Origin of the sequence: Pseudarthrobacter raffinosi (assembly GCF_023913835.1) — a bacterium.
GTDB lineage: Bacteria > Actinomycetota > Actinomycetes > Actinomycetales > Micrococcaceae > Arthrobacter > Arthrobacter raffinosi.
Genome location: NZ_JAMXBG010000003.1, coordinates 114,438 through 229,222, shown reverse-complemented (window position 1 = coordinate 229,222; position 114,785 = coordinate 114,438). Strand labels below are relative to the sequence as shown.

Genomic DNA, 114,785 nt, shown 5'->3' with positions numbered 1-114,785 from the left:
CACAGGATGGCGTCGTCCGGGAGCTCGGTGTCCGGGGCTTCACCGCCGCCCGCTGCCGTGAGGTACGCGCCGGGCTCGGCGCTGAGTTCGCGGCCCAGGAGCGGGCGGAGGCTGGTGTAGGGGCTGGCGTCGCCCACGAAGATGCCGCCCAGGAGGGTCTTGGCATCGTCGGTGGTGACGATCTTCTGGTAGACGCCGCGGGCGGGGTCGGCGTAAACGATTTCGAGCGAGTGCTCGGTCTTGGCGAATCCGTCACCGAAGCTGGCTACGTCCACGCCGGAGAGCTTGAGCTTGGTGGCGGTGTCGAAGCCGGGGAAGGTGGCCTCGCCTCCGTGCAGGCGGTCGGCCACGATCTCTGCCATGGTGTTGGCGGGGGCCACCAGGCCCAGGCACATGCCTCCGAAGTTGGCCACTTCACCGATGGCCCAGATGCCGGGTACCTCGGTGGCGCAGGAGTCGTCGATGACCACACCGCCACGCTGGCCCAGGCTGAACACCTGTTCGTCGCCCTCGGCGGCGCGGAAGAGTTCGTCGCGGGGCCGGACGCCGATGGCGACGATCACCATGTCTGCGTCGATGATGCGGCCGTCCGCCATGAGGACACCGGTGACCTGGCCCTCGTCGTCGGAGAGGACTTCGGAGGGGAAGACGCCGCCGTGGACTTCGAATCCCTTGGCCTTGATGAGCCGGCCCATTGCCTGGCCCGCTCCTTCATCCAGCTGCGTGGCCATCAGCCACTGCGAACCGTCGATGACGATCGGCGTGGCGCCGAGCTGCTCCGTGCCGGCGGCCGATTCGAGTCCGAGGAGCCCGCCACCGATGGTGACGGCATTGACCTTGCGGCCGAGCTTTTCCGTGAGCTCGGTGATGGACTTGTTAATGGCCCAGACGTCTTCGAGCGTGCGGTAGACGTGGGTGAGCTCGTTGCCGGGGATGGGCAGGCGGGCGGCATTCGAGCCGGTTGCGACCACCAGGTCGTCGTATTCGAAGGTGTTGCCGGCGGCGGTCTCCACCGTCTTGGCTTCGGCGTTGATCTTCACCACGCGCTCGCCGGTCTTCAGCTCCAGGGAAGCGTGGTCCCACATCGACGCGGATCCCAGCGTCAGGTCGACACCGGTGTCCGTGAGGGCCTTGGAGAGCGCTACCCGGTCATAGGGCAGGTGGGCTTCCTCCGTGAGGACCGTGACGTGCCAGCCTTCGAGGCCACGGGAATGCATGGCATCGGCGAAGCGGTGGGCGGCGGGGCCGCCACCGGCGACGACGATGCGGCGCGTGTTCTCTGTGCTTGAAGTCTGTTCGGTCACTGTGGGCCTTTCGCATGGGCCGCAGACGGAATTCCGCGACCTTCTCTGACGAGGTATGCATTCAGACTAGGTAGTCGCAGTTTCGCTTCAGTTTCCCTTTTGTTTCGTAGGCTTAACTTCTGCATCACGAACGCGTTTCCGATCGGGTGAGGTCTCTTTTACGCGCCGGACACATTCACTGCACGCCTTTGAAACACCCGTTGCCTAAATTGTTTGGTACGGCCATAAAGGTGGCCAATCAAGCACGGGGAGAGGAGCCGGACATGACGGCAACACTGGAACTTGGGGCGCTCGCCGCCGACACCGCGACGTGGCACCGGGTCTGCGCCGTAGACGAGCTTGAGCTTGCCTGGGGCGAAGCAGCCCTCATTGAAGGCCGCCAGGTGGCACTCTTCCGGACCGGCCCCAGTGAGGTTTTTGCCGTGGCCCACGAAGATCCAGCCACCGGCGCCCACGTGATGGCCCGCGGCATTCTGGGTTCACGCGGCACACGCCCCACCATCGCTTCGCCGCTGCACAAAGAGGTCTACGACCTGGAAACCGGCGAATGCTTCGGAACCGCCACCGTGCGCCTGGAAACGTTCAGCACCCGCATTTCCGACGGCTTCATCGAAGTCGCGGTCTAACGACCCGTCAGAGCCCGATGGCCTCGCGGACATCGTCGACCACATTGTCCAGGGCAGTCCGGGCTGCCTGCCGGGCCTCCGGCAGCTCGGCCGCTGACTCAACTGGAAGGATGACTTCCAGGTAGCACTTGAGTTTGGGCTCGGTGCCGCTGGGCCGGATGATGACCCGGGTCTCGTCCCGGGTCAGATACAGCAGGCCATCGGTGGGCGGCAAGTGCTCGCTCCCTTCGGCCAGGTCCACAAAAGTTTCAACAGCGGACGAACCGAACGAATCGGGCGGGCTCACCCGGAGCCGGTTCATCATGGCGTCCAGCAGGCCCAGATCCGCCACCCGGATGCTCAGCTGGTCGCTGGCGTGCAGCCCGTGCTGAAGGTAAAGCTCGTCCAGGGTGTCGAAGATGGTTTTCCCGACCGCCTTGGCGGCGGCAGCCATCTCCGCGATGAGGACAGCGGCGGAGATCCCGTCCTTGTCCCGGACCAGTCCAGGTGCCACGCAATAGCCCAGGGCTTCCTCGTAGCCGTAGACCAGCCCGGGCACCCGGGAAATCCACTTGAACCCGGTCAGCGTTTCCTCATGCGCGTAGCCTGCCGCGGCAGCGATGCGGGAGAGCAGGCGCGAGGACACAATCGAATTGGCGAAGACGCCGGCCCCGTCACCACCGCCTGCTTCAACCGTACTGCCGGACGCTTCGTCAGCGCCAGCCGCCAGCCGGGCCACAATGTGTGCCCCCAGCAGCGCGCCCACTTCGTCGCCGCGCAGCATGCGCCACGCGCCGGTGTCCGGATCTTTCGCCGCCACTGCAGCGCGGTCCGCATCCGGATCGTTGGCCAGGACAATATCGGCGTCGACGCGGGCGGCGGTCTCCAGGGCCAGGTCCAGGGCGCCTGGTTCCTCCGGATTGGGAAAGTTCACCGTGGGAAAGTCGGGATCCGGCTCCGCCTGTTCGGCCACCAGGGTCACATCGGCAAAGCCGGCAGCATTCAGCACCGCCACGGCAGTCTCGCCGCCGACACCGTGCATGGGCGTCAGGACAATCCGCAGATCACGGGACGGGAAGCGGGCCGCATCGGCGAGTGCCGCCGTCGCGCGTTCATAATCCGCAGCCACCGACGAGTCCAGGACAGTCCAGCCGTCCGCCGCAAGGGTGATGGATTCCAGTGCGCCCACGGCATCGATCCGCGCGGCGATCCTGGCGTCGTAGGGCGCCACGATCTGCGCACCGCGGCCGCTGTCCTCCACGGCATGGCGGCCCAGGTACACCTTGTAGCCGTTGTCCTGCGGGGGATTGTGGCTGGCCGTCACCATCGCACCGCCGTCGCAATCGAGGGCCCGCACAGCGAAAGCGAGCAGCGGGGTGGGCAGCGCAGACGGCATCAGAAACGTTTCGATCCCGGCGGCCGTAAAGATGGCCGCTGTTTCCTCGGCGAAGATGTCGGAGTTATAGCGGGCGTCATAGCCGACGACGGCGCGTGGCCGGGTCCCGGGGGCGGCTTCACCCACCGCCTCAACCAGGAAGTCGGCGAGGCCGGTGGCGGCACGGCGCACCACCACGCGGTTCATCCGGTTCGGCCCGGCGCCGAGGGCGGCGCGGAGGCCTGCGGTGCCGAACTGCAGGGTGCCGCTGAAGCTGTCGGCCAGCTCCTGTGACGCTGCGGGGGAGCCCTCCTCCGCGAGTTGCAGCAGCTCGGTGAGCTCTGCGGCTGTGGCGGGATCCGGATCTTTGGCCGCCCATTCGCGGGCTTGGCTGAACAAGGAAGCGGCATCGGAGGACGTCATGCGGTCAACGCTATCGTCATTGGTTCAGGAACTGTGCCTGAACACTCGCCTGTGACAGCGGAAAGCAGCGAAATCCTTGCAGGAAATTTTCTGGACAAGTAATGTCGCGAATATGAAACTGGGGCAGGGCGTTGAATGGGGGCTGCATAGCTGCGTCAACATGTCCTGGACCGCGCCGGGGGAGGCTGTCAGCAGTGCACGGCTGGCAGAGTTCTACAAGCTTCCCGCCGCGTACCTGAACAAACAGCTCCAAGCGCTGGTGCGGGCCGGGATCCTGACCTCGGTATCCGGCCCGCGGGGCGGATTCTCGCTGGCCAGGCGTCCGGAGCGGATTTCCGTCCTTGACGTGGTCCTGGCCATCGAAGGAAATGACCATGCCTTCCGGTGCGAAGGCATCGCCAAGGACGCCCCGGGCGGGAGCATGGACGCCGACTACGCGCGCACCTGCCTTATTTCGCAGACCATGCGCCACGCCGAAGTCACCTGGCGGACTGAGCTGTCCCGGCAGAGCATTGCCGGGATCGCCCAGTCCATCGAGCGCCGGTTTCCCGAGGCCCGGGAGTCCACCGTCCTGCAGCTCGTCGGTCCGCGAACCTGACCAGCCCTACAGCAACGGGGGGTCACTAGACGCCCATGGGAAAGCCTCCATTGGGCGCTTAGTGACCCCGCGTTGTCCTAAAGCTTGGCTATGATCCCAGCCAGCAGTTTGGAAATCCGCGGTCCGGCGGCCTGGCCGGACCCGATGACTTCCTGGTGGCTGAGAGGCATGGCACTGATGCCGGCTGCGAGGTTGGTGACCAGCGAAATTCCGAACACTTCCATGCCTGCGTGCCGGCCGGCGATCGCTTCCAATGCGGTGGACATGCCCACCAGGTCCGCGCCGATCCGCTTGGCGTACTGGACTTCGGCCGGCGTTTCGTAATGCGGTCCGCTGAACTGGGCATAGACGCCTTCCTCCAGCGAGGAGTCCACTTCACGGGCGAGGGCACGGATGCGCGAGCTGTACAGATCCGTCAGATCAACGAACGTTGCGCCTTCAAGCGGGGACGTGGCGGTGAGGTTGATGTGATCTTTGATGAGCACCGGGGTGCCGGGCGTCCAGCTTTCGTTCAGCCCTCCGCAGCCGTTGGTGAGGACCAGTGTCTTGCAGCCGGCAGCGGCCGCGGTGCGGATGCCGTGGACCACGGCGCGGACGCCTTTGCCCTCGTAGTAGTGCGTCCGTGCACCCAGGACCAGCGCGCGTTTGCCCTCTTTGGTAAGGACCGAGCGGATGGTGCCCACATGTCCTTCCACGGCCGGGGCGTGGAAGCCCGGGACAGTGTCGGCGGTCAGGGTGGCCGTGGTCTCGCCGATGAGGTCGGCGGCTTCAGCCCAGCCTGAGCCCAGGACGAGCGCGACGTCGTGATTGTCCACCCCGGTCTCCTGCGCGATGTACTCAGCGGCGGAGCGCGCGGCGGCGAAAGGGTCCGTGTTCTGGAAGTCTGTATTACTCACTGGTACAAGTTATCGTGCCGGTGCCGCTGTGCACAGTGGCAACAGCGTCGCGCCGGGCCGCAGACGGCACCGTGACGGGCCACTCTTTTATTGGTGGTCCCTGCGCAGATGCGCGAGAATGGTTGATTGTGACTACGCACCCTGATTTCAGCTCCCCCCGGATCGCAATCCTCGGAGGTGGCCCCGGCGGCTACGAAGCCGCTATGGTCGCTGCCTCGCTGGGAGCGCAGGTCACCATCATCGAACGCGCGGGCATGGGCGGCTCGGCCGTGCTGACCGACGTCGTGCCTTCCAAGACCCTGATCGCGACGGCGGATCTGATGACCCGCGTCGGTGAGGCGGGCGAGCTGGGAGTGAAGTTCGACGTCGACGGTGGCGACTTTGTGCCGGCGATGCGCGCCGACCTCAAACACATTAACGACCGCCTGCTGGGCCTTGCCCGCCAACAGTCCACCGACATCTCCACTGGGCTGGAGCACCAGAACGTACGCATCCTGCTGGGTTCGGGCAAGCTCCTGGACAACCACACCATCGAGGTCCTGACCGCTGACGGCACCGAAATCGTGGAAGCGGACACCATTCTGCTGGCCGTCGGCGCGCACCCCCGCGAGCTGCCCACCGCGCGGCCGGACGGGGAACGCATCCTGAACTGGGCGCAGATCTACAACCTTGACGAGCTTCCCGAGGAACTGATTGTGGTGGGTTCCGGTGTGACCGGTGCCGAGTTCGCCTCCGCCTACAACGGCCTGGGCTCCAAAGTCACCCTGATCTCCAGCCGCGACCGGGTGCTCCCCGGTTCGGACACCGACGCCGCGGAGGTGCTGGAGGAAGTCTTCGAGCGCCGCGGTGTGCGCGTCCTGTCCCGCGCCCGTGCCGAAACCGTCGAGCGGACCGACGACGGCGTGGTGGTCACCCTCGGTGACGGATCGAAAGTCACCGGCAGCCACTGCCTGGTCTGCGTGGGTTCCATCCCGAACACCGCCGGCATAGGCCTTGAAGAGGCCGGCGTGGCCCTCACCGAGAGCGGCCATATAAAGGTCGACGGCGTCTCCCGCACCACGGCGCCGAACATCTACGCCGCGGGCGACTGCACCGGCGTGCTGGCTTTGGCCTCGGTGGCCGCAATGCAGGGCCGGATCGCGATCGCCCATTTCCTGGGCGACAGCGTTATGCCGCTCAAGCTTCACCAGGTGGCGTCCAACATCTTCACCTCACCCGAGATCGCGAATGTGGGGGTCTCCGAGGCCGAGATCCAGTCCGGCAAATACCAGGGCGACATCGTCAAACTCTCGCTCAAGAGCAATGCCCGCGCCAAAATGCGCAACCACAAGGACGGCTTCGTCAAGATCTTCGCGCGTAAGGGCTCCGGCACCGTGATTGGCGGTGTTGTGGTGGGGCCGAACGCTTCCGAGCTGATCTTCGCCATTTCCCTTGCAGTCACCCAGAAGCTCCACGTCGACGACGTCGCCAACACCTTTACCGTCTACCCGTCGCTGAGCGGGTCCATCTCCGAAGCGGCCCGGCGCCTGCACGTCCACATGTAGCAGGTCCCGCTGGTGGTCGAGCCCCGGTGGTTGAGCTTGTCGAAACCCGAGGGACTCGGCAGTCTCTATCGCTGGCATTCTCCGGTAGCGTGGCCGCATGACTACAGCACTGGAGCGGCCACGCCGCGGAAAAATCATCGGCGGCGTATGCGCCGCCCTTTCAGCCCGATTCGGGATCCCTAAGTTCCTGGTCAGGCTCGGCTTTGTGATCTTTGGCTTGGTGGGGATAGGCGAGCTGGTCTACATCGCGCTGTGGATCATGATTCCGAAGGCTCCGGCCTAAAGACCGCCCGGATTCCCGGCCTCGACGCCTAGGCCAGGGCGTAGGGCGGCACGGTGCTGCCGGAAGTAAAGGGGGTGAACCAGCCCTCGATACGCTGCTTCCCGGCGTCTATTTCCGGGATGTCGGGGCTGTCCGAGTAGAGGGCTGGACTCTCCGCCTCCTCCAACAGGACTTCCTCGACCTGAGCACGCCAGTCTTTCGGGAGGTCGAGTTCATAGATGTCCTCGGTGATTTCCGCCTGATCGAGCAGGCAGTGGACGGCGAGCTCTGCTGCGAGGCATCCGGGGGCTGTCCAGCCGCGGACCAGCGATGCCGTCACATCGGAAGCGACCACGAGGAACTTCCGGGTAAACGTCGCGTCGTAGCTGGTGGCGAACTGAGGCGGCAGCGAGGACAGCACAGCGGAACCGGCGACGTCGGACGAAGTGACGGCATCCAGTGCGGTCATGGTCCCGAGATCGCGGAAGAGCTGGTCCACAAGCAGGCCCGACGAGTTCCACAGAAGGCCTGCCAGCAGGAGTGTCTGGCTCACAGCGGTTTTCCGGTCTTCCGGCGAGACAGCCGCCATTTCGTCCAGGTCTTCCGGCTCGAACTGCAGCCTCTGTTCCGGCGTCAAGTCATCCGGGTGCGGATCAAGGCCCAAGAGTTCCAGGCTCAGTCCGGTCAGCTTCCCGGCGTCGGCCAGCAGTTCTTCGGTGATGTCGTCTTCTTCGTCGGCATTCATGGCCCCGATGCTACCTGCCATCCGTTCCGGGTCCGATTCCGTGACGCGCACACGTCCGGGCTTCCTGGCTTCAGGACAAGTCAGGCGGCGGGAGCCGCCTGGAAGTGTTTTTCGATGAGCCCCTTGATGTCCTCGTGGCAGCCGCCGCAGCCGGTGCCGGCGCGGGTCGCCTTGGACACCTCGGCCACGGTGGAGCAGCCATCCGCCACGGCACCCTGGATCTTGGTGCCGCTGACTCCGGCGCAGCGGCACACGGTTCCTTCCGGATCGGCGGGACCGGACGCGGCCAGCTGGTCCGGGCCATCGAGCCGGAGCAGCAGTGACCTGTCGGCCGGCAGTTCGGCACCGCGTTCGAACAGTCCCACGAGCTCGGCGGCGGTCCGCGGCATACCCACGGCCACCAGGCCTTCCAGCACTCCACCGCGGGTGGTCATCTTCACGTAGCGGCCGTGTTCGGGATCGGCCCACTGGGCGATCTGAAGGCGCTGCCGGCCGTTCACGGCGCCGGCGGTGAGAACGTCTTCATCCCACGGTTCGGCACCGTTGTCGCCGGCCACAGCCATGTTCATTCCACGTGCCTTCAGCACAATCACGCCGGCCTGTTCCTGGGGCAGCTCCTGCAGCGCGTCGGCCTCTTCCTGCGTGCCGTTAGCCAGCAGCGTCAGGTATTCGGCCAGCCATTCGGCCTGCCGCCATCCGGGTCCCACCAGACCGGACGGGCCTTTGGCGGTGCGGCACTCGTTGCAGGCCGGATCCGGGCAACGGACCTCGGCGCAGTCGCCGATCGCGAAGATGTGCGGCTCGTGGTGGGCACGGAGCCGGTGGTCCACCAGGATGCCAGCACCAACGGACAGGCCGCAGCCTTCGGCCAGCTCGGTCCGGGGACGGACGCCGCAGGAGAGGACCAGGAGGTCGCCGTCGATCGCCGAACCGTCATTGAGCAGCAGTGCCGAGAATCCGCCGTCGGGCGCGTTGTGCTCCACCCCGGTGGACCGGGCGTTGCCGGCCATCCGCACGCCGCACCGGCGCAGGCTGGCCGCGAGGACCGCGCCGCCGCCCCGGTCGATGTTGCGTCCCAGCGGGTGCGGCCCGTTGTGCACCACCGTAACCGTGGCGCCTTCCTCGGCAGCCGCGAGGGCTGTCTCGAGGCCCAGGACGCCGCCGCCCAGCACCACAACTCGCTTGCCGCCGTCGACCGCTGCGCGCAAAACCGAAGCGTCGCGGAGATCCCGGAGCGCGGTGACGCCCGCAGGGAGGACGGGGGAAGCCGGATCCGGGTTGATGCCGGTCAGGTTGGGGATGACGGGCCGGGAACCCGTGGCGAAGACCAACCGCTCATAGTGGGCGGAGGTCCCGTCTGTAAGGATCACCTGCTGTCGGGCCCGGTCCACGCGGCGGACCCGCACGCCGAGCCGGACGTCCACACCGTCGGCGGCCAGGGCTGCGGCGTCGGAGAGGGCCAGGGCATCGGCGGTGGTGCGTCCGACGCCGAGGTCGGCCACCAGTACACGGTTGTACGCGGCCTCGGCTTCTTCGCCCACGACTGTGAGGCTGACGTGCCCGTCGCGGACCGCGGGCAGCAGTTCATCGATCAGGCGGGCAGCCACGGGGCCGAAACCAACAATGACAATCTGCTCACTCATGAGGCCTCCGATGTCTGAAGAACACTGTTCTGAAGTCCGGTTGCGACCGCCCGGACCCACACCTTGTTGAACTTGAATTCGGGCATCCCGGAGATGGGATCCGTTGCCGCCTCGGTGAGGCGGTTGGCGCTTTCGAGTTCCGGGAAATGGAACGGCAGGAAGATTGTCTCGGGCCGGATCGCGGTGCTGAGTTCCGCCCTGCAGAACACCTCGCCGCGTTCATTGGCCACCGAGACAAAGGCGCCTTCGGTGATGCCCATGGCGGCCGCCGCGGCGGGGTGGATCTGCATTTTCGCTTCGGGCTGGGTGGCCAGCAGCTCGGACACCCGCCGGGTCTGCGTCCCGGACTGGTAGTGCTCCAGGAGGCGGCCGGTGATGAGGGTCATGGTTTTCGCGCCCGGGTCCGGGTTGGGGGCCGGCGTACGACGACGCCGGGGCGTCACCGGGGTCATGACCGCCTTGCCGCCGGAGTGGGCAAACGTGTCCAGGAACAGCCGGGGCGTGCCGGTGCTCCCCACGGGGTACGGCCAGTAGGCGGCTTCGCCGCGGTCCAGCATCGCGTAGTCGATGCCGGAGTAGTCGGCGTGCCCGCCGGCGGAGGCCAGCCGCAGTTCCTCAAAGACTGTTTCCGGATCTTCGCTGTACGTGGACGGGGCCTCGAGCGCTTCTGCCAGCCGGGCCATGATCCACAGTTCGCTGCGTGCGCCGGCCGGCGGCTGCAGGGCCTGGCGGCGGCGGAGGACGCGCCCCTCGAGGTTGGTGAGCGTGCCCTCCTCCTCGGCCCACTGCAGGACCGGGAGGATGAGGTCGGCTTCGGCGGCGGTCTCGGACATAAAGAAGTCGCAGACCACCAGGAAGTCCAGGCTGCGGAGCCCGGCGATGACGGCGTTTGCATCGGGGGAGGCCACCGCGATGTTGGAGGCGTGCACAAAAAGGCACCGGACGCCGTCGGGCTGTCCCAGCGACTTCAGCAACTGGACGGCGGGCAATCCCGGCCCAGGAATGGTTTCCTCCGGGACGCCCCAGACGCCGGCCATGTGGGCGCGGGCGGCGGGGTCGGTGATCTTCCGGTAGCCGGGGAGCTGGTCGGCCTTCTGGCCGTGCTCGCGGCCGCCCTGGCCGTTGCCCTGGCCGGTGAGGGTGCCGTAGCCGCTGCGCCGTGAGCCGGGCAGGCCCAGGAGGAGGCTGAGGTTGATCGCGGCGGTGGCGGTGTCCGTGCCGTCCACGTGCTGCTCCACGCCGCGTCCGGTAAGGATGTAGCTGCCGCCCTTGCCCGCACCGTCGGCGAGCCTGCGGGCGGTTTCCCGGATGAGCTCCGCCGGGACGCCGGTGAGGGACTGGACGCGTTCGGGCCAGAACGAGTTGACGCTGCGGACCACGGCCTCGTAGCCGGTGGTGCGTGCCGCGATGAAGTCGTCATCTGCCAGGCCTTCGTGGATGATCACGTGCGAGAGGCCCAGCAGGAGGGTGAGGTCGGTGCCCGGCAGGGGCTGGAGGTGAAGGCCGCCGCCGTCGGATGTGAACTTTGCCGTGGCTGAACGGCGCGGATCCACCACGATCAGCCCGCCGGCGTCGCGGGCTCCCTGGAGGTGCTGCACAAACGGCGGCATGGTTTCTGCCACGTTGGAGCCGAGCATCATGATGGTGCTGGCCGAGTCCAGGTCTGCCAGCGGAAACGGGAGGCCGCGGTCCAGGCCGAAGGCGCGCATCCCGGCGGCCGCGGCGGAGGACATACAGAAGCGGCCGTTGTAGTCGATGCGTGAGGTGCCCAGGGCCAGGCGGGCGAACTTGCCCAGCATGTAGGCCTTCTCGTTGGTGAGGCCACCGCCGCCGAAAACCCCGACGGCGTCCTTCCCGTAGCGTGCCTGTGTGTCCTTCACGGCGGTGGTGACCAGCGCCAGGGCCTGGTCCCAGCCGATGGGGCGATGGACGCCGTCGGCGCCCTTGAGCAGGGGTTCGGTGACCCGTCCGGGGTGGTTGAGGAGCGTGGCTGAGGTCCAGCCCTTGCGGCAGAGGCCGCCCCGGTTGGTGGGGAAGTCCCGGCCGCTCACTTCGAGGAGGGGGGCCTTCAGGGTGGCGTCCGCAGCGGCCAGCGCTGCGGATTCAGCCGGCACGGGTACTGACCCCGGCTTGGAAGCCGGGGTCAGTACCGCTGGTGACGTGAGCGTCATGGCGCACTGCAGGGCGCAGTAAGGGCAGTGCGTGTCGGCGCTTTTGGTCATGTTAGACGTGTCCCATCGCATTTCGGTTGGCGTTGCGGATGTAGCAGAACCAGCAGACCGCCAGCATTACTGCATAGGCTCCGACGAATCCGTAGAAGGCCGGGGTGTAGGAACCGCTGGCCGTGTTGGAGGCGTTCAGGACCTGCGGGATGACGAAGCCGCCGTAGGCGCCGATGGCCGAGATCAGTCCGAGGGCCGATGACGCCAGCCGCTGGGTTTCAACAGTGCTGGCACCGGACTTCGCAGCCCGGCTGGACGTTGCGAAGATGATGGGGATCATCCGGTAGGTTGCGCCGTTGCCGAAGCCGCTGGCCGTGAAGAGCATCAGGAAGAGGACCAGGAACAGCCAGAAGTTCTTCAGCGGCAGGGTCCAGATCATGGTCAGGGTGATGACGGCCATGGCGGCGAATGCTGCCACGGTCATCCGGGCCCCGCCCATGCGGTCAGCCATGCGTCCGCCGTAGGGGCGGGCGAGTGAACCGACCAGCGGGCCGAGGAAGGCCAGCGAGAGTGCCACGGTGCCGACTCCGATGGAGGAGAACGCCGGGAAGTAGTCCTTGATGAGCTTGGGGAACACGCCGGCGAAGCCGATGAACGAACCGAAGGTGCCGATGTACAGCAGTGCCATGATCCACAGGTGCGGTTCCTTCAGTGCCGCGACCGAGCCGGCCACGTCACCCTTGGCACTGGTGAGGTTGTCCATGTACTTCCAGGCACCGAAGGCGGCGATCAGGATGAAGGGGATCCACATCCAGCCGGCCATCGGCAGGTTGACGCTGCCGACGGCGAGCAGGGTGATCGCAATCGGGACGGCGAGCTGCGCGACGGCAGCGCCCATGTTGCCGCCGGCGGCGTTCAGGCCAAGGGCCCAGCCCTTCTCCCGTGCCGGGTAGAAGAACGTGATGTTGGCCATGGAGCTGGCGAAGTTGCCGCCGCCGAAGCCAGCAAGTGCTGCCACGAGCAGCATGACACCGAACGGGGTTTCCGGATTGGAGACGCAAAGTCCCAGTCCGACGGCGGGAATCAGGAGCAGGAGCGCGGACACGATGGTCCAGTTCCGGCCGCCGAAGCGGGGAACCATAAAGGTGTAGGGGATCCGGAGGGTGGCGCCTACCAGGCTCGGCATGGAGATCAGCCAGAAGATTTCCGAGGTGGTGAACGTGAAGCCGGCTGCCGGCAGCTGGACCACCACGATGGACCAGAGCTGCCAGACCACAAAGCCGAGGAACTCGGCGAAGATGGACCAGTTCAGGTTGCGGCGGGCGATGGCCCGGCCGGCGGACTCCCACTGCTCTTTGTTCTCGGCGTTCCAGTTGGCGATCCAGCGGCCAGGGCGGAATTCAAGGGCGGGGGCGTCGGTTGTACGGGTGGAGGGCTGCGCGCTGGCGGATGAGGACACGCCTCCGTGCAGCGGGTCGGTGTCTATATCTACGGAATTGCCGGTGCCGGCATCTGCGTTGCGGTCAACAGTCACGGTGGACCTCCTCATGGGGGATGTTGTTCTTCCACGGTAGAGAACGCGCGTTTCGTGGACAGTCGCGGTATGTTAACGCGCTGTGACATTTGCCTATCGGCAGCCGGCCCGCAGCGTGAGGGAGTGTTAACGGACCGAAGGATGAGACATGTGCCACTAGTCCACATGATGGACCTTTTGTCCATTGACTGGACGGCTGGAACTAGTATCGAACTCTAACTACTGTGCGCCGGGTCTCACCAGGCCCGGCCGGTTCTCAGGAAAGTGTTCATATGTCATCTACGCAAACCACCGCGGAGCAAGGATCCCCCAAGGCGGTGAACTCACGCGGCCGCGTGATTGTGGCCAGCCTGATCGGCACCACCGTTGAGTTCTACGATTTCTACGTCTACGCCACCGCCGCCGTGCTGGTCTTCCCGGCGCTGTTCTTCCCCAACCAGAACGAGACCACCCAGCTGCTCAGCTCCTTCGCTGTCTTCGGGGTGGCCTTCGTGGCCCGCCCGCTGGGATCCATCGTCTTTGGCCACTTCGGCGACAAGTTCGGCCGCAAGGGCACCCTGGTGGCCTCGCTGCTGACCATGGGCATTGCCACCTTCCTGATCGGCTGCCTGCCCACTGCGCTGGTCCCGGGCTGGCAATTCTGGGCTCCGGCACTGCTCGTTGTTATGCGCTTCGCCCAGGGCCTCGCCCTCGGCGGCGAATGGAGCGGCGCGGCCCTGCTGGCCACCGAAAACGCCCCGGCCAACAAGCGCGCCATCTACGGCACGTTCCCGCAGCTCGGTGCACCCATCGGCTTCATCATCGCCAACGTGATCTTCCTGGTGGCCAGCTATACACTGACACCGGCCGACTTCCTGGCCTGGGGCTGGCGCGTGCCGTTCCTGCTCAGCGCCGTCATGGTGATCATCGGCCTGTACGTCCGCCTCAAGCTGATCGAAACGCCTGCCTTCACCAAGGTGCTCGAATCCAATGAGGTGGCCAAGCTGCCGCTGGCCCGGGTCTTCAAGACCAGCTGGCGTCCGCTCATCCTGGGCACGTTCATCATGCTCGCCACGTACGTGCTCTTCTACCTGATGACCACGTTCACGCTGACCTACGGCACCCGTGCCTCCAACGTGGATGCCGCCAGGGCTGCGGCCGAGAAGGCCGGCAAGCCGATGTCCGAGGCCGCCGCGGCAGCATTTGTTCCCGGCCTGGGCTTCACCCGCAACGACTTCCTCTGGATGCTGATTGCCGGCGTTGTCTTCTTCGGCATCTTCACCCTGGTTTCCGGACCGCTGGCGGAGAAATACGGCCGCCGCAAGATGCTGCTGTCCGTCACCGGCGGCATCTTCGTTTTCGGCCTCCTGTTCGTCCCGCTGTTCAGCGGCGGCTTCGTGGGCACCATGGCCCTGTTGGTCATCGGCTTCTCCCTGATGGGCCTCACGTTCGGCCCCATGGGTGCGCTGCTGCCGGAACTGTTCCCCACCAATGTGCGCTACACGGGATCCGCCGTCAGTTACAACGTGTCCAGCATCCTGGGTGCTGCCGTGGCTCCGTTCATCGCCGTCGCGCTCTGGGAGCTGGCCGACGGCAGCCCGGTCCTGGTGGGTGTCTACCTGACCGCGATGTCGGTGCTGACGCTGATTGCGCTGTTCGTGAGCAAGGAAACCCGCGACCTGGACTACGAGAACAACGTAGCCTGAGGCCCCGCCGTCGGGCGTTCCAGCCCGGTTGCTGACAGAAATGCCCGGCGTGTTCCCCGTTATTGCGGGGAGCGTGCCGGGCCTTGCTGTGTCCGGACGGGACCAACCGCGGAGGAACGCACGGCGGCGGCGCTCGCCACCCGTCCGCAGGCTCAGTTGGCGTAGCGGTCCACGAAGTTGCGGAGGATCTTCATGGGCTCGGTGGCGGTGTACGTCCGCGCGTCCGCCATGAGTTCCTCGGCGGACTCCGGCGGGAAGTAGCCGGCGTGGCGGTAGATGTCGATCCGGGTCACCAGGCCCTCCGCGTCCAGCTCAGGGTGGAACTGCGTGGCGTACAGGTTCTGCTTGATGCGGAACATGTGGACGGGGCAGGCCTGGGAGGATGCCAGCAGCACCGCGTGGGAGGGCAATCTGGTGCAAGCCTCCTTGTGCCCGGTGAAGGCGGTGAAACGCCGTGGCATCCCGTACAGGAGCGGATCCGTGAGCCCCGCCTCCGTCAGCTCGATTTCCACCCCGCCCAGCTGTTCGCCGAAGGTCCTGTCGATCAGGGCGCCCTGGTGCCTGCCCAGAGTCCCCACCCCGTAGCATGCGCCCAGGAATGGAAAGTCCTGGGCCACGATCCGGTCCAGCAGCCCGGCCAGTTCCCGCTCCACCCGGTGCTGGGTTTCGCTCTTGTGGTCTGCCGGATCGCTGGACGTGAAGGGACTGCCGCCCACAATCACCGCCGAGTAATCGTTCAGGTCCAGTTGCGGCAGGGGAGCGGCCTCAAGCCGGACACGCCTCAGCTGCGAAGGGGTCAGCCCGCCATACGTCAGGTACGCCTCATACTCTTCCTCGGCGGCGGCGTCTTCAGCCCGGGTGGCAAGGAGGAGGAAAGGCTTCACACGCTAAGTGTGCCTTTCGCCCCAGCTCAACGCCAGAGGACGCAGCGCCAGCCTGCGGTTGGCGCCGGAGCACAGCCCCGGCGCCGTAGGCACGACTGCTGTCAGTGGCTGGCAGGCTGCGCGAAGGATCGCCGGGACTGCGGCTGCGCGGCCGGGTCTGCGTGGCGGTGGACCAGCTTCCAGTAGCCTTCTTCGCGCCGGAAGATGCTGGTCACACGGAGCGCGAATTCCTCTGGCGCTGCGGCGCTCTCCAGCCGGGCACGGAAGTGTTCCGTTTCCACCAGGTAGGCCGTGTCGCGTGCGGTGTAGGACGTGATGGTGTCGAACCCGAGCATCTCGCCGTCCTGGAACTGCCGGGATGCCTGGTCCAGCCGGGCCTCCACCTGGGCCCAGCCACGTGCGATGCCGCCGAACGGGTTGGCCAGCGTGACGTCGTCGAGCCTGGAATACAGGTCCTTGACGGCACCGGGATTCCCGCGGGTGATTTCCGGAACCGCCAGGTGGTAGCGGTCTACTTCTTCTTCAAAACTGGGTGCGAGCATGGGGGCCTCCGGCAGGGTCTAGTCTTCGATCGTGGCGATGACGGCGCCGGCCGAAACCGTCTCACCGGCCACTGCGCTGAGTCCGGTGATGATGCCGGAACGGTGCGCGGTCAGGGGCTGTTCCATCTTCATCGCTTCGAGAACCACCACCAGGTCACCCTCGGACACAACGTCGCCGTTGGCCACGGCAACCTTGACGATGGTGCCCTGCATCGGGGAGGTCAGCGCGTCGCCGCCGGCGGCCGCAGCCGCTCCGCCTGAACGGAGGCGTTTCTTGGATTTGTTGGACTTCGCGCCGGCGGCGGGACCCACCCCGATCGAACCAAGGGAGGCCGGCAGGACAACCTCGAGGCGCTTGCCCCCCACTTCAACCACCACGCGCTGGCGTTCACCGGCGTCGCCACTGGCTTCAGCGGTTCCGTCCGGCGTCCAGGCGGGAATGTTGTTGACGAATTCGGTTTCAATCCAGCGGGTGTGGATGCTGAAAGGCCCTTCCGCGGGCGCAAAAGCCGGGTCCGAAACTACGGCGAGGTCGAACGGGATAACAGTGGGGATGCCCCCCACCACCATTTCCTCCAAGGCGCGCCGCGAACGCTGCAGGGCCTGGGCGCGGGTGGCGCCGGTGACGATCAGCTTGGAGAGCATCGAGTCGAAGTTGCCGCTGATGACATCGCCCTCCTCCACGCCGGAGTCGATCCGGATGCCGGGGCCTGTGGGGTTCTTCAGGGTGGTGATGGTGCCGGGGGCGGGCATGAAGTTGCGGCCCGGGTCCTCGCCGGTGATGCGGAATTCGAACGAGTGGCCGCGGACCTCGGGGTCGCCGTAGCCGAGCTCCTCGCCGCGCGCCAGCCGGAACTGTTCGCGGACCAGGTCGATCCCCGTGACCTCTTCGGAGACGCAGTGCTCCACCTGGAGGCGGGTGTTGACCTCGAGGAAGGATATGGTGCCGTCCTGGCCAACCAGGAACTCGCAGGTTCCGGCGCCGAGGTAACCGGCTTCCTTCAGGATCGCCTTGGAGGATTCGTAGAGGCGGCGGTTCTGCTCTTCGGTGAGGAACGGGGCAGGTGCTTCTTCAACGAGCTTCTGGTTGCGGCGCTGCAGCGAGCAGTCACGCGTGGAGATGACCACGACGTTGCCGTGGGCGTCCGCGAGGCACTGCGTTTCGACGTGGCGAGGGGCGTCCAGGAAGCGTTCGATGAAGCACTCGCCGCGGCCGAAGGCTGCAGTGGCCTCACGGACGGCAGACTCGAAGAGCTCCGGGATTTCTTCGCGGGTGCGGGCCACCTTGATGCCGCGGCCGCCGCCGCCGAAGGCTGCCTTAATGGCCACGGGCAGGCCGAACTTGTCCACGAACTCGAGGATTTCCTCGGCGGACTGCACAGGATCGGCGGTGCCGGGGACCTGGGGTGCGCCCACTTTCTCCGCGATGTGGCGGGCCTGCACCTTGTCGCCGAGGGCCGAGATGGCCTCGGGGGACGGGCCGATCCAGGTGATGCCGGCCGCGATGACCTTGGTGGCGAACTCGGCGTTTTCGGCGAGGAAGCCATAACCGGGATGGATGCCGTCGGCACCGGACTGGCGGGCAACGTCAATGATCTTGTCCATCACCAGGTAGGACTCCGCGGCGGTGTTGCCACCGAGGGAGTAGGCCTCGTCGGCCAGCCTGACATGGAGCGCGTCGCGGTCCGGATCAGCGTAGACAGCCACGGAGGCAATGCCCTCGTCGCGAGCCGCGCGGATGATGCGCACTGCGATTTCGCCTCGGTTTGCGATCAGCACCTTGGTGAGGTTCGATTGCACGGGACTAGCGGACTGCTCCAAATTTGCTGACAAGGCGTCTCCTTCTTTCCTTCAGGGAGCCTAGCGCGATTTTGTGGGTTCCGCCGATATTACTTGCGGTTTCCGCGTGTAAACGGGCGCAGCTTTGTAGGGAACCTACAATTGGTCGGAAAATCGCCGCAATTATTCGGCGGACCACAGGTCCGTGATGCGTACGTTTGCGTGCCCGAGGAGACCGCGCAGCGTGGAGACTGACAGCCCGACGACGGCGTGCGGGTCCCCGTCCACCTTCCGGATGAACGCCCCGCCCAGGCCGTCTATGGTGAAAGAGCCGGCGCAGTGCAGCGGTTCGCCCGTGGCGATGTACGCGTCGATCTCTTCCGGATCCATCTCCGTGAAGTGGACCTCGGCGGAGGCGACCGCCCCGAGCGTGGCGCCGGATCCCGGTGCCGGGCTGCCGCCGTCGGCCGCTGCGTCGGTGCCTATCTCGGCGGGCTCGTCATCGGCTGCCGTCGCGCGGCAGTCCACCAGCCAGTGCCCGGTGTGCAGGACACCGCTGTTGCCGCTCATCCGCAGCATCCGTTCGCGGGCGACGGCGGCCGTGTACGGTTTGCCGTGCGCCTCGCCGTCGAACTCGAAGACGGAGTCGCAGCCAATGACCAGCGCGCCCTCCGCTTCCGGCAACGCGGCTACCGCCTCGGCCTTGGCGCGGGCCAGCAGCAGCGCGGTATCGTGCGGATCCGTGACGCCGTAGCGCGCCTGGACCGCGTCCTCGTCCACGTCGGAGACCAGCACGGAGTGCCGGATACCGGCGTCGGCCAGGAGCTTGGTGCGGGCGGGGGACTGGGAGGCGAGGATGAGGCGGGTCACCGCTTTAGCCTAGTGGACGGGCTCGGTCAGCTTCTGCGGCTCGTTTTCGCGGCGTTCCAGCCGGGCGCCCTCCACGTCCACATCCGGGAGGATCCGGTCCAGCCATTTCGGCAGCCACCAGGTCTTCTCGCCGAGCAGGTACATCACAGCAGGGACGATGGTCATGCGGACCACAAACGCGTCCAGCAGCACACCGAACGCCATGGCGAAACCCAGCGGCCGGACCATGGTCAGGTGGCTGAAGATGAAGCCGGCGAACACACTGACCATGATGATCGCCGCGGCGGTCACCACGGCGCCGGCATGGCTGAAGCCGATGCGTACGGCCTTCTTGGCCGGCGCGCCATGCATATAGGACTCACGCATGCCGGACGCGATGAACACCTGGTAGTCCATCGCCAGGCCGAACAGCACACCGATCAGGATGATCGGCAGGAAGCTCAGCACCGCGCCGGGATTGGCGACGTCGAACACGCCGCCCAGCCAGCCCCACTGGTAGACGGCCACCACCAGGCCGAACGCGGCGGCCAGGGACAGCAGGAAACCGCCGGTTGCCAGGAGGGGAACCACGATGGAGCGGAATACCAGCAGCAGCAGGATGAGGGAAAGCCCGACGACGATCGCCAGGTACGGCGGCAGGGCGTCACCGAGTTTTGTGGAGACGTCGATGTTGCCGGCGGTCTGCCCGGTCAGGCCGATGGTGACCCCCGTTTCGGCCTGGATCTGGGTGCCGCGTTCGCGGAGTTCGCTCACCACCTGCACTGTGCCGGCCTTGGCGGGCCCCTCTGCCGGGATGACCTGGAACACGGCGGTGCGGCCGTCTTCACTCAGTGCCACGGGCACTGTTGCCACCACGTTGTCCACGCCCCGGATCAGGTCCGCGACGTCATACTGCAGTTCCTGGGCCTGGGCTTCGTCCAGGCCGGCTGGGAATTCACCCACCACCACAATGGGTCCGGTGACGCCTTCGCCGAAGCTGCGGGCGGTGACGTCATAGGCCTGGTAGGCCTCGGAGTCCACCGGTTCGGAGCCGCCGTCGGGCAGTGCCAACTGGAGCTGCGCGGCGGGCAGGGCCAGCGTTCCCAGCACGAGTACGCCGGCGACGAGCGCCACGACGGGGTGCCTGGTAACCAGGCCGCCCCAGCCCCGGGTGCTCTTTTCCTCATCTTTGGCCTCGTCGGCAACCTCGTGGCCGGCCTCGGCGTTGTGGGCCTCGGCCTTGGCCCAGGCCCGCCGGGAAATGATGCGCCGGCCGATCAGGGACAGCAGGGCCGGGGTCAGGGTGAGCGCCACCAGGACGGCCACCGCGACGGTGCCGGCAGCTGCCAGGCCCATCACGCTCAGGAACGGCAACCCGGGCACCACCAGGGCGGCCAGGGCGATGATGACCGTCAGGCCGGCAAAAAGCACGGCGTTGCCCGAGGTTCCGGTGGCGCGTGCCACGGATTCCTCGGGGTCCATGCCTGCCAGCAGCTGGGTCCGGTGCCGGTTGACGATGAACAGGGAGTAGTCAATGCCCACGGCGAGGCCAAGCATCAGCGCGAGCATGGGGGAGATGGAGCTCATCTCGAAGGCGCCGGACAGGGCGAACGTGATGCCCACGCCGACACCGACGCCGATGACGGCCATCAGCAGCGGCAGGCCCGCGGCAATGAGCGTCCCCAGCATCAGGATCAGGACCAGGGCCGCCACACCGATGCCGATGATTTCGGCCGTGCCGAAGAGTTCTGAAATGTCTTCGGTGATTTCCTTGCTGGCCAGCGCCGTCACGCCCACGGACGAAGTCTCATGCGCGATGTCCTGGACCTGCTGGCGCACCGCCGGGGTGAGGGCGTTGATGGAGGTGTTGAACTGCACCTGTGCCACGGCAGCCTGGCCGTCCGCCGAGACAAACCGGATCCCGCCGGATGCCTCCGCCTGCCGCTTGCCCAGATCGAGCTTGGCCTTGGCGTCCTCCCACTCCTGTGTGCCGGCGTCGAGCTGCGCCTGGGCCTGTGCCAGGGCGGCCATCTGCGCTCCGAGCTTGGCCTCGACCATGGCTGGGGTTGCGCCGCTGGCGGCGAGCTGCTGTTCCGCGTCGTTCAGCTGCGCGGAGCCGGCGGCGAGCTCGGCACGTGAGGCATCGAGGCGGGCCTTGCCCGCGGTGAGCTGCTGCTCGCCGTCGGCGATTTCATGCCCGGCCTGGTCCGGCTGGGCCTGCGTGTCGAACGGATCCACCGTGGCCTTGACGTCAGGCAGTTCCCCAAGCTTGGTGAGGGAGGCAGTGACGGCGGCGCGGCTTCCGTCAGTAAAGCCGCCTTCCGGGGCTTCAAAGACGATCGTGGCAGAGCCGCCCGACGCTGCCGGCAGTTCCTGCTTCAGCTTGTCCGCGATCCGCTGCGTCTCAGTGCCCGGAATCTGGAAGTTGTTGGACAGTGTGCCGTGGAAGGCGGCTGCTGAGCCGCCGACAGCCACGAGCGCCGCGAGCCAGAGCGAAATGACCAGCCAGCGGTGGCGGTAGGAGAACTTGCCGAGGCGGTAGAGCAGCAGGGCCATGTCAGAGCCGTTCTTTGTTGAGGTGGGTAGTGGCGGTTGTGGACGTCGCGGAGGGGCTGGCTGCCGGAACGGGGCTGCCGAAGCCGGAGCCGAGGTGGCCCATGGCGTCAATGAGCAGTTGCCGCAGGACAGCGAGTGATGCGGGGGAGAGATCGGCGCCGCATCGGGCGAACCACACGTCCATGGCCGCCTTCCCGCAGGAGATGACGGAGCCTGCGAGGGCGCGCAGGTACAGTTCGTCGACGACGGTGCCCGGGGTTCCGGCGAAGCGCTCCCGGGCCGCGGTGATGATCTCTTCGGTGCAGTGGTCCCACGCCTCAAGTTCGGACCGGGACAGGACCGCGTTGTCCTGGGTGAGGGTGAAGAGTTCAGCCAGGGGCGCCACCGTCATGGGGTCGGCCAGCTGCATCAGGGTAGCGCGCGCCGATTCGAGGATGGGCTCGTCGGCGGGCCGCTGCCGGAACTGCTGAAGGGCGTTGTCCAGGAACCCGTGCGTCATGGAGGCCAGCGCGGCCTCGGTGCTGCTGAAGTAGTTGAAGAAGGTGCGGCGCGAGATCCCGGCAGATTCGGCGATGTCTTCCACCGTGAAATTCCCGGGTCCCCGGGCGCGCAGCAGGGTCAAAGCGGCATCGGTGATGGCCTGGCGGGTGGCGGCTTTGTTCAGCTCACGGCGCGAGAGAAGTTCGGGCATGAAATTACACTACGTGCAAGTTTGCACGCCGCGCAAGTTGATTCACAGGAAGATGAAAGGTTCCGGACAGCTGAGCCTGAACCTGCCGCCGAAGACTGGAAGAGTCCCGTCTGGGACATCTTCACCAGCCGTCACCGGACGGCAGATCCAGGAGACAAGAATGGTACGCACAAAGAGAATTGCCCTTGGCCTCACGGCCACCGCGCTGGCCCTTGGCGCCGGGATCGGCGTCGCCGGCATGGCGTCCGCAACCACGACGCCGACGCCCACCCCCAGCGCCAGCTCAAGCGCCTCAGCCGACGGGAGCACCGGCACTGCCCCAGCTGAAGGGAAGGGCATGCGGGGCGGCCATGGCCACGGCGGATTCCGCGGCGTGGACGCAGCGGAACTTGCCACCAAGCTGGGCGTGGACGAGGCCAAGGTGACGGAGGCCCTGAAGGCCTACCGCGAGGCCAACAAGCCCACCACCCCGCCGGCCGAAGGAACCCGGCCTGACCCGGCCGCGAAGCAGGCCGAGCTCGCGAAGTCCCTCGCGGCGACGCTCGGCATCGACGAGGCCAAGGTCACGGCGGCGCTTGAAGAGCTGCGCACCGCCGAGCAGGCAGATCGCGCCGCGGCTCTGAAGACGCGCCTGGACCAGGCCGTCACCGACGGCAAGCTGACCCAGGCCGAGGCCGACGCCGTGACCAAGGCGGTCCAGAACGGAGTCATCGGAGGTGGCGGCCGCTAACAAGAGGCCGGGCTGAGCGAATCCCGGCACAGAATAAGGAGAAGTCCCCGGGAGCACTTCCCGGGGACTTCTCCTGTTTGCTGTTCGAGCTGTGGGTCAGGCCTTCGCGTCGGCCAGTTCGCGTCCGGCTTCCGGAGAGTCAGTACCTCCGGCGATGGCGGAAGGATCCGCGGCGGAGGAGTCGGCGTCGTCGTCCACAAACGGAGTGCCGTTGCGGGGTGCGTTGTAGAGCGCCTCGTCGAGCATGCCCTGCCGTTTGGCCACGATGGTGGGGACCAGTGCCTGGCCCGCGACGTTGACCGCGGTGCGGCCCATGTCCAGGATGGGATCGATCGCCAGCAGGAGTCCCACGCCGGCCAGGGGCAGCCCCAGCGTGGAGAGCGTCAGGGTGAGCATTACGACTGCGCCGGTGGTGCCGGCCGTTGCGGCGGAACCGAGGACCGAGACGAGGGCGATGAGCAGGTAGTGGCTGGCTTCCAGCTGGACGCCGAAGAACTGGGCCACAAAGATGGCGGAGATCGCGGGGTAGATCGCCGCGCAGCCGTCCATTTTCGTGGTGGCGCCCAGGGGTACGGCGAAGGAAGCGTAGGCGCGGGGAACACCCAGGCTGCGCTCGGTGACGCGCTGGGTCAGCGGCAGGGTTCCGATCGAGGAGCGGGACACAAACGCGAGCTGCACGGCGGGCCATACCCCGGAGAAGTACTGCTTCACGGACAGGCCGTGCGAGCGGATCAGCGTCGGGTAAACCACAAACAGCACCAGGGCCAGGCCCACGTAGATGGCGAAGGTGAACTTGCCGAGCGCGCCGATGGTGTCCCAGCCGTATACGGCCGCGGCGTTGCCGATCAGGCCCACAGTGCCGAGCGGGGCGATGCGGATGATCCACCAGAGGACCTTCTGGATGACGGCCAGCGCCGAAGCGTTGAGGTTCAGGAACGGCTCGGCAGCCTTGCCGACCTTGAGGGCGGCGACGCCGACGGCGATGGCAATCACCAGGATCTGGAGCACGTTGAAGCTGATGGAGGTGCTGACTGTGGTGGCCGCGGTGGCGCTTTCAGTCACGGTGGAGCTGGCACCGAGGCCGAGGAAATTCTTGGGGAACAGCCCGATCAGGAAGGACCACCAGTCACCGGACTTGCCGGCGTACTTGGCCTCCTGGGTGATGCCGGTGTTGGCGCCGGGCTGCAGGAGCACGCCGAGGCCGATGCCGATCACGACGGCGATCAGGGAGGTGATGGCGAACCACAGCAGGGTGTTCCAGGCCAGCTTGGCGGCGTTGGAGACTTGGCGCAGGTTCGAGATCGAGCTCACCACGGCGGTGAAGATCAGCGGAACCACCGCGGTCTGCAGCAGTGAAACGTAGCTGGAGCCGATGGTCTGCAGCGTGGCGCCGAGACCGTTGGGCTCTGCCTTGGTGCTGCCCGTGTACTTGGCCAGCAGGCCGAGGCCCAGGCCCACAATGAGGGCGGCGATGATCTGGAAACCGAACGAGCCGGCCCACTTGGGCAGCTGGAAGCCGGTCTTTCCTGCGGATTCGGGGGTGCGGGTTTGAGTGCTCACCAGAACACGCTAGGCCCGGGTTTCTTATCACGGCGAACAGATGTTGAGAAATGTTACGCTGCCCAATCGCGTTCAAAGCCCGGGAATCCCTCTAAATCCGCCGCCCTACAAGGCAATTGTGAAGTTATTCCCAGCCCGGATGTGGCAAGAGTCTCACCGAGGAGGGGATTTCGACAGGCTCAATCACCGGTGGGGGCCGCATCCGGCAGCGTGCGTCAGAGCGACGAAGGAGCAGCACGCCGAGGATGCGGGCCCCGCCGGGGCCACGAGAGACCTAAGAGAGCAGCGCCCGGCGGAGGGTATCGAGGCCTACGGAGCCGATGTTCAGCGCTCGCGTGTGGAAGGCCTTGAGGTCGAAGCCGGGCCGGGTTTCGAGGTCGGCCCGGATCTGTTCCCAGAGGCGCTGTCCCACTTTGTAGGACGGGGCCTGGCCGGGCCAGCCGAGGTAGCGGGTGAATTCGAATTTGAGCTGGCCTTCGCTGATGGGCAGGTTTTCCTTGAGGAAGTCGTAGCCCGCCTCCGGGGTCCATGTTCCGCTGCCCCAGCGTTCGGGGATCTCCAGTTCCAGGTGGACGCCGATGTCGAACACCACGCGGGCCGCCCGCATCCGCTGCATGTCCAGCATGCCCATGTGGTCGCCGGGATCGGCCAGGTAGCCGAGTTCCTGCATAAGCTTTTCGGCGTATAGGGCCCAGCCCTCGCCGTGGCCGGAGGTCCAGCAGATGTTGCGCCGCCACTTGTTCAGCAGTTCCCGCCGGTAGGTGGCGGTGGCCACCTGCATGTGGTGGCCGGGGACGCCTTCATGGAAGACCGTGGTGGTTTCGGCCCAGGTGGTAAAAGTGTCTTCGCCGGCGGGAACTGACCACCACATCCGGCCGGGACGGCTGAAGTCATCCGAGGGGCCCGTGTAGTAAATGCCACCCTCGTCGGTCGGGGCGATAAGGCATTCAAGCTTCTTCATCACGTCCGGGATCTCGAAGTGCACGCCGGCAAGCTCGGCAACTGCCTTGTCCGAGAGTTCCTGCATCCACGCCTTGAGGGTCTCCGTGCCCTTGAGCTGGCGGGCCGGGTCGTTGTTGAGGACGTCCTTGGCCTCCTCGATGCTGGCCCCTTGCTTGATGATGGACGCAACATTTTCCTGCTCGGCGATGAGCCGGTCGAGTTCCTGGACTCCCCATGCGTAGGTCTCTTCGAGGTCGACGGCGGCGCCCAGGAAGGAGCGCGAGGCCAGTGCGTAGCGTTCCCGGCCGACGGCGTCCTGCTGCGGCGCGGCAGGGAGCAGTTCCGTGCGGAGGAACTCCGCGAGCTCCCGGTAGGCACCCCGGGCAGCGGCAGCGCCGGCGTCGAGCGTTTCCTGCGTTTCGCCCGGCAGGGGACCGTCCGCAGTCCGGGCCTCGGCGGCGAGCTTGGCGAAGAAGCCGTCTTCGGCGGCGTATTTGGCGGTCTGCTCGATGACGATGGAGACCTGGCGTTCGGCCGCGACCTTGCCCGCGTCCCGGGCCTGGCGCAGTGATTCGATGTAGCCGCGGAGGGCGTCGGGGACATTCAGGGCGCGGCCGGCGATGTGCTCCCAGTGCTCAGCGGTGTCTGTGGGCATCAGGTCGAAAATGGCCCGGATGTCCTGTGCGGGGGAGGCGATGTTGTTCAGCTCCGCCACGTCCCAGCCGGACTCGTGGATTTCCAGCTGGAGGCCCAGCCGTTCCCGCATGGCGTCCAGGGTGACGGTATCGACGTCGTCCTGGGGCGCGAGGCCCTCCAGGGCAGCAAGGGCCTTGCGGGCTTCCGCTGCGAAACCAGCGATGCCGGCGGGGGAGTAATCCGGGTACTCGGTCTCATGCCCCGGCAGCCCCAACTCGGTGGCAAGCGACGGGTTCAGGCGGATAAGCGTGTCGGTATAGTCATCCGCCACGGCATCGATGGCGGAGTGCGGACGGGCGGCGGGGGCGGCTTCGGTAGTCACCCCACGAGCCTAACCCCGGCTCCGCCTCCAGGCGCCGGGACCCGGCGTCGGGGCGAGCCGCAGCTGCTGGCGGCGCACCCAGTCACGGGCGGTGGGCTTCCCGTCGGCCACGGCGTCCGCGCTGCCCAGGGAAAGCACGACGGCGGTCAGCGCCGCGAGTTCCTCGGCCGAGGGTTGCCCTTTGACCACAGAGAGCACGGGGGCATCGGCGGGCGCATTGGTTTCGACAGGCTCAACCAACGGGGCTCCGACCAGCGGATCTTTCGCGATCACAGCGGGATGTTCCCGTGCTTCTTGGTGGGCAGGCTCGCCCGCTTGTCGCGGAGGGCGCGGAGGCCCCTGATGATCTGGCCCCGGGTATCGGACGGTGCGATGACCGCGTCCACGTAGCCCAGCTGGGCGGCCTGGTAGGGGTTCAACAACTCTTCTTCGTACTGGCGGATGACCTCGGCGCGCCGGGCCTCAACGTCCCCGCCGGCCTCCGCAACGGCGGCCAGGTCGCGGCGGTACAGGATGTTGACGGCGCCCTGGGCACCCATCACGCCGATCTGCGCCGTGGGCCACGCCAGGTTCAGGTCCGCGCCGAGCTTCTTGGAGCCCATCACGATGTACGCGCCGCCGTAAGCCTTGCGGGTGATGACCGTCAGCTTGGGGACGGTGGCTTCGGCGTAGGCGTACAGCAGCTTGGCGCCGCGGCGGATGATGCCTTGGAACTCCTGGTCCTTGCCGGGCAGGAAGCCGGGCACATCCACCAGGGTGATGATGGGGACGTTGAAGGCGTCGCAGTTCCGGACGAAGCGGGCGGCCTTCTCCGAGGCTGCAATGTCCAGCGTGCCGGCGAACTGCAGCGGCTGGTTGGCCACGATCCCCACGGTGTGTCCCTCAACCCTGCCGTAGCCGATGATGACGTTGGGGGCATACAGGGACTGCATCTCCAGGAAGTGTGCGTCGTCAACGATCTGTTCGATGACTGTGCGCATGTCGTACGGCTGGTTGGCAGAGTCGGGGACGAGCGTGTCCAGGGCGAGGTCGTCGTCGTTGATCTCCAGCTCTTGCTGGTGCTCCAGCACCGGGGCCTCGGCGAGGTTGTTGGACGGCAGGAAGTCCAGCAGCTCGCGGACGAAATCGATGGCATCGGCTTCGTCGGAGGCGAGGTACGTGGAGGTGCCTGTGTTGGCATTGTGCTGGCGGGCGCCGCCGAGGGTTTCCATGTCCACGTCTTCGCCCGTGACGGTCTTGATGACGTCCGGCCCCGTGATGAACATGTGCGAGGTCTTGTCCACCATCACCACGTAGTCCGTGAGGGCGGGGGAGTAGGCCGCGCCGCCGGCTGACGGTCCCATGATGAGCGAGATCTGCGGGACGACGCCGGAAGCGTGGACGTTATTGCGGAAGATGTCGGCAAACATGGCAAGGGAGGCCACACCTTCCTGGATGCGGGCACCGCCGCCGTCGAGGATGCCCACTACGGGGCAGCCGTTGCGCAGGGCGAATTCCTGGACCTTGACGATCTTCTCGCCGTTGACCTGGCTCAACGATCCGCCGTAGACCGAGAAGTCCTGGCTGTAGACGGCAACGGGACGCCCGTCCACGGTGCCGTAGCCCGAGACCAGCCCGTCGCCGAGCGGCTTCTTCTTTTCCATGCCGAAGGCGGTGGAGCGGTGCACCGCCAGCGCGTCAAGCTCCACAAACGAGCCTTCGTCCAGCAGCAGGTCCACGCGCTCGCGGGCAGTGTTCTTGCCGCGTGCGTGCTGCTTCTCGATGGCTTCGGGGCCGGAGGGTTGTTCTGCACGGGCCTGGCGGTCGCGGAAATCGGCGATCTTTCCCGCTGTCGTTGTCAGATCGTGGCTCATCAAGTGTCTCCGGCTCTGTAGCAGATTGGTGCTGTAACAATGTGGTGCAGCGTGCGGTGGTAACTGGCAGGTCAGGTGCGGGATTTAAGTAGATTCCACACAAAAGACGAACCCTGCTGGCTAGTCTAATGACGCATCTGTGTGGGACGACTGTAGAAAACCTACAATTTTCCGCACTTTCCAGCGGTCAGCCCTATGTTACTCACCAGTAACATACCTCGGCTACAGTGGAGCCATGACTTCCAGCAACGACGCACGGTCCACTGCCGCAACGCCGTACCAGGCCGCCGGGTCCCTTCGGGGCCGCACCATTCTGATGTCCGGCGGCAGCCGCGGCATCGGGCTGGCCATTGCCACCCGGGCGGCACAGGACGGTGCCAATATTGTCCTGATGGCCAAGACCGGCCAGCCCCACGCCAAGCTGGCAGGCACCGTCTTCAGCGCCGCCGAGCAGGTGGAGGCCGCCGGGGGCCACGCCCTGGCAATCGTCGGTGATGTGCGCAGCGACGAAGACGTCGCAGGAGCCGTGGCGGCCGCCGTCGAACGCTTCGGCGGGATCGACATCGTGCTCAACAATGCATCCGCGATCGATCTCTCCACCACCGACGACGTGGACATGAAACGCTACGACCTGATGCAGGACATCAATGTCCGCGGCACGTTCCTGCTGTCCAAGCTGTCACTGCCCGCCCTGCGCAAATCGGCCCACGCACACATCCTGACGCTGTCGCCGCCCCTGAACCTTGACTCCCACTGGGCAGGCAGGCACCTGGCCTACACCATGGCCAAATACGGGATGAGCCTCACCACGCTGGGCCTTGCCGAAGAACTCAAGGCCGACGGAATCAACGTCAACTCGCTCTGGCCGTGCACCCTCATCGATACCGCGGCCATCCGGAACATGCCCGGCGGCCAGGAGATCGTCCAGGCCGCGCGCGGACCACAGATCATGGCCGACGCAGCCCACGCCGTCCTGACCGGCGGCAATCTGGCCGGCGCCGGTGCACCCAGCGGCAACTTCTACACGGACGAACAGGTGCTCCGCGCGGCGGGTGTCACCGACTTCCGTCCGTACAGCCTCGGGGCCGCGGAGGATCGCCTGGTTCCGGACATATTCCTCTGAGCTGCGGGTTCCAGTCATGTGGCTGTGGGAACAGCCAGCGGCGGCGCCTGAGTCGATAGGATTCAACCATGGATGACTCACACACCCCAGGAAATCCGTTGGATCGTGGAGCCTTGGCGGACCAGGATTTCCTGGCGGCCACCGGCATCGCCAAGGTGGTGGTGGTGGACTCCACCGGTTCCACCAACGCGGACCTCCTGCGCTCGGTGACGGTTGAGCCAAAGGAGTGGCCGGACCTGTCGGTGTTGACAGCCGAGTACCAGACCGCTGCCCGCGGACGCCTGGACCGGCGGTGGGAAGCGCCGCCGCTGAGCTCCGTGTCGGTGTCCCTGGTCCTGCGGCCCGCCAATGCCGAGGGCAGGCCCCTGCCCACGCACACGTATTCGTGGCTATCACTGCTGGGCGCGCTGGCGCTGCGGCAGACGCTTCTTGAGACCGCGGGCCTTCCGGCCGAGCTCAAGTGGCCCAATGATGTCCTGGTCCGTGGCCGCAAGATCGCGGGGATCCTGGCCCAGCTGGGGCCCATGGGGGACGGTTCTGTTCCTCCGGTCATTTTGGGGACCGGCCTGAACGTGACTTTGACCGCGTCGGAACTCCCGGTGCCCACAGCGACGTCGGTTGCCCTGGAAGAACCGCTGACTGTTGATCGGACCGTGCTGCTCAAGAGCTACCTCGCCCATTTCGCCGTGCTCTACCGCAGCTTCTGCAATGCCGACGGCGACCCCGCCGCCGGGATTGCCGGCGGCCCTTCGCTCCACAAACGGGTGGAGTCCGCCATGGCGACGCTGGGCAAGCAAGTGCGCGCGCAGCTGCCCGGTGACCACGAGATCATCGGGCACGCTTCGAGGCTGGACGAGTACGGCTCACTGCTGGTGGTGGATAAGGATCGCCGCGAGCATGTGGTCACCGCCGGCGATGTTGTCCACCTGCGCCCGTGGACCCCGCCAGGCCAGGGCGCTGAAAGCGGCTATGCGTAAAGGCCTCGTGCCGGGCGAGCAGGTCATTACGATCACCCGCCCGCAGCCGAGGAAGCTGGTCGGCCCGGCCGCAGCCTTTATTGCCGCACCGGCCGCTGCAGCTTTTGCCAGTGCCTGGACCGTGCGGGGCGAGGCTACCCGGCTGGTGCCGGTGGCTTCCGCTGACTGGACACCCTGGATCGTCCTTGCATGCGTCTTGGCCGCTGCGTGGATATGGTTGGCATATTGCCTGCCTCGGCTCCTGCGGTGGCAGGCAACCCGGTACATCCTCACGAGCCGGCGGATTATTGCCCGCTATGGCATGGTGCGGCGCCGGGACGAGCAGGTCAACCTCGCGTCGATCCGCAACGTGACGGTCCACCAGTCGGTGCTGCAGCGCATATTGCGCTCCGGGAATATATCCTTGGAAACCGGGTACCAAGGTGTGGTGAACATCCAGGACGTCCCGGAAGCAGTGCGGTTCCGGGACTTCGTGCTGGATGCGATTGACGAACTGCCTGTGGGCGGGGACCCGGGGACTGATGAGATATCGGATTACACAGACGAAGTGCTGCCGTGGGAGTTGAGAGAAGGTGGAGACGATGAACGATGAGGACCAGCGGGACGAAGCGGACCTGCCGGCTCCCGCCGTGCCCGAAGCCGCCCACCCGGCGACAGGCACACTCTCTCCGGAACGAGTGGCTGCCAAGGCTCTCGAGGCCCGGCTGTTGGGCGGCGAACGGAAGCTGCGGCGCCGTGAGGTGGCCGCCGGCGCAGGGCTGTCCCTCCTTTCTGCCCGTAAGCTGTGGCGTGCCCTCGGCTTCCCGAACTTCGGCGACGAAGACGTCGCCTTCACCGAACGGGATCAGGCTGCGCTGTCCACCGTGGTTGATCTGGTCCGCACCGGGGTGCTGACCGAAGAGGCCGCCATCTCCGTGACCCGGTCCATCGGACAGATGACAGACCGCATGGTGGTCTGGCAGATCGAGGCCCTGGTGGAGGACATGGTCCACGAGCAGGGCGTCACCGACGCTGTGGCCCGCAAGCGCCTGGTGAAGGAACTGCCCTCCCTGCTGGACGCGCTGGAGGAGATGCTGGTCTATTCGTGGCGGCGGCAGCTCAATGCCGGCGTGCAACGCCTGGCCGTGCGCGCCGAGGCCGGCCTGCAGGCCAGCGAAGAAGGCCGCGACGGGGACGAAGACGACGCCCCGCTGCCGCTGGCCCGCGCTGTCGGCTTTGCTGACCTGGTTTCGTATACGAGTCTCTCCCGCCGGATGAATGAAAAGACCCTCGCCCGGCTGGTCCAGCGCTTTGAGAACAAATGCGCCGAGATCATTTCCGTTGGCGGCGGGCGGCTGGTCAAGACCGTAGGCGACGAAGTCCTGTATATCGCGGAAACGCCGGCTGCCGGTGCCGAGATCTCGCTGGCCCTGGCACAGGCGTTCACCGAAGACGAGATCCTGCCGGAAGCGCGGGTGGCGATGGTCTGGGGCAGGATCCTGTCCCGGCTCGGGGACATCTACGGCCCCACAGTCAACCTCGCCGCCCGGCTTACCACGTTGGCGGATCCGGGAACGGTCCTGATCGACTCCATGACTGCTTCCGCGCTGGACCAGGACAAGCGCTTCATTCTCGTTCCGCAGCCTGCTGAAAATGTCCGCGGGTTCGGCGAAATCCATCCCGTGCTTCTGGCACGCGGTCAAGGAAAAGGCCTGGTCCTCGACTAGCCGTTTACCGTCCCCGGCCGCGACCTGCGGGTTTATCCAGTTGTTGGCGTATCACGCTATAGTCGACCGTGGCGGCGGCCTGTCCCGCAGCGCTAGGGGGGCGCTCCCCATCGCGGCCGCAGCCATGCTTCGGTAGGCTGACGCGGGGAACAGAGAGCCCGGTATCGGGTCTTTGGGGGGCCGCACTGGGGGCCGCGACACAATTGAGGGATTAGTAACGCTGTGACATCACTGCTGGGGAAATTCGGTCTCAAGAAGCGCCACAACAAGATCGTTACTGGCCACTGCTTCCCGTGCTGGGGCTTTTCGTCACGGGCATAGCTTTCAGCACCAACGCTGCCTTCCTCACCGTGGAGCGCGGCATCGATCTCACCGTCATTGCGATTGCCTGGGCCACCTTCCGCCGTGACGCGCTGCGGCGCAGCGACACGCGAAAAGTCTCAGTCAACCGTCCGCAGACCGATGCGGCCACAGCCCAGCGGGCCAAGCTCCGCCGGCTGGGCACGGCCGCTGCCGTGATCGCCGCAAACGTCGCCATTACCGCGGTGGCGGCGCCCCTGGTCACCGCCAGCGGTGACCGCAAGGTCCTGCGCAACGTGGTGGTTCCGCCGTTCGATCCCAAGGACTACGTCACGCCCCTGGCAAGCTTCCGGACGTTCGTCAAGGACAAGAAAGACGACACCCTGTTCGTGGTCAAAGGACTGCCCCGGGACGGCCGTGTCCGGCTGGGGGCTTTGGATGCCTTCAACGGCGCCAACTACAACATGGATCCCAACGGCTCCGGCAGCTTCAGCAAGGTGGGCGACACCGAATCCATCAACACCCTGGCCGACACCTCCGGCATCGTCCCCTCAAATGACTACTCCATCGACATCACCATCGAGGATTACCAGGGCTACTCCCGGGAGGCCGGAAGACCACCGGCCTGAGCTTTGACCAGAGCGCCTCCGCCGCGGCGTCGGGCCTGTACTTCAACGCAGGCACAGACACGGCCGTGACCACGCAGGGCCTGTCCAAGGGCGATTCCTACAGCGTCCAGGTGTCCGATCCCGTAAAGCTCGAACACGGTCAGTTGACACAGTACGACTTCGCGAAGATTACGCTGCCGGACGCCGTCGAGGTCCCGCCGGTGGTGGGGTCACAGGCCAACGACCTCTCGGCCGATGCGCCCACCGCGATTGACCGGGTCCGCCAGATCGAGGCGCATTTCCAAAAGACGGGCGCCTTCAGCAACGGCCTGGTGGCTGACGGCCAGCTGCCCAGCGTTTCCGGACACAGCTCGTCGCGGATCAGGAACCTGCTGACCGCCAAGCAGATGCTCGGCGACGACGAGCAGTATGCCGTGTCCATGTCGCTGATGCTCCGCCACCTGGGCATCCCGTCACGCGTCGTCATGGGCTTCTACCTCGAGCCGACCAGCCCCGAGAACGGCGCCGGCGAGGTAAAGGTCACGGGCAAGGACGTCCACGCCTGGGTTGAGGTGGCCTTCGACCGGGTGGGCTGGGTCAGCTTCGACCCCACACCGCCCAAGGACAACGTCCCCATCCCGCCGGACGCCGACGAGAAGAAAAACAATCCGTGGCTCTTCTGGGGTGCCCTGCTCGGGGCCCTGGGCATTGCCCTGATCCCGCTGTCCATCCTTGCCCTGCCGCTGCTGCTGATCGCGCTCCTTAAATCACGACGCCGGAAGGCCCGCCTCACGGAGGGGCACCCGGCCCAGCGTGTGGGCGGCGGTTGGAACGAGGTGGTGAGCCTCGCCTCGGATTTGGGCGCCGGCATCGACACCCGTGCAACCCGGCGCGAAAGCGCAGTGGTGCTTGCTGACTCGTTCCCGGCCACCGGGCAGACCCCCACCATGCTGGCGCACCGTGCGGATGCCTCCATCTTCGGCGCCGGCCAGCCCAGCGAGGAGGAGGTCCGGGAATACTGGACCATCGTGGACGGCTCGCTGAAGGAGATGGCCGGGACTTTGGGGTTCTGGCGCCGCCAGCAGGCCCGCTTCTCGCCCCGGTCGCTGCTGGCTGATGGCCGCAACGCCCTTAAGCTGCGCGGTACCAGGCTCGGGCTGGGCCCGCTGGTGCGTCCGTCCGGCCAGGGTTCCCCCGGATGGCGGTCCGCCACCGGTAGGGTGGGGACCGGCCCGGACGGTGCCGGAACCCCGAATCCGGCAGTTCAGGACAGCGGATCCGGGACGGCGGCGGCGGCTTCCGAGCCTGATGAGTCCACCGTTATGCGGAACGCTGGCAGGAAGAACCCCACTGACTCATGATGAACGAGGCCGAGCGCTGCCAGCAGTGCCAGCAACTGATCCGGGGCGGCGCCACGTTCTGTCCGGCGTGCGGTGCTCCGCTGCCCAACAGGGCGGCACGCAGCGGACGCAACGTGGACCATGCACAGCGGGCCATGAAGGAGCGTGCGGCGGCGCACGCCAGCCAGAATCCCGGTACTATCCCGGTAGTACAAACGGCTCCAGGGGGAGGAACGGGAATGGCAGCCAATCTTGAGCTTGTTCCGGCCACGGCGGGGAAACGGCTCGGCGCAGCAGTGCTCGACTGGCTGGCCCCCATCGCGGTCCTGGTGGTGACTTTCGCCATCGGATTCGCGGGAATCACCCGCACCCAAAGCGGCGGCTTCATCATCTATGACACCGGTTCGCTGGTGCTGTTCGGCAGCATCGGCCTGGGACTGACGCTGGTCTACCTGGCGGTCCTGGTGGGCATGGAAGGCCGGTCCGGGAAGACCCTCGGCAACCACGTCATGGGCATCCGCAGCGCTGACAAGGATGGTTACGCCCCCGGCGCCGGGGGAGTGTTCCTGCGCGGCCTCATCACCGGCGCGGGCATCATCCTGGCGCTCCTGGCCGCCGTGGCCATCGTCATTTTCAAATGGTTCGATGTGGCTGTCTTCATCCTCGGACCGCTGCTTTTGGTCGGCGCGGTGTGGGCCGTGCTGGTGGTGGTTTCCAACACCTGGGACCGCAACGGCGGGCTCCGCGGCTGGCATGACACCGTGGCCAAAACGCTGGTGTTCGACGTCAAGGACGGCCGGAACCCCATCACGTCCGGCGGCATCCAGGGCCCGTACAGTTTCGCGCCCCTGGACCTCCCGCCTGTCCAGCAGGTCGCGTCGCCTGTGGCCGGGGCCGCAAAGCCGCCCCAGGTTGTGTCCGCCCAACAGCCGCCGGTCCAACAACCCGTGCAGCCGTACGCCCCGCAGCCGTACACGGCTCAACCGTCAGCCGCGCCGCCGTCGTTCGCACCCCAGCCGGACGCGCCGCCGTCGTCCACTCCTTTCCAGCCGCATGTCCCGTACGCGGCCCCTGCCGTTCCCGCGCCGGGCGCCCAGTTCCATCCCGATGACGACCTCGACCGCACGCAGATGCGCGGCGGCGCAACGAATGCGGCGCCCGTCGCCGTGCTGCGGTTAAAGCTCGACGACGGCCGGGACTTCCGTCTCGACCGCAACGTCCTGTTGGGCAGGAACCCCCTTGGCCAGGCGGGGGAGCAGCAGGCCCAGCTCCTGGCGGTCAGTGATCCCGGCCGCTCGATCTCCAAGACGCACCTCCACCTGCTGACCGACGGTGCCGGCATTTGGGTGACGGACCGGAACTCCACCAACGGCAGCGCCGTCACAACACCGGACGGACGGCGCACCCCACTGCAGCCGGGCGTGCCCGCTTTTGTCAGCCCGGGATCCACTGTCCACTTTGGTGACCGTTCCTTCCACCTAGGACAAGCATGAACTCACAGCCCGCCAGTGACCCAGCTGACGCAGACCACGGAACCGGCCTCAGCCTGAGTTACGGCTACGGAACGGACCGCGGGCTGCGCCGGGAATTGAACGAGGATTCCTTCATCGCCTCCGACCCCGTCTTCGCCGTGGCAGACGGCATGGGCGGACACGAAGCCGGCGAGATTGCCAGCGGCATGTGTGTGCGCGCCCTGGCTGCCATGCCGCAGCTCGCTACCGGGGAGCGCAGCATCACGGCGGCAGTGCTCCAGCAATATCTGCTCCGCGCCGACAGTTCCATCCGGGAGGTGACAGGTGCCCGCGCCGGGACCACGCTCACCGGAGCCGTTGTGGTGGAACAGATGGGCATGCCGTACTGGCTGGTCATGAACATCGGGGATTCCCGCACGTACCGGCTGAGCCAGGGGCACTTCGAGCAGGTCAGCGTGGACCATTCGGAGGTCCAGGAACTCGTGGATGCCGGTGAAATCACGCCTGAGCAGGCCACCGTCCATCCCCGCCGCCACGTTGTCACGAGGGCGCTGGGCACGGGGGACGAGACCGAGGCTGATTACTGGCTCCTGCCCGTGGAGGAAGGCGACCGGATCATGGTCTGCTCGGACGGGCTCAACGCAGAGCTGACGGATGAGCACATGTTCCGGATCCTTAGCACCGTGGGCCATCCGCAGGACGCGGTGGATGCCCTGATCCAGGCCGCGCTCCGCAACGGCGGAAGGGATAACGTCACCGTCATTGTGGTGGACGCCAGGAACGTGATGAACGACGGCGGCATCGCCACCACGGCGCCCCGCCCCTCCGCTGATGCCGCGGAAGAGGTCACCCTGCCCCGGGGGCGGATTGTTGACGCCAGCCGGCCGGCCGGCCGGGACGACGGAAGAGGGGAACACTGACATGGCCACCGCAACATACGCCGCGGGCACTTGGCTCGGTGTTGTCCGGGCCAACACTGTGGTCCTCCTGGGTCCCGGGACCCCCGCCTGCCCTGGTCCAGTCCCTGTGGGAACTGCTGGAGCACGCCCCGGAAGCCACGAAGTGCTCCACGCCGTCACCAGCAGTTTCGGCGTTTCCCTGGCGCAGATACCGTCGTTCGGGATAGTGGATTCCGGTGACGCGCTCCGGATCTTCCTCCGCGGCGACCTGGACCTGACCGTGCAGCTGCCCGGCGGCCCGGTGGACCTGAACGGGAGGGACGTCACCACCTGGACGGAGCGCCGCCTGGACACACCCGAGTGGTACCGCCTCACTGTGGCCGGAAACGGCCAGCCCGGGCCCGCGTTGCCGCTCAGCGATGGCGTGGTCCTGCTGGAGTCGCTGACAGTGTCGCTCACCGGAACTCCGGCGGACGAGGTGGCGGCTCCGGCTGGCCACACCCGCTGAGGTCGAGGCACCCACCGCTGTCGGCGGCGTCGTCCTCGTAGCGGACGCTGAACCGGTCACTGAAACGGTAGCGGAGCCTGACTCTGAACCCGCGCCGGAAACTGCACCTGAGGCGGAAGCTGAGCCGGAACCTGAACTTGCACCTGAACCTGCGTCTGAACCAGCGCCGGAGCATGACCGGGAGGTCTAGGCAGAAACGGTGATGGGGCTCCTGGACGACGACTCCAATTTTGCTGCCGAAGCCCCGGAAGCCGGGCCGGACATGGAGCCCGCCCCGGAACCCACATATCCTGATCAGGTCCCGGCCCACGAAATGACCGGCAGCTACGACCACCTCTGGGAACGGACTGTTGTCCGCAGCATCGAGGACGCAGCCGTCCGGGACGAACCAGAGGAAGATCACGCCGTCCCCGCGGCACCTGTTGGCGCGTCTCCGGCACCGGTCGATGCGGCACAGGCGAACGCTCCAGGACAGCCGGAGGCAGCGGCCAGCCTGGCTCCTGCACACCCCGCCCACGAACCCGCAGGTCCACCTGCCACACCGCCTGCGGCCGCAGCGGCCGCCCGGACGATCGGCGGTCTCATCGACTCGATCCCGTGGCGGACCGGCGGGACGGTGGCGCTGGTGACCCTGGCGTACGCGCTGCGCCGATCCAATCCGGACACGGAGTTGGTGTACATCGGCTCGCGCCGCTCCGCAGTAGCGTCGCTGCCGCTCTGGAACCGTTCGGTGGTGGGTGTGCCGATGACCTGGCTGAGATCATCGAGGACCTCACCGAACACTCCTCCGGGAACCCCGGGAAACTGAAGATCTTCATCGAAGGCCTGACCGAGTTCACGGATACCGTTGCGGAATCGGGCGTTTCGCAGCTCGTGTCGGCCTCCATCAAGGCCGACCAGTGGGTCATCGGGGAATCGGAAACGTCAACCTGGTCCTCCGCCTGGTCCCTGGCCCAGCCCTTCAAATCCGGACGCCGGGGCCTGCTCATCAACCCGGGGGACATCGAAGGGGACAGCCTGCTCAACACGTCGCTGGGCCGGGTCAGTCCGGAGTTCATACCTGGCCGCGGCTACATCGTGGGACGCGGCAAGGCACGGAAACTGCAGATTGCCCTGCCGCCGGAAAACAGGGGCTGAGCCGTTGCCTTCCACCGGGCCGTAAATCCAACGGATTTGCAGGCCCGTGGCGCGTTGTAGGAGACTACCGGAAACACTGTTTCGCCGCGGAAGGGGTGCCGCGCGCTGTCGAAAAGGTAACCATGATCCGATCCTCATCCGTGCTCCGCGACGTTTCAGCTGCTGCGGTGGCTGCGGTGCTGGCGCTCCTGGTTGGCCTTTCTGCGGCGGCCCCGGCGCAGGCCGACGACGGCGAACCGGCACCGGGTTTGTGCATCATTAATTGTGAGCCGGGCAATCAGAAGCCCGGGCCGACGGACACCTCAACTCCATCCCCGACGCAGACGTCGGCGGCCCCCGTGATCGAGCCCCCGCCGCCGCCGCCCGTGGCGCCAGCACCGGTACCGGTTGCCACCCTCGCCCCGGAACCGAGCGTTTCGCCGACTGAGGAATCGCCGTCGGCCGCGCCCAGCACCACCATCCCCAGCCCGCCGTCGTCCGTACCCCCGTCCACGGAATCGAACTGGAACAAGCCAGTCACCAAGTCGGCCAAGCCCACACAGGCTGCCGCCGTTTCCCGGAACGACGGCTCCGGCCTCTTCGGCGGCCCCGGCCTGCTGGCCATCATGGCGGGCGTGCTGCTGGTGGGAGTCGCCGGCCTCGCCTTCGCCTGGTGGAGCCGGAACCGCCTCGCCTCACACTGACCCTGCCAGCCCCGCCCTTCCCAACTAGGTAGCAGTAACTGTCGTTATGAGCGCTCATAACGACAGTTACTGCTACCTACATGGGGGCGTTCCATGCCCACCGGGCGTTTGGGCGCAATGTCGGGGCGGTAAGGCAAGATAGGTCTGTGAGCACAGCACCGGTCCCCGCAGAGGAAACAGCAAACAGCACTGAGGAACTAACCGAGCCGGACGCCGTCCCCGCCGGGTCAGTGCGCGAAGAATATGAGAACCTGACGGACCTGGTCAGGAAGTACCGGTTTGCGTATTACCAGGAGGACGAACCCCTGGTCTCCGACGCTGAATTCGACGAACTGTTCCGGCGCCTGGAGGAGATCGAGGCCCTGCATCCGGAGTTGGTAGCCAATGATTCGCCTACGCAGGAGGTTGGCGGGGAAGTCTCAGCCGCGTTCGCCGCCGTCGAACATCTGCAGCGGATGTATAGCCTCGAGGACGTCTTTTCCCTGGAGGAGCTGGAGGCCTGGATCACCAAAGCCGAGGCCGGCGTCAGCAAGCTGGGGGACACGGCTCAGCTCGCGTGGCTCACGGAACTGAAGATTGACGGCCTCGCAGTCAACCTGTTGTACCGCGACGGGAAACTGGTCCGGGCGGCCACCAGGGGTGACGGAACCACGGGTGAAGACATCACCCACAACGTCCTGACGATCAAGGAAATCCCGACGGAACTGACGGGCACCGGCTTTCCCCCGGAGGTGGAAATCCGGGGCGAGGTCTTTATCCCTTCCAAGGCTTTTGCGGAATTCAATGAGGCACTGATCGAAGCCGGCAAGGCGCCGCTGGCCAACCCCAGGAATGCCGCCGCCGGTTCGATCAGGCAAAAGGATCCGGCGGAAACCGCCAAGCGTCCGTTGCGGATGTTTGTCCATGGCATTGGTGCGCGCGAAGGGCTGGAAACCCTGAGCCAGTCCCAGACCTACGCCGTGCTGGAACAATGGGGCCTTCCCGTCAGTCCGTACTTCGAGGTTCTCGGGGGCCTGCCGGAGATCCTTGCCTTCATCAAGCGCTATGGCGAACAACGGCACAACCTTATGCATGAAATCGACGGCATTGTGGTCAAGGTTGACGATCTCGCCACCCAGCGTGCCTTGGGCTACACCACCCGGGTGCCGCGTTGGGCCGTGGCCTATAAATACCCGCCGGAGGAAGTCCACACCAAACTGCTGGACATTGCAGTCAACGTCGGACGCACCGGACGCGTCACCCCGTACGGCATCATGACGCCCGTCAAGGTGGCCGGGTCCACCGTGGAGATGGCCACGCTCCACAACCAGGATGTGGTCAAGGCCAAGGGTGTGAAGATCGGCGACATCGTTGTCCTGCGGAAGGCCGGGGACGTCATTCCGGAAATTGTGGGGCCGGTGCTCGCCCTGCGCGACCAGCAGAAACCGCCGGTGCGGGACTTCGTGATGCCCACCGAATGCCCTGCCTGCGGCACACCGCTGGCACCGGCCAAGGAAGGGGACGTGGACATCCGCTGCCCCAACGCCCGCTCCTGCCCGGCGCAGCTTCGGGAGCGCGTCTTCCATCTGGCCGGGCGCGGCGGCTTCGATATCGAGGCCCTGGGCTGGGAGGCAGCCATCGCGCTGACCTCCGGACCGGGTGCGGATCCAGCCACCAACGGCGGAAGGGTGGAACCGGCCGGCGACGGCATCCTGACCAGTGAGTCCGCACTGTTTGAACTGGCTGCGGATTCCGGACTGGACGAGCTGCGGAACAAACTGGCAGGCGTGTTGGTCTGGCGGGAGAAGCGCGACAAGGGCGTGGGCACGGGTACGTGGGACCTGGTCCCGTACTTCTGGACAAAGGCAACGGCCAAGACGCCATCCAAGCCCACGGCAACCACGAACAAGCTGTTCGACGAACTGACCAAAGCCAAGACGCAGCCGCTGTGGCGGGTGCTCGTTGCCCTGTCCATCCGGCACGTTGGCCCCCGCGCCTCACGCGCCCTGGCCACCGCGTTCGGCACCATGGACGGCATCCGGAACGCCTCCGAGGAGGACCTGGCCCATGTGGACGGCGTGGGGCCCACCATCGCGGCCGCGCTGAAGGAATGGTTCGCCGAGGACTGGCACGTGGAAATCGTTGACCGCTGGGCCGCGGCCGGGGTCCGCATGGCGGATGAGCGCGACGAATCCACGCCGCGCACGCTGGAAGGTCTGACCATTGTGGTTACCGGCTCCCTGCCGAACTTCAGCCGGGACGAGGCCAAGGAAGCCATCCTCATCAGGGGCGGCAAAGCGGCCGGTTCGGTCTCCAAAAACACCAGCTACGTCGTCGCCGGCGAAAGCGCAGGCACCAAACTGGACAAAGCCGAACAGCTCGGAATTCCGGTCCTGGACGAGGACGGCTTCCGGGAGCTCCTTGCGAACGGCCCGGCCCCCGCTGCCGAAGCCACGCCCATACCAACGCCCACAGAATCAGAAGAGGCAGCCGAATGAGCCATCCGGATCTCAACACCGAACTGCTTGCGGTGGCCCGGCAAGCAGCCGCCGCCGGCGCCGCCGTGCTGGCTTCCCGCAATGGCGAGACGCTTGACGTCAGCAACAAGGGCGACGCCGGCGACTGGGTTACGGCCTTTGATGTCGCCGCGGAGAATGCCGTCCGGGATGCCATCACGGCCGCCCGTCCACAGGACACCATCACGGGGGAGGAGCATGGGACCACCCGGCCCGCTGCACCCACCGGCTACCGCTGGTCCATCGACCCGCTGGACGGTACCACCAACTTCATCCGGAACATCGTCTACTACGCCACCTCCGTGGCAGTGGCGGATGCCGACGGCGTCTGGCTGGCCGGCGTCGTCAACGCCCCGGCGCTGGGCCGCGTCTACTACGCTGCCCGCGGCCAGGGTGCGTGGCTGGAAGAAGGCGGCCGGGTGACCCAGCTCCAGGGCCCGGCGCCGGACCGCGCCGGGCAGATCCTCGCCACCGGCTTCAGTTACGACCCCGCCATCCGCGCCGAGCAGGCTGCGCTGCTGGGCAGCCTGATGGATGGATTTGCCGACGTCCGGCGGCTGGGCTCTGCAGCGCTGGATCTCTGCATGGTGGCTGACGGGACCCACGACGCCTACGGCGAACGCGGGCTCAACGAACATGACTTCTCCGCCGGTGCGTTGATTGCCGAGGAAGCCGGTTGCTGGGTCCGGCGTCCCCGGCTGGCCAGTCCGCTGGACGGCGGACCCGCCGACGAGGACAGGCTGGCCGCCTGGACCTGCGCCGGGACCTTGGCCCTGTCCGGCAAGTTTCCGCTGTGACGGTGCTGCCCCACTAACATTGTCAGGTGCAATCGCAAATAACCATCCGACCGGCCGTTGAGGCAGACTTCCAGGCCATCGCCACGATCACCGTGGACTCGTACCTGGCAGCAGGGTATTTCGACAGCGCGGACCATCCCTATATGCAGCAGATCCAGGATGTTGCCGCACGTGCGGCAAAGGCCACGATCTGGGTTGCCGAGCGGGACCGGCAGGTGGTGGGTTCCGTGACGCTGGCACTGGCAGGTGAACCGTTCGCCGACATCGCCCTGCCGGATGAGCTGGAGTTCCGGATGCTGGTGGTGGATCCGGCGGTGCAGCGCAGCGGCGCAGGCAAGGCCATGGTGGAAGCCATCATTGAGCATGCGAAATCGCTGGAGGGCATCACGGGCGTGGCCCTCACCACCGGCGGGACCTGGGAGAGCGCCCATGGCCTCTACCGGAAGACAGGCTTCAAACGAGTCCCCGAGCGTGACTGGCTGATTCCGGGCACCGACATAAAGCTGCTGGTTTACCGGCTTGACATCCAGCCAACCTAAAGTGGTGCCGACTCGTTTTCGGCACTGAAAGGCCCACCATGCGCAAAATATTCGGCACCGGCTCCGTCTGGGAGCAGACCCTCGGCTACTCCCGTGCCGTCCAGGTGGACAACACGCTCTATATTTCCGCCACGGCCGCCAGCGGCGAGGACGGCATTGTGGACGAGGACTTCTACACGCAGACCCAATACATCCTGCAGAAGCTCGGCGCGGTCCTGGCCGATGCCGGCTTCAGCTTCGAAGACGTGGTCCAGTCCAAGCTGTACCTGACGGACATCAGCAAATGGGAAGAAGCTGGCCGCGCCCACGGCGAAGTCTTCGGCGAGATCCGCCCCACGCTGGCCCTCGTGCACGTCCTGCCGTTCCTTGACCCGAAGATGCTCGTCGAAATCGAGCTCGTGGCCCAGAAGAGCGCCAGCTAGCGCATCCGCCCGCACCCCCGCGCGCGAACGGACACTTGGGGCCCTGGATTCCGGGCCCCAAGTGTCCGTTCGCGCTCAAGGGGTGGGGCCTCAGGCCGGCGGGAGGCTGTAGCGGTGTTCCGGGCGTCCGGTGGTTCCGTAGCGCAGTTGGATGTCGACGGCGCCGTCGTCGGCCAGCGAGGACAGGTACCTTTGCGCCGTGGCCCGGGAAACCCCCACGCGGGTGGCCACTTCCACCGCCGAATACTGTTCGCCGGCAACCAGCGATTCCAACACCGCGGCCTCGGTGGCGGAGCGGGGTTTGGCCGCCGGCGTCACGTCCCCCGGGATCAGCGCCCGTTTGGCCCGCTCCACGGACCCCTGGTCCAGGGCCCCGGGCTGGCCCAGCAGCCTGCGGTACCGGGCATACGAACGTAGCTGCTGCGAGAGCGACTCGGCCGTAAAGGGCTTCAACAGGTACCCGAGGGCGCCGCGGCGGAACGCTTTCCGCAGCGACTCGGCGTCCGATGCGGCACTGAGGATCATGGTGTCCACGTCCAGCTGCTGCAGCAGGTCGAGGCCTGAGGCATCCGGCAGGTAGACATCCAGCAGCACCAGGTCCGGGCGGAGGCTGTGGATCGCCTGCAGCGCCAGGGACGCCGACCCCACCGGCGCCAGCGCCAGGAATCCCGCCACCGAATCCACATACGTTGCGTGCAGCTTGGCCACGTGGAAATCGTCGTCCACAATCAGCACCCTGAAATCCTCAGGCATCATTGTCCTTTCCAGCTGAATCCTGGGTCCCCGCAGGTGTCCCGGCGGTGGTCCCGGCCGTTGTGCGTGGCAGGGAAGCCATAAACACGGCACCGGGTCCGCCCGGTGTCCCCGGCTCCAGCAGGCGGACGTCCCCGCCGCGGCGCCGGGCCAGCTTCCGGGCCAGGGCCAGGCCCAGCCCCTGCCCGCCACTCCGCCCGCCACTCCTTCCACCGGCAGCCGCCGGAGCCGGCACTACTGGGCCAGCCGCCGTCGTAAATCCCTCGGCGAAGACCGCTTCCGCGTCCGTCCCGGCGGCCAGCCCGTCGCCGGAATCGGCGACGACGATGTGCAGCGTCCCGCCGTCGTCGTGCGGTTCATCCAGCACCTCCAGCTCCACCCAGCGGTCCGGGGAGGAGCCGGCGACGGCGGCGTTCACCGCGTTGTCGATCAGGTTGCCCAGTACGGTGGTCACGTCCTGCGGCTCGGTGACCTGGCCGCGGACCAGGGTTTCGGGGCCGATCCGCAGCGTCACGTCGCGCTCGTCGGCCTCCACACCTTTGGCACCCACAAAGGCCTGCAGGTAGGGGTCCTGCAACAGTTCCGCCTGGTCCACCGGGAACTTCAGCGGCCCCGTGGCGGCCAGCCCGGCCAGGTACTCGCGGGCCTGTTGGTGTTGCCCGATGCTCATGAGGCCGGTGATGGTGTGCAGCTGGTTGGCGAATTCGTGGCGCTGGGCGCGCAGGGCCGTGGACATGGTGCCCACGGCGTCGAGTTGCCGGGTGAGCTGCTGGAGTTCGGTGCGGTCCCGGAGCATCACCACCCAGCCCAGGTCCTCGCTTCGATGCAGGGCCTTGCGCGCGCTGGCCACCAGGACACTGCCGCCGGCTACCAGTTCGATGGCGTCCGCCTCCGCAGCGTCCGGCCGGGTCAACGCCCTGAGCTGCTCGGGCACAGGAGCTTTGGCCCACGGCGTCCCGGAAAGGTCCGGCTGCTCCAAAAGGCGCTGCGCGGCTGCGTTGAACACGCTGATCCTGCCGTCGGCCGAAACGCCGATGACGCCGTCGTCCACGCCCTGCAGCACAGCCACCTGGTCGTGGACCAGCGTGCTGATTTCCTCGGGCTCCAGCCCCAGCGTTAGACGCTGGAGCCGGCGCCGCAGCAGGAACGAGGCCAGCACGCCAGCCAACAGCGCACCTGCGGCGGTCAGCCCCACCGGGCCGATGTCGCGCGCAACGCTTTGGCCCACGCTCTCCATGGAGTACCCAACGCTGACCTCGCCCACGACGGTGCCCGTGCCAGTGCCGGGTGCGTAAACAGGAACCTTGGCGCCGGCAGACGGGCCCAGTGTCCCGGTGTTCCTGGTGGTGACCTCCTGGCCGGCGAGGGCCTCGGACGGGTCGGTGCTGACTTTCTCGCCCAGCCGGTCCGGATCCGGGTGCGCCAGGCGCAGGCCGGTTTCGTCGGTGATCACCACAAACAGTGCCCCGGTCCGGGTCCGGATCGCCTCGGCGGCTGCCATCAGCGGGCCGCCGCGGAGCACGGCAGGCGGGGGAGTGCCCGCGCCCGCGCTGATGGCCAGCACGTCAGCCTGCACGGAGGGATCCGCGGCGACGGCGCGGGCCAGCGTCAGGGCCTGGTTTTCCGCCTCGCGGCCCACCCGGTCGTAGGTCAGCCAGGCGTGGACGGCGGCGCTGAGCAGCACCACCAGCAGGACCACGCCCAGCTGAAGGAGGAGGGTCTGCGTGGAGAACCGCAAAGGCGGTGTGCGTGCAGAACGTGGCATGGTCCTCCCTTCCTCGGGCCCGGGTGTGAGCACAATGCGCAAAATGCTCGGAATAAGCAGTATGCCAATCAATTGAGCCAAAGGCACGGCCGTGACGCCCGCCACCCTAATGTCTGTAGCACGCGTCACACTGCGGTGGCGTTGTTCACAAGAAGGAGCCGGCCGTGCTGGTATTACTTGGATTCGCAATGATCGCGGTATTCATGGTGCTGATCATGACGAAGAAGTTGACGCCAGTACTGGCGCTGATCATCGTCCCCACCGTTTTTGGCCTCTTCGCAGGCGCCGGACTGGGCATTGGGGACATGGTCCTGGAGTCAATGAAGTCCATGACGTCCACGGCGGCACTCCTGATGTTCGCCATCATCTACTTCGGCCTGATGATCGACGTCGGGCTGTTCGACCCGCTGGTGAAGTTCATCCTCCGCAAGCTCGGCAATGACCCCGCCAAGGTGGTGCTCGGCACCGCGATCCTGGCGGCCGCAGTCTCCCTGGACGGCGACGGCTCCACGACCTTCATCCTCACCACCGCCGCCATGCTGCCGGTCTACCTGCGCCTGAAGATGAGCCCTGTTGTCCTCACGTGCGTGGCCGGCCTGGCCAACGGCACCATGAACATCCTGCCGTGGGGCGGTCCTACTGCCCGCGCCGCCACCGCGCTCCACCTGGACGTCAACGACGTTTTTGTCCCGATGATCCCGTCCCTCATCGCCGGCCTGGTAGTGGTCTTCGGCTTCGCCTGGCTCCTGGGCCTGCAGGAACGCAACCGCCTCCGCGCCACTGAACCGGAAATCTGGGGAACGCCGGACACGGCAGAGCCGTTCACTGCCGAAAAGTTCGACGGCGGCGCTTCCGACGGCGGCACCGCCGCTGCCTCCGCCGGTACCGGCCGCAGTGGGTCACGTACCCCCGGAACCGGAAGTCCCGCCGTCGGCGGCTACTCTCCGGAAGGTTCGTCAGTGGCTGTCCTGGAACGCACCGAAACGCTGGTGGACGAACAGGACGGCGGGCTGGCCGACACCGCCCTGGACCCCAACCGCTCCACGCTCCGCCCGAAACTGTTCTGGTTCAACCTTGGCCTGACGGTCGCCGTGATGGTGATGCTCGTGGCCGATCTCGTCCCGCTGCCGTTCGTCTTTATGGTCGGGTCGGCCATCGCGCTGGTCGTGAACTTCCCCAACGTCAAGGAACAGGGCGCGCAGCTCGTGGCCCACTCCTCGTCCATCGTGGCCGTGGTGAGCATGGTGATGGCGGCCGCAGTCCTGACCGGTGTCCTGACCGGCACCGGAATGGTGGAGGCCATGTCCGCGTGGCTGGTCCAGATCATCCCGACCGAAATGGGACCGTTCCTGGCCGTCATCACCGGCGTCCTCAGCATCCCCATGACGTTCTTCATGAGCAACGACGCCTTCTACTTCGGCGTCCTGCCCGTGCTCAGCGAGACCGCCGCACACTACGGGATCAGCGCCGCGGAGATGGCGCGTGCCTCCATCACCGGCCAGCCCTTCCACCTGCAGAGCCCGCTGGTTCCGGCCATCCTGCTGCTGGTTTCGCTGGCCAAGGTGGACCTCGGCGACCACCACAAAAAGGTCCTGTGGCGCACCGCAGTGGTTTCCCTCGTCATGTTGGGTGCGGGAATGCTGACGGGAGCCATCGGGATCGGTTAGTCTGTAGCTGCCTGTGGCCGGTCCCCGTGACCGGGACCACGGCACCGAGGTGCCCGTCTGACGCCCGCTGGGGGTCGTCAGACGGGCACTGACGTTTCCCCACTAGACTGGTTCGGAAAACAATCCGAACTTGCAGGGGAGATCCATGGCTGCGATCAACCGTGACGATGTTGCGCACCTCGCGCAGCTCGCTCACATCGAGATGAGTGCTGAAGAGCTGGACAGGATGGCCGGCGAACTCGCCGTCATCGTTGATTCAGTGAAGTCCGTGAGTGAAGCCGCCGGTGATGACGTCCCGGCAACCTCCCACCCGATCCCGCTGACCAACGTGTTCCGCGAGGACGTTGTGGGCCACACTTTCACCGCGGAGCAGGCACTCTCGGGGGCTCCGGATTCCGATGAGAACCGCTTCAAGGTCCCGGCAATCCTGGATGAGGCATAACCATGACTGACACCAACGAACTCATCCGCCTGTCCGCCGCGCAGCTGGCCGGCATGCTGGCCGCGGGCGAGGTCACCTCCGTCGAGGTCACGCAGGCGTACCTGGACCGGATCGCAGCTGTCGACGGCGGCGAACGCGGCGTGAACGCGTTCCTGCACGTCAACACGGAGGAAGCGCTCGCCGTCGCCGCCGAGGTGGACGCCATCCGCGCCGCCGGCGGTGCCGCGGCCGAGGAACTCCACGTACTCGCCGGCGTGCCGATCGCGGTCAAGGACCTCATCGTCACCATCGGCCAGCCCACCACGGCAGGCTCCAAGATCCTCGAGGGCTGGCACAGCCCCTATGACGCCACGGTGGTCAAGCGCCTCCGTGCCGCCAAAATGCCCATCCTGGGCAAGACCAACCTGGACGAATTCGCCATGGGGTCCTCCACCGAGCACTCCGCCTACGGCCCCACCCGCAACCCATGGGACCTGGACCGGATCCCCGGGGGCTCCGGCGGCGGTTCGGCCGCGGCCGTTGCTGCTTTTGAGGCCCCGCTGGCGCTCGGCACGGACACCGGCGGGTCCATCCGCCAGCCCGGCGCCGTCACCGGCACCGTGGGAGTCAAGCCCACCTACGGCGGCGTTTCCCGCTACGGTGCCATCGCGATGGCTTCCTCGCTGGACCAGATCGGCCCGGTTTCCCGCACCGTCCTGGACTCGGCGCTGCTGCACCAGGTCATCGGCGGGCATGATCCCTTTGACTCCACGTCCCTGCCCGACCCCCTGGCAGACCTCGTCGCCGCTGCCCGCGTGGGCAACGTCGAAGGCATGCGGATCGGCATCATCAAGGAACTCCACGGCGAGGGCTACCAGGCCGGCGTCGAGAACCGCTTCAACGAATCCCTGGAACTGCTGAAGCAGGCCGGCGCGGAAATTGTTGAGGTGTCCTGCCCCAACTTCCAGTACGCCCTCGGCGCCTACTACCTGATCATGCCGTCCGAAGCCTCCTCCAACCTGGCAAAGTTCGACGGCGTCCGGTACGGCCTGCGCGTCCTGCCCAAGGACGGGCCCATGACCATCGAACGCGTTATGGGAGCCACGCGCGCCGCCGGCTTCGGCGACGAAGTCAAGCGCCGCATCATCCTGGGTACCTACGCGCTGAGCGCCGGCTACTACGACGCGTACTACGGGTCTGCCCAGAAGGTCCGCACCTTGGTGCAGCGTGACTTCGAGGCCGCGTTCGCGCAGGCCGACGTCCTGATCTCCCCCACGGCGCCCACCACGGCGTTCAAGCTTGGGGAGAAACTGAATGATCCGCTGGCGATGTACCTCAATGACGTCGCCACCATCCCCGCCAACCTGGCAGGCGTGCCCGGGCTGACCCTGCCCGGCGGCCTGGCAGACGAGGACGGCCTTCCCGTCGGCATCCAGCTGCTGGCTCCGGCCCGCGAGGATGCCCGGCTCTACCGGGTAGGCGCGGTCCTGGAATCCCTGCTTGAGGCACAGTGGGGCGGCCCGCTCCTGGATAAGGCCCCTGCGTTGGTCGAGACCCTTGTAGCAGCCAAGGAGGCAAAATAATGAGCACTGACGCAACCCTGAGCTTCGAAGAGGCCATGGAGAAGTACGATCCCGTCCTGGGTTTTGAGGTCCACGTGGAACTCAACACCAAGTCCAAGATGTTCTCCTCCGCGCCCAACGTCTTCGGCGATGAGCCGAACACCAACGTCAACGAGGTGGACCTGGGCATGCCCGGCGTGCTGCCGGTAGTGAACAGGGTCGCGATCGAGTCCTCGATCAAGATCGGCCTTGCCCTGAACTGCAAGATCGCTGAATCCTGCACGTTCGCCCGGAAGCAGTACTTCTATCCGGACACTCCTAAAAACTTCCAGACGTCACAGTACGAGGACCCCATCGCGTACGACGGCTACCTGGACATCGAACTCTCGGACGGGACCATCTTCCGCGTGGAGATCGAGCGCGCCCACATGGAAGAGGACGCCGGCAAGCTCACGCACATGGGCGGGGCCGCCGGCCGCATCCAGGGTGCCGACTTCTCGCTGGTGGACTACAACCGCTCCGGCGTTCCGCTGGTGGAGATTGTCACCAAGCCCATCGAGGGTGCGGGTTCCCGAGCCCCGGAGCTGGCCAAGGCCTACGTGGCCGCGGTCCGGGAGATCGTCAAGAACCTTGGTGTGTCGGACGCGAAGATGGAACGCGGCAACGTACGCTGCGACGCGAACGTTTCGCTGCGCCCGCACGGCCGCGAACGCTTCGGCATCCGCTCCGAAACGAAGAACGTCAACTCGCTGCGCGCCGTCGAACACGCCGTCCGCTACGAGATCCAGCGGCACGCAGCCGTTCTGGATGCCGGCAACCCGATCATCCAGGAAACCCGCCACTGGCACGAGGACACGCGCACCACCACCTCGGGCCGGCCCAAGTCGGACGCCGATGACTACCGCTACTTCCCGGAGCCCGACCTGGTTCCGATCGTCGCCTCCCGCGAATGGGTGGAGGAACTCCGCGCCACGCTGCCCGAGCCGCCGGCGGCCCGCCGCAAGCGGCTGCAGTCGGACTGGGGCTACTCGGACCTGGAATTCCGCGACGTCGTCAACGCCGGCGTTATGGATGAGATCGAGGAAACCATCGCTGCCGGCGCCACAGCCACCGTCGCCCGTAAGTGGTGGATGGGCGAGATCGTTGGCCGCGCCAAGAACGCCGACGTCGATCCCGGCCAGCTGGGCGTCCAGCCCGCCACTATCGTGGAGCTGAACCGGATGGTCGAGGACGGCAAGATCAACAACAAGATGGCCACCGAAGTACTGGACGGCGTGCTCGCCGGTGAAGGCACCCCGGCGGAGATCGTGGAGAAGCGCGGCCTCGCCGTAGTTTCCGACGACGGCCCCCTCCTGGAAGCCATCGATGCAGCCCTCGCCGCGCAGCCTGACGTCGCGGACAAGATTCGCGCCGGCAAACTCCAGGCGATCGGCGCGATCGTCGGCGGCGTTATGAAGGCCACCCGAGGCCAGGCCGACGCCGGCCGCGTCAAGGAGCTGATCCTCTCGAAGCTCGGCGTCGAGGGCTAAGCCACCTGATTTAACCCATCGGGGTCGCAGTAGATGTCGTTATGAGCGCTCATAACGACATCTACTGCGACCCAGTTTGGCGTTCAAGTACTCGCATCCGCGCGAAAAAGTACCCGTGTTCAGCGGGGCTTGCCGGTTCTACACTGAAGATCCAGGGCGCCGGAGCCCTGCCCGTGCTGTGGGAGGAATGGCCATGTCGGTCCAAGAATCTTTGAGAATCCGCAAGGCGCTGCTGGCCGGCGTGGTGGCGTTGGCGCTGACAGGCACAGGAGTCGCCATCGCCTGGTCCGCTACAGACACGCCGTCGCCGTCAGCCTCCGAACCGGGGAAATCGGACAAGGCTAAAGGCCAGGAGAAGCCGGCCAAGGCCCAGCGCCCGCAGCACCTGCACAGTGAAAGTGTGGTGAAGAAGGCGGACGGGACGTTCGAAACCGTGCTGACCCAGCAGGGCACCGTGGAGGCCGTCAGCGAAACCTCGCTCACCGTCAAGAGCGAGGACGGCTTCACCCAGACCTACGCCGTCAACGCAGAGACCAGGATCATCAAGTTCCCTGCCCCGGCCGCGGACGGTTCCCCGGCAACGGGCGACGACGGCAAACGGCTGAAGCGGTCAGAGGTCACCATCGCGGAAATCGCCACGGGTGAGGCCGTCAGGGTCTCCGGCGTGAAGAACGGTGACAACGCCACCGCCCGGCAGATCGTGGAGGGCGCCGGCACCGGTCCGGGCCTGGGCATCGGAAAAGGAATGGGCAAGGGGCACGGCCACGGGCTGGGCAAGGGCCTCGGCCACGCCAAGCGGCTTGCCACCAAGTAAGTAGCGCCAACTGTCGTTCTGAGCCCTGAAAACGACAGTTAGTGCTACTCAGTTGGGTTAGCCCTGCTCCACCAGCCCGGTCATGATCGCCTGCAGCGCCTCGCACACAATCATCACAGAGCGGCGTTTCAGGTTCTCCGGCCGGGCCAGGATGTCGATCCGCCGCCGGGTGCTGATGCCCTCCAGCGGCCGCAGCACAATGCCGGGGTTGAGCACGGGCCGCGCCGTATGCCGCGGCAGCAGGCCCACCACACCCCCCGCCGCCACCAGCGCGGCCACGGTGGAGTAGTCGTTGATCCGGTGGACGATGTTCAGTTCCTTGCTGGAGACGGCCGCGACGGCGGACAGGACGTCGGCGGGGGAGTATCCGGTGTGGCTGGTCACCCAAGGTTCGCCCACGACGTCGGCCGCGGTGAGAGTGCCCTGGCGGGCCAAGCGATGGTCAGCCGGCAACGCAACATCCAGCGGTTCGTGCGCCAGCGGAATCACCGCAACACGCTCCTCCGGCCAGCGCGGGCTGTGGTCCATCCGGTGCGCCAGCACCAGGTCGTACCGCGCCGTCAGCGCCGGGAAGTCCTGCTGCGCCACGTCCTCGTCGGAAAGCTGGATCCGCGGCTGGCCGGGCGCGTCCAGCATGCGCGCGAGCGGCGCGAACAGCGCCTGCCCCGCGCTGTGGAAACCGCTGATGGTCACGGTGCCCACCGGCGAGCCGTGATAGGCGCCGATGGCTGTCCGGGCGTCCGCCATGGCACTGACGACGGCGGCACCGGCGTCGGCGAGCACCTGCCCGGCCTCGGTCAACACCAGGTTGCGGCCCTCCTTCCGGGTCAGCGGAACCTCAACATTGCGCTGCAGGAGTGCCAGTTGCTGGGACACCGCGGAGGGCGTGACCATCAGCGTCTCCGCCACCGCCTTCACGCTGCCCAGGGCTCCGAGTTCGCGGAGGATTTCCAGCTGATGAATTTCCATCCGCCCAGTCTATGCATTAGAGAACACTTCATCGTCGATTGAGAGAATTCTGCTTGTGCTAATGCTTCGAAATGGCTCTAATGAAGGGAGACCACACCCGCTGGCCGCGGGCGCTGCCAACAGTCAGGAAGCCAATGAAGGCACTCTACAAGTCCGGTGCACACGCCGGGTTCGAGCTGGTTGACCGGCCCGAGCCCGAGGCCGGCCCCAACGACGTCAAGATCCGGGTCATAACCACCGGGATCTGCGGCACCGACCTGCACATCCAGTCCTGGGACGCCTGGGCCCAGAGCATGATCGAGGCACCCCTCATCGCCGGCCATGAGTTCTACGGTGAAGTGGTGGAAATCGGCGACGGCGTCCGCGACGTCAAAGTGGGGGACCGCGTATCCGGCGAAGGCCACGTGGTCTGCGGGATCTGCCGGAACTGCCGCGCAGGCCGCCGCCACATGTGCATCCACACCGTCAGCGTCGGTGTGCAGAGGGACGGCGCCTTCGCCGAGTACGTGGTCATCCCCGAGACCAACGTCTGGGTTCACCATGACCCCTCCATCACACCGGAACTCGGCGCGATTTTCGATCCGTTCGGCAACGCCGTGCACACCGCCCTCAGCTTCCCGCTGGTGGGCGAGGACGTGCTCATCACCGGGGCAGGACCCATCGGCCTGATGGCCATCGCCGTGGCCCGCCACGCCGGGGCGCGCAAGATCGCCATCACCGATGTCTCCCAGCCACGGCTCGAGCTTGCACGCCAGCTCGGCGTGGACCTCACCATCGACGTCTCCACCACGCGCGTCAAGGATGCCCAGCGTGAACTCGGCATGCGCGAGGGCTTCGACATCGGCATGGAAATGTCCGGCCACCCCACCGCGCTGCCTGAGATGATCAACAACATGAACCACGGCGGCCGCATTGCCATGCTCGGCCTGCCCAGCCAGGACATCACCATCGACTGGGGCAAAGTGGTCACGCACATGCTGACGCTGAAGGGCATCTACGGCCGCGAAATGTATGAGACGTGGTACGCCATGAGCGCCATGCTCTCCTCCAACCCCGTGCTGCACGCCGGCATCTCAGCGGTAGTGACGGACAAGCTGCCCGCCGCAGAATGGGAAAAAGGCTTCGCCACCGCCCGCGCCGGCGTCGGCGGAAAAGTTGTCCTCGACTGGACCGAACTCTAAGGAGCACCATGTACACCTCCATCAAGGACCAGCTGCAGGCTGAGCTGGACGACATCCGCACCGCCGGACTCTTCAAAACCGAACGCAGCATCAACTCCCCGCAGTCCAGCCACATCACGGCAGGGCAGATCGGCCAGCCCGGCGCCACCGTCCTGAACTTCTGCGCCAACAACTACCTGGGCCTTGCGGACCACCCGGACATCATCGCCGCGGCAAAACAGGCCATGGACTCGCGGGGCTTCGGCATGGCCAGCGTCCGCTTCATCTGCGGCACCCAGGACCTGCACCTGGAGCTGGAAGCCAGGGTTTCCAGGTTCCTCGGCACGGAGGACACCATCCTGTTCTCCAGCTGCTTTGATGCCAACGGCGGCGTCTTCGAATCCCTCTTCGGCCCTGAGGACGCCATCATCTCCGACGCCCTCAACCACGCCTCCATCATCGACGGCATCCGGCTCTGCAAGGCCCAGCGGTTCCGCTACGCGAACCAGGACATGGCGGAGCTCGAGGCCAGGCTCGTTGAGGCGAAGGATGCCCGGCGCAAGATCATTGTCACCGACGGTGTGTTCTCCATGGACGGCTACCTGGCACCGTTGGAAGCCATCTGCGACCTCGCCGAGATGCACGACGCCCTGGTGATGGTGGACGATTCCCACGCCGTCGGCTTTATGGGTGCCACCGGTGCAGGAACCCCGGAGCACGCAGGCGTGTCCCGGCGCGTGGACATCTACACCGGAACGTTCGGCAAGGCCCTGGGCGGCGCGTCCGGCGGCTACGTGTCCGGCCGCAGCGAAGTGGTGGCCATGCTCCGCCAGAAAGCGCGACCGTACCTGTTCTCCAACTCCCTGGCCCCCGCGATCGTCGCCGCGACCATCAAGGCGCTTGACCTGGTGGAGAACTCCGGTGACCTGCGGACCCGGCTGTTCGAGAATGCCCGGCTGTTCCGCCGCCGGATGACGGAGGAGGGCTTCGAACTCCTGGACGGCGAACACGCGATTGTTCCCGTGATGTTCGGGGATGCCGTGATGGCCGCCAAGGTGGCGGACCAGATGCTCCAGCACGGCGTCTTCGTCACCGCGTTCAGTTTCCCGGTGGTCCCGCGCGGCGCCGCCCGGATCCGCGTGCAGCTTTCAGCGTCGCACTCAGCGGACGACGTCGAAGCATGCGTGGCTGCCTTTGTCGCCAGCCGTGCGGCGGTAGCAGGCTAACCCAGCCGGGCTAAACCCCTGGCGGGTGCCCGGCGCGGCCGCAGGGCAACTCTGCAAGGATGGAGCCATGGCAGCACACTACGACGTTCTGATTGTGGGCGGCGGCATCGCCGGCCTGTCCCTGGCGTCCGCGCTCGCGGGCAGTTGCGGCGTGGCGCTGGTGGAAGCGGAGCAGGAGTTGGCGTACCACACGTCCTCCCGCTCCGCCCGCCAACTGATCCCGAGTTACGGCCCTGAGGTGGTCCAGGAGCTCACAGTCCGGACCCTGGAGCTGATGGCGGCCCGGGACGCGCAACTGCCGGAACCTGTCCTGACGCTGCGGAGTTTTATGCTCATCGGCACCGAGGAATCCGTCCGCGCCGAGGCCAGCGGCCACATGAATGCCATCACGCATGAACGGGCAATGGAGCTGTGCCCTGCGCTGGTCGCCGGGTCCTTCTCCGCCGCAGGCCTGGACACCGGTTCCTTCGGCTGCAACGCCCCGCTGCTGCTGGCCGACCACCGGCATCGGGCTGAGGCCGCCGGCGCCGACATCGTCACTGGGGCCCGCGTACATTCCGCCCAGCGGCTGGGCTCGGGCTGGGAGATCGGCGCCGGGCAGGAAGCTTTCGAAGCCGGGGTGCTGGTCAACGCGGCGGGCGCCTGGGCTGATGAAATCGCGGTGATCAGCGGGGTGGAGAAACTTGGGCTGCAGCCGTACCGGCGCACTGCGGCAGTTGTCGACGTCAAACGTCCCTTGCCCGAGCACAGCCCCATGGTGGCGGCAGCGGACAACTCGTTCTACTTCCGCCGCGAGGGGGAGCACGTGCTGATCTCGCCGTCGGAAACGGTGCCCAGCGGACCGGAGGACGCCCGGCCGCGGCCCGGCGATATCGAGCGGCTGATCGTGAGGCTCAACCAGCTGACCACGTTGGGAATCCGCGGAGTACGGAGCGCATGGACGGGGCTCCGGACCGAGGCAGCCGACGGCGTCCCGGTAGCCGGTTTCGACGCCGAAGCCCCAGGGTTCTACTGGCTTGCCGGTCAGGGCGGTTACGGTTTCCAGACCTCATCGGCCATGGCGGAGCTCGCCGCCGCGCAAATCCTGGCAGGACAGGGCGCCGGGCACAGCGCCGGGCACAGTTCCGGCGCGGCCCACCATCCGGCATCCCGGACAGCGGAGGCGCTGGCCGCCGCGCGCTGGTCCATCCGGCGCTGAACAATGGAACCTATGAGCACCCTGATCACCAATATCGCCGAGCTGATGACCCAGGACCTGGAACACCGCGTCCTTAGGAATGCCGCCGTGGTGATCGAGGGCGAACGGATCGCCTGGCTCGGTTCCGCCGCGGATGCGCCGGCGGCCGATGACGCCGTGGACGCCGGCGGCCGGGCCGTGCTGCCGGGCTGGGTGGATTCGCACACGCACCTGGTCTTCGCCGGCGACCGCACTGCGGAGTTCGAGGCGCGGATGGCAGGGGAGTCGTATTCGGCCGGCGGCATCGCCGTAACCATGGACGCCACCCGGCGGGCCTCCGATTTCGACCTCACCCGGCTGGCGATGGCGCGCGTGTCCGAGGCCGTATCGCAGGGCACCACCTACGTCGAAACCAAGACCGGGTACGGGCTGGACATTGAGCACGAGGCCCGGATCGCCCGGATCGCCTCCACCGTCGCAGACGAAGTCACCTACCTGGGCGCCCACCTGGTCCCCGCGGGCACCGATGCGGAGGCCTACACCGACCTCGTCTGCGGGCCCATGCTTGACGCCGTCCGGCCCTACGTCCGGTGGGCGGACGTGTTCTGCGAGGAAGGAGCCTTCAACGTCGAGCAGTCCCGCCGTGTGCTGGAGGCGTGCCGGGCCGCCGGGCTGGGGATCCGCGTCCACGGCAACCAGCTCGGCGAGGGTCCCGGCGTGCAGCTCGCGGTGGAACTCGGGGCAGCCAGCGTGGACCACGTGAACTACCTGTCGGCCCGTGATGTGGCGGCGCTGGCGGAAAGCTGGTCCGCCTGGAATCCGGACACAGGCACGGGGGACCGCGGCACCGTCGCAACCTGCCTCCCCGCGTGCGATCTTTCCACCCGGCAGCCGCTGGCCCCGGGGCGCGAACTGTTGGACGCCGGGGTGCAGGTGGCGCTGGCCTCCAACTGCAACCCGGGTACGTCCTACACCAGCTCCATGGCGTTCAACGTGGCTACGGCCGTCCTGCAGATGCGCCTGAGCGTCCACGAAGCGGTGCGTGCCGGAACCTATGGAGGCGCGCTGGCGCTGCACCGGGAGGCAGGGCACGACGCCGACGGCGTACGGGCGGTGGGTTCGCTCGCCGTCGGGCACCGGGCAGACCTGCACATGCTCAACGCCCCCTCCGCCACGCACCTCGCCTACCGCCCGGGCATGCCGCTGACGTACGGTGTGTGGCGGGCCGGTGCGCGGGCACGGTAGCCAGACTCCGATTTGTTGACGCAAAATGATTGTTACGAACTGTTATGATCAGATAACGTCATATTCTGGTGACTGTTTGACGCTGAGAGGCCCCCATGACCCGCACTGACCGCTTGACGGCCATCCTCGATATCCTCGCCAAAACCGGCCAGGTGGAGGTGGAAGAAATCGTGGGCACGCTGGGTGTATCGCCGGCCACGGCACGGCGTGATCTGGACAGCCTGGCCAAGCGACGGCTGCTGACCCGCACCCGGGGCGGAGCCACCACCGGCGCCCTGGCGTACGACCTCCCCGGCCGGTACAACCGTGACGACCACGCCGAAGCCAAGGAACAGATTGCCCAGGCGGCTTCGGCGCTCATTTCACCCGGCGCGGTGATCGGGCTTTGCGGCGGCACCACCAGCACGGCCCTCGCGCAGATCCTGGCAACGCGGGAGGACCTCAACGCTCCCGCCAACCAGCCCACCCTGACGGTGGTTACCAACGCCATCAATATCGCTGCGCAGTTGGCTGTCCGCCCCAACATCAAAGTCATGGTGACCGGCGGCATCCTGAACCCCCGCTCCTACGAACTGGTGGGCCCGTACACCGACATCATCATGCAAAAGGTGGTCATGGACATCGCCTTCATCGGCGTCAATGGCATCGACCCCGAGGTAGGCCCCACCAACACGGGGGAGGGTGAAGCGTCAGTGAATGCCCTGCTGGCCAGCCGGGCCCGGGTTTCCTATGTCCTGGCCGACTCCTCCAAAGTTGGCGTCAGAGCCTTCGCCACCATGGACGGCTACGCGTTCAACCGCCTGATCACCGACTCCGGTATCTCCGCGGAGGACAAGGCAGCGTTCGAAGCCAACGGCACCGAAGTGATCGTGGCTCCGCACTAAGTGACCAGCAACAACCCCTAAAAGATCATCGGCGGCGCATCCAGGACGGTCTCGTCCACCCGGCGGTCCACCCACTGGCTGAACGGAATATCGAGTTCGTACTTGCCCAGGTCGGTGCGCAGAAGGGTCCGCACCGCGGCATTGTCCGGGTTGTTGAGTGATTCGAAATACTCCACCGACCAGTGGAACCAGCGCATGCAGAACAGCCGCATGGTGAGCCCGTGGGTCACCAGCAAGGTGTTGGGGGCGTAGTCCGGCTTAGACCAGTGGCGATACAGCGTCTCCATGAACGACGAGATCCGGTCGTAGACGTCGGAGCCGGATTCGCCTTCCCTGAACCGGTAGAAGAAATGGCCGTAGGCGTTGCGGAGTTCCTTCTGGTCCTCGATGTCGCCGGTGATCTGGAAATTGGCCCAGTCCTGCTCACGGAGGCGCGGCTCTTCGATCACCCGCTCCGTGAGATTGCCGAGGTTGAGTGCCTCCAGGGTCTGGTGCGCCCGCAGGTACGGCGACACATAAACGCAGACCTGGCGGCCGTCCAGCTCGCGGCGGATCCGTTCGCCGGCCGCCGTGGCCTGCGCCAGGCCCAGGGGAGTCAACGGAATCCGGTAGTCCGGGACCCTGTTGTAGATGGACGTATCGACATTGGCCGCGGACTGGCCGTGCCGGATCATGAAGATTTTCCCTGGCGCGCTCATAAGCCCCAAGCATAGGTGCCGCCCCGAGGATGCTCTCTCACTTTTGGTGCGTTTTCGGCGGACGCTCTCTCACTTTGGTCAGCCCCGGCGAGCTGGCCACCCCCGAATCAGCGAAGAACCAGAAACTAAAGGCAAGATGGAACCATGTTGGTTCCCTCCCGCCGTCGGCTGCGGATTGAAGTCTGGATTGTGCTGGGTCTGTCCCTGGGGCAGTCCGCCGTCTACTCGGTGGTGCAGTTGCTGGACAAGATGACGCGTGCACCGCTGGCCGAAGGCACGTCCACGCTGAACCGGTCACAGAGCCCCCGCGAATACTTCGATCTCACCTACCAGCTGCTGGACATCATTTTCGCCCTCGTGCCCGTGCTGCTGGTCATCTACTTCCTTACGGACCAGCGGCAATCCGGCGCCGGAGTGAGCCCCCAAGGCTGGTCCGCCTTCCGGAAGCTGGGGTTCAACTTCGCCCGGCCGGGCCGTGACCTGCTGCAGGGCTTTGGCCTCGCGGCGCTGATCGGGATCCCGTCGCTGGGCCTCTACGCAGCGGGACGTGCCCTGGGGATCACCACCGCCATCATCCCCAGCGCGCTCGACTCATACTGGTGGACGGTTCCCGTCCTGATCCTGTCCGCGCTGCGGCACGCCATCGTGGAAGAAGTCATTGTGGTGGGTTACCTCCTGGACCGCTTCGGCAAGTTCGGCTGGAGCATGCCCCTGGCCATCTTCACTAGCTCGATGCTCCGCGGCAGCTACCACCTTTATCAAGGCTTCGGGCCGTTCATCGGCAACGCAGTGATGGGTGTGGTCTTCGCCTGGCTCTACACAAAGACCAAACGGGTGATGCCGCTGGTTATCGCACACGCGCTGCTGGACATCGTTGCCTTCGTTGGCTTCAGCCTCTTTGGCAGGGCTGTGGGCCTGGGCTAAGGGGGTTTGTCCGGCTCAGGTCCAGCTTAAAAGGATTCGGCCGCCATCGGTGGGTGGCATCATTGGCACCCGCTGATGGCGGCCGAAGCTATTGAACGTGCAATCAGATGGTGACTGCTCCGGTAGCGGTTTCGAAGGTTACTGACAGGATGCCCGGGGTTCCATGCGGAGCCACCCAGTCAACGGCCACATCCTCCAGCGGCTTCTCGACGGGCTCGCCCAGCCATTCCGTCACGCGTTCGGCGGAACCGGCTATGGTCAGGCAGCTCATCTTGACGTTGCTCTCATAGGCGTTGGACGGGTGCAAGGCGGGGTCACCCTCCCACTTGAGCATGTACGGGACCTGAGGGTCCGCGATCAGGCCCAGGATGCCGATCTGCTTCCAGACCAGCTCGCGGCCGTCCGGGAACTTGCGGTTGCCGTTGACGGCGGCACGGCCCAGGCGGTCTTCGAACGGAGCGAGGTCGTCCACCTCGACGCACCAGCCCATCCAGCCGCCGCCGGCTTCGGATCGGGCCCGGACAGCCTGCCCGAAGGGAGCCTTGTCCGATGCCGGGTGGTTCAGGACCTCCACGACTTCCAGGTATTTATGGCCCGCGAGGGGAATAATCATGTTCCGGGTTCCAAACCGGGGGTGCACGCCACCCTTCACGGCTTCAACGCCAAGGGCGGACGAGATACGTTCGGTGGTGGCAACGAGGCCATCTTGTTCACAGGCGTAAGAGACGTGATCCATGCGCATGCCATCATCTTGGCACTTTGTGATCCGGCTCTCAGCTAAGGGTAGCCTTACCGGAATCCTGATGCGTCAGGAGTGGACATTTCCGGGCGGCCAAGGGTGCGGCGGAGCCCAACAAAGACGCGGCAGGCCAGCCGCAGTAGGGCTCCCGCGAAGTCACAACCAGTCACACGCTTAGCAATAGACCGGGGCTGTTCGTACACTCGAAGCAGGTCATGAGTGCCAGCGACAGCCCCGGCTTGCTGGCCGGCAACCCTCTTTTGCGGCGGGGTGCCCCGGGTGAGGACCTGGCCTGCCGGTCAATTGACGGTGGGCAAGCGCGTAGAAAAGGTCCTTCCATGACGATTACGATTTCCCGTACCGCAGAACCCGGGAACGGTGTGGTCCGTTACGCCAGTATCGGCGGACTCGAGCTCGAAGCCGGCGGATACCTCCCGGAAGTCACCCTCGGCTATGAAACGTGGGGAACCCTCAACGCGGACGGCTCCAACGCCGTCCTGATTGAGCACGCCCTGACCGGAAGCACACACGTGACGCGCGGCGACAGCGACGAGCCCGGCTGGTGGGAACAGCTGGCCGGGCCGGGTGCGCCGGTGGACACGGACCGGTTCTTTGTGGTCTCCATCAACATCGTGGGCGGCTGCTACGGCTCCACTGGGCCGTCCTCGGATGCCCCGGACGGCAAGCCGTGGGGGTCCCGCTTTCCGTTGGTAACGCTGCGGGACACCACCGCGGCCGAGGCCAGGCTGGCTGACCAGCTGGGAATCCCGAGCTGGTACGCCGTGCTGGGCGGTTCCATGGGCGGCGCGCGGGCCCTGGAATGGGCGGTCACCTATCCGGAACGGGTTCAGCGGTGCGCCGTTATCTCGATCGGTGCCGCCAGCACCGCCGAACAGATCGCATTCGCCCAGGCGCAGACGCTCGCCATCCGCCAGGACAGCAATTTTAACAACGGCGACTACTACGGCGGTCCGCTGCCGGAGGACGGACTGGCCCTGGCACGGCGCATCGCGCACATCACCTACCGCTCCGCCGAGGAATTCCATGGCCGCTTCGGACGGTCGGCCCAGCACCCGGAGTCGCCGTTCCAGGCGGCAGCGCTGGGGGAGCGGGGCCGCTACCAGGTGGAAAGCTACCTGGACCACCAGGGCAAAAAGCTGGTGCGGCGCTTTGATGCCAACAGCTACATCGCCATCACCGACGCCCTGATGAGCCACGACGTCTGCCGCGGGCGGGGCTCGCTGAACGAGGCCTTGGGCCGGGCCACCGCCAGGTTCTTCGTGGCTGCCGTGGACAGCGACCGGCTGTACTTCCCGTCCCAGTCCCGTGAGCTGGCTGACGCCCTCCCGGGCGACGTGGACGTGCACGTTATTGAGGCCCCGATCGGCCACGACGGCTTCCTGACCGAGATCGGCCAGCTCGGCGTCCAACTCCGGAAGACCTTCCTCGTCTAAGCCCGAACGGACACTTGAGCCCCTGCTCTTAAACGCGAGAGGACACTCGAGGCCCCTGGAATCAGGGCCTCAAGTGTCCTCTCGCGCTGACTAAGCGATCAGCCGTTCATGATGTCGGAGCGGCGCTTCATGTAGTCCTCCATGGCCAGCTCGCCGTTGCTGTACTGCTGGTCGAGTTCGGCCAGCTTCCGGGCACGGTACCCTTGCGGGCCCGACGGCGGCAGGGGAATAGCGGGGGCGGCAGGCTGCTGCGGTGCTTCCGCGCGCTGCTCCGGCACCGGCTCGCCGTTGGGTTGCGGCTGGCCGGACGGCGGGAACTGCTGATCCGCAGAAGGAATCGGCTGCATGGGCGGCAACGGCTGGCTCGGCGGCAGGGGCTGCGGGCTCATGATCTGCCGGAAGCCGCCACTCATGTAATCCTGCTGCGTGTAGCCGTCACGGGGCTGCTTGTTCTGCGGCCCCGGGTACTGATCGCTGCCCGGGTACTGCCCGCCGCCTGGAAACTGCTCGGGGTAGCGGCCGGAAAAGCTCTGCTCCTGATTCCGTTTGTTCACGGATTTCCGGTACATCCGCATCGCCATCGGTATCACGAACGACAGAATGATGATCCAGAAAAACAAGCTGTTCACGGTGTAGCGCCTCTCATATGTGTCCTTCCAGCTTAACCCCGGAGCCCACACGCGCGGCCGGGATCCCCAGGAAGGCCCCGTACCGGTCCACGGCGTCCTGCACGGCATCTTCCGTGGCCCGGTCCGCGGCAGCGGACAGCCGGATATCCAGCTCACAGCGGCCGGAGAACATGGTGTGCCGCCAGCAGCCGGCCATCCGCCCGTCCAGCAGCACCACATGCATCGGATCCCCGGCGACCGGGAACGCCGGAGCGCTGCCGCCCAGATCGTGCCGAGTTGCTGAATAGCCCATCACGTATTCGTCGTAGCACTGGATCAGGTCGATCCGCGGTCCTGCCGCGGCCGTGGCGTTGCCGGCCTCCGAACCGCCCTCCGCGCCGGCGTCGAAATAATGCTCGACGCCGTCAATCACCAACGTTGCCAGCGTTTCGGGAGCAGCCGCCAGGGTCTGTTGGAGGCCGAGGCGCACGTCGGCCATGGTGAGCCCGGACCAATCGGCGCAGTCCTTGACGGTGGCCGGACCGCGGCTGGTGAAGTAGCGCCGGACGAGCTCGCTGAGCGCTTCGGCCCGGGTGGGAGGCCCGGGCGGGCCGGCAGGTACACGCTCGTCAAAAAGGGCGTAGGTCTGCTTCAGGGACCCGCCCCGGCTGCGCACTGGCGACCCGCTGGTCAGGATTCCGCTGATCTCGGCGTGCATGATCAGGTAGGCCAGCTGGAAGCCGGTGGCCGCGAACCCTTCGTCCTGCAGCCGCGAGGCCAGCTGTTCGCGGGTCAGGTGTGAGCCGCCCCGGACGGCTTCGGCCAGGACCTGTCCGCTCCGGTCAGCGGCGGCGGCATCAATCCCGGTCTGCCGGGACATGCCCGCGTTGCCCTGGTGAAGCCGCGGCGCGGACAAGGCCGTCAGCCAGCGAAGGTCCTCGCGGTGCACAAAATGCCAGGTGGGCCGCAGGATATGGGTGCGCAGGATGCGCCCGTCGGACACCGCCTCCTCCACCTCCGCGGCTGTGGCCACCGAAGTCGAGGTGGCAGCAACCCGGTGAGACGGGGCCCCAACGGCAGGTCCAAGACTGCCGGTCCTTTGCGCCAGGCTCCAGCGGGCGTAAGGAAACTCCTGCGCCTGGACAGCCAGCAAGTGCCGGACGGCGTCCTCCGGGGCGCCCAGGCCGGGCCCGCGCAGCCGTTGGGCGTGAAGCCGCCGCCGCACTACCTCATCCGGATTCATGCCCGTCCGGGGGAGCTGTCCCGGGGTCACGCCGGGCCGCCGGTCACGCCGGGCCGCCGGTCACGCCGGGCCGCCGCTAGCGCCGGGCGTCGGTGGTGCCCAGCGGCCCCTCGCCGGAACCCAACGGAACGCCCGGGCCGAACACGGGTCCCGGCGTCGGGCGTTTTGCGGTGATTCCGTCGCCGGAGGAGCGGTGGCGCAGCCGCCGCACCACCCACGGGACAAAGTACTCGCGGGCCCACACCAGGTCCTCGGAGCGGGCTGTCCGCCACGTGCGGGTGGGCAGGGGCTTGGGCCGGAGAGGCTCGAGCGTGTGGTCCACGTTGAGCGATTCCAGCACCATGGCGGCGATGGTGTGGTGTCCCAGCGGCGAAAAATGCAGGCGGTCTTCGTCCCACATCTGCGGATCGTTCAGCTGCTTGAGCGACCACATGTCGGCGATGATGGCGTCATGGCGGGCGGCCACTGTGCGGAGGTTCTCGTTGTAGATGGCCACCTTGCTGCGGATCCGTCCCAGGACCGAGGATCCGGTATCCGGACCGTTGAACAGCACCACCGTGGCGCCGCCCGTGGCCAGGATCTGGACCACTGAATCAAGTTTTTCGGCGAGGGCGTCGGGGTCGCCGCCCGGCCTGATGAGATCGTTGCCGCCGGCGGAAAGGGTTATCAGGTCCGGCTTAAGCGCCAGGCACGGAGCGAGCTGTTGGTCCACGATCTGCTGCAGCAGCCGGCCGCGGACGGCCAGGTTGGCATAGGCGAAGTCCGCCTGGCCCCTGCCCAGTTCCTCGGCCACGCGGTCCGCCCAGCCGCGGAAGCCGCCGGGGCTTGTGGGGTCCGGGTCGCCGATGCCCTCGGTGAACGAATCTCCCATCGCCACATAGCGGCTCCAGGGGTGGGCTTCCGTGGCCCTGGGCGGGCTCTGCATGGCTTTTGTGTCATTCACGGTCCTATCCTGCCTCCTTGCTCACAAGCTACGCCACCGTAGGTAGTTACCGCCGGGTAACTGTAAGAATGGAACCATGACTGACGCCCAAGTATTTCCCGCCCCCGTTGTTCTGTGGTCCCGGCCGGAGGACCAGCGCACCGGAAAGCCGCTGCTGGTGCTGCTCCACGGCTACGGCGCCAACGAACAGGACTTGCTTAGCCTGGCGGATATGCTTCCCGAAGACTTTGTAGTTGCTTCGCTCCGGGCGCCCCTGGCTACGGGCCCCGGGTTTATGTGGTTCCCCCTGACGGCCTCCATCGAATACACGCTCGACGCCGTCAAAGCTGGCGCCGGTTACGTGCAGGACTGGATTGACACCGTCAAGGCCGACCACCCGACGGTGACGCTGCTCGGCTTTTCCATGGGAATGGCGATGGCCACCACGCTGCTCCGGCAGCGCCCCGCTGACTACGCCGCCGTCGTCGGGCTTTCCGGTTTTGTGGTCAACGCGGACGGGGACCCCACGTTCAAGGATGGCGAACTGGACGGTACAGTGCCGCTCTTCTGGGGCCGCGACCAGCAGGACCCCGTGATCACGCCCGACAAGATCGAGTACACCATGGGCTGGGTGCGCGGGCACGTCAAGCTCACCAAGGTCCTATACACGGGCATGTGGCACGGCATCAACCAGCAGGAAATCGGGCACGTCTCCGAGTTCCTGACGCACGAGGTGCTGAACAAATAAACGTACGACGGCGGCCGGCGGCACAGTGCCGCCGGCCGCTTACGCTGTCCTCACCGACTGAGGCTGAGCCAGGCCTGTTAAATCAGGCTTCCGGTGCCACAACCTGCACGGTCTGCCCGTTGACGGTGACGGTGTCGCCGTGGTGCAGCTGGCGTCCGCGGCGGTCCTCGATCTCGCCGTTGACCTTGACGAGTCCATTTTTGATCAGCTCGGCGGCTTCCACGCCGTCCTCCACCAGGCTGGCGAGCTTCAGGAGCTGGCCAAGACGGATCATGCTGTCGCGGATGGGGATCTCTTGAATGTCCTGGTTGCTCATACAAGCAATAATGCCTGACGTAAGGTGAATCCAATGACCCACACCCCACGGATGCCGCGCTTCGCGGGGCTCCCGCTGGCCGTCGGCGCGGGACTGGCCATTCCCGTCCAGGGCCGGATCAACGGGGCCCTCGGCGTCCGGCTCAACGACGGCATCGCCTCGGCCGTGGTGGGTTTCAGCACCGACCTGGTGGTGATGATCCTGATCTCCCTGATCCTGCCCAGCGGCCGCGCCGGTCTGGCCAGGATCCTGCCGGCGGTCCGGACCCGGGCTTTCCCGCCCGTATACGTGCTGGCCGGCGGCATCGGCGCCCTATTTGTCTTCGCGCAGTCCTTCACCGTGGGCATCCTGGGCGTGGCACTGTTTACCGTCGCCGCCGTGACCGGGCAGACCCTGAGCGGGCTGCTGGTGGACCGGCTGGGCATCGGAGCTGGGAGTGCTGGTGACCGGGCTCGGCATGATCGCCGGACAGCTCCTTGGCTCCCTGGGGCTGGACCTCCTGGTGCCGGCCCCCGGGAGCGTCGTGGCCCCGGCCACCGTCCTGGGCACACTGCTGACGCTGGCCGCCATCATCCTGGCCACACTGCCGTGGCCGCGGGGCGCCTTCCGGAGGCAGCGGCCGGTAGGCTAGGACACGCAGTTCTCTGCATCTCGTTCCTTCGCCCGCCCCGCCCGCACCCAGCGGTGATGCACCCACGTGCAGCGGGGCCAGATACCCGCGGACCGCACCCAGCGGCCCTGTAGAAATTGGAGTCCACCATGGCAGCAAAATCCGTACTCGACCAGGTCATTTCCCTTTCCAAGCGAAGGGGCTTTGTGTTCCAGGCCGGTGAAATCTACGGAGGCTCGCGCTCTGCCTGGGACTACGGACCCCTCGGCGCCGAGCTGAAGGAAAACATCAAGCGCCAGTGGTGGCAGTCCATGGTCCGCGGCCGCGAGGACGTGGTGGGCCTGGATTCCTCCGTCATCCTGCCCCGCCAGGTATGGGAAGCCTCCGGCCACGTTGATGTCTTCTCGGACCCGCTCGTGGAGTGCCTCTCCTGCCACAAGCGCTACCGTGCCGACCACCTCGAGGAAGAGTACGAAGAAAAGAAGGGCCGCCCCGCCGAGAACGGCCTGAAGGACATTGCCTGCGTCAACTGCGGCACGCGCGGCGAATGGACCGAACCCCAGGAGTTCTCCGGCCTGCTCAAGACCTTCCTCGGCCCGGTGGCCAGCGACGAAGGCATGCACTACCTGCGCCCCGAAACGGCCCAGGGCATATTCGTGAACTTCAGCAACGTCCTGACCACCTCCCGCAAGAAGCCGCCCTTCGGCATCGGCCAGATCGGCAAGTCCTTCCGGAACGAGATCACACCGGGCAACTTCATCTTCCGCACCCGTGAGTTCGAGCAGATGGAAATGGAGTTCTTCGTCGAGCCCGGCACGGACGAAGAGTGGCACCAGTACTGGATGAAAGAGCGCATGTCCTGGTACACCGGCCTGGGCATCCGGGAAGAGAACCTGCGCTTCTTCGAGCACCCGCTGGACAAGCTCAGCCACTACTCCAAGGGCACCACGGACATCGAATACCGCTTCGGCTTCCAGGGCTCCGAATGGGGCGAGCTCGAAGGCATCGCCAACCGCACCGACTTCGACCTCTCCACGCACTCCAAGGCCTCCGGCCAGGACCTGAGCTACTTCAACCAGGCCACCAACGAGCGCTACACCCCGTACGTGATCGAGCCGGCCGCAGGCCTGACCCGTTCCTTCATGGCGTTCCTGGTGGACGCGTACACCGAGGACGAGGCACCCAACGCCAAGGGCGGCGTCGACGTCCGTACCGTCCTGCGCCTTGACCCGCGCCTGGCCCCCGTCAAGGCTGCGGTGCTGCCGTTGAGCCGCAACGAGGACCTCTCGCCGAAGGCCAAGGACCTGGGCGCGCAGCTGCGCAAGAACTGGAACATCGACTTCGACGACGCCGGCGCGATCGGCCGCCGCTACCGCCGCCAGGATGAGATCGGCACCCCGTTCTGCATCACCGTGGACTTCGACACCCTCGAGGACCAGGCCGTGACCATCCGTGAACGCGACTCCATGAGCCAGGAACGCGTCTCGCTGGACAAGGTGGAAGGCTACTTGGCCGCCCGCCTGATCGGCGCCTGAGCATGGCGATCGAATACCGCGAATGGCGTGAGGGCGATGACCTGACGCTGCTGGAAATCTGGGGCGGCCCGGAGACCGAGCAGGCCCGGCAGTTCCGCGGTGCCCTGACCGTCTCCTCAGCCGGCACGGACGGCACCCCCTGGCGGCGCTGCATCGTGGCCGAGGACGTCATTGACGGCGTCGGCATTCCGGTGGCGGCGGGCGTGGTTTACGAGGCCTCGCTGCACCCGGAGCGGCTGTGGACCTACATCGAGGTGGCGCGCGATCACCGCCGCGCCGGCATCGGTGCCACGCTCCTGACCATGCTGCGCCGCGAAGCCGAGCAGGCGCCGTCGGGCGTTACCCGGCTGCGCGCGAAAGTGCAGCCGGGCACTCCGGGGGCCGCGTTCGCCGAGGCGTTCGGGCTCGCGCCCATCCAGCGTTCCCGGCTGGTGGTGGTGGAGCCGGGCGCACTCAAGCTGCCCGTGTTCCCTGCGAAGAACGACGGCGGCGGGCTGGCCAACGACGAAAACGCCGGCTCCGACGTCGTGATGGACCTCGCCACCGGCTCGGTTGAGCTGACCGACGTCGTGGGGCGGTATTACACGTCGATCCACGGCTGGGATTCGCCGGGCGTGCTGTCGGTGGGGCAGGTGCAGAAGCTGTTCCTGGATGACCTCACCGGCGCCCACGGTGCGCTGGTGCTGCGCGCCGAGCCGGGATCCGCCTTTGGCGCCGGGGTTTCCCCCAGCAAGAAGGGCCGGATCCGTGCCTTTGCGGTGAGCTATGCGGAGGCAGCCCAGGACCCGACGGCGGATGCTTCGGCCCAGGGCGCAAAGGCCACGGATGTGTTTGTGGGCCACGAACCCGCGCTTGAGGCAGACGACGCCGCAGCCGCCGTCCGTGACCTGCTCTCGCTCCTCGCGTACCAGCACCCGGTCATGCTGGAACTGGACGATTCGATGACCGCGCTGCGCGCCGCCGTCGAGCCCTTGCTGGAATCCGGCAAGGCGCGCCAGGCCGGTGCCGAAACGCTGATCGTCTCGGACTGACCCCACCCGGGGGAGGTTACCGGCGTTTAGGCGGCCACGGGATGAAGCCGCTGGTTGCCTCGACGTATTCCCGGTAACCGGGCCGCCCGGACATCGCCTTTTCCGTCAAGGGCTTCCCGGTCTTCCCGGCCAGCGTCCACACCATCAGTGCCGGGGACAGGATGGTCAGGATGCCCGGCCAGGAGTCTGCGGCGATGAGGAACAGCCCCGTCCAGATAGCCGCGTCGCCGAAATAGTTGGGATGCCGGGTATACCGCCACAAACCGGTATCCAACACCGTGCCGCGGCGGGACGGATCCTTCTTGAACCGGGCCAGCTGCCAGTCGCCCACGGTCTCGAACACAAACCCCGTCACCCACAGCAGGACGCCGAGCACGGCCACCCACCCGACAGGCCCGGTGGCGAACATCCCCACCTGCAGCGTCAGGGTCACAAAAAACATAACCACGCCCTGCGGCAGGTAGACACGGCGGAGCGCGAACGCGTTCCTGGATCCGGGCGCCGGGTCCAGCAGGGCCTTGTAGCGCGGGTCTTCATGTCCGTCGCGCGCCCGCCAGCCAATATGGCCGCCCAGCCGCAACCCCCAGACCGCCGTCAGCAGAAGCAACAAGGCCCGGCGGGTGTCATCGCCCGATCCGGCCGACAGGAACCAGGACACCACGGCCACCGCAACGAAGCCGGGGCCCCACGCGACGTCCATCACCGAGTGCCGGCCCTGCCGGACGGCCACACCAAACGTCAGCGCCAGGACCGCCAGGACCGCCAGTGCTGTCCAGGGCAGCGACGCCGCGAACTCCGGCCACGGAAAAGGGCTCACAGGGCCACCTCGGCGGCGGACCCGGGCACCAGCTCAGTCAGCTTGCTCGAGGCCTGGTGTGTGAACCCGGTGCGCTCGGCGAAAGCCTTCATCACAAAACCGGTGGCCAACGTGTGCCACAGCCGGCCGCGGCGCACCATAAAATGCCCGGAACCGCGCAGCGAAACATACTGCATGCAGGCTGCTGTCCCGGTGGCTCGGCGCGCAAACGCCAAGGACTGGGACGGGCTGGTCATATGGTCTCCCGTGCCGTGGACAATCAGGACCTTTCGTCCGGCGAGCGGGGTGGCGGGTGTCTCCGGGCCGAGCCACGGGGCCAGCGCCACCACGGCGTCCACCTGCGGATCGTCCGCGGCACTCACTGCGGTGAGGCCGCCCATTGAGTGCCCCACCAGATACACGGGAACCCCAGGGTACTGCGCACTCATTTGCTGGAGGGCCCAGCGGGCATCCTGCAGTGCGGACCTGTCCGGCCCGTTCCAGCCACGCACGCTGTTCCGCAGGGACCACACCGCCAGCCCGTGGTCCTTCCCGGCACGGTGCAGGTGACGGGCGAACGTGACCATGCGCAGCGGGCTCAGGTGGCGGGCCTCCACGGGCTCAAAGCTGTGTGCCTTGCCCCCGTGCAGGACCAGTGCCACGCCCCGCGTTATCCCGGCGGCCGCCAGCACAGTGAGCGCCGCCTCCCGCCTCGCAGCAGGTTCGTTGGTATGGAATTCAGTCCTGCGGTCCGTCACGCGTGGTTCCTCCCGGTTCCTGCCATTTACCAACCTTAAGGCGCCGGACGTAGAGTTCAAGGTATGAGGTTCAACTGCTGATGGGCTCCGGTCACACCCACGTTTCAACAGATCATTCGGAGCCGACGGCCCAGGCGATTGCTGCCCGCCGGAAGGCAAACCGCATCCTGGCCGCGGTGCTGGTGCCGCTGACGCTTCTGACCCTGGCGGGCATGGCCATGCTGTGGCCGTCCGGGTCCAAGGACGGCATCTCCCTTGCCAGCCCCTATTCGGCGGCGCCCGGCGTCACGTTCGATACGGGCAAGATCCAGAGCGTCGTGGAAGAAAGCTGCATGCAGGGCTCCACCGCCCCTGGCCAATCCTCGGACACCAGCGGCCAGCCCGCCCCCGCCGGCTCCGACTGCATGTTTGCCTTTACTGAACCGGACCAGGGCGGCAGCCCCGTCAAAGTGGTGATCAGTCCGGATGTGGCGAAATCACACGGCGTAAAACCGGGTGACCAGATCAGGTACCTGAACCTTTCCAACGCCCAGGGCGCCTCGGCGTCGCAGGGGTCCCCGAGCTACATCTTTGTTGACTTCGTCCGGACCCTGCCCATCGTGATACTGGCGCTCCTCTATGCCCTGGTGGTCATCGCGGTGGCGCGCTGGCGTGGATTCCGGGCACTCCTGGGGCTGGTGGGCGCGTACTTCGTCCTTGCCGGCTTTATGCTGCCCGGCCTGGTGGAGGGAAAACCTCCCCTGCTGCTGGCGCTGGTGGGGTCAACGGTGATCATGATCGGGGTCCTGTATTTTGCCCACGGTTTCTCCGCGCGGACATCCACGGCACTGCTGGGCACCATGTTCGGCCTGGCCATCACGGCGCTGCTGGCAGCTTGGGCCACCGACGCCGCCAACCTGGCCGGGGTGGGCAGCCATGACGCCACCACCCTCATCAATACCTCGGCCAACATCTCCATTTCCGGGGTGATCCTGTGCGGCCTCATCATCTCCGGACTCGGTGTCCTGAACGATGTCACCATCACGCAGTCCTCCGCCGTTTGGGAACTCTACGAGTTGGCTCCCGGCACCAGCGCCCGCAAACTCTTCACCTCGGCCATGCGGATCGGCCGGGACCATATCGCCTCCACGGTGTACACCATCGCGTTCGCCTACGCCGGCGCAGCCTTGCCCATCCTGATCATCGTGATGCTGTACAACCGGCCGCTGGGGGACACCCTGACCAGCGCCGAGCTTTCCGAGGAAGTCATCCGCACCCTCGTCGGCTCCATAGGCCTGGTCCTCGCCATCCCCGTAACCACCCTGATCGCCGTGCTGGTGGTTAAGGCCACCGGCGTCAGGACGGCGGGTCAGCCCGCCATTGGCGTCCCGGACGAAGACCGCCGCCCCGATGGCACCTCGGGCGCTGCTTCCATCAACGCGGACGACGTCGGCGATACCGGTGCGCTCGCAGCGGCCGCCTTTGAGAGGCGGTCACGGCAGTCCACGGAAGATTCCGCCGATCCTGCCACCACCTGGAGGGGGCGCCGGGCAGACCGCGGCTGAACGGCAACTGAACGAAGCCATGGCGACCCAAATGGGCTCGGCGCGCCGATTTGCCCGCCTTTGCGACAATGGACAGGTGACTGTTACCGCAACGCCTCCCGCCCCCAAGCTGGAACTCCCGCCCCTGAAGCTGGGCCCCATCACGGTGGACACCCCCGTGATCCTGGCTCCCATGGCGGGCATCACCAACTCCGCTTTTCGTCGTTTGTGCCGTGAATACGGCGGCGGCCTGTACGTGGCGGAGATGGTCACTTCACGCGCCCTCGTTGAACGCACACCCGAATCCCTGCGCATCATCTCGCACGACGACGACGAAAAAGTCCGCTCCGTCCAGCTGTACGGCGTGGACCCCGTTACCGTGGGCCAGGCAGTGCGCATGCTTGTCGAAGAGGACCGCGCGGACCATATCGACCTGAACTTCGGCTGCCCCGTTCCCAAGGTGACCCGGCGCGGCGGCGGGTCCGCCCTGCCCTGGAAGACCGATCTCTTCACCTCGATTGTCCAGACCGCGGTCAAGGAAGCGTCCAAGGGCAATGTCCCGCTCACCATCAAGATGCGCAAGGGCATCGACGATGACCACCTGACGTACCTCGACGCCGGCCGGATCGCCCGCGATGCCGGGGTCGCCGCCGTCGCTCTCCACGGCCGCACCGCTGCGCAGTTCTACTCCGGCCAGGCCGACTGGACCGCAATCGCCCGCCTGCGCGAGGCGCTCCCGGACATCCCTGTCCTGGGCAACGGCGATATCTGGTCCGCGGAAGATGCTGTCCGGATGGTCCGCGAAACCGGCGTCGACGGCGTGGTGGTGGGCCGTGGCTGCCAGGGCCGCCCGTGGCTGTTCGGCGACCTGATGGCGGCCTTCGAGGGAAGCGATGTCCGCCACCAGCCGGACCTGGGCAAGGTGGCCGAGAGCGTCTACCGGCACGCTGAGCTGATGGTGGAAACCTTCGGTGATGAAGGCAAAGCGCTCCGGGAGATCCGCAAGCACATGGCCTGGTATTTCAAGGGCTATGTGGTGGGCAGTGAACTGCGGACCAAACTGGCCATGGTGACCAGCCTGGAGGTGCTGCGCGACACGCTGGACCAGCTGGACCTGGGCTCGCCGTACCCCGGCGTGGATGCCGAAGGCCCGCGCGGCCGCGCAGGCTCGCCCAAAAAGCCGGCCCTGCCCAAGGACTGGCTGGAATCCCGTGCCCTGAACGCCGCGCAGTCCCAGGACATCTCCGCCGCGGAGCTGGATGTTTCCGGTGGCTGAGACGCGCACCACGGCGCAGGCCCTGCCCGGCTACGAGGCCCACGATTCCGCCCGCTGGGTGGAGGAACCGCCCAAAAACAACTACCGCTCCGACTTTGAGCGGGACCGCGCCCGGGTGCTGCACTCTTCCGCCCTGCGCCGCCTCGGCGCGAAAACGCAGGTAGTTGCCCCGGACACCGACGACTTCGTCCGCACCCGGCTGACCCACAGCCTCGAGGTTGCCCAGGTGGGACGGGAACTGGGCCGCGCCCTGGGCTGCGACCCGGACGTGGTGGACACCGCCTGCCTGAGCCATGACCTGGGGCACCCGCCGTTCGGGCACAACGGCGAGTCCGCCCTGAACGAGGTGGCGCATGCCATCGGCGGCTTCGAAGGCAACGCCCAGACCCTCCGGCTCCTCACCCGGCTGGAGCCCAAGGTCCTGGCCACCGACGGGCGCCCGGCCGGCCTGAACCTCACGAGGGCCAGCCTGGATGCCGCGGCCAAATACCCTTGGTCCGCGCTGAACGCGCCGGTGATCCACGGCCAGCGCACCAGCAAGTTCGGCGCCTATGAGGACGATCTGCCCATCTTCAACTGGATCAGGGAGGGTGCGCCGGAACGCCGCTCGTGCCTGGAGGCGCAGGTTATGGACCTGGCCGACGACATTTCCTATTCCGTGCACGACGTCGAGGACGCGATCGTGGCCGGGCACTTCCAGCTGCGCTGGATGGACAACCCGGACCACCGGGCCCGTGTGGTGGGCTACGCCAAGCAGTGGTACCTCCCGCACAACGACCCCGCCGCGATCGACGCCGCCCTGGCCCGGTTGGAAGCCACCGACGTGTGGGTCCGCGAGGCCGACGGCAGCCGCAAGTCCATGGCCGCCCTGAAGAACATGACTAGCCAGCTGATCGGCCGGTTCTGCCAGAGCGCCCTGGAGGCCACCCGTGCCGTCTACGGCCCGGAAAACCTCACGCGGTACAGCGCCGAGCTGATGGTCCCGGACGAGACGGTCATGGAGATCGCGGTGATGAAGGGCCTGGCCACCACGTTTGTGATGACCACCGAACACCGCCAGCCCATCTACGAGCGCCAGCGCGAGGTGCTGCACGCGCTGGTCACCGCCCTGAACGCCACGGGGGACCGCCACCTGGAGCCGATGTTCGCGGCTGACTGGCGGGACGCGCCCGACGACGGCGCGCGGCTCAGGGTGGTCATCGATCAGGTGGCGTCGCTGACAGACGGCTCGGCGCTGGCAATGTACGAACGGCTTGTGGGGAGCCTTCCCTCGCTGTGGTGACAGACGCCATAGCGACGCGTTCGCTGTCGGACCCCGGGACTAGGATGGCTCTGTGGCTGGCCTGATCAAACGTGAAGACATAGACGAAGTACGCCAGCGCACGGACATCAAGGAAGTGGTTGACGGCTACGTCACGCTCAAGGGTGCCGGGCTGGGAACCTACAAGGGCCTGTGCCCCTTCCACGACGAGCGGTCGCCGTCGTTCACCGTGCGCCCCCAGGTGGGCAGGTACCACTGCTTCGGGTGCGGCGAAGACGGGGACGTCATCGCCTTTGTGCAGAAACAGGACCACACCTCTTTCCACGAGGCAGTGGAAAAGCTGGCGGCCCGCATCGGGTACGAACTGCGCTACGAAGACGGCGGCACCGGCCCCAACCGTGAGGAAGTGGGCAAGCGCCAGCGCCTCCTGGATGCCCACAAAATCGCCGATGAGTACTTCCGCGCCCAGCTGCTGACGCCCGGGGCCGCCGAAGGCCGGAACTTCCTGTTCGGCCGCGGCTTTGACCGCGCCGCCTCGGAGCAGTTCGGCGTGGGCTACGCGCCGCAGGGCTGGGATGCGCTGCTGAAGCACCTGCGCGGCCGTGGCTTCACGGACCAGGAGCTGAAGCTAACGGGCATGTTCTCCGAAGGCAACCGGGGCATCTATGACCGGTTCCGTGGCAGGCTCATCTGGCCCATCCGCGATATCGCCGGCGACACCATCGGCTTCGGCGCCCGCAAACTCTACGAGGACGACCAGGGGCCCAAATACCTCAACACTCCCGAAACCACGCTCTACAAGAAGTCCCAGGTGCTCTACGGGATCGACCTCGCCAAGCGCAGCATCGCCAAAGACCGCCAGCTCGTGGTGGTGGAGGGATACACCGACGTGATGGCCTGCCACCTGGCGGGAATTCCGACGGCGGTGGCCACCTGCGGCACGGCGTTCGGCACCGAGCACATTAAGATCGCCCGCCGCTTGCTATCCGACGACGGCACCGGGGGAGAGGTCATCTTCACCTTTGACGGTGACGCCGCCGGGCAGAAGGCGGCACTGCGTGCCTTCGAGGAAGACCAGCGCTTTACCGCCCAGACCTATGTTGCCGTGGAGCCCACCGGCGCCGACCCCTGCGACCTGCGCCAAAGCAGGGGCGACGCCGCCGTGCAGGACCTGATCGCCACGCGCCGGCCGCTGTTCGAGTTTGCCATCAAGGCCACGCTCAGGCGCCACAACCTGGACACCGTGGAGGGCCGGGTGGCCGCGCTGCGGGAATCGGCTCCGGTGGTGGCGCAGATCCGCGACGCAGCCATCAGGCCCGAGTATGCCCGGGAACTGGCCGGCTGGCTCGGCATCTCGGTTGAAGACGTCAGCCGGGCTGTGGGCGTCGCCATGAAGCGTGCCGCCCCGGGCGGGCCGGCTGCACCGGGAACGCCCGCCGGTGCCCCGGGCCAGATGGCGTCCGCCGCGGCGGGTTCCGCCCAGGCGGGCGGACCCGGCGTGGCTGCCGGGCCGACGTCGGGCGCCGTCCCTTCCTACCAGCGGCCCGACCCCCGGGACCCCGTGGCCTCCATGGAGCGGCAGGCGCTGGAAGTGGCGCTGCAGGAGTCCGCCCTTCTGGGCGGCGGCATCTGGGAGCGCTTCGCGGCCGCACGGTTCGTAACGCCGGCGTTCCAGGCCGTGCACGACGCCATGCGCGCCTCGGGTCCCGGACTTATCGGTGAGCCCCTGCGCTGGGTGGAACAAGTGATGCACGAAGTCCCGGAACCCCTCCGGCCGCTGGTGTCCGAGCTTGCTGTGGTGCCGCTTCCCGCGAGCACCGCTGAAGCCGTCCAGAAGTACTGCAAGGACATTCTGTCCCGGCTGTTCGAGCTCCAGATCACGCGGGTCAAGGCGGACAAGATGGGCCAGCTGCAACGGCTGGATCCGGCAGCGAACCCGGAGGATTTCCAGCGGCTCAACAGGGAACTGATGATGCTCGAAATGGAGCGCCGGGCACTGCGCTCGGACGCCTGAAACGCGCCGATTTCACTCCTGATTTCGCTTCCAGCGGGTGTCTTTGCTAGGCTGGTACCCGCTTCATTCCTCCTTAGCTCAATTGGCAGAGCATTCGACTGTTAATCGAAGGGTTGCTGGTTCAAGTCCAGCAGGAGGAGCGCACAATCCCCGTTCCGGATCTCCGGAACGGGGATTTTTTTATACCCGGGGAGGGTATTTCGTGGTGTACCGCCGCCGATTTCCCATTCCTGGGAAAGCTTTGCTAAGGTCGTACCTGCTTCATTCCTCCTTAGCTCAATTGGCAGAGCATTCGACTGTTAATCGAAGGGTTGCTGGTTCAAGTCCAGCAGGAGGAGCAAACAAACAAAAGATCCCCGGCCTCTGTGAGGGCGGGGATCTTTTGCATTCACACAAAGTCCATTTCCACCTGCAGGAAGCGCTCAGCCTCGGCAATGGCCGCGCGGAAGGCGTCCTGCTCGGTGGGGTACTTGCGGGGCTCGCGCGGATGCCATTCATGGGGTGCTGAATACACGCGGACGAAGCCGGAGGCCGGTGGTGCGTAGAAGATCCCGAAGCGCTGCACGGGCCACTCAGGCGAGGTCTCCGGGGCCACCAGGAGGGCGGCGTTGAAGGCGGCGTTGAACCACTGCGCGATGGGCCGCCGCCGGTCGTCCGTGAAGAGTCCGGCGGCATAGAGGGCCGCGGACTGCTGGCCGGTTTGGGCGCACAGCCGGTCCCACCACATGGGCAATATGCCTGAGTCGCAACGTTGCCATGTGGCCGGGGGCGGCGAGTGGAACTGCCAGCGGGGCACGGATTCATTTTATCGTGGGAAAGCTCCCGGGCGGCAGGGGTGGGCCCTCCCCGGTGGACCGGGATTTGGCGCCACGTCCCAACAGCTAGGGACGGTTCCAGGGGCCCGGGTTGACCCGGTACAGCAGGGCAGCACCTGCCAGCGCGCCGAGGATAATGCCGATGGCGCCACTGCCGAACACGCGCCCAAGGAAGTAACCGGCGACGGCGCCCAGCACCGCCCCGAGGAACAGTCCCCGGGGGTTGCGGTGCGGTTTGCGTTTTGTGGGTTTCATCATTGGGTCGACGGGGTTCAGTGGATCGAGGGCACGCTGCGGGGCCTGACGACCAGCCAGAGGCCCGCTATCGCCACCAGTATGCAAGCGGCCTGAACGGCGCCCATGGGGGTGGAGCTGGTGATGCCCAGCCACCCCGCCACCGGTGAAACCAGGCCGGCCATCAGGAAGGTCGCGGCACCCAGGAGGGACGCGGCCGTCCCGGCCTGTGCGCCGTGGCTGCTCAGGGCCAGCACCTGCACGCAGGGGAATGTAAAGCCTGCGCCCATGATGTAGAACCAGAGCGGAACCATCACACCCCAGAGCCCCAGGCCGGCCTGGTCAAAGACCACGATCAGCAGGGCCATAAGGAACATCCAGGCTGTGGAACAAGCAAGGATCCATTGCGGCGGGACAGTACGGATGAGCCTGGAGCTGGTCTGGACGCCGGCCACAATGCCCAGGGAATTGATGCCGAACAGCAGGCCGTATTCCTGCGGCGAGAACCCGAAAATGTCCTGGAACAGGAACGGCGACGCGGACAGGTAGGTGAAGAGGCCAGCGAAGTTCATGCCGCCCACCACCAACAGGCCCACGAAGATCCGGTCCGTAAAAAGAACTTTGTAGCGCTGGCCGGCGGTCATTCCGGTCAGGCCGCGTTTCTCCGGTGGCAGTGTTTCGCGGACCAAAACGAGCGCGGCGATGATCACCAGGGTGCCGTAGCCGGCCAGGAACACGAAGATTCCCGGCCAGGGCATCACCAGGAGCAGCTGCGATCCGATCACCGGGGCCAGGATCGGTGCCAGCCCGTTCACCAGGGCCATGCGCGAGAACATCCGGACCATGGCATAGCCGGAGAACAGGTCCCGCACCATTGCCATCGCCACCACGCCGCCGCCCGCAGCACCCACGCCCATGAGGACGCGGAAGAGGCCCAGCGTGGAGATATCGGTGGACAGGGCTGCTCCCACGGAGGAGGCAATGTGCAGGGCCGTGGCCAGGATCAGCGGGAGCCGCCGGCCGAACTTGTCGCTGAAGGGGCCCACCACCAGCTGGCCGAGGGCAAAGCCGACGGTGGTGCCGGCCAGTGTCAGCTGAACCTGGGCCTCGGTGACCCCGAGGCTCGCTTCCAGTGCCGGGAACGCAGGCAGGTACAGGTCGATCGTGAACGGACCCAACGCGGTGAGGGCGCCGAGGAGGAGGATGTACAACAGTTTCCGGCGGCGGGTCAGCGAATCGCCCGGATTCGAGGGAGTGGTCACGGAGATCAATCCTAGGCCCCGGAAGTTCCATCTTTCCGGGGTTGCAGGCGCGCCGTGCGGCCAACCCGGAAGTTTGCGCTGAACCTGAATGATAGTTTTGGGGGCGGGACCGTGCTGCCGCGGGCTCCCACAGCACACGGATGCCGAACCAACCAGGCAGCAGACTACGCAACAAGTTAGGCGGGAACCGATGAGCGGACGTCACACCGGGCGCACCAGCCAGGGATTGCGGATCACCGCGCTGCCCAGGACGCTGAAACTTCTTTTCCGTCTGGCCCCTCGCCAACTCAACGATGAAATCGCCTTCGCCAAGATCGAGCTGAAGCGCAAGGGCATCCAGGTAGGTGTCGCCGCAGCCTTCTTCGCCGTTGCGCTTATTTTTGTGGCTTTCCTGGTGGTTGGCCTGATCGTGGCCGCCATTATGGGCCTGGCCACCATCATGCCGGCGTGGCTCGCCGCGCTGCTCGTCTGCGCCCTGTTCCTGGTCATCGCCCTCATTGGCGGCCTGATCGGCGTTCGCAAATTCAAGCAGGCCATGCCCCTGGTCCCGGCCGAGACCATCCGCGGCATCAAACACGATCTCGGCATCGCCAAGGAAGGCTCGGACTTCAACGCCGCGCTGCTCGATCCGGCCAGCCCGGAGGCCAAGGCCGCCAAGGCTGCCAAGGACGAGGCTGCCGCGAAGGCCAAGGCCGAGAAGGAAGCCAAGGCCGAGGCGCACAAAAAAGAGTTCCCGCAGGCCTCCGAACCCGAGCTTCACCGCCGCCTGGAGCAGCGCCGGCGCCACCTGGCCCAGATCCGCGACGAACTGGATACCGAGCTCGACATCAAGCCGCAGGCCATGTTCCTGCTGGGCGCTGCCAAGGAAAAACTGGGGGAGGGCAAGGCTGCCGTCGAACATGGCGCTGCCAAGGCCAGCCAAAAGTTCGCTGACTTCTCCGGATCCCCGGACGGCGCCGGCGTCCGCTGGAAGCCACTTGCCGCACTTGCAGCCTCCGCAACTATCTTTGTGGTGCTCCTGCGCCGGCTGCTGCGGAACCCCTAACAACACAACACGTCACACTGGGCTCTGAAGTCACACTGGGCTCTGAAGTCACACTGGGCTCTAAGGAAGGGGGACGGATTGAGGTTCATCGGCGCTGGTGCGCGGCCCGGCCGCCCCCAGGTTGACCACGACCGCGTCTTCACCATCCCCAACGCCCTGACAGTGCTGCGCTTTATGGGCGTACCACTTTTTGTCTGGCTCGTGCTGGCCCAGAAGGACTATGGGACCGCCGTTGTGGTCCTGGTGGTCATGGCGGGAACCGACTGGATTGATGGCTACGTGGCCCGCCGCTTCGACCAGGCGTCCAAGCTCGGCCGCGTCATGGATCCGCTGGCTGACCGGCTTGCCCTGATCGCGGTGGCGGTCACCCTGGTGATTGCCGGCGTCGTCCATTGGCTGTACCTGGCCGCACTCCTGGTGCCTGACGCCGTGCTCCTGGTGCTGACGCTCTCCTACTTCCGGGGCCACCCGGACCTGCCAGTGAGCCGTGTGGGCAAAGTCCGCACCGGACTCCTGCTCCTGGGCACACCCCTGCTGGTCCTGTCGCGATTGGACACCCCTTTCGCCGGGCCGCTGTATGTTGCGGCCTGGATCGTGCTGGGACTTGGGCTCGCCGGCCACTGGATTGCCGCGTACAACTATTTCTGGGCCATCCTGCGGAAGGGCCGTATGCAGTCCCATCACGACGGCGGCACCGCCTGATGGTATGGGTGGCGGTTCTGCTGGCGGTGCTTGGGGCATTCTGCCTTGCCTTTGGTGCGCAGAAGCAGGGGAGCGCCGTCAAAGCCGACACCGGCGGGCTGGCGCTGAGTTCAAACGGCTTCCTCCGCCTGCTCCGCAATCCGCGGTGGGTGCTGGGACTTCTCCTGCTGTGCCTCGGGATGGGAATGAACGCGGTGGCCCTGGTCTCCGCGCCGCTGACGGTGGTGCAGCCGATCGGCGCCATTGCGCTGGTCATTACCACCGTGGTGAACGCCCGCGACCAGGACATCACCATCAACCGGGCCACCATGGTGTCCATCGCGGCCTGCGTGACAGGTTCCGCACTTTTTGTCCTGCTCGCCGTCAACGTGACGCAGGAGAACCACCATGTGAGCCAGGAGGACGAGCTCACCATCGTGCTGCTGCTGGCACTGGCCGTCGGCGTGTTCGGCACCCTGGCGGTCATGTTCCGGCACCGGATGAGCGCGTTTGTCTACATCCTCGGCGCCGGCGTCCTGTTCGGCTTTGTCGCGGTGCTGACGCGCATCATCGGCAAGCACCTGCTGGACCCCAACGGGCTGGCCCTGCTCAATGTCCAGTGGTATTCGGTGGTGGCCATCGCGGCGGCCGGCGGCCTGGGTTCCTGGTTTGTGCAGAGCGCCTACTCGGGCGGCCCGCCGGACCTTGTCATCGCCGGGCTGACGGTCATCGACCCGATCGTGGGCATCGCCATCGGCATCGTGATCCTGGGCGAGCTGCGCCCGGACGTCCACGCCGTGATGGCGATTGCCATGGCTACGGCTGCTTCGCTTGCTATCGTGGGGGTGATCGCCCTTTCCAGGCACCATCCCGAGGTCACCAAGCGCAGGAAAGATGCGCGGAAGGCGGCGGGCAGGGCGTCCCACTAGCTTGTTACCCAACTCGCGCACCTTCATGACCAGCCGATTCCAAGAGGCCCCGCGCTACCGTGCCGGCGGCCAACCGGTGCGGCCAGCGACAGCTGCCCGTGCCGTGACCTTCAGGAGCTCTTCACGTGACAACGCCCTCTGACCAGCCTCCCCTGACCATCCTGATCGCCGCGGATACGTATCCGCCCCACATCAACGGGGCCGCACAGTTCAGCTACCGCCTGGCCAACGGCATGAGCGGACGCGGCCACAACGTGCATGTGCTGGCTTGCCGGGCGGACGACGGCGCGAGCTTCACCGAGTTCCGCTCCGAGGCCACCGTGCACCGGCTCCGTTCCCACGGGGTCTTCACGCACGAGTACTTCCGCATCTGCTTCCCCTGGGAAATCAAGAAGGAGATCGGCCTCCTTTTCGATCGGATCAAGCCCGATGTGGTGCACATCCAGAGCCACTACATGATCGGCGAGCACGTCCTCTACGAAGCGGCGAAGCGGGGCATCAGGATCGTGGCGACCAACCACTTCATGCCGGAGAACCTGAACCCGTTCCTGCCGTTCCCGCAGTGGTTCAAGGACATCATCGGCAAGATCTCCTGGAAGGACATGGGCAAGGTCATGGGGCAGGCTGACGTCGTCACCACGCCCACACCATTGGCGGCCAAGGCCATGCACCAGCACGCTTTCCTGCACAAGGTGCTCCCACTCTCCAACGGCATTGACTCCGCAGCCTATGAGCTGCAGCCCGGCGAAGTGATCGAACCGCACGCCCATCCAACAGTGGTGTTTGTGGGGCGCCTGGCCGAGGAAAAGCACGTGGACGTGCTCATCAATGCCGTGTCCAAGACCCCCGCGGAGCTCAACGTCCACCTGGAAATTGTGGGCGGCGGCGAAGTCCACGCCGCTCTTGAAGCGCAGGCGGAACGGCTCGGACTGGGGGAGCGGGTGAAATTCCTGGGACTGGCCAGCGATGAGGACCTCCGGGAGGCCTACATCAAGGCGGACCTGTTCTGCATGCCGGGGACCGCGGAGCTTCAGTCACTGGTGACCCTTGAGGCCATGTCTGCCTCCACGCCCGTCCTGTTGGCGGATGCCATGGCACTGCCGCACCTGGTGCGCGACGGCGAGAACGGCTATCTGTTCACACCCAACGACAGCGACGACCTCGCAGCCAAGATCACGCGGATCCTCCAGCTGCCGGCCGAGGAACGGGCGGCAATGGGCCAGGCCAGCCGGCGGATGGTGGAACCGCACAGCATCGAGGGCACGCTACAGACCTTCGAGGACCTCTACCGGGGTGCAAGCTACGACGACAAAGCCCTCTGACAGCGGTCTCGCAGTGGCCCGCTCAAGCCTGCCCGGACCCCGGCGCCCGGACTGTGTGGTCCTGATGCCCGCCACTGTTTGCTAGAGTGTTTTTGCCCTGCTGAAGCTGAAGTCCTCCGCGGACCACGCCGGCAAGGGCAGGGGGGCTATAGCTCAGCTGGTTAGAGCGCGGGACTCATAATCCTAAGGTCCTCGGTTCAAGTCCGAGTAGCCCTACCCAAGCACGACACCGCAGGAACCAAACCATCGTGGAACCGCGGCTGACGAGAGATCGTCGGCCGCGGTTTCTTTCGTTTTCCCGCAATCTGCGGTATGTTACTGACCAGTAACTTACCGAGCCGCTGAGTCCCGGCCTGTCCTGCCATGGCTGGCCTGTCCGCGCTGCTGATCTTTGCGAGGGAACCAAATGTCCAAAGCCTCTGTTGACATCAACAACCTTCCGTACGCCGACGGCGACTTCTTCGCCTTCGAGCAGCTTCTCACCGCCAAGGAGCAGGACCGGCTCGCCGAGATCCGGGGCTTCCTCGCCCGCGAAGTCCGGCCGATTGCCGTGGACTGCTGGAACCGCGGCGAGTTCCCCATGGAGCTCATTCCCAAGCTGGCCGAAATCGACCTGGTGAGCCCTGTGCGGCGCCAGGGCTACTCCAACCTGTTTGCCGGCCTGGTCCATGCCGAGGCCACGCGCGCCGATACCTCCATCGCCACCTTCATGGGCGTGCACGACGGGCTGTTTACCGGCTCCATCGAAGCCCTGGCTTCCCAGGAACAGCAGGACGCCTGGCTCCCGGATATCTATTCGCTGAAGAAGATCGGCGCGTTCGGCCTCACGGAGCCTCTGGGAGGTTCCGACGTAGCCGGCGGCACGCGCACCACAGCACAGCGGAACGGCGACACGTGGATCCTCAATGGCGCCAAGCGCTGGATCGGCAACGCTACTTTCTCGGATTGGGTGGTCGTCTACGCCCGGGACCTCGCCGACAACCAGGTCAAGGGATTCCTTGTGGATACGGCGCTGCCCGGCTTCAGCGCCACCAAGATTGAAAACAAGATCTCCCTTCGGACCGTACAGAACGCGGACATCGTCCTGGAGAACGTGGTGGTTCCGGACTTCTTCAAGCTGGCGGGCGCCAACAGCTTCCGCGACACCAACAAGGTCTTGAAGGTCACGCGGCTGTCCGTCGGCTGGCAGGCAGTCGGACAGCAGCTGGCAGCCTTCGACGTGGCCCGCCGCTACGCCGTGGAACGCCACCAGTTCGGCCGCCCGCTGGCATCATTCCAGCTCGTCCAAAGCCAGCTGGTACAGATCCTCGGGAACGCAGTCAGCTCCATGGGCATGATGGTCCGGCTTTCCCAGCTGGAGGATGCCGGCCAGGCCAAGGACGAACAGTCCGCCCTTGCCAAGGCATTCACCACCGCCGGGATGCGCGAGAGCGTGGCGATCGGCCGTAGCCTCCTGGGCGGCAACGGCATCGTGACCGACTTCGAGATGGCCAAGATATTTGCCGACGCTGAAGCCATCTACTCCTATGAGGGAACCCACGAGATCAACACCCTCGTGACCGGCCGCGCCATCACCGGGATCTCGGCGATCGTCTAGAGCCGTCAGCCGTCAGCCGTCAGCCGTCAGCCGTCAGCGCTCGGCGGTCAGCCAGTGTCCAGCCCCAGGGGCAGCAGGATGGACGGGCGGAGGTCGGTGACGAATTCGAGCGGATTGACGTAGGCGTCCCCCCGCCTCACGCCCCAGTGGACGCAGGCAAGAGCGCCGCAGTGCCCGGGTTGCAGCGTTCCGATGATCTCGCCCTTCGCCACCACGGCCCCGGCCGTGAGCGGGCTTCCGACTGGCTCAAAACTGCTGCGGAGGCCGCCCCCGTGATCGATGGTAATCACGGGGCGGTCCACCACTACTCCCACGAAACTGACGGTGCCGGACTCCGGCGAGGTGACCGGGACGCCGGCGTGCGTCGCCTCAAGGTCCACGCCACGGTGCCCGCTCATCCATGGCTTGTCCGGCGGGTCAAAGGCGCGCAGCACCGCGGGCCTGGGGGAGAGCGGCCACTCCCAGGAGGCGCGCGGCGCTGGAGCCGCCGCGGCCGGTAGTAGCAGCACAGCGGCGAGGGCAAGTATTGCTTTCATAAACCCAGCTTTGCGTGCCGGATCCCGCAGCGGGAGTGCGCACTTCGGCCATGTGGAAAACGCCCGTCGAAGGCCTTCGGGTTGTCCTTCGGCTATTGGCTCCTGTTGTACACTTGGTGGAGCAGTTTGCTGTGCCCTCAACGCTTGCGTCGGCACGCCTCATTCAGGAATGCGGGGGAGCAGCAACTGACTACGCGTATCCAGCCCTCCAAATCTGAAGCCCCGGCTTTGTATGAGGAGGATTGTGTCTCTTGCGGTCAGGGCCTCGCGGTCCTGATGAGAGTCGCAATGGATGCCAGGAGCACGGCCCGCCTTGGGCCACGCTAATTAACCGTCAACTATTGGCAGGGTAAGAGGGCCTGAAAGGCTCTCTCATGAATGACCTGCCGGAAGGAGCGCCGGCATGCCCGTCGTAACTATGCGCCAGCTGCTTGACAGCGGCGTCCACTTTGGACACCAGACCCGTCGTTGGAACCCGAAGATGAAGCGATTCATCTTCACGGAGCGCAACGGCATCTACATCATTGACCTTCAGCAGTCGCTGTCCTACATCGACCGCGCCTACGAGTTCGTAAAGGCCACCGTTGCACACGGCGGCACCGTACTCTTCGTCGGCACCAAGAAGCAGGCCCAGGAATCCATCGCTGAGCAGGCTACCCGTGTTGGACAGCCTTACGTGAACCAGCGCTGGCTCGGCGGTATGCTGACCAACTTCCAGACCGTTTCCAAGCGCATCCAGCGCATGAAGGAACTGGAAGAGATCGACTTCGACGACGTCGCCGGTTCCGCGTACACCAAGAAGGAACTGCTGCTCCTTCGCCGTGAACTCACCAAGCTGGAAACCAACCTCGGCGGTATCCGCAACCTGACCAAGGCACCTTCCGTGCTCTGGATCGTGGACACCAAGAAGGAACACCTGGCCGTTGACGAAGCCAAGAAGCTGAACATCCCGGTTGTGGCCATCCTAGACACCAACTGCGATCCTGACGAAGTCGACTTCCCGATCCCGGGCAACGACGACGCCATCCGCTCCGTGAACCTGCTGACCCGCGTTGTCGCCGACGCCGTTGCTGAGGGCCTCATCGCCCGCCACAACCGCGCCACGGGCACCACGGAAGCTCCGGAAGAGCCGCTGGCTGAGTGGGAGCGCGAACTCCTCGAAGGCAGCAAGACTGAAGAAGCACCTGCCGCTGAGGCTGCTCCGGCTGCTGAAGAAGCTGCCGCTCCGGCAGCCGAAGAAGCTGCTCCGGTTGCCGAGGAAGCTCCGGCTGCTGCCGAGGCTCCCGCCGCCGACGCTGACAAGTAACACTAGTAAATCCGGATTCTCCGGCGCTGCCTGCAGCGCCGGAGCACCTGACAGGATGGCGGCTCACCCGGTGAGCCGCTGTCCTGTCGGTCCGTACACCACATACATTTTCTAGACAGAGGGGTTCACATGGCGAACTACACTGCCGCTGATATCAAGGCTCTGCGCGAGCGCACCGGCGCCGGCATGATGGATGTCAAGAAGGCTCTTGACGAAGCCAACGGTGACGCCGAAAAGGCCATCGAGATCATCCGCATCAAGGGCCTCAAGGGCGCTACCAAGCGCGAAGGCCGCTCCACCGCCGAAGGCCTGGTGGCCGCAAAGGTCAGCAACGGCGTCGGCGTGATGATCGAGGTCAACTGCGAGACCGACTTCGTCGCCAAGGCTGACAAGTTCATCCAGCTGGCCGATAAGGTCCTGGCCGTGGCTGTGGAGTCCGGCGCTGCCGACCTCGACACCCTCCTGGCCATCGAAGTTGACGGCAAGCCGCTGTCCGAGGTTGTCGTCGAAGAAGGCGCAATCCTCGGCGAAAAGGTTGTTGTCCGCAAGCTGTCCCGCATTGAGGGCGGCACTGTTGACGCATACCTGCACAAGACGTCCAAGGATCTCCCGGCCCAGGTCGGCGTCCTGTTCGCTGTTGAGGGTGAAGGCGAAGCCGCTGCCACCGCCGCACACGATATTGCAGTGCACATCGCAGCGATGTCCCCGAACTACCTGACCCGCGAAGACGTTCCGTCCGACCTTGTCGAGTCCGAGCGTCGCATTGCCGAAGAGACCGCCAAGGCTGAAGGCAAGCCCGAGGCCGCAATGTCCAAGATTGTGGAAGGCCGCGTTACGGGCTTCTACAAGGGTGAGGTCCTGGTTGACCAGGCTTTCGCCAAGGACGCCAAGAAGTCTGTGGCGCAGGTCCTCGAAGAGGCCGGCGTCAAGGGCACGTCCTTCGCACGCTTCCGCGTCGGCTCCTAGTCGAATCCGCAAAGGGGTGGCCACTTCGGTGGCCGCCCCTTTTGCATGCACCGGCGAAACGTCCGATGAGACCTTTGGCCACCCGGCACGATAACCTTTTTCAGAGTTCACCAACGGGAAGGCACCCATGGAAGCCGTCAATTCTTCAAGCCAGCCAGAGAAAAGCAGGCGCCGCGTCCTCCTGAAGTTGTCGGGCGAGGTCTTCGGCGGCGGCAAGCTGGGCGTTGATCCCGACACTGTGCGCGACGTCGCCAAGCAGATCGCCGCAGCGGTCCCCGAAGTGGAAGTTGCCATCGTCGTCGGCGGCGGCAACTTCTTCCGCGGCGCGGAACTGTCCCAGGGCGGCATGGACCGCTCGCGCGCCGACTACATGGGCATGCTCGGCACCGTCATGAACTGCCTGGCACTGCAGGACTTCCTGGAGCAGGCCGGCGTTGAAACCCGCGTCCAGAGCGCCATCACCATGGGGCAAGTCGCCGAGGCGTACATTCCCCGCCGGGCCATCCGCCACATGGAAAAGGGCCGAGTGGTCATCTTCGGCGCCGGAGCCGGCCTGCCGTACTTCTCCACGGACACAGTGGCCGCCCAGCGCGCCCTGGAGGTCCACGCGGACGTCGTTCTGATGGCCAAGAGCGGCGTGGACGCCGTCTACACCGCGGATCCCAAGAAGGACCCCACTGCCGAGAAGCTGGACACGCTGAGCTACGACGACGCCCTGCGCCGCGACATCAGGGTCATGGACCAGACCGCGATGACCATGTGCAAGGACAACAACCTGTCCATGGTGGTTTTCGGGATGGAAGGCGAAGGGAACGTCACCCGCGCCATCTTGGGCGAAAAGCTCGGTACCCTGGTGACCCCGTAGCTGCAGCTAGGATGATCTGAGCACGGTTCCATGCCCGCAACCGGGCAACAATGGAACCAGGAACCATGAACCAAGATTGTGCAGGGAACCGGTACCCGGACTGCACTGATTTCTGAGGAGAGACAGTGATCGAAGAAACCTTGCTCGAAGCCGAAGAGAAGATGGACAAGGCGGTAGAGGTAGCCAAGGAAGACTTCGCCTCGATCCGCACCGGACGGGCAAATCCGGGCCTTTACAACAAGGTCCTGGTGGACTACTACGGTTCGCCCACCCCGCTGCAGCAGCTTGCCTCCTTCGCCATTCCGGACGCGCGCACCATCCTCATCACGCCGTTCGATAAGACCGCACTGCGCGACATCGAGCGGGCCCTGAGTGATTCCGAGGTGGGCGCCAACCCCTCCAACGACGGCAACGTCATCAGGATCACCATCCCGGACCTGACCCAGGAACGCCGCAAGGAATACGTCAAGATCGTCAAGACCAAGGGCGAGGACGCGAAGATCTCCATCCGCAACATCCGGCGCAAGGCCAAGGAAACGCTGGACAAGCTCGTCAAAGACGGCGAAGCCGGCGAGGACGAAGGCAGCCGCGCCGAAAAGGAACTGGATGGCCTGACCAAATCGCACGTGGACGGCATCGACGAGCTGCTCAAGCGCAAGGAAGCAGAGCTGCTCGAAGTCTGATGAGCCAGGCAGAGCAGGCGCCCACCCAAAGGGCGCGCACCAGGGGGAAACAGTTGCGGAGCAATCCGACGCCCAAGGCCGGCCGGAATCTTCCGGCAGCCATTGTGGTGGGCCTGGCCATGCTGATCGGCGTGCTGGGCGGCCTGGTTTTCCTCCCGCTCGGATTCGTGGCTGTCACCACAGGGTTCGCGGTCTTCGGAGTCTGGGAGATCTTCCGTGCCCTGGAGGCGAACGGGACCAGGATGCCCATCGTCCCGGTCATGGTGGGTACAGTCGCCATGCCGTTCGCCGCCTATCTCGGCGGACTTGAGAGCCTGCTTTTCGCCATGCTCCTGAGCTGCGTGGCAGTCCTCCTCTGGCGTTCAGTGGAGAACCCTGCCGGATCAGCGAACAGCATCTTTGCCGGCGTGTTCACGCTGGGCTGGGTCCCGTTCTTCATCAGTTTCGCCACGTTGCCGCTGCACGCCGTCGGCGTCGCCACCCCGGTGGGTCTCTGGCCTGGCGGAACCGTGCCGCCCGGGGCCTGGCAGGTGGCCGTGATGCTGCTGCTGGTCGTCTCGAACGACACGTTCGGCTACCTCGTGGGCGCATCGCTGGGCAAACACCCCATGGCCCCGAAGATCAGCCCCAAGAAATCATGGGAAGGCTTCGCCGGCTCCATTGCCGGGGCCGTGCTGATCGGCATCCTTGCCAGCATTCTCCTGCTGGGCAAACCCTGGTGGGTCGGTGTGGTCCTCGCCGTGGGCGTCGTTGCAGCATCCACCGCAGGAGACCTGGCCGAGTCGATGGTCAAACGTGAACTCGGGATCAAGGACATGAGCAGCATCCTGCCCGGACATGGGGGCGTCATGGACCGCCTGGACTCCATCGTCTTCGCCTGTCCCGTGGCCTTTGTGCTGTTCGCACTGGTTGCGGGCGTCTGACGCGACCCTCTCGGACTATCTTCGCCGGACCGCCGGCAGCGCCAATAGACTGGTGCGTAACCTGACCCAGCTGAAGCAACAAAGGAACAACAGTGGCATTGGACTTTCAACGGAAAATCCCCGCGTCGTTTGAGCGCGTGCGGGGCAACGAATTCGGGTACAACGCCAAACAGGTGGACCAGTTCCTCCAGCGGGCCAGGGTGGCACTCGAGACGCCGAAGGCCGCCATCCACGCCGTCACCAGCGCCGATGTCCGGAGCGTCTCCTTTGACCCGGTCAAGGGAGGCTACGCTGCCGCCGTCGTCGACGCAGCGCTGGACCGGCTCGAAGACGCCTTCGCCCGCCGCGAACGGGACGAACTGATCGCCGCCAAGGGCGAGGATGCCTGGCTGCGGGAGATCGGCAGCCTCTCCGGGATCCTCCGGGGCCGCCTCCACCGGCCTGACGGCGAGCGCTTCCGGCGCCCGTCAAAAAAGAAGGCCCGCAGTTACAACACCCTGGACGTGGACAATCTTTGCTACGACCTGATCGGCTACCTCGAAGAGGACAAGCCGCTCAGCGTGGACAATGTCCGCAGGGTGGTCTTCCGTCCCGCCGTGGGCAAGGACGGTTACGAAGAGACCCAGGTTGATGCCTTCCTGGACCGCGCGGTTGAACTCATGGCGGCCATCGACTGACTGCCCGTTAGCTGATCACGGGACTCACCGTTCGGTCACCAACGGCCGTTCGGGAGTGTGCAGCCGGGTCATGACGCGGCTCATGGTCCGCGGAATCCGGTGTTTTGTGCCCCGGGAGACAATCACCGTCACGGCGAAGGCGGCGGGAACCGTCCACGCCGCCGGCTGGGCCAGCCAGAAGGGCGTGCCGGCAGCGCCCAGGACCGTTCCCCACACCATGGCGCCGCCGCAGAGGACGCCGCCGGTCACCATTCCGGCAATGGCGCCGGCATCGGTGAGTCCCCGCCACCAGATGCCCAGCAGAAGCACCGGGCACACAGTGGAGGCGGTAAACGCGAACACCAGGCCCACGCTGCCCGCCAGAGCCAGGGAATCAGTCATCACGGCAAATCCCAGCGGAACCACAGCGGAGACGACGGCGGCGACCCGGAATCCACGCACGCTGCCGCCCAGGACGTCCTGGCTGATCACGCCCGCCAGCGAGACCACCAGGCCCGAGGTGGTGGACAGGAACGCGGCGAAGGCCCCGGCCACCACCAACGCTGAGAGCAGGTCGCCCGCGGTTCCACCGATCAGCTGCCCCGGCAGGAGGAGAACCACCGCGTCGGCCTGCCCTGACCGGGCAAGTTCGGGCGCGAACATCCGCCCCACCAGCCCGTAGGCGGTGGGAAACAGGTAAAAAACGGAGAGCAGCCCGAGCACGATCAGCGTGGTCCGCCGTGCCGAGTGTCCGTCCGGATTCGTGTAGAAGCGGACCAGGACATGGGGGAGTCCCAGCGTGCCGAACAGCAGCGCCACCAGCAGCGAGATGTTCTGGTACGGCCCGGCGGGGGCCAGCCCGGTGGGATTCACGACGGCGGGGGCCACGGCGGCGCTCCCGTCACCGGCGAGCGTGAACACGATGAAGAGGACGGGCACGGCAAGGGCGGTGAGCTTCAGCCAGAACTGGAACGCCTGCACAAACGTAATGGAGCGCATGCCTCCGGCCACAACTGTCAGGCACACCACAACCACCACGGCCACGGAGCCTACCCAGGCCGGCAGCCCGGTGGTGATCCGGATGGTCAAGGCCGCGCCGTGGAGCTGAGGCACTATGTACAGCCAGCCCACCACAACCACCACCACGCTGGTCACACGGCGGACCGCGCGCGAATCCAGCCTCGCCTCGGTGAAGTCCGGGATCGTGTACGCGCCGGAGCGGCGCAGCGGTGCGGCCACAAACAGCAGCAGCATCAGGTAGCCGGCGGTGTAGCCCACGGGAAACCACAGCGCGTCGGTACCGGACAGCAGGATCAGTCCGGCCACGCCCAGGAAACTCGCCGCCGAGAGGTACTCCCCGCCGATGGCCGAGGCGTTCCACCATGGCTTGACGGTCCGGGAAGCCACGTAGAAATCGCCCGTGGTCCGGGAAATCCGCAGGCCGTAAAACCCGATAGCGGCCGTTGCCAGCGAAACCAACACGAGAGCGATCACACCCACTGCGGGATTCATGAGGTGGTCACTCGTCCCCGGCCAGGTCCCGGTAGCGGGCCTCGTTCCGTGCGGCGGTCCGGATATACAGCCAGGCGCTGAGGCCGATGACGGGATAAATGCCTGCACCGAGCAGGATCCAGTCGAACGGGATCCCCGCGATCCGGGTCTCGGCGAGGCCCGGTAGGGCTGCCAGCAGCAACGGGAACGCGCACAGGACCAGCATAAAGCCGATGGCCACCACCACGGCCAGCCGCAGCTGGGAACGGATCAGGGAGCGGACGAAGACCTGCCCCACCTCGGATTCCTCCGCCGCCTCGCGGGACTCCCGGGCCGGCCGGGGTGCCGAGCGCGGAGCGGTGACGCGGACCCGGGTCATGCCTGCGGCCGGATGCGGGTGGCTTCCAGTTTTTCCCTGACCGTGGGAAGGTGGCGGCGGCTGATGGGCAGGCCGGCACCGGCCACCGAGACGCTGGGTTTGTCCGCCGTCAGCTTCATGGACTGCACATGCTTCAGCGCCACGAGGTAGGACCGGTGCGTCCGGATAAACCCGGCCTCGGCCCACTGCTGCTCCAGGTCTGCCAGCGGAACCCGGATGAGATAGCTGGCATCCGCGGTGTGCAGCCGGGCGTAGTCGCCCTGCGCCTGGACGTACGTGACGTCGTCGCGCCTGATCATCCTGGTGGTGCCGCCCTGGTCAACGGTGATCATCTCGGGGGCGGGGCCGCCGCCGTCGCGCAGTAGCTCGCTGATCCGTCCCACCGTCCGGGACAGCCGCTCGGCCCGGACGGGCTTAAGGAGGTAGTCCACGGCGGCAAGCTCGAACGCCTCCAGGGCGCAGTCCTCGTCCGCGGTGACAAACACCACCACCGGCGGCTTGCTGCTGCGCGCGATGGCGCGGGCAACATCAAGGCCGGACACGGCGGGCATGTGAATATCCAGGAAGACGGCGTCAACCGTTGCGGTGTTCAGGGCCCGCAACGCTTCTGTGCCCGAAATGGCCCGGTGGATGACCCCGATCCGGTCATCCTTGCCCAGGAGATAGGCCAGCTCCTCCACGGCGGGTAACTCGTCGTCGGCGACGAGGACATTAATCATGGTCCTACATTAGCCGCCTTGGAAACCAGGCGTTCAGGCGTCGTGGCCGGGCTGGGACTTGGGCACGCGCATGGTGATCAGCGTTCCCTCGCCCGGGGCTGTCTCGATCACCAGGCCGTGCTGGTCCCCGTAAACCTGTCGGAGCCGGGCGTCCACGTTGCGCAGCCCCACGTGGTCGCCGTCGTGGTGCCCTGCCAGCATCGACTGGAGCTCGGCAGGGTCCATCCCCACGCCGTCGTCCTCTATGGTCACTTCCGCATAGGCGCCCGAATCATTGGCCGTGATGGTGATGTGGCCCGCCCCTTCCTTGGCCTCCAGGCCGTGCCTGACGGCGTTCTCCACCAGCGGCTGCAGGCTCAGGAACGGGATGACGGTGCTCAGGACTTCAGGCGCGATCCGCAGGCTGACCTGGACGCGGTCACCGAAACGGGCGCGCTCCAGCAGCAGGTACCGGTCGATGCAGCGCAGTTCCTCCGCCAGCGTGGTGAAGTCACCGTGGCGCCGGAACGAGTACCTCGTAAAATCAGCGAACTCCACCACCAGCTCGCGCGCCCGCTCCGGATCCGTGTTGATGAACGACGCGATGGCGTTCAGCGAGTTGTAGATGAAGTGCGGACTGATCTGGGCACGCAGCGCCCGCACTTCGGCTTCCATCAGCAGCGTCCGGGACGCGTCCAGCTCGGCGAGCTCCACCTGGACGGCCACCCAGTCAGCCACCTCGCTGGTGGCACGGACCAGGCCTGCGCCCGCCGACGGGGCAAACGCCGCCACGACGCCCACCACCCGTGACCCGGCCCGGACCGGAGCGATGACGGCGGCGAGGTTTCCGGAGGCATGGCCCGTCCCCAGGTCCCGCGCCTGGAGCACCGCCGTCCGCCCGCCGATCAGGACGTCCGCAGCCAGTTCCATCAACCGGGGCTTCAGTTCCTCGGCGGCACCGTCCCAGGCCAGCACGCCGGCCGTATCGGTGATGGCCAGCGCATCACAGCCCAGCAAGTTCCTGAGCTGCCGGCTCGCCTTGGCGGCGCCCGCCGGATTGAGGCCCGTACGCAGATGCTGCCCGGCACTCGATGCAGCGTGGAGGGTGTTGTACGTGGCGCGTTCGGCGTCGGTGCCAAGCTCACGGAAGGATCGGAGCAGCTTGATGCCAACACCGACGACGACGGCGATCGCCAAGATGATCACCGCAACGGCGGCTGCAGTCAGGAGGGGGGAGTCCGGCATGGTGCCCAGCGTAGCGGCGGGTGCCGTTAGTCGCAGCATCGTAGCCGTTGAGCGACCGTTCCGGCCATGGCTCTGGAATGTACACCCGCCATACCGCAGAGTGATTGCAGTCACATTGTCCGCATCCTGCCCGCAGGCTGGCCCGTGTGAACCAAGCAAGTCTCAATGAGGAGGAACGATGGGTAACGATGCCCACACTCCGGACGCAGCGGCGTCCGTGGACTTCGAACAGGTCCAGTCGACAGAGCGGTTCCAGGAACTGCGCAAACGTCACCGCAGCTTTGTGTTCCCCATGGCCGTGGCATTCCTGCTGTGGTACTTCGCGTATGTCCTGCTGGCTGACTACGCCGTCGAGTTTATGTCCACCAAAGTGTGGGGCAACATCAACGTCGGCCTGATCCTGGGCCTGCTCCAGTTCGTCTCCACGTTCGCCATCACCGGCTGGTACGTCAGCTACTCCAACCGGAAGCTGGACCCCATCGCGGCCGAGATCCGCAACGAAATCGAAGGCCATGAGTTTGATAAGGACGGCAACGCCGTGAGTGGAGTGACCAAATGATCGGAATTGCCACGGCCGTAGACGTTGCGGACCTTAAGGAAACGACGCTGCTCAACATGGGCATCTTCGGCCTGTTTGTCGCTGTCACCATGGTGATTGTGTTGCGCGCCAGCCGGAACAACAAAACAGCGGCCGACTACTACGCTGCGGGGCGGTCGTTCACCGGTTCCCAGAACGGAACGGCCATTGCCGGCGACTACCTGTCCGCTGCCTCGTTCCTGGGCATCACCGGCGCCATTGCCATCAACGGCTACGACGGCTTTATGTACTCCATCGGCTTCCTGGTGGCTTGGCTGGTTGCCCTGCTGCTGGTGGCGGAACTCCTGCGCAACACCGGTAAGTTCACCATGGCGGATGTCCTTTCCTTCCGGCTCAAGCAGCGCCCGGTCCGCATCGCGGCCGCCATCTCCACGCTGGTCGTCTGCTTCTTCTACCTCCTGGCCCAGATGGCCGGAGCAGGTAGCCTGGTTTCCCTGCTGCTGGGCATCAGCGACTGGGGCGGACAGGCCTTGGTAATCATCGTCGTCGGCGCCCTGATGATCATGTACGTCCTGATCGGCGGGATGAAGGGCACCACCTGGGTCCAGATCATTAAGGCGGTCCTGCTGATCGCCGGCGCTGCCGTGATGACCCTCTGGGTCCTCGCCATCTACGGCTTCAACCTTTCCAGCCTCCTCGGTGCGGCTGTTGAAACCGCCGGCAACCCGGCTGTCCTGAACCCGGGCCTGCAGTACGGCAAGTCTGACACCTCCAAGCTCGACTTCATGTCCCTGGGCCTGGCATTGGTTCTGGGCACGGCCGCCCTGCCGCACGTGCTCATGCGCTTCTACACCGTCCCCACGGCCAAGGAAGCCCGCAAGTCCGTGGTGTGGTCCATCTGGCTGATCGGTCTCTTCTACCTGTTCACCCTGGTGCTCGGTTACGGTGCCGCAGCCCTCGTGGGTGCCGACACCATCAAGTCCGCACCGGGCGGGGTCAACTCGGCTGCACCGCTGCTTGCCTTCTTCCTGGGCGGGCCGCTGCTGCTGGGCTTCATCTCCGCGGTCGCCTTCGCCACCATCCTCGCCGTGGTGGCCGGGCTGACCATCACCGCCGCAGCGTCGTTTGCCCACGACATCTACGCCAGCGTCATCTCCAAGGGAAAGGCCGACGCCGACACCGAGGTTAAGGTGGCGCGGCGCACCGTGGTGGTCATCGGCGTGATGGCCATCCTGGGCGGTATCTTCGCCAACGGCCAGAACGTGGCCTTCCTCGTGGCGCTCGCCTTCGCAGTCGCGGCGTCGGCGAACCTCCCGACCATCATCTACTCGCTGTTCTGGCGCCGGTTCACCACCCAGGGTGCGGTCTGGAGCATGTACGGCGGCCTGGGCTCGGCCATTGTCCTGATTGCCTTCTCGCCGGTGGTTTCCGGCCTGAAGACCTCCATGATCCCGGGGGCCAACTTCGCCTTCTTCCCCTTGAGCAACCCCGGCATTGTGTCCATCCCGCTGGCGTTCCTGCTCGGCTGGCTGGGTACGGTGCTGGACAAGAAGCGCGAGGACGCGGCCAAGCAGGCCGAGATGGAAGTACGCTCCCTGACCGGTGTGGGTGCGGAGAAAGCCGTGGACCACTGATTGATGACTGAGTACCGAACAAGCCGACAGTCCGGAGCAAACTGGGACTTCGGAACCGGCTGACAGTCAGAGAGCCCCTATGCCGCAAAGGCACAGGGGCTCTCTGACGTTCCAGCTGCAGGCGAGCCGCAGGCGACGCTCAGCTGGGGGCGACGTTCAAAAAGGCGGTGGCGTCAGCGCAAAAAGGCGGTGGCGTCAGCGCTGATGGTGGCCCGCCGGCATGGCCGGACCGCCGTGCTGACCATGCGGCACCGCAAACTGGCCCGCTGTGGAAGCGGCGAGTCCCGGCGTCGCGATTCCGGCCACCAGCACGGCACCGGCGAAAGCGGTGAGCAGCAGGATTCCCGGGCGGGCAGCGGCGGGCGCCATGCCGTCGTCGTCCATTCCCCGGAGCCGGCGCCCCTTCAGCCAGGCGCCCGACGCGACAATCATGAGCGTCAGCAGGAGCGCCGCGAGGTGGCTGAGGTGAAGGCTGGACGTGTCGCTGCTGAAGGCAAGGGCCGCCATGTGCGCCCCGGATGCCGTCAGCAGGAACGCCACGGTCCGCCCGGACCCGACAATCCGTCCGCGGTGCAAGGCCAGGACCGTCCAGAGGATCAGGGCCGCTCCCCAGCCGCCGGAGACGACCGCCAGGGCTGGCTGCCAGACGGAGCCGGACACTTTCGGCAACGCGAGGAGGCTTGAGGAAACGGCGAGGTTCACTGAGCCGGCCCCGAATCCTGCGAAGCCGCCGAAGAGCCGGACGGCCGGGACGGCCCATCCCTCTCCTGGCTCGGCAGCCATGGCCGGCTAGGCCCGGACGGCTGTTGCGGACTTGTCCATGGACAGACCCACGCCCAGCAGCAGGACTGCGCTGGCCAAGTGGAGGACGTTGTCGGCGCCGTTGAGCGCGATGATGTTCAGTGGCGAGGTCAGCAGGAACAGCCCAAGCACACCGACCAGGAGATAGACGGCACCCACGCCGGTGTTGACCGTACGGGCCATGGCCGTGCTTTTCAGGCCCGCGTACAGAAGTGCGCCGCCGATCGCGAGGTGGATGACATTGTGCAGCGGATTCACTTCAAAAATGATGAGGTTGGCGCCCTCCGTGGCGAAGAAGCCGATGCCGGACGTCACCACGAAACCCAGGAGGCCGACAAGAAGATAAACGGCACCGAAGACGGTGGCGACAAGGCGGTTCGGAGAAGTGTGCATGGCCCGAATCCTTCCGGTAAGGCGGGGACGTTCTGTCCCGGCCAGACTGCGGGATCCCGGATGGGATCCTCGTAGAAGCAATTCGGACCATGTCCCCGTGCGGATGGGGTGCGGGCTTGCGTTGTGTGGCGCTAGGCCTGGGGCTTGAGCTTGATGTTGATCATTTTCAGCTCGTCGGTGCCTTCGAAGCGGTAGATGAGGTCGATCTTCTTGTCGCCGTCGCAGGTGATGAGGCCGGCGATGTCGGCCGCCTTGGTGCCGTTCTCGGTGCTGGCCTTGACTTCGTTATAGGCAGTCTTGCAGGTGCTGTCCATCTCCAGGGTCTTGATACCGGCGATGAAGTCCTCCTTGGTCAGCTGCTCATGGAGGGCGGGGTCAAGATAGTCGTCGTAGGCCTTGGAACTGTCGCCGGCAATCACCAGTTTGCTGAAGCTGTCAGCCAGGCCCCGGGCATGGTTGGTGGCTCCGTTGACAATGTTGACCAGGATGAGGACACCGACGACCGCCAGCAGCAGGACACCGCCCACAACGCCGAGGATGGTCCACAGCTTCCCGCGGCTTTGTGCCGGGGGCTCTTGTCCGGGCAGGCCGAACGGCCCCTCGGACGAGTATTGTCCGGGTGCACCGTGCTGTGGCGGGTTGCCAGGCAGCGGTGGCGCGCCATGCTCCCCGGGGTTGCCGGGCTGCCCCGTTGGTTGCGCGGGCCAGGCCGCCGGCTGGACCGGCTGGTACGGTCCCTGAGGATTGCTCACGATGGAGCCTTTCCGGCAACGCACTGGCACTGCCTTATTGTTGGGACCCGCTGAACGGCACCCATGGATTCACCTTGGAACAGCCTATAACCCAGCCCGCCGGGGCTGGGTATCGGGGCGGTAATAAGGGCTGCTGGCCCTAAGCGTCTCCGGATCCCCGCTCGAGCAGCGGCTGGATGCGGAACGGGATGAGTTCGCTCATGGCCAGTGCGGTGTCCGTCCTGTCCACTCCATCGCACGCCAGGATTTTCCCGTTGATCCGGAAGAGGTCCTCGGCGTCCAGGGCCACTACCCGGAGCAGGAGGTCAGCAGAGCCAGTGAGGCCGTAGCCTTCCAGGATTTCCGGAATGCCGGCGAGGTCATGGGCCAGCTGTCCCAGTTTCTGCTGCTGGACGTGGACGGAAATGAACGCCATGAGCGGATAGCCCAGGGATGCCGGGTTGATACGCCGTTCGAACGACAGGAAGACGTGTTTTTTCTCCAGCTGGGCCATGCGCGCCTGCACGGTGTTCCGGGACAGCCCCAGCTTCTGGGCCAACGCCACCACGGTCCGCCGGGGGTCGCGGGCAAGGGCCGAGAGCAGCCGTGTGTCTGTGCCATCCAAAGCTTGCATAATGCGCAACGTTAGCACGGTGAGAGCAGTGCAAACAGGGCATAATGCCCAGTATCCGCCGCGGTGGTTGTACCCATTGAGCATTGTGAGTAGGGTCACAATTATCCGGGGCAACGGCGCCCGGGCGGCCGGCGGCGGGCGGGACCACAAGTCCCCAGGCTCCGGTCAAACGACGTGAGAAGGTTGCGTGCCATCGTGTCTACAGACAGGAACCTGATCCAGCTGGTTACCCCGGCAGGGGAGCGGATCAGCCACCCGGAGTTCGATCCCTGGGTGAAGGACATCGGGGATGAGCAGTTGTGTTCCCTCTACGAGGACCTGACGGTCATCCGGCGGATCGATGTTGAGGCCACCGCCCTCCAGCGTCAGGGCGAGCTCGGACTTTGGCCCCCGTTGCTGGGGCAGGAGGCGGCGCAAGTCGGTTCCGGCAGGGCCCTGCGCGAGGACGACTTTGTCTTCTCCAGCTACCGGGAAAACGGTGTGGCGTACTGCCGCGGCGTGGACCTGACGGACATTACGCGGGTGTGGCGTGGCACGGCCTCCTCCGGGTGGGACCCGTACTCCGTGAATATGGCCACCCCGCAGATCATTATCGGCGCGCAGACCCTGCATGCCACCGGTTACGCCATGGGCATCCAGAACGACGGCGCGGACTCGGTGGCGGTGACATACTTCGGCGACGGTGCCACCAGCGAAGGCGACGTCAACGAGGCCATGGTCTTTGCCGCCAGCTTCCAGGCACCCGTGGTCTTCTTCTGCTCGAACAACCACTGGGCAATTTCGGAGCCCGTGCGGTTGCAGTCCCACATTCAGATCGCGGACCGGGCCGCCGGATTCGGCATTCCGAGCCTCCGGGTGGACGGCAATGATGTGCTGGCCGTGATGGCAGCCACGCGCGTGGCATTGGACCGTGCCCGGCACGGTGGCGGACCCACCTTCATCGAAGCGGTCACCTACCGCATGGGACCGCACACCACCGCCGACGATCCCACCCGCTACCGTGACGCCAATGAACTGGAGGACTGGGCTGCGAAGGACCCCATCCTGCGGGTCAAGGCCCTGCTGGAACGCAAAGGACTCCTCACGGATGAGGTCCAACAGCACGTTCACAACAAGGCAGAGTCAGTCGCCCGCGAACTCCGTTCAGGCTGCATCGGCATGCCGGATCCGGAGCCGATGGACATCTTCAAGCACGTGTACAGCGAGCCCAACTCGTGGCTGGACCGGCAGCAGGACCACTACGCCCGTTACCTGGCTTCCTTCGGCGATCCCGCGGGAGCCACCTCAGAAGAAGGTGCACGCTGATGACCCAGATGACCTTTGCCCGCGCCATCAATTCCGGCCTGCGCAAATCCCTTGAAAACGATCCAAAAGTCATCCTCATGGGCGAGGACATCGGTACCCTCGGCGGTGTTTTCCGGGTGACCGACGGCCTCCAGAAGGATTTCGGCACCCACCGTGTGGTGGACACCCCGCTGGCCGAGTCGGCCATCATGGGCACCGCCGTCGGCCTCGCCTACCGCGGTTACCGCCCGGTGGTGGAGATCCAGTTCGACGGCTTTATCTACCCTGCCTTCGACCAGATCGTGAGCCAGGTGGCAAAGCTGCACTACCGCACCCAGGGGGCCGTGAAGATGCCCATCACCATCCGCGTCCCGTTCGGAGGCGGCATCGGCTCACCCGAGCACCACTCCGAGTCGCCCGAGGCGTACTTCACTCATACGTCGGGGCTCCGCGTGGTCAGCGTCTCCAACCCGCAGGATGCCCACACCGTGATCCAGCAGGCCATCCTGTCCGATGACCCGGTGCTGTACTTCGAACCCAAGCGCCGCTACCACGACAAGGGTGAAGTGGATGAGGGCATCGATCCGCGCACCGCGCTGCCCATGGACTCCGCCCGCGTTGTCACCGAGGGCACGGATGTGACGCTCGTGGCCTACGGGCCGTTGGTGAAGACGGCCAAGGACGCAGCAACCGCGGCCGCCGACGAAGGCATCTCCATCGAGGTCATTGACCTGCGCTCGCTGGCACCCGTGGACTACGCCACCGTTGAAGCATCCGTCCGGAAAACAGGCAGGCTGGTGGTCACCCATGAAGCCGGCCAGTCCGGTGGCCTGGGCGCCGAAGTTGCGGCCAGCATTACCGAGCGGTGCTTCTATCACCTCGAAACCGCCCCCGTCCGTATCACCGGGTTCGATATTCCCTACCCGTACTCCAAGCTCGAAATGCACCATCTGCCCGGCCTGGACCGGATCCTCGACGGCGTGGACCGCGCCCTCGGACGCCCGAACTCCCTCAGCGGGTTGGAAGGATGAGCGCCACCATGATCAAGGAATTCAGGCTCCCGGACCTCGGCGAAGGCCTCACGGAATCAGAAATCCTCAGCTGGAAGGTGGCAGTGGGGGACACGGTGACGCTGAACCAGGTCATCGCCGAGGTGGAAACCGCAAAGGCCGTAGTGGAGCTGCCGTCACCTTTCGCGGGCGTGATCACTGCGCTCCATGAAGAGCCGGGAACAATCGTGGAGGTGGGCAAGCCGATCGTCTCCTTCGAAGTAGCGGACGACGGCGGCGCCTCACCTTCAGGGGCTGCGCCCGCCGGGGCGGCCACTGCTGCAGCGGGGACCGCGAAACGCGAGCCGAACCTGGTTGGGTACGGCGCCGTTGTCGAAAGCTCAGGCCGTCCCGCCCGCCGGGCCCGCACCTTCACAACCCCGGCGGTTGAGCCTGTTCGCGGCCCGGTGGTTGAGCCTGTCGAAACCGAGCTCGTCGAAACCGAGCCTGTCAGACCCGAAAACCCTGTGCTTGAGCCTGTCGAAACCGACACCGCGGAGCGTCCACGTTCCACGCCGCCGGTCCGGAAACTGGCCAAGGACCTCGGCGTCGAGCTGGCCGCGGTCGCGGGCACCGGAGCCGGCGGCCTGATCACGCGGGAGGATGTCCAGAATTTTGTTGGCGGCGGCGAATTGTCGGCACCGGTACGCCATCTTTCCGCCGTATCCGATTCGGTTTTCCCCGCGGGACTGGCGCCACAGGGTGGGCGGGAAGTCAGGACCCCTATCAAGGGTGTCCGCAAGTTCACGGCCGCCGCGATGGTGGCAAGTGCGTTCACGGCTCCCCACGCGACGGAATTCCTCACGGTGGATGTCACGCCCACCATGGACCTGCTGGCCAAGCTGAAGACGAGCCGGGCCTTTTCCGGCTACAAGCTCACGCCGCTGACGCTGGTGGCGAAGGCTGTGCTGATCGCGCTGCGGCGGAACCCGTCGCTGAACTCGCGGTGGGAGGAAGTCAGCCAGGAGATCGTGCAGTTCAACTACGTGAACCTGGGCATCGCCGCCGCAACTCCGCGCGGGCTCACCGTGCCGAACATCAAGGACGCGGATACCCTGTCGCTGCTGGAACTCTCCGCAGCCCTGACCGGGCTGACCGAGACGGCACGGGCCGGCAAGACCGCGCCGGCAGACCTGTCCGGCGGTACGATCTCCATCACGAATATCGGGGTCTTCGGCATCGACGCGGGCACTCCCATCCTGAACCCCGGCGAGGCTGCCATCCTGGCCATGGGGGCCGTGCGGAAAATGCCGTGGGAATTCCAGGATGAGGTGGCCCTGCGCCAGGTCATGACGCTGAGCCTGTCCTTTGACCATCGCCTGGTGGACGGGGAGCAGGGTTCGAGGTTCCTCGCCGACGTTGGCGCCATCCTGGCCGAACCCGGCATGGTGCTCACGATGGTCTAACTCACGAGTTTTTTGTCCAGATAATCCGGGTTTGGGGCGTTTGAACCGCTTTATCTGGGCAAAAACTCCCGGGTCTGGGCCTGCGCAACGTCCTGCGTCATGTCGTGATTCGTAAGTGCGGTCTTGGCCCGCATTAGCGGTGCTGCCCAGCACCGCTAATGCGGGCCAAGGCCGCTCCTGTGGCTGGGAGCCTCTGAGGGCCCGCTCTTGAAATCGTGTCCCGGTCAGGAGGCCGGGGGAACGTTCACCGTGAGTGCCGCCAGCGCCATGCTTTCGAGCAGCGGCCGGGCCGTTTTGGGCGCGATTTTCCGTCCGTGGTTCCGCACCGAGTGCGGCGTGGAGTTGATCAGGCCGAACGTAGCGTGGGCCCGCATCCGCAGTTCGACGGCGTCGGTGCCCGGATGCAGCAGCGCCAGGACCTCCACCCAAATCTCCACGTAGTTCCGCTGCAGTGTCCGGACCTCGGACTGGTCCTTCTGACTGAGGTTGCTGAAATCCCGGTCCTGCACCCGGATCACGTCGGGCTTGCCAAGGGCAAACTCCACTTGGAACCCCACCAGCCGGCGGAGCGCTGCGAGAGGGTCCGTAGTCTCGGCAATGACGCGCCGGCCGCCGTCGAGCAGCTCGCGGCTGACGGTAAGCAGCAGGTCTCCCAACACCGCCTGCTTGCCCTGGAAGTGGCGATAGACGGCCGGGCCGCTGACACCCGCTGCCGCGCCCAGGTCTTCCAGTGATACGCGGTTGAATCCGTGCAGGGCGAAGAGCCCCGCGGCGGCGGCAAGCAGCGCCTGGCGGCGGTTCTCCTTCGCCTGGCTGCGGGGCGTTCCGGGAGCTGCGTGGGCTGCCGCGGCCGCGGGTGTTCCCGGAGCTGCCGGCGTCGCGGAAGCGGCCTGGGCTGCCGAAACGGGTCGTGTTGCCGAGTTCGGATGCTCAGACTGGGCCGGTGCGGACGGCTTGACCGGTCGGGTGGTGGGCACGCTTTTCCTCCTAGGAACAGCAGATTCTAGCAATGTCCTGTTGTGTTGGACATCACAGTTAATAAAGACTAACCTGAATTCCAGTTATAAAGCATTAACCGAGCTCGCTTTTCCGGCTCTCGCCGGAGCCTTGGTGGCTTTCAATAGATGACGAACGGATGCAGTCGATGGAGACTCTCGCCAGCCGGCTTGATGCCGCAAGTGAAGCGTTTGCTGCAAACAACGCTGCCCAGCTCGCGCTGGCCGCCGAGCTCCGGACCAGGCTGGCTGAGGCCGCGTTGGGCGGGCCGGAGAAGTCGCGGGAGCGCCATGTGGGGCGCGGGAAGCTGCTGCCCCGGGAGCGCATTGACCGGCTGCTGGATGATGGCAGCCCGTTCCTGGAGATCGCGCCGCTGGCAGCCAACGGCATGTACAACAACGACTCGCCGGGAGCCGGGGTTATTGCCGGCATCGGCCTGGTCCACGGCCGCCAGATGCTCGTGATCTCCAACGACGCCACCGTCAAGGGCGGCACCTACTACCCGATGACCGTGAAGAAGCACCTCCGCGCCCAGGAGATAGCGCTGGAGAACCGGCTGCCGTGCATCTATCTGGTGGATTCGGGCGGGGCGTTCCTCCCGAAGCAGGACGAAGTTTTTCCCGACAAGGAGCATTTCGGCCGGATCTTCTTCAACCAGGCCAGGATGTCCGCGGCAAAGATCCCGCAGATCGCCTCCGTGATGGGCTCCTGCACCGCCGGCGGCGCTTACGTTCCGGCCATGAGCGATGAGACGGTGATCGTGCGGAACCAGGGCACTATCTTCCTGGGCGGTCCGCCGCTGGTGAAGGCTGCCATCGGGGAGATCGTCACGGCGGAGGAACTGGGCGGCGGTGACGTGCACTCGAAAATCTCCGGCGTCACCGACCACCTGGCGGAGAACGATGAGCATGCCCTGCAGATCGTCCGGGACATCGTCTCCACCCTGCCGAGGCCGGCTGCCCCTGCCTGGGATGTGGACACCGTCGTCGAGCCCCTCGCGGATCCGGCGGAGTTGTACGGCGCCCTCCCGACGGACGTCAACGCGCAATACGACGTCCACGAGGTCATTGCCCGGCTGGTGGACGGCAGCAGGTTCCACGAGTTCAAGAAGGAGTACGGCACCACCCTGGTCACGGGTTTTGCCAGGCTGCACGGGCACCCGGTGGGGATCGTGGCCAACAACGGCGTGCTCTTCAGCGAGTCCTCGCTCAAGGGCGCGCACTTCATCGAACTCTGCGACCAGCGCGGCATTCCGCTTATTTTCCTGCAGAACATTTCCGGGTTCATGGTGGGCAGGGATTCCGAGCAGGGTGGCATTGCCAAAAACGGCGCCAAGATGGTCACCGCCGTCGCCACTGCCCGGGTGCCCAAGCTGACCGTCGTCATCGGCGGGTCCTTCGGCGCCGGCAACTACTCCATGTGCGGGCGGGCGTATTCGCCGCGCTTCCTGTGGATGTGGCCGGCAAGCCGCATCTCGGTGATGGGAGGGAACCAAGCCTCCGGCGTTCTCGCAACCGTCAAGCGTGACCAGTACGAGGCCCGTGGCGAGGAATGGTCCGCCGAGGACGAGGAAGCCTTCAAGGCCCCGATCAAACAGCAATACGAGGACCAGGGCAGCCCGTACTATTCCACCGCCCGCCTCTGGGACGACGGCGTGATCGACCCCGCGGATACTCGCACCGTCCTGGGACTGGCACTCGACGTCGTCTCCCGCACCCCCCTGCCGGAGACCTCCTTCGGCCTTTTCCGGATGTGAGCCAGCCATGACCGTTTCCATGCCCGCCGTTCCTTCCGCAATCCGGCAGAAGCCGCTGTTCAGCACCGTGCTCGTCGCCAACCGCGGGGAGATCGCCTGCCGCGTCATCCGCACACTGCGTGCCTTGGGCATCCGCTCCGTAGCCGTCTACAGCGACGCCGACGCCGGGGCCCGCCACGTTCGCGAGGCTGACACCGCCGTGCGGATTGGCCCTGCCGCCGCGGGAGAAAGCTACCTGAAGATGGAGGCGATCCTCCAGGCCTGCCGCGACACCGGCGCCGAGGCAGTCCACCCCGGCTACGGCTTCCTCAGCGAGAACGTCGATTTTGCCCGCGCCCTCGAAACCGCCGGCATCACCTTCATCGGCCCCGGCGTTGAGTCCCTGAACGTCATGGGCGACAAGATCCGGTCCAAGAACCACGTGGCCGGCTACGGAGTCCCCGTAGTGCCGGGCATCGCCGAACCGGGCATGACTGACGCGCAACTCATGGAGGCCGCGCCCGCCGTCGGGTTCCCGCTGCTCATCAAACCGTCAGCGGGCGGCGGCGGCAAGGGCATGCACATCGTGGAGCGCCACGAGGACCTCGAAGCCACGCTGGCCACCGCCCGCCGCGTCGCCGCGAGCGCCTTCGGCGATGACACCCTTTTCCTTGAACGGCTGGTCCGCACGCCGCGGCACATCGAGGTCCAGGTCCTGGCGGACAACCACGGCAACGTGATCCATCTGGGGGAGCGGGAGTGCTCGCTGCAGCGCCGCCACCAAAAGGTGATTGAGGAAGCGCCGTCGCCGCTGCTGGAGTCGTTGCACGACGGCGGGGCCACCCGGGCCCGGATCGGCGAGGCCGCCTGCCAGGCGGCCCGCAGCGTCCACTACAGCGGCGCGGGAACTGTGGAGTTCCTGGTCTCCGACGAGGCCCCTGACGAGTTCTTCTTTATGGAGATGAATACCCGTCTCCAGGTGGAGCACCCGGTGACCGAAATGGTCACCGGCGTGGACCTGGTCGAATGGCAGGTCCGCATCGCTGCCGGTGAGGAACTCACCTTCCGCCAGGCCGACGTCGAACTCAACGGGCACGCCGCCGAAGCCCGCGTCTACGCGGAAATCCCGGAGCGGAACTTCATGCCGTCCACCGGGACCGTGCTCCTGCTGGACGAAATGCCCGATCACGGAGCCGGCATGATCCGGGTGGATTCAGCCCTGCTCGAGGGGCTCGAGATCTCCTCCAGCTACGATCCCATGATCTCCAAAGTCATCGCGTGGGGCCCGGACCGCACCGTTGCCCTGGATACCCTGGACGCGGCACTCGCCGGCTACACAGCCCTTGGCATCGATACGAATGTTGAGTACCTGAGGCTGCTGATCAACGACGACGATGTCCGCGCCGGGCATCTCGACACCGGCCTGATCGAGCGCAAGATGCCCGACTTCGCCTTCCGGCGGATTGACGACGCCGAACTGGTCGCGGCCGCCTTGTACGCCGTTGTGAGCGGGGACCAGGACATCACGGGGACGCCCCCCGGTCCCTGGCAGGCCAGCAACGGCTGGCGGATCGGCGCGCCGGCGCCCCTGCGGATCAGCCTGGGAACGCCCGACGGCGGCATCGCAACAGTGAGAGTCACAGGCCGCGTGGCCGCCGGCCCGGTCCAGGTCTGTGTCGGTGACGGGCCATGGCGGACGGCCTCGCTGCGGTTGCCGGGCCGCGGGAGCCTGGTCCTTACCCTGGACGGCGAAACCACGGACTACTCGCTGGCGCCGGCGGACGCGGGCCCTGTCAACCTCACCCCGGACAACCTGCCCTCAGGAGTTCCCGCGGAACTGTTCCTCGGCAACGGAGGCTGGTCCTGCCGGCTGGAGCCGCTGACGCGGGAGTCTCGGCTTGTCCGGGTTCTCGCCGCCGTCGAGCGCGAGGAAGGCACCGCGGACCCGGAGGTGCGCTCGCCCATGCCCGGCACGGTGGTATCCGTTGCGGTCAGCAACGGCGACACCGTGGAAGCCGGCCAGGTCCTTCTCTCCGTGGAAGCCATGAAGATGGAACACCAGCTCGTGGCAGAGGTGGCCGGCACGGTCCACATCAGCATCAAGGCCGGTCAGCCGGTCAAAGCAGACCAGGTGCTGGCCACCATCCACCCTTCAACCACCGATTCAGACGCAGATTCACTTCAGGATTCCAACAAGGATTCCAACAAGGACTCCAACAACACAGGCAAGGGAGCCTAGCCATGGCAGATTTTGAGCTCAGCGAGGAATACCAGGACCTCAGCGACACCGTCCGGGATTTCGCGGACAACGTGGTGGCGCCGGTCTCGGCCAAGCACGATGAGGAGCACAGCTTCCCGTACGAGGTGGTGTCCCAGATGGCGGACATGGGCCTGTTCGGGCTGCCGTTCCCGGAAGCGCACGGTGGGATGGGCGGGGACTACTTCGCTTTGGCACTCGCCCTCGAACAGCTTGGCCGGGTGGACCAGTCCGTGGCCATCACGCTGGAAGCAGGCGTCTCCCTCGGCGCAATGCCGGTGTACCGGTTCGGTACCGAGGCCCAGAAAGAGGAGTGGCTCCCGCTGCTGGCCTCGGGCAAGGCACTCGCCGGCTTCGGACTCACGGAGCCGGAAGCAGGCTCTGACGCCGGCGGGACCAAAACCCACGCCCATCGTGAGAACGGCGACTGGGTGATCAACGGCAACAAGGAATTCATCACCAACTCCGGGACCGACATCACGCGCCTGGTCACGGTCACCGCGGTGACGGGTCAGAAGGAACGCAAGGATGGCAGCCTCAAGAAGCAGATTTCCACCATCCTGGTGCCCACCAATACTGCGGGTTTCAGGGCGGAGAAGGCCTACAACAAAGTGGGCTGGAACGCCTCGGACACGCACCCGCTGACGCTCAAGGACGTCCGGGTGCCGGAAGCGAACCTGCTCGGTGCGGAGGGGCGGGGTTACGCGAATTTCCTTTCCATCCTGGACGAGGGCCGGATCGCCATCGCGGCTTTGGCGACGGGGGCGGCGCAGGGCTGTGTTGACCTGTCGGTGAAGTACGCCAAGGAACGCAGCGCGTTTGGTCATCACATCGGCAAGTACCAGGCCATCTCGTTCAAGATCGCCCGCATGCAGGCCCGGGCCCATACGGCCCGCCTGGCGTACTACGACGCCGCGTCGAGGATGCTGGCGGGGAAGCCGTTCAAGACGCAGGCGGCCATCGCTAAGATGGTCGCAGGCGAGGCGGCCATGGACAACGCGCGGGATGCCACCCAGGTATTCGGCGGCTATGGCTTCATCAACGAATTCACCGTGGCACGGCACTACCGCGACTCCAAGATCCTTGAAGTCGGTGAGGGCACCACGGAAGTCCAGCTGATGCTCATCGCCCGCGAACTCGGACTGTAACAAGCCCGCTGGTCGGGAATGCCACGCGGTGGTCGAGCCTGTCGAGACCCTTGAAAGGACCAACGATGATCAACAAGGTTGTTGCCAGCGCCGAGGAAGCCATTGCGGACATTCCCGACGGCGCGTCGCTCGCGGTGGGAGGGTTCGGCCTCTGCGGAATCCCGGTGGCCTTGATCGATGCCCTGCACCGGCACGGCACGAAGGACCTCGAAACCGTCAGCAACAACTGCGGCGTGGACGACTGGGGGCTGGGCGTCCTGCTCCGTGACGGCAGGATTCGGCGGACTGTCAGTTCCTACGTCGGCGAGAACAAGGAGTTCGCGCGCCAGTACCTGTCCGGTGAGCTTGAGGTGGTCCTCACCCCGCAGGGGACGCTGGCGGAAAAGCTCCGGGCCGGCGGCGCCGGGATCCCCGCTTTCTACACCAAGGCCGGGGTCGGCACCCAGGTGTCCGACGGCGGCCTGCCGCAGAAGTACGACGCCGACGGAGGCATCGCGATTGCCTCCGCCGCCAAGGAAGTCCGGACGTTCAACGGTGTGGACTACGTCCTGGAGGAATCCCTGACGCCCGACTTCGGGCTGGTCCACGCCTGGAAGGGTGACCGCCACGGCAACCTGGTTTTCCACGCCACCGCCATGAACTTCAACCCGCTCTGCGCCATGGCGGGAAAAATCACCATCGCCGAGGTGGAGGAGCTGGTGGAACCGGGGGAGCTGGACCCCGAACACGTCCACACTCCCGGCATCTTTGTCCAGCGGGTGGTGGTTGTGCCCGCCGGTGAGAAGCGGATCGAGAAGCGGACCGTCTCCCTTGCCCAGGCTGCCGGAACCGAAAGCGCCACCGAACAGGCAGGAGCGTAGCCATGGAGTCCAACAGCACGCAGGGAGCACCTCCCCGCCCCGAAGCCGTACGGCCCGAATACCGGCGTGCCACCGTCGGCCATCCGGAAGGCACCAATCCGGAGGGCAAAGGGTGGACGCGCAACGAACTGGCCGCCCGGGTGGCCCGGGAGCTCAGCAACGGACAGTACGTCAACCTCGGCATCGGCATGCCCACGCTCATTCCCAACTACATCCCGGCAGGCGTCGAGGTGGTGCTCCACTCGGAGAACGGGATCCTGGGCGTGGGACCATACCCCAGCGAGGACGCGGTGGATCCGGACCTCATCAACGCCGGCAAGGAAACCGTCACGGTCAACAAGGGGGCCGCGTTCTTCGACTCCGCCTCGTCGTTCGGCATGATCCGCGGCGGGCACGTTGACGTGGCCGTGCTCGGCGCCATGGAAGTGGCGCAGAACGGCGACCTGGCCAACTGGATGATCCCGGGCAAGATGGTCAAAGGCATGGGCGGGGCCATGGACCTGGTCTTCGGCGCCAAGAAGGTGATCGTGATGATGGAACACGTGGACCGCAACGGCAACCCCAAAATCGTGGAGCACTGCTCTCTGCCGCTGACCGGCAAGGCCTGCGTGGACCGGATCATCACCGACCTCGCCGTGATCGACGTCGTCACCGAAGGCGGGCGGTCCCGGTTGGTTCTCCGCGAACTGGCCCCCAACGTCTCCGTGGAGGACGTGGCCGCGGCCACCGGCGCCGAGCTGTTCGAAGAGGACCAGGAGCTCACCGTATGAGCGGGGCTTCGGCGGGCTCAACCCCCGACGGTCCGGGCGCAACCACCGCCGCCCCCCGCGTCATCGAGCAGCGCGGCCTGTACTTTGATGAGCTCGAAGAAGGCGTTGTCTACGCGCACCGGCCCGGCCGCACCGTGACCGAGGCGGACAACGTCCTGTTCACCACGCTCACCATGAACACCCAGGCCCTGCACCTGGATGCCGCCTGGAGCGCAGGGCAGCCGTTCGGCCAGCGGCTGGTCAACTCCATGTTCACGTTGTCCACCCTGGTGGGGCAGTCCGTCTCCCAGCTCACCCAGGGCACCATCATCGCCCAGCTGGGCCTGACCGACGTCTCTTTCCCGCACCCGCTGTACCACGGGGACACGCTCTACACGGAGACGGTGATCACCGGCAAACGGCTCTCGGGATCGCGACCCGGCCAGGGGATTGTGACCATGCAGCACACCGGGCGGAACCAGGACGGCACCGTGGTGGCGCTGGCCACTCGGAGCTGCCTGATGTGGAACCGGGACGCCCATGTGGCGCAGTCTTCTGGACAATACGTGCAGCCTGCGGGAGCTGAAAAGGGGAGCGTGCCGGGCCCCAAAAGAGGACAATGACCGTATGACATTTGTGATGGGTCCCGCCCTACTCTTCTGCCCTGCCGACCGCCCGGAGCGCTTCCCCAAGGCCGCCCAACGCGCCGACGCTGTCATCGTGGACCTCGAGGACGCCGTGGCACCCGCGGACAAACAGCGGGCGCGCGGCGCCATCCTGGCCCAGCTGGGCGCTGCCGGGGAGGGGCCCGAACTTGACCCCAGCCGCACCATCATCAGGATCAACCCGGCGGGCACCGACGAGTTCGAGAAGGACCTGCACTGCCTGGCCCACACCCCGTACCGCACGGTGATGCTGGCCAAGGCTGAGAGTGCGGCCCAGCTCGAAGCCCTGGCGGACTACCACGTCATCGCCCTGTGCGAGACCGCAGTCGGGGTCCTGAACGCGCCCGCCATCGCGGCGGCCCCCAACGTGGTGGCACTGATGTGGGGCGCCGAGGACCTCCTGGCTTCCCTTAGCGGTACGTCCAGCAGAGCGGACGACGGCGGCTACCGCGCCGTGGCGCTGCATGCCCGGTCCGCGGTGCTGCTCGCCGCCCGGGCTTTCGGGAAAGAAGCCGTGGACGCCGTGTACGTCAACATCCCGGACCTTGACGGGCTGGCTCTGGAGGCCGCTGATGCCGCAGCGTCAGGATTCGGCTCCAAAGCCTGCATCCATCCCACGCAGGCGGCCGTTGTACGGGGCGCCTACGCCCCGTCCGAGGCCGACGTCGCCGCCGCCACAGAACTGCTGCAGGTCGCGGCTGTTGCCGGATCCGGCGTGTTCCAGCACGGCGGCAAAATGATCGACGGCCCCATCCTCAAGCACGCCGAAGCCACCATCCGCCGGGCAGGCATCCACTCCTAGGGCTGCGGGCACCGAATCACCGCCGCCGCCTCCGGGAACCGCCGAGCGAAAGCGGCGGGATGGCCTCATAGAGCGGCATCCGGACCCAGCGCTCGCCCGTCTCCCGGAACTCAGCCCTGGTGGCGAAACGGTACAGGTAGCTGTTGACACGCACCCAGCGCGGCGGATCGCCGTCGAACGGGTCGGCGCGGAGCAGCCGCAGCGTCCGCTGGTCCGCCTCCAGCAGTTTCGTGAGGAACGCGTAAAACCACTCCTCGTGGACGGTGCGCAACGGCAGGAACCACATCAGCCAGTCCAGCCGCAGGTGGTAGGGCGCCCACTGGCGGGGCAGCCGGCGGAGATCTCCGGGTTTGCCCTTAAACCCATATTCGCGCCAGTCTGCTGAGTCCTCAGGTTCTTCGTCGAGGGTGCCTTCCACGACGATCTCGACGCGGTGCTTGGTCACGGTGCCAAACGCGCCATACGTGTTGACCAGCTGCCAGCGGTTGAAGCTGGCATTCATCAGCTGCCCCTTGGAGAGCAGGTTGCGCACGGGCCAGTAGCTGAGGACTACCAGCAGCATTGTGGCCACAAGGGTGACGGCAAGCCAGTACGGGGGACTGCCGCGGCTGCCTTCCTCAGGATCCCCGTCCAGCGGCAGGAACGGCAATACGGCGCGGGCCACGGGGTCGCTGACCGCGGCGAAGGCCAGCACAATGGCCATCCAGTTCAGCCACGCGAAGTTGCCGCTGGCCACCAGCCACAGCTGGGTGAAGATGATGATTCCGGCGGCGGCGCTTGCCACGGGTTGCGGTGCGAAGAGGAAGAACGGCACCACGAGCTGGGCGAAATGGTTCCCCAGGACCTCCAGCCGGTGGAAGGGTTTGGGCAGGAGATGAGCCTGGCGGCTCAGTGGCCCCGGCATCGGCTGCGTTTCATGGTGATAGTAGAGGGCGGTCAGATCACGCCACTCCAGGCCGCCGTGGATCTTGATCATCCCGGCGCCGAACTCCAGCCGGAACACGAGCCAGGCCAATAGGATCAGGATGGTGCGCGGCGGCTCCGTCTGGTCCGAGCCAAGGAAGGCCACCGTGAACCCGGCCTCCAGCAGCAGCATTTCCCAGCCGAAGCCATAAAACGTCTGCCCCACGTTGACGATCGACATGTAAAGCAGCCACAGGGCCAGAAATACGATCAGCGGAACCCACGGCGGCCCAAGCTGGGGGATGCCGGCCACCAGGAGGGCGGAAATTGCCAGTCCGGTGAGGCAGGCACCACGCAGCAGCCGGTCCGAATAGCGCCAACGGAACAGCGTGGGCCGCCGGCGCGCGCTGAACCCTTCCAGATAGTCCGGAACCGGCAACAGGCCACGTTCGCCCAGCAGCGCAGGGAACTGGTTCAGGGAGGACAGGAACGCAACAAAGAACAGTGCCGCCACACCCCGCTGCAGCACTTGCCGGGCGAATCCGTACTCCGGCGCATCGAACCAGGTAACCCAGTCCACGCAATCCACGTTACGCCCGGCGTCGCTGTCCGCCCACTAGGATCGGATGGTGTTTGCATTGGTGCTCATTGCCGTTGTTGCAGGGGCGCTGGCCCAGCGGCTGGCCGGCCTCGGATTCGGCCTTCTCGTCTCTCCCGTCCTGGTGGTGCTGCTCGGCCCCTTCGACGGCGTCATGATCATCAACCTGTGCGGCGCGGCCTCATCCCTCCTGATCCTCTCCCGGGTCTGGCGGCATGTGGAGTGGAAGCGCTACTTCGGACTGGCGCTCGCGGCCCTCGCAGGGGTATTGCCGGGTGCCTGGTTGGCCAGCAACGTGGCCGAAGCGCCGCTGGAGATCTGCATCGGCATCCTCCTCATCATCGCCCTGCTGGCTTCGCAGCGGCTGACCCGCAGCTCCTGGCGCGCCAGTGGCCCCGTTCCCATGGTCTCCCTCGGCTTCACCAGCGGACTGATGAACGCGGCAGCGGGCGTCGGCGGGCCGGCCATCACCGCGTACGCCATTGCCACCCGGTGGGAGCAGAAGAGTTTCGGCGCCACCCTCCAGCCCTATTTCGTGACCACCGGACTGTCTTCCCTGGTGATCAAGTACGTACTATCCGGTGGACATGTTCCCGGACTGGACGGCTGGCAATGGCTCAGCATCCTGGCCGCCATGGTGGCGGGAATCATCGCGGGCGATCTGCTGTCCGGCAAGGTCAAACCGGCTGCCGTGCGGCGGATCGTTGTGGCCATCGCCTACATCGGAGCCGTGTCCACGCTGGCCAAGGGTTTCATCGAGCTGGCGGCGGGCTGACCGGACCGCGGGCCAGGTGCGGGCCGGGGTGCGGGATACTTAACCAATGCAGCCTCGCAGAATCGTCATCCTCGGATCCACCGGTTCCATCGGCACCCAGGCGATTGACGTCGTCGACGGCGCCCCGCACCTTTTTGAGGTAGTGGCGCTCAGCGCCGGCGGAGGGAACCTGCAGCTCCTGGCCCGCCAGGCCGTCCACACCGGTGCCGCCGCTGTGGGCATCGCCGCGGGGGATCCGCGCAAGCTGCGGGACCTGATCTCCGAGGCTGCCCGCCTCGCCGGGCGGCAGGACTACCGCCCCGAAATCATCGCCGGCCCGGACGCCTCGGCCCGCATCGCCGCGGTAGAAGCGGACGTAGTGCTCAACGGCATTACCGGCT

104 protein-coding genes, 3 tRNA genes, 3 pseudogenes and 1 riboswitch (2 of these 111 cut by a window edge) are annotated in these 114,785 nt (G+C 66.2%); of the genes and pseudogenes, 68 read left to right on the top strand and 42 right to left on the bottom strand.

What is annotated here, in order from left to right; all coding sequences use genetic code 11:
* Positions 1–1,304, bottom strand: the 5' portion of a protein-coding gene (gene nirB / locus NG697_RS04695; protein WP_252601094.1) for a nitrite reductase large subunit NirB. The gene continues 1,327 nt to the left of window position 1, outside the view; only the first 1,304 of its 2,631 coding nucleotides appear in the window; the start codon lies at positions 1,302–1,304; its stop codon lies beyond the left edge, outside the window.
* Between the two features lie 263 nt (positions 1,305–1,567).
* Here nirB and nirD point away from each other — a divergent pair, with 263 nt between their 5' ends.
* Positions 1,568–1,930, top strand: coding sequence for a nitrite reductase small subunit NirD (nirD, locus tag NG697_RS04690; RefSeq protein WP_252601097.1), 363 nt, complete (start codon positions 1,568–1,570; stop codon positions 1,928–1,930).
* A gap of 7 nt (positions 1,931–1,937) precedes the next feature.
* Here nirD and NG697_RS04685 read toward each other — a convergent pair whose 3' ends face one another.
* Positions 1,938–3,707: a phospho-sugar mutase gene (locus tag NG697_RS04685; protein ID WP_252607838.1), complete on the bottom strand. Its 1,770-nt coding sequence runs from the start codon at positions 3,705–3,707 to the stop codon at positions 1,938–1,940.
* A gap of 112 nt (positions 3,708–3,819) precedes the next feature.
* Between NG697_RS04685 and NG697_RS04680 the strand changes: the two genes are divergently transcribed.
* The gene (locus NG697_RS04680; protein WP_252601102.1) at positions 3,820–4,305 is read left to right on the top strand and encodes an RrF2 family transcriptional regulator; all 486 of its coding nucleotides are present in this window, start codon (positions 3,820–3,822) and stop codon (positions 4,303–4,305) included.
* Positions 4,306–4,382: 77 nt separating this feature from the next.
* Here the strand turns inward: NG697_RS04680 and NG697_RS04675 are convergent, their stop codons facing one another.
* Entirely contained in the window at positions 4,383–5,201 is an 819-nt protein-coding gene (locus NG697_RS04675) for a purine-nucleoside phosphorylase (protein WP_252607839.1), read from the bottom strand.
* Positions 5,202–5,329: 128 nt separating this feature from the next.
* On the opposite strand from NG697_RS04675, the gene NG697_RS04670 reads away from it, so the two are divergent.
* Positions 5,330–6,745 carry an NAD(P)H-quinone dehydrogenase gene (locus tag NG697_RS04670; RefSeq protein WP_252601108.1) on the top strand — a complete coding sequence of 472 codons (1,416 nt, stop codon included), beginning with the start codon at positions 5,330–5,332 and terminating at the stop codon, positions 6,743–6,745.
* Between the two features lie 97 nt (positions 6,746–6,842).
* The gene (locus tag NG697_RS04665) at positions 6,843–7,028 is read left to right on the top strand and encodes a PspC domain-containing protein (RefSeq protein WP_056348113.1); all 186 of its coding nucleotides are present in this window, start codon (positions 6,843–6,845) and stop codon (positions 7,026–7,028) included.
* 28 nt (positions 7,029–7,056) lie between these two features.
* Here the strand turns inward: NG697_RS04665 and NG697_RS04660 are convergent, their stop codons facing one another.
* From NG697_RS04660 to NG697_RS04645, 4 genes are all read right to left on the bottom strand, one after another.
* Positions 7,057–7,752: a hypothetical protein gene (locus NG697_RS04660; protein ID WP_252607840.1), complete on the bottom strand. Its 696-nt coding sequence runs from the start codon at positions 7,750–7,752 to the stop codon at positions 7,057–7,059.
* Positions 7,753–7,832: 80 nt separating this feature from the next.
* On the bottom strand, positions 7,833–9,395 hold the full coding sequence (locus tag NG697_RS04655) for an FAD-dependent oxidoreductase (protein WP_252607841.1): 1,563 nt from the start codon (positions 9,393–9,395) through the stop codon (positions 7,833–7,835).
* On the bottom strand, positions 9,392–11,617 hold the full coding sequence (locus tag NG697_RS04650; RefSeq protein WP_252613701.1) for a molybdopterin oxidoreductase family protein: 2,226 nt from the start codon (positions 11,615–11,617) through the stop codon (positions 9,392–9,394). Before NG697_RS04650 ends, NG697_RS04655 begins: the two co-directional genes overlap by 4 nt.
* A 1-nt stretch (position 11,618) precedes the next feature.
* Entirely contained in the window at positions 11,619–13,091 is a 1,473-nt protein-coding gene (locus tag NG697_RS04645) for an MFS transporter (protein WP_252601118.1), read from the bottom strand.
* Positions 13,092–13,363: 272 nt separating this feature from the next.
* Between NG697_RS04645 and NG697_RS04640 the strand changes: the two genes are divergently transcribed.
* The gene (locus tag NG697_RS04640) at positions 13,364–14,776 is read left to right on the top strand and encodes an MFS transporter (RefSeq protein ID WP_252601121.1); all 1,413 of its coding nucleotides are present in this window, start codon (positions 13,364–13,366) and stop codon (positions 14,774–14,776) included.
* A gap of 152 nt (positions 14,777–14,928) precedes the next feature.
* Here NG697_RS04640 and NG697_RS04635 read toward each other — a convergent pair whose 3' ends face one another.
* The 6 genes from NG697_RS04635 to NG697_RS04610 all read right to left on the bottom strand — a co-directional run bounded on the left by NG697_RS04635 (position 14,929) and on the right by NG697_RS04610 (position 22,077).
* On the bottom strand, positions 14,929–15,660 hold the full coding sequence (locus NG697_RS04635) for a glutamine amidotransferase (protein ID WP_252601124.1): 732 nt from the start codon (positions 15,658–15,660) through the stop codon (positions 14,929–14,931).
* A 101-nt stretch (positions 15,661–15,761) separates the two neighbouring features.
* Positions 15,762–16,202, bottom strand: a complete 441-nt coding sequence (locus NG697_RS04630) for a YybH family protein (protein ID WP_058929593.1) — start codon at positions 16,200–16,202, stop codon at positions 15,762–15,764.
* 18 nt (positions 16,203–16,220) lie between these two features.
* On the bottom strand, positions 16,221–18,035 hold the full coding sequence (locus tag NG697_RS04625) for an acetyl/propionyl/methylcrotonyl-CoA carboxylase subunit alpha (protein ID WP_252613700.1): 1,815 nt from the start codon (positions 18,033–18,035) through the stop codon (positions 16,221–16,223).
* 129 nt (positions 18,036–18,164) lie between these two features.
* Complete coding sequence (locus tag NG697_RS04620) at positions 18,165–18,851, bottom strand: Maf family protein (RefSeq protein ID WP_252601128.1); 687 nt, start codon at positions 18,849–18,851, stop codon at positions 18,165–18,167.
* Between the two features lie 9 nt (positions 18,852–18,860).
* Positions 18,861–21,386: an MMPL family transporter gene (locus tag NG697_RS04615; protein WP_252613699.1), complete on the bottom strand. Its 2,526-nt coding sequence runs from the start codon at positions 21,384–21,386 to the stop codon at positions 18,861–18,863.
* 1 nt (position 21,387) lies between these two features.
* Positions 21,388–22,077, bottom strand: coding sequence for a TetR/AcrR family transcriptional regulator (locus tag NG697_RS04610; protein ID WP_252613698.1), 690 nt, complete (start codon positions 22,075–22,077; stop codon positions 21,388–21,390).
* A 160-nt stretch (positions 22,078–22,237) separates the two neighbouring features.
* On the opposite strand from NG697_RS04610, the gene NG697_RS04605 reads away from it, so the two are divergent.
* A complete protein-coding gene (locus tag NG697_RS04605; protein WP_252613697.1) occupies positions 22,238–22,807 on the top strand; it encodes a hypothetical protein in 570 nt (189 codons plus the stop codon).
* 96 nt (positions 22,808–22,903) lie between these two features.
* On the opposite strand, the gene NG697_RS04600 is transcribed toward NG697_RS04605, so the two are convergent.
* The 4 genes from NG697_RS04600 to NG697_RS04585 all read right to left on the bottom strand — a co-directional run bounded on the left by NG697_RS04600 (position 22,904) and on the right by NG697_RS04585 (position 28,180).
* Complete coding sequence (locus NG697_RS04600) at positions 22,904–24,367, bottom strand: dicarboxylate/amino acid:cation symporter (RefSeq protein ID WP_252613696.1); 1,464 nt, start codon at positions 24,365–24,367, stop codon at positions 22,904–22,906.
* A 274-nt stretch (positions 24,368–24,641) separates the two neighbouring features.
* Positions 24,642–26,327: a DUF885 domain-containing protein gene (locus tag NG697_RS04595; RefSeq protein ID WP_252613695.1), complete on the bottom strand. Its 1,686-nt coding sequence runs from the start codon at positions 26,325–26,327 to the stop codon at positions 24,642–24,644.
* A 9-nt stretch (positions 26,328–26,336) separates the two neighbouring features.
* On the bottom strand, positions 26,337–26,600 hold the full coding sequence (locus tag NG697_RS04590; RefSeq protein WP_252566216.1) for an acyl-CoA carboxylase subunit epsilon: 264 nt from the start codon (positions 26,598–26,600) through the stop codon (positions 26,337–26,339).
* The gene (locus NG697_RS04585; protein WP_252601138.1) at positions 26,597–28,180 is read right to left on the bottom strand and encodes an acyl-CoA carboxylase subunit beta; all 1,584 of its coding nucleotides are present in this window, start codon (positions 28,178–28,180) and stop codon (positions 26,597–26,599) included. The genes NG697_RS04590 and NG697_RS04585 overlap by 4 nt, the downstream gene beginning before the upstream one ends.
* 235 nt (positions 28,181–28,415) lie before the next feature.
* On the opposite strand from NG697_RS04585, the gene NG697_RS04580 reads away from it, so the two are divergent.
* From NG697_RS04580 to NG697_RS04515, 14 genes and pseudogenes are all read left to right on the top strand, one after another.
* A complete protein-coding gene (locus NG697_RS04580) occupies positions 28,416–29,303 on the top strand; it encodes an SDR family oxidoreductase (protein WP_252613694.1) in 888 nt (295 codons plus the stop codon).
* Positions 29,304–29,371: 68 nt separating this feature from the next.
* Positions 29,372–30,280, top strand: a complete 909-nt coding sequence (locus NG697_RS04575; protein WP_141139922.1) for a biotin--[acetyl-CoA-carboxylase] ligase — start codon at positions 29,372–29,374, stop codon at positions 30,278–30,280.
* Positions 30,273–30,872: a PH domain-containing protein gene (locus NG697_RS04570; RefSeq protein WP_252601142.1), complete on the top strand. Its 600-nt coding sequence runs from the start codon at positions 30,273–30,275 to the stop codon at positions 30,870–30,872. The genes NG697_RS04575 and NG697_RS04570 overlap by 8 nt, the downstream gene beginning before the upstream one ends.
* On the top strand, positions 30,862–31,986 hold the full coding sequence (locus NG697_RS04565; RefSeq protein WP_252601144.1) for an adenylate/guanylate cyclase domain-containing protein: 1,125 nt from the start codon (positions 30,862–30,864) through the stop codon (positions 31,984–31,986). Before NG697_RS04570 ends, NG697_RS04565 begins: the two co-directional genes overlap by 11 nt.
* 275 nt (positions 31,987–32,261) lie before the next feature.
* Positions 32,262–34,255, top strand: a pseudogene (locus tag NG697_RS04560) (transglutaminase-like domain-containing protein); the annotation flags it as partial.
* A complete protein-coding gene (locus NG697_RS04555) occupies positions 34,252–35,727 on the top strand; it encodes an RDD family protein (protein WP_509908553.1) in 1,476 nt (491 codons plus the stop codon). The pseudogene NG697_RS04560 and the gene NG697_RS04555, both read left to right, overlap by 4 nt.
* A complete protein-coding gene (locus NG697_RS04550) occupies positions 35,724–36,626 on the top strand; it encodes a PP2C family protein-serine/threonine phosphatase (RefSeq protein WP_252599952.1) in 903 nt (300 codons plus the stop codon). The genes NG697_RS04555 and NG697_RS04550 overlap by 4 nt, the downstream gene beginning before the upstream one ends.
* Position 36,627: 1 nt before the next feature.
* A complete protein-coding gene (locus NG697_RS04545) occupies positions 36,628–37,113 on the top strand; it encodes a hypothetical protein (protein WP_252599953.1) in 486 nt (161 codons plus the stop codon).
* A gap of 520 nt (positions 37,114–37,633) precedes the next feature.
* Positions 37,634–38,250: pseudogene (locus NG697_RS04540) on the top strand (FtsK/SpoIIIE domain-containing protein); the annotation flags it as partial.
* A 122-nt stretch (positions 38,251–38,372) separates the two neighbouring features.
* Positions 38,373–38,933, top strand: coding sequence for a hypothetical protein (locus NG697_RS04535; RefSeq protein WP_252599954.1), 561 nt, complete (start codon positions 38,373–38,375; stop codon positions 38,931–38,933).
* A gap of 146 nt (positions 38,934–39,079) precedes the next feature.
* Positions 39,080–41,410 (top strand): NAD-dependent DNA ligase LigA, encoded by a 2,331-nt coding sequence (ligA, locus tag NG697_RS04530; protein ID WP_308293009.1) that lies wholly within the window; start codon positions 39,080–39,082, stop codon positions 41,408–41,410.
* On the top strand, positions 41,407–42,225 hold the full coding sequence (locus tag NG697_RS04525; protein ID WP_252607851.1) for an inositol monophosphatase family protein: 819 nt from the start codon (positions 41,407–41,409) through the stop codon (positions 42,223–42,225). Before ligA ends, NG697_RS04525 begins: the two co-directional genes overlap by 4 nt.
* A gap of 26 nt (positions 42,226–42,251) precedes the next feature.
* Complete coding sequence (locus NG697_RS04520) at positions 42,252–42,764, top strand: GNAT family N-acetyltransferase (protein WP_252607852.1); 513 nt, start codon at positions 42,252–42,254, stop codon at positions 42,762–42,764.
* Between the two features lie 38 nt (positions 42,765–42,802).
* Entirely contained in the window at positions 42,803–43,186 is a 384-nt protein-coding gene (locus NG697_RS04515; protein WP_252613692.1) for a RidA family protein, read from the top strand.
* A 90-nt stretch (positions 43,187–43,276) separates the two neighbouring features.
* On the opposite strand, the gene NG697_RS04510 is transcribed toward NG697_RS04515, so the two are convergent.
* Positions 43,277–43,939: a response regulator gene (locus tag NG697_RS04510; protein ID WP_141139938.1), complete on the bottom strand. Its 663-nt coding sequence runs from the start codon at positions 43,937–43,939 to the stop codon at positions 43,277–43,279.
* A complete protein-coding gene (locus tag NG697_RS04505) occupies positions 43,932–45,704 on the bottom strand; it encodes a sensor histidine kinase (RefSeq protein ID WP_252599958.1) in 1,773 nt (590 codons plus the stop codon). Before NG697_RS04505 ends, NG697_RS04510 begins: the two co-directional genes overlap by 8 nt.
* Before the next feature lie 164 nt (positions 45,705–45,868).
* Here NG697_RS04505 and NG697_RS04500 point away from each other — a divergent pair, with 164 nt between their 5' ends.
* The 5 genes from NG697_RS04500 (at position 45,869) to NG697_RS04480 (ending at position 51,697) form a co-directional block, all read left to right on the top strand.
* Positions 45,869–47,371 (top strand): CitMHS family transporter, encoded by a 1,503-nt coding sequence (locus NG697_RS04500; protein WP_252599959.1) that lies wholly within the window; start codon positions 45,869–45,871, stop codon positions 47,369–47,371.
* A gap of 145 nt (positions 47,372–47,516) precedes the next feature.
* The gene (gene gatC / locus NG697_RS04495) at positions 47,517–47,813 is read left to right on the top strand and encodes an Asp-tRNA(Asn)/Glu-tRNA(Gln) amidotransferase subunit GatC (RefSeq protein WP_056348187.1); all 297 of its coding nucleotides are present in this window, start codon (positions 47,517–47,519) and stop codon (positions 47,811–47,813) included.
* Between the two features lie 2 nt (positions 47,814–47,815).
* On the top strand, positions 47,816–49,375 hold the full coding sequence (gatA, locus tag NG697_RS04490; RefSeq protein WP_252599960.1) for an Asp-tRNA(Asn)/Glu-tRNA(Gln) amidotransferase subunit GatA: 1,560 nt from the start codon (positions 47,816–47,818) through the stop codon (positions 49,373–49,375).
* Entirely contained in the window at positions 49,375–50,883 is a 1,509-nt protein-coding gene (gene gatB / locus NG697_RS04485) for an Asp-tRNA(Asn)/Glu-tRNA(Gln) amidotransferase subunit GatB (RefSeq protein WP_252599961.1), read from the top strand. Before gatA ends, gatB begins: the two co-directional genes overlap by 1 nt.
* Before the next feature lie 193 nt (positions 50,884–51,076).
* A complete protein-coding gene (locus NG697_RS04480; RefSeq protein ID WP_252599962.1) occupies positions 51,077–51,697 on the top strand; it encodes a hypothetical protein in 621 nt (206 codons plus the stop codon).
* 57 nt (positions 51,698–51,754) lie between these two features.
* On the opposite strand, the gene NG697_RS04475 is transcribed toward NG697_RS04480, so the two are convergent.
* On the bottom strand, positions 51,755–52,666 hold the full coding sequence (locus NG697_RS04475; RefSeq protein ID WP_058929561.1) for a LysR family transcriptional regulator: 912 nt from the start codon (positions 52,664–52,666) through the stop codon (positions 51,755–51,757).
* Positions 52,667–52,800: 134 nt separating this feature from the next.
* On the opposite strand from NG697_RS04475, the gene tdh reads away from it, so the two are divergent.
* The 5 genes from tdh (at position 52,801) to NG697_RS04450 (ending at position 58,358) form a co-directional block, all read left to right on the top strand.
* Positions 52,801–53,847, top strand: a complete 1,047-nt coding sequence (gene tdh / locus NG697_RS04470; protein ID WP_252599964.1) for an L-threonine 3-dehydrogenase — start codon at positions 52,801–52,803, stop codon at positions 53,845–53,847.
* Between the two features lie 8 nt (positions 53,848–53,855).
* Complete coding sequence (locus NG697_RS04465; RefSeq protein WP_252613691.1) at positions 53,856–55,052, top strand: glycine C-acetyltransferase; 1,197 nt, start codon at positions 53,856–53,858, stop codon at positions 55,050–55,052.
* 67 nt (positions 55,053–55,119) lie between these two features.
* Positions 55,120–56,250, top strand: coding sequence for an NAD(P)/FAD-dependent oxidoreductase (locus NG697_RS04460; RefSeq protein WP_252613690.1), 1,131 nt, complete (start codon positions 55,120–55,122; stop codon positions 56,248–56,250).
* Positions 56,251–56,262: 12 nt separating this feature from the next.
* A complete protein-coding gene (gene hutI, locus NG697_RS04455; protein WP_252599967.1) occupies positions 56,263–57,474 on the top strand; it encodes an imidazolonepropionase in 1,212 nt (403 codons plus the stop codon).
* Positions 57,475–57,569: 95 nt separating this feature from the next.
* The gene (locus NG697_RS04450) at positions 57,570–58,358 is read left to right on the top strand and encodes a DeoR/GlpR family DNA-binding transcription regulator (RefSeq protein ID WP_252599968.1); all 789 of its coding nucleotides are present in this window, start codon (positions 57,570–57,572) and stop codon (positions 58,356–58,358) included.
* A gap of 17 nt (positions 58,359–58,375) precedes the next feature.
* Here NG697_RS04450 and NG697_RS04445 read toward each other — a convergent pair whose 3' ends face one another.
* Positions 58,376–59,056, bottom strand: coding sequence for a histidine phosphatase family protein (locus tag NG697_RS04445; protein WP_252613689.1), 681 nt, complete (start codon positions 59,054–59,056; stop codon positions 58,376–58,378).
* 144 nt (positions 59,057–59,200) lie between these two features.
* Here NG697_RS04445 and NG697_RS04440 point away from each other — a divergent pair, with 144 nt between their 5' ends.
* Entirely contained in the window at positions 59,201–59,980 is a 780-nt protein-coding gene (locus NG697_RS04440) for a CPBP family intramembrane glutamic endopeptidase (RefSeq protein ID WP_252613688.1), read from the top strand.
* 103 nt (positions 59,981–60,083) lie between these two features.
* On the opposite strand, the gene NG697_RS04435 is transcribed toward NG697_RS04440, so the two are convergent.
* The gene (locus tag NG697_RS04435; RefSeq protein WP_056348211.1) at positions 60,084–60,722 is read right to left on the bottom strand and encodes a VOC family protein; all 639 of its coding nucleotides are present in this window, start codon (positions 60,720–60,722) and stop codon (positions 60,084–60,086) included.
* Between the two features lie 208 nt (positions 60,723–60,930).
* A riboswitch (SAM riboswitch) is annotated at positions 60,931–61,045 on the top strand.
* Between the two features lie 12 nt (positions 61,046–61,057).
* On the opposite strand from NG697_RS04435, the gene metX reads away from it, so the two are divergent.
* The gene (gene metX, locus NG697_RS04430; RefSeq protein ID WP_252607857.1) at positions 61,058–62,173 is read left to right on the top strand and encodes a homoserine O-acetyltransferase MetX; all 1,116 of its coding nucleotides are present in this window, start codon (positions 61,058–61,060) and stop codon (positions 62,171–62,173) included.
* A 98-nt stretch (positions 62,174–62,271) separates the two neighbouring features.
* Here the strand turns inward: metX and NG697_RS04425 are convergent, their stop codons facing one another.
* The 3 genes from NG697_RS04425 to NG697_RS04415 form a co-directional block, all read right to left on the bottom strand.
* Entirely contained in the window at positions 62,272–62,802 is a 531-nt protein-coding gene (locus NG697_RS04425; protein WP_252607858.1) for a hypothetical protein, read from the bottom strand.
* Positions 62,803–62,815: 13 nt separating this feature from the next.
* Positions 62,816–64,024 (bottom strand): winged helix DNA-binding domain-containing protein, encoded by a 1,209-nt coding sequence (locus NG697_RS04420; RefSeq protein WP_252607859.1) that lies wholly within the window; start codon positions 64,022–64,024, stop codon positions 62,816–62,818.
* A 76-nt stretch (positions 64,025–64,100) separates the two neighbouring features.
* Complete coding sequence (locus tag NG697_RS04415; protein ID WP_252600047.1) at positions 64,101–64,949, bottom strand: SGNH/GDSL hydrolase family protein; 849 nt, start codon at positions 64,947–64,949, stop codon at positions 64,101–64,103.
* A gap of 94 nt (positions 64,950–65,043) precedes the next feature.
* Between NG697_RS04415 and NG697_RS04410 the strand changes: the two genes are divergently transcribed.
* Positions 65,044–65,694 (top strand): alpha/beta hydrolase, encoded by a 651-nt coding sequence (locus NG697_RS04410; RefSeq protein ID WP_252599973.1) that lies wholly within the window; start codon positions 65,044–65,046, stop codon positions 65,692–65,694.
* Between the two features lie 82 nt (positions 65,695–65,776).
* Here the strand turns inward: NG697_RS04410 and NG697_RS04405 are convergent, their stop codons facing one another.
* The gene (locus NG697_RS04405) at positions 65,777–66,010 is read right to left on the bottom strand and encodes an RNA-binding S4 domain-containing protein (protein ID WP_252607860.1); all 234 of its coding nucleotides are present in this window, start codon (positions 66,008–66,010) and stop codon (positions 65,777–65,779) included.
* Positions 66,011–66,043: 33 nt separating this feature from the next.
* On the opposite strand from NG697_RS04405, the pseudogene NG697_RS04400 reads away from it, so the two are divergent.
* The 3 genes and pseudogenes from NG697_RS04400 to NG697_RS04390 all read left to right on the top strand — a co-directional run bounded on the left by NG697_RS04400 (position 66,044) and on the right by NG697_RS04390 (position 69,186).
* Positions 66,044–66,641, top strand: a pseudogene (locus NG697_RS04400) (DMT family transporter).
* 128 nt (positions 66,642–66,769) lie between these two features.
* Positions 66,770–68,155: a glycine--tRNA ligase gene (locus tag NG697_RS04395; RefSeq protein ID WP_058929547.1), complete on the top strand. Its 1,386-nt coding sequence runs from the start codon at positions 66,770–66,772 to the stop codon at positions 68,153–68,155.
* Positions 68,156–68,157: 2 nt separating this feature from the next.
* Positions 68,158–69,186, top strand: coding sequence for a GNAT family N-acetyltransferase (locus tag NG697_RS04390; RefSeq protein ID WP_252613687.1), 1,029 nt, complete (start codon positions 68,158–68,160; stop codon positions 69,184–69,186).
* 16 nt (positions 69,187–69,202) lie between these two features.
* Here the strand turns inward: NG697_RS04390 and NG697_RS04385 are convergent, their stop codons facing one another.
* Positions 69,203–70,003 carry a DUF1295 domain-containing protein gene (locus NG697_RS04385; RefSeq protein ID WP_252613686.1) on the bottom strand — a complete coding sequence of 267 codons (801 nt, stop codon included), beginning with the start codon at positions 70,001–70,003 and terminating at the stop codon, positions 69,203–69,205.
* Positions 70,000–70,740 (bottom strand): alpha/beta hydrolase, encoded by a 741-nt coding sequence (locus NG697_RS04380; RefSeq protein WP_252613685.1) that lies wholly within the window; start codon positions 70,738–70,740, stop codon positions 70,000–70,002. Before NG697_RS04380 ends, NG697_RS04385 begins: the two co-directional genes overlap by 4 nt.
* Before the next feature lie 80 nt (positions 70,741–70,820).
* Here NG697_RS04380 and NG697_RS04375 point away from each other — a divergent pair, with 80 nt between their 5' ends.
* The 6 genes from NG697_RS04375 to NG697_RS04350 all read left to right on the top strand — a co-directional run bounded on the left by NG697_RS04375 (position 70,821) and on the right by NG697_RS04350 (position 77,152).
* A complete protein-coding gene (locus NG697_RS04375) occupies positions 70,821–72,284 on the top strand; it encodes a YibE/F family protein (protein WP_252613684.1) in 1,464 nt (487 codons plus the stop codon).
* Positions 72,285–72,360: 76 nt separating this feature from the next.
* Positions 72,361–73,539, top strand: a complete 1,179-nt coding sequence (dusB, locus tag NG697_RS04370; protein ID WP_252599979.1) for a tRNA dihydrouridine synthase DusB — start codon at positions 72,361–72,363, stop codon at positions 73,537–73,539.
* Positions 73,523–74,821: a deoxyguanosinetriphosphate triphosphohydrolase gene (locus NG697_RS04365; protein ID WP_252599980.1), complete on the top strand. Its 1,299-nt coding sequence runs from the start codon at positions 73,523–73,525 to the stop codon at positions 74,819–74,821. Before dusB ends, NG697_RS04365 begins: the two co-directional genes overlap by 17 nt.
* A 52-nt stretch (positions 74,822–74,873) precedes the next feature.
* A complete protein-coding gene (gene dnaG, locus NG697_RS04360) occupies positions 74,874–76,814 on the top strand; it encodes a DNA primase (protein WP_252613683.1) in 1,941 nt (646 codons plus the stop codon).
* 67 nt (positions 76,815–76,881) lie between these two features.
* Positions 76,882–76,954: transfer RNA gene (locus NG697_RS04355), tRNA-Asn, on the top strand.
* A 125-nt stretch (positions 76,955–77,079) separates the two neighbouring features.
* Positions 77,080–77,152 (top strand) — tRNA-Asn (locus NG697_RS04350).
* A gap of 50 nt (positions 77,153–77,202) precedes the next feature.
* Here NG697_RS04350 and NG697_RS04345 read toward each other — a convergent pair.
* The 3 genes from NG697_RS04345 to NG697_RS04335 form a co-directional block, all read right to left on the bottom strand.
* Positions 77,203–77,610 carry a hypothetical protein gene (locus NG697_RS04345; protein WP_252607866.1) on the bottom strand — a complete coding sequence of 136 codons (408 nt, stop codon included), beginning with the start codon at positions 77,608–77,610 and terminating at the stop codon, positions 77,203–77,205.
* A gap of 85 nt (positions 77,611–77,695) precedes the next feature.
* Complete coding sequence (locus tag NG697_RS04340) at positions 77,696–77,887, bottom strand: hypothetical protein (RefSeq protein WP_252599983.1); 192 nt, start codon at positions 77,885–77,887, stop codon at positions 77,696–77,698.
* A 14-nt stretch (positions 77,888–77,901) separates the two neighbouring features.
* The gene (locus NG697_RS04335; protein ID WP_252599984.1) at positions 77,902–79,125 is read right to left on the bottom strand and encodes a multidrug effflux MFS transporter; all 1,224 of its coding nucleotides are present in this window, start codon (positions 79,123–79,125) and stop codon (positions 77,902–77,904) included.
* 190 nt (positions 79,126–79,315) lie between these two features.
* On the opposite strand from NG697_RS04335, the gene NG697_RS04330 reads away from it, so the two are divergent.
* The 6 genes from NG697_RS04330 to NG697_RS04305 all read left to right on the top strand — a co-directional run bounded on the left by NG697_RS04330 (position 79,316) and on the right by NG697_RS04305 (position 84,699).
* Positions 79,316–80,170 carry a phage holin family protein gene (locus NG697_RS04330; protein WP_252599985.1) on the top strand — a complete coding sequence of 285 codons (855 nt, stop codon included), beginning with the start codon at positions 79,316–79,318 and terminating at the stop codon, positions 80,168–80,170.
* Between the two features lie 78 nt (positions 80,171–80,248).
* On the top strand, positions 80,249–80,872 hold the full coding sequence (locus tag NG697_RS04325; protein WP_252607867.1) for a CDP-alcohol phosphatidyltransferase family protein: 624 nt from the start codon (positions 80,249–80,251) through the stop codon (positions 80,870–80,872).
* Positions 80,872–81,780, top strand: a complete 909-nt coding sequence (locus NG697_RS04320; protein ID WP_252607868.1) for a DMT family transporter — start codon at positions 80,872–80,874, stop codon at positions 81,778–81,780. The genes NG697_RS04325 and NG697_RS04320 overlap by 1 nt, the downstream gene beginning before the upstream one ends.
* 125 nt (positions 81,781–81,905) lie before the next feature.
* Entirely contained in the window at positions 81,906–83,102 is a 1,197-nt protein-coding gene (locus tag NG697_RS04315; protein WP_252613682.1) for a glycosyltransferase, read from the top strand.
* A 142-nt stretch (positions 83,103–83,244) separates the two neighbouring features.
* A tRNA-Ile gene (locus NG697_RS04310) sits at positions 83,245–83,318 on the top strand.
* Between the two features lie 190 nt (positions 83,319–83,508).
* The gene (locus NG697_RS04305) at positions 83,509–84,699 is read left to right on the top strand and encodes an acyl-CoA dehydrogenase family protein (RefSeq protein WP_252613681.1); all 1,191 of its coding nucleotides are present in this window, start codon (positions 83,509–83,511) and stop codon (positions 84,697–84,699) included.
* 47 nt (positions 84,700–84,746) lie between these two features.
* Here NG697_RS04305 and NG697_RS04300 read toward each other — a convergent pair whose 3' ends face one another.
* Complete coding sequence (locus tag NG697_RS04300; protein WP_252599990.1) at positions 84,747–85,235, bottom strand: murein hydrolase activator EnvC family protein; 489 nt, start codon at positions 85,233–85,235, stop codon at positions 84,747–84,749.
* Positions 85,236–85,638: 403 nt separating this feature from the next.
* Here NG697_RS04300 and rpsB point away from each other — a divergent pair, with 403 nt between their 5' ends.
* From rpsB to NG697_RS04270, 6 genes are all read left to right on the top strand, one after another.
* Positions 85,639–86,541: a 30S ribosomal protein S2 gene (rpsB, locus tag NG697_RS04295; RefSeq protein ID WP_056348267.1), complete on the top strand. Its 903-nt coding sequence runs from the start codon at positions 85,639–85,641 to the stop codon at positions 86,539–86,541.
* A gap of 129 nt (positions 86,542–86,670) precedes the next feature.
* Positions 86,671–87,507, top strand: coding sequence for a translation elongation factor Ts (gene tsf, locus NG697_RS04290; protein ID WP_141139971.1), 837 nt, complete (start codon positions 86,671–86,673; stop codon positions 87,505–87,507).
* 127 nt (positions 87,508–87,634) lie between these two features.
* Complete coding sequence (gene pyrH, locus NG697_RS04285) at positions 87,635–88,372, top strand: UMP kinase (RefSeq protein WP_252599992.1); 738 nt, start codon at positions 87,635–87,637, stop codon at positions 88,370–88,372.
* 125 nt (positions 88,373–88,497) lie between these two features.
* Positions 88,498–89,055, top strand: coding sequence for a ribosome recycling factor (frr, locus tag NG697_RS04280; protein WP_056348274.1), 558 nt, complete (start codon positions 88,498–88,500; stop codon positions 89,053–89,055).
* The gene (locus NG697_RS04275; protein WP_252613680.1) at positions 89,055–89,978 is read left to right on the top strand and encodes a phosphatidate cytidylyltransferase; all 924 of its coding nucleotides are present in this window, start codon (positions 89,055–89,057) and stop codon (positions 89,976–89,978) included. Before frr ends, NG697_RS04275 begins: the two co-directional genes overlap by 1 nt.
* 92 nt (positions 89,979–90,070) lie before the next feature.
* Positions 90,071–90,655, top strand: a complete 585-nt coding sequence (locus NG697_RS04270) for a DivIVA domain-containing protein (protein WP_252599994.1) — start codon at positions 90,071–90,073, stop codon at positions 90,653–90,655.
* 24 nt (positions 90,656–90,679) lie between these two features.
* Here the strand turns inward: NG697_RS04270 and NG697_RS04265 are convergent, their stop codons facing one another.
* From NG697_RS04265 to NG697_RS04250, 4 genes are read right to left on the bottom strand one after another with little or no spacing between them, the layout of a single operon-like run.
* A complete protein-coding gene (locus NG697_RS04265) occupies positions 90,680–92,146 on the bottom strand; it encodes a sodium/solute symporter (RefSeq protein WP_252599995.1) in 1,467 nt (488 codons plus the stop codon).
* Between the two features lie 7 nt (positions 92,147–92,153).
* On the bottom strand, positions 92,154–92,504 hold the full coding sequence (locus NG697_RS04260; RefSeq protein WP_252599996.1) for a DUF485 domain-containing protein: 351 nt from the start codon (positions 92,502–92,504) through the stop codon (positions 92,154–92,156).
* On the bottom strand, positions 92,501–93,223 hold the full coding sequence (locus NG697_RS04255) for a LytR/AlgR family response regulator transcription factor (protein ID WP_058929530.1): 723 nt from the start codon (positions 93,221–93,223) through the stop codon (positions 92,501–92,503). The genes NG697_RS04260 and NG697_RS04255 overlap by 4 nt, the downstream gene beginning before the upstream one ends.
* A gap of 33 nt (positions 93,224–93,256) precedes the next feature.
* Positions 93,257–94,447 carry a sensor histidine kinase gene (locus tag NG697_RS04250; protein WP_252613679.1) on the bottom strand — a complete coding sequence of 397 codons (1,191 nt, stop codon included), beginning with the start codon at positions 94,445–94,447 and terminating at the stop codon, positions 93,257–93,259.
* Positions 94,448–94,625: 178 nt separating this feature from the next.
* On the opposite strand from NG697_RS04250, the gene NG697_RS04245 reads away from it, so the two are divergent.
* Positions 94,626–95,006 carry a DUF485 domain-containing protein gene (locus NG697_RS04245; protein WP_252599998.1) on the top strand — a complete coding sequence of 127 codons (381 nt, stop codon included), beginning with the start codon at positions 94,626–94,628 and terminating at the stop codon, positions 95,004–95,006.
* Positions 95,003–96,619 carry a monocarboxylic acid transporter gene (locus tag NG697_RS04240; RefSeq protein WP_252599999.1) on the top strand — a complete coding sequence of 539 codons (1,617 nt, stop codon included), beginning with the start codon at positions 95,003–95,005 and terminating at the stop codon, positions 96,617–96,619. Before NG697_RS04245 ends, NG697_RS04240 begins: the two co-directional genes overlap by 4 nt.
* 195 nt (positions 96,620–96,814) lie before the next feature.
* On the opposite strand, the gene NG697_RS04235 is transcribed toward NG697_RS04240, so the two are convergent.
* The 4 genes from NG697_RS04235 to NG697_RS04220 all read right to left on the bottom strand — a co-directional run bounded on the left by NG697_RS04235 (position 96,815) and on the right by NG697_RS04220 (position 99,178).
* On the bottom strand, positions 96,815–97,402 hold the full coding sequence (locus tag NG697_RS04235) for a hypothetical protein (RefSeq protein ID WP_252607874.1): 588 nt from the start codon (positions 97,400–97,402) through the stop codon (positions 96,815–96,817).
* A 6-nt stretch (positions 97,403–97,408) separates the two neighbouring features.
* Entirely contained in the window at positions 97,409–97,813 is a 405-nt protein-coding gene (locus NG697_RS04230) for a DUF4383 domain-containing protein (protein WP_252613678.1), read from the bottom strand.
* 131 nt (positions 97,814–97,944) lie between these two features.
* A complete protein-coding gene (locus NG697_RS04225; protein WP_252613677.1) occupies positions 97,945–98,565 on the bottom strand; it encodes a hypothetical protein in 621 nt (206 codons plus the stop codon).
* A gap of 139 nt (positions 98,566–98,704) precedes the next feature.
* Positions 98,705–99,178: an Lrp/AsnC family transcriptional regulator gene (locus NG697_RS04220; RefSeq protein ID WP_058929526.1), complete on the bottom strand. Its 474-nt coding sequence runs from the start codon at positions 99,176–99,178 to the stop codon at positions 98,705–98,707.
* Between the two features lie 195 nt (positions 99,179–99,373).
* On the opposite strand from NG697_RS04220, the gene pdhA reads away from it, so the two are divergent.
* The 3 genes from pdhA to NG697_RS04205 are packed head-to-tail and all read left to right on the top strand — an operon-like array spanning position 99,374 to position 102,917.
* Entirely contained in the window at positions 99,374–100,483 is a 1,110-nt protein-coding gene (gene pdhA, locus NG697_RS04215; protein WP_252600002.1) for a pyruvate dehydrogenase (acetyl-transferring) E1 component subunit alpha, read from the top strand.
* The gene (locus NG697_RS04210; protein WP_058929524.1) at positions 100,483–101,493 is read left to right on the top strand and encodes an alpha-ketoacid dehydrogenase subunit beta; all 1,011 of its coding nucleotides are present in this window, start codon (positions 100,483–100,485) and stop codon (positions 101,491–101,493) included. Before pdhA ends, NG697_RS04210 begins: the two co-directional genes overlap by 1 nt.
* On the top strand, positions 101,490–102,917 hold the full coding sequence (locus NG697_RS04205) for a dihydrolipoamide acetyltransferase family protein (protein WP_252613676.1): 1,428 nt from the start codon (positions 101,490–101,492) through the stop codon (positions 102,915–102,917). Before NG697_RS04210 ends, NG697_RS04205 begins: the two co-directional genes overlap by 4 nt.
* Before the next feature lie 224 nt (positions 102,918–103,141).
* Here the strand turns inward: NG697_RS04205 and NG697_RS04200 are convergent, their stop codons facing one another.
* Positions 103,142–103,894 carry an SACE_7040 family transcriptional regulator gene (locus NG697_RS04200; protein ID WP_308216177.1) on the bottom strand — a complete coding sequence of 251 codons (753 nt, stop codon included), beginning with the start codon at positions 103,892–103,894 and terminating at the stop codon, positions 103,142–103,144.
* Between the two features lie 167 nt (positions 103,895–104,061).
* Here NG697_RS04200 and NG697_RS04195 point away from each other — a divergent pair, with 167 nt between their 5' ends.
* The 7 genes from NG697_RS04195 (at position 104,062) to NG697_RS04165 (ending at position 112,129) form a co-directional block, all read left to right on the top strand.
* Positions 104,062–105,669: a carboxyl transferase domain-containing protein gene (locus NG697_RS04195; protein ID WP_252613675.1), complete on the top strand. Its 1,608-nt coding sequence runs from the start codon at positions 104,062–104,064 to the stop codon at positions 105,667–105,669.
* A 7-nt stretch (positions 105,670–105,676) separates the two neighbouring features.
* The gene (locus tag NG697_RS04190) at positions 105,677–107,887 is read left to right on the top strand and encodes an ATP-binding protein (protein WP_252613674.1); all 2,211 of its coding nucleotides are present in this window, start codon (positions 105,677–105,679) and stop codon (positions 107,885–107,887) included.
* 2 nt (positions 107,888–107,889) lie between these two features.
* The gene (locus NG697_RS04185; protein WP_252600006.1) at positions 107,890–109,053 is read left to right on the top strand and encodes an acyl-CoA dehydrogenase family protein; all 1,164 of its coding nucleotides are present in this window, start codon (positions 107,890–107,892) and stop codon (positions 109,051–109,053) included.
* A gap of 65 nt (positions 109,054–109,118) precedes the next feature.
* Complete coding sequence (locus NG697_RS04180) at positions 109,119–109,913, top strand: CoA transferase subunit A (protein ID WP_252613673.1); 795 nt, start codon at positions 109,119–109,121, stop codon at positions 109,911–109,913.
* A gap of 2 nt (positions 109,914–109,915) precedes the next feature.
* A complete protein-coding gene (locus tag NG697_RS04175; RefSeq protein WP_252600008.1) occupies positions 109,916–110,683 on the top strand; it encodes a CoA transferase subunit B in 768 nt (255 codons plus the stop codon).
* Positions 110,680–111,285 carry a MaoC family dehydratase gene (locus tag NG697_RS04170; RefSeq protein ID WP_252600009.1) on the top strand — a complete coding sequence of 202 codons (606 nt, stop codon included), beginning with the start codon at positions 110,680–110,682 and terminating at the stop codon, positions 111,283–111,285. Before NG697_RS04175 ends, NG697_RS04170 begins: the two co-directional genes overlap by 4 nt.
* Before the next feature lie 4 nt (positions 111,286–111,289).
* Complete coding sequence (locus NG697_RS04165; protein WP_252613672.1) at positions 111,290–112,129, top strand: HpcH/HpaI aldolase/citrate lyase family protein; 840 nt, start codon at positions 111,290–111,292, stop codon at positions 112,127–112,129.
* Positions 112,130–112,145: 16 nt separating this feature from the next.
* On the opposite strand, the gene NG697_RS04160 is transcribed toward NG697_RS04165, so the two are convergent.
* Positions 112,146–113,612, bottom strand: a complete 1,467-nt coding sequence (locus NG697_RS04160; protein ID WP_252613671.1) for a lipase maturation factor family protein — start codon at positions 113,610–113,612, stop codon at positions 112,146–112,148.
* A 46-nt stretch (positions 113,613–113,658) separates the two neighbouring features.
* On the opposite strand from NG697_RS04160, the gene NG697_RS04155 reads away from it, so the two are divergent.
* Together NG697_RS04155 and dxr are read left to right on the top strand one after the other, a co-directional pair.
* On the top strand, positions 113,659–114,405 hold the full coding sequence (locus NG697_RS04155; RefSeq protein WP_248761812.1) for a TSUP family transporter: 747 nt from the start codon (positions 113,659–113,661) through the stop codon (positions 114,403–114,405).
* 46 nt (positions 114,406–114,451) lie between these two features.
* A protein-coding gene (dxr, locus tag NG697_RS04150; protein ID WP_252613670.1) for a 1-deoxy-D-xylulose-5-phosphate reductoisomerase crosses the window boundary here: on the top strand, positions 114,452–114,785 show its 5' portion. The gene runs 851 nt beyond the window's last position; the window shows 334 of its 1,185 coding nt (coding positions 1–334); it begins with the start codon at positions 114,452–114,454; its stop codon lies off the right edge, out of view.

Bases quoted from the DNA above. Each gene is read 5' to 3' on its own strand.
- nirD (WP_252601097.1), top strand. From the start codon at position 1,568: ATGACGGCAACACTGGAACTTGGGGCGCTCGCCGCCGACACCGCGACG.
- NG697_RS04685 (WP_252607838.1), bottom strand. From the start codon at position 3,707: ATGACGTCCTCCGATGCCGCTTCCTTGTTCAGCCAAGCCCGCGAATGG.
- NG697_RS04680 (WP_252601102.1), top strand. From the start codon at position 3,820: ATGAAACTGGGGCAGGGCGTTGAATGGGGGCTGCATAGCTGCGTCAAC.
- NG697_RS04665 (WP_056348113.1), top strand. From the start codon at position 6,843: ATGACTACAGCACTGGAGCGGCCACGCCGCGGAAAAATCATCGGCGGC.
- NG697_RS04660 (WP_252607840.1), bottom strand. From the start codon at position 7,752: ATGAATGCCGACGAAGAAGACGACATCACCGAAGAACTGCTGGCCGAC.
- NG697_RS04655 (WP_252607841.1), bottom strand. From the start codon at position 9,395: ATGAGTGAGCAGATTGTCATTGTTGGTTTCGGCCCCGTGGCTGCCCGC.
- NG697_RS04650 (WP_252613701.1), bottom strand. From the start codon at position 11,617: ATGACCAAAAGCGCCGACACGCACTGCCCTTACTGCGCCCTGCAGTGC.
- NG697_RS04640 (WP_252601121.1), top strand. From the start codon at position 13,364: ATGTCATCTACGCAAACCACCGCGGAGCAAGGATCCCCCAAGGCGGTG.
- NG697_RS04630 (WP_058929593.1), bottom strand. From the start codon at position 16,202: ATGCTCGCACCCAGTTTTGAAGAAGAAGTAGACCGCTACCACCTGGCG.
- NG697_RS04615 (WP_252613699.1), bottom strand. From the start codon at position 21,386: ATGGCCCTGCTGCTCTACCGCCTCGGCAAGTTCTCCTACCGCCACCGC.
- NG697_RS04610 (WP_252613698.1), bottom strand. From the start codon at position 22,077: ATGCCCGAACTTCTCTCGCGCCGTGAGCTGAACAAAGCCGCCACCCGC.
- NG697_RS04605 (WP_252613697.1), top strand. From the start codon at position 22,238: ATGGTACGCACAAAGAGAATTGCCCTTGGCCTCACGGCCACCGCGCTG.
- NG697_RS04585 (WP_252601138.1), bottom strand. From the start codon at position 28,180: ATGAGCCACGATCTGACAACGACAGCGGGAAAGATCGCCGATTTCCGC.
- NG697_RS04580 (WP_252613694.1), top strand. From the start codon at position 28,416: ATGACTTCCAGCAACGACGCACGGTCCACTGCCGCAACGCCGTACCAG.
- NG697_RS04575 (WP_141139922.1), top strand. From the start codon at position 29,372: ATGGATGACTCACACACCCCAGGAAATCCGTTGGATCGTGGAGCCTTG.
- NG697_RS04570 (WP_252601142.1), top strand. From the start codon at position 30,273: ATGCGTAAAGGCCTCGTGCCGGGCGAGCAGGTCATTACGATCACCCGC.
- NG697_RS04565 (WP_252601144.1), top strand. From the start codon at position 30,862: ATGAACGATGAGGACCAGCGGGACGAAGCGGACCTGCCGGCTCCCGCC.
- NG697_RS04555 (WP_509908553.1), top strand. From the start codon at position 34,252: ATGATGAACGAGGCCGAGCGCTGCCAGCAGTGCCAGCAACTGATCCGG.
- NG697_RS04550 (WP_252599952.1), top strand. From the start codon at position 35,724: ATGAACTCACAGCCCGCCAGTGACCCAGCTGACGCAGACCACGGAACC.
- NG697_RS04545 (WP_252599953.1), top strand. From the start codon at position 36,628: ATGGCCACCGCAACATACGCCGCGGGCACTTGGCTCGGTGTTGTCCGG.
- NG697_RS04535 (WP_252599954.1), top strand. From the start codon at position 38,373: ATGATCCGATCCTCATCCGTGCTCCGCGACGTTTCAGCTGCTGCGGTG.
- NG697_RS04525 (WP_252607851.1), top strand. From the start codon at position 41,407: ATGAGCCATCCGGATCTCAACACCGAACTGCTTGCGGTGGCCCGGCAA.
- NG697_RS04515 (WP_252613692.1), top strand. From the start codon at position 42,803: ATGCGCAAAATATTCGGCACCGGCTCCGTCTGGGAGCAGACCCTCGGC.
- NG697_RS04510 (WP_141139938.1), bottom strand. From the start codon at position 43,939: ATGCCTGAGGATTTCAGGGTGCTGATTGTGGACGACGATTTCCACGTG.
- NG697_RS04505 (WP_252599958.1), bottom strand. From the start codon at position 45,704: ATGCCACGTTCTGCACGCACACCGCCTTTGCGGTTCTCCACGCAGACC.
- gatC (WP_056348187.1), top strand. From the start codon at position 47,517: ATGGCTGCGATCAACCGTGACGATGTTGCGCACCTCGCGCAGCTCGCT.
- gatA (WP_252599960.1), top strand. From the start codon at position 47,816: ATGACTGACACCAACGAACTCATCCGCCTGTCCGCCGCGCAGCTGGCC.
- gatB (WP_252599961.1), top strand. From the start codon at position 49,375: ATGAGCACTGACGCAACCCTGAGCTTCGAAGAGGCCATGGAGAAGTAC.
- NG697_RS04480 (WP_252599962.1), top strand. From the start codon at position 51,077: ATGTCGGTCCAAGAATCTTTGAGAATCCGCAAGGCGCTGCTGGCCGGC.
- NG697_RS04475 (WP_058929561.1), bottom strand. From the start codon at position 52,666: ATGGAAATTCATCAGCTGGAAATCCTCCGCGAACTCGGAGCCCTGGGC.
- tdh (WP_252599964.1), top strand. From the start codon at position 52,801: ATGAAGGCACTCTACAAGTCCGGTGCACACGCCGGGTTCGAGCTGGTT.
- NG697_RS04465 (WP_252613691.1), top strand. From the start codon at position 53,856: ATGTACACCTCCATCAAGGACCAGCTGCAGGCTGAGCTGGACGACATC.
- NG697_RS04460 (WP_252613690.1), top strand. From the start codon at position 55,120: ATGGCAGCACACTACGACGTTCTGATTGTGGGCGGCGGCATCGCCGGC.
- hutI (WP_252599967.1), top strand. From the start codon at position 56,263: ATGAGCACCCTGATCACCAATATCGCCGAGCTGATGACCCAGGACCTG.
- NG697_RS04450 (WP_252599968.1), top strand. From the start codon at position 57,570: ATGACCCGCACTGACCGCTTGACGGCCATCCTCGATATCCTCGCCAAA.
- NG697_RS04445 (WP_252613689.1), bottom strand. From the start codon at position 59,056: ATGAGCGCGCCAGGGAAAATCTTCATGATCCGGCACGGCCAGTCCGCG.
- NG697_RS04440 (WP_252613688.1), top strand. From the start codon at position 59,201: ATGTTGGTTCCCTCCCGCCGTCGGCTGCGGATTGAAGTCTGGATTGTG.
- NG697_RS04435 (WP_056348211.1), bottom strand. From the start codon at position 60,722: ATGCGCATGGATCACGTCTCTTACGCCTGTGAACAAGATGGCCTCGTT.
- metX (WP_252607857.1), top strand. From the start codon at position 61,058: ATGACGATTACGATTTCCCGTACCGCAGAACCCGGGAACGGTGTGGTC.
- NG697_RS04420 (WP_252607859.1), bottom strand. From the start codon at position 64,024: ATGAATCCGGATGAGGTAGTGCGGCGGCGGCTTCACGCCCAACGGCTG.
- NG697_RS04415 (WP_252600047.1), bottom strand. From the start codon at position 64,949: ATGCAGAGCCCGCCCAGGGCCACGGAAGCCCACCCCTGGAGCCGCTAT.
- NG697_RS04410 (WP_252599973.1), top strand. From the start codon at position 65,044: ATGACTGACGCCCAAGTATTTCCCGCCCCCGTTGTTCTGTGGTCCCGG.
- NG697_RS04405 (WP_252607860.1), bottom strand. From the start codon at position 66,010: ATGAGCAACCAGGACATTCAAGAGATCCCCATCCGCGACAGCATGATC.
- NG697_RS04395 (WP_058929547.1), top strand. From the start codon at position 66,770: ATGGCAGCAAAATCCGTACTCGACCAGGTCATTTCCCTTTCCAAGCGA.
- NG697_RS04390 (WP_252613687.1), top strand. From the start codon at position 68,158: ATGGCGATCGAATACCGCGAATGGCGTGAGGGCGATGACCTGACGCTG.
- NG697_RS04375 (WP_252613684.1), top strand. From the start codon at position 70,821: ATGGGCTCCGGTCACACCCACGTTTCAACAGATCATTCGGAGCCGACG.
- NG697_RS04365 (WP_252599980.1), top strand. From the start codon at position 73,523: ATGTTTCCGGTGGCTGAGACGCGCACCACGGCGCAGGCCCTGCCCGGC.
- NG697_RS04340 (WP_252599983.1), bottom strand. From the start codon at position 77,887: ATGATGAAACCCACAAAACGCAAACCGCACCGCAACCCCCGGGGACTG.
- NG697_RS04330 (WP_252599985.1), top strand. From the start codon at position 79,316: ATGAGCGGACGTCACACCGGGCGCACCAGCCAGGGATTGCGGATCACC.
- NG697_RS04320 (WP_252607868.1), top strand. From the start codon at position 80,872: ATGGTATGGGTGGCGGTTCTGCTGGCGGTGCTTGGGGCATTCTGCCTT.
- NG697_RS04305 (WP_252613681.1), top strand. From the start codon at position 83,509: ATGTCCAAAGCCTCTGTTGACATCAACAACCTTCCGTACGCCGACGGC.
- NG697_RS04300 (WP_252599990.1), bottom strand. From the start codon at position 85,235: ATGAAAGCAATACTTGCCCTCGCCGCTGTGCTGCTACTACCGGCCGCG.
- rpsB (WP_056348267.1), top strand. From the start codon at position 85,639: ATGCCCGTCGTAACTATGCGCCAGCTGCTTGACAGCGGCGTCCACTTT.
- tsf (WP_141139971.1), top strand. From the start codon at position 86,671: ATGGCGAACTACACTGCCGCTGATATCAAGGCTCTGCGCGAGCGCACC.
- pyrH (WP_252599992.1), top strand. From the start codon at position 87,635: ATGGAAGCCGTCAATTCTTCAAGCCAGCCAGAGAAAAGCAGGCGCCGC.
- NG697_RS04275 (WP_252613680.1), top strand. From the start codon at position 89,055: ATGAGCCAGGCAGAGCAGGCGCCCACCCAAAGGGCGCGCACCAGGGGG.
- NG697_RS04265 (WP_252599995.1), bottom strand. From the start codon at position 92,146: ATGAATCCCGCAGTGGGTGTGATCGCTCTCGTGTTGGTTTCGCTGGCA.
- NG697_RS04260 (WP_252599996.1), bottom strand. From the start codon at position 92,504: ATGACCCGGGTCCGCGTCACCGCTCCGCGCTCGGCACCCCGGCCGGCC.
- NG697_RS04255 (WP_058929530.1), bottom strand. From the start codon at position 93,223: ATGATTAATGTCCTCGTCGCCGACGACGAGTTACCCGCCGTGGAGGAG.
- NG697_RS04250 (WP_252613679.1), bottom strand. From the start codon at position 94,447: ATGCCGGACTCCCCCCTCCTGACTGCAGCCGCCGTTGCGGTGATCATC.
- NG697_RS04245 (WP_252599998.1), top strand. From the start codon at position 94,626: ATGGGTAACGATGCCCACACTCCGGACGCAGCGGCGTCCGTGGACTTC.
- NG697_RS04240 (WP_252599999.1), top strand. From the start codon at position 95,003: ATGATCGGAATTGCCACGGCCGTAGACGTTGCGGACCTTAAGGAAACG.
- NG697_RS04235 (WP_252607874.1), bottom strand. From the start codon at position 97,402: ATGGCTGCCGAGCCAGGAGAGGGATGGGCCGTCCCGGCCGTCCGGCTC.
- NG697_RS04230 (WP_252613678.1), bottom strand. From the start codon at position 97,813: ATGCACACTTCTCCGAACCGCCTTGTCGCCACCGTCTTCGGTGCCGTT.
- NG697_RS04220 (WP_058929526.1), bottom strand. From the start codon at position 99,178: ATGCAAGCTTTGGATGGCACAGACACACGGCTGCTCTCGGCCCTTGCC.
- NG697_RS04210 (WP_058929524.1), top strand. From the start codon at position 100,483: ATGACCCAGATGACCTTTGCCCGCGCCATCAATTCCGGCCTGCGCAAA.
- NG697_RS04205 (WP_252613676.1), top strand. From the start codon at position 101,490: ATGAGCGCCACCATGATCAAGGAATTCAGGCTCCCGGACCTCGGCGAA.
- NG697_RS04195 (WP_252613675.1), top strand. From the start codon at position 104,062: ATGGAGACTCTCGCCAGCCGGCTTGATGCCGCAAGTGAAGCGTTTGCT.
- NG697_RS04190 (WP_252613674.1), top strand. From the start codon at position 105,677: ATGACCGTTTCCATGCCCGCCGTTCCTTCCGCAATCCGGCAGAAGCCG.
- NG697_RS04185 (WP_252600006.1), top strand. From the start codon at position 107,890: ATGGCAGATTTTGAGCTCAGCGAGGAATACCAGGACCTCAGCGACACC.
- NG697_RS04180 (WP_252613673.1), top strand. From the start codon at position 109,119: ATGATCAACAAGGTTGTTGCCAGCGCCGAGGAAGCCATTGCGGACATT.
- NG697_RS04175 (WP_252600008.1), top strand. From the start codon at position 109,916: ATGGAGTCCAACAGCACGCAGGGAGCACCTCCCCGCCCCGAAGCCGTA.
- NG697_RS04170 (WP_252600009.1), top strand. From the start codon at position 110,680: ATGAGCGGGGCTTCGGCGGGCTCAACCCCCGACGGTCCGGGCGCAACC.
- NG697_RS04165 (WP_252613672.1), top strand. From the start codon at position 111,290: ATGACATTTGTGATGGGTCCCGCCCTACTCTTCTGCCCTGCCGACCGC.
- NG697_RS04155 (WP_248761812.1), top strand. From the start codon at position 113,659: ATGGTGTTTGCATTGGTGCTCATTGCCGTTGTTGCAGGGGCGCTGGCC.